104 protein-coding genes and 1 tRNA gene (2 of these 105 only partly in view) are annotated in these 113250 nt (G+C 72.1%); 59 read left to right on the top strand and 46 right to left on the bottom strand.

The window, feature by feature from the left end:
* The 3 genes from U5C87_RS22210 to U5C87_RS22200 form a co-directional block, all read left to right on the top strand.
* Window positions 1-849: the 3' portion of a P1 family peptidase gene (locus U5C87_RS22210; RefSeq protein ID WP_330474552.1), read on the top strand. Its footprint begins 225 nt before the window's first position; the window shows 849 of its 1074 coding nt (coding positions 226-1074); the start codon falls outside the window, past its left edge; it ends in the stop codon at window positions 847-849.
* A 3-nt stretch (window positions 850-852) separates the two neighbouring features.
* Window positions 853-1344, top strand: a complete 492-nt coding sequence (locus U5C87_RS22205; protein WP_330474551.1) for an SRPBCC family protein — start codon at window positions 853-855, stop codon at window positions 1342-1344.
* Window positions 1345-1557: 213 nt separating this feature from the next.
* A complete protein-coding gene (locus U5C87_RS22200; RefSeq protein WP_330474550.1) occupies window positions 1558-2610 on the top strand; it encodes a type IV toxin-antitoxin system AbiEi family antitoxin domain-containing protein in 1053 nt (350 codons plus the stop codon).
* Between the two features lie 29 nt (window positions 2611-2639).
* On the opposite strand, the gene U5C87_RS22195 is transcribed toward U5C87_RS22200, so the two are convergent.
* On the bottom strand, window positions 2640-3563 hold the full coding sequence (locus U5C87_RS22195; RefSeq protein WP_330474549.1) for an MBL fold metallo-hydrolase: 924 nt from the start codon (window positions 3561-3563) through the stop codon (window positions 2640-2642).
* Window positions 3564-3643: 80 nt separating this feature from the next.
* Between U5C87_RS22195 and U5C87_RS22190 the strand changes: the two genes are divergently transcribed.
* From U5C87_RS22190 to groL, 3 genes are all read left to right on the top strand, one after another.
* Window positions 3644-4174, top strand: a complete 531-nt coding sequence (locus tag U5C87_RS22190; RefSeq protein ID WP_330474548.1) for a hypothetical protein — start codon at window positions 3644-3646, stop codon at window positions 4172-4174.
* A gap of 45 nt (window positions 4175-4219) precedes the next feature.
* Complete coding sequence (locus U5C87_RS22185) at window positions 4220-4645, top strand: HIT family protein (RefSeq protein ID WP_330474547.1); 426 nt, start codon at window positions 4220-4222, stop codon at window positions 4643-4645.
* Between the two features lie 224 nt (window positions 4646-4869).
* On the top strand, window positions 4870-6501 hold the full coding sequence (gene groL / locus U5C87_RS22180) for a chaperonin GroEL (RefSeq protein WP_330474546.1): 1632 nt from the start codon (window positions 4870-4872) through the stop codon (window positions 6499-6501).
* A gap of 199 nt (window positions 6502-6700) precedes the next feature.
* Here groL and U5C87_RS22175 read toward each other — a convergent pair whose 3' ends face one another.
* Window positions 6701-6991, bottom strand: coding sequence for a WXG100 family type VII secretion target (locus tag U5C87_RS22175; RefSeq protein WP_030193707.1), 291 nt, complete (start codon window positions 6989-6991; stop codon window positions 6701-6703).
* 139 nt (window positions 6992-7130) lie between these two features.
* Here U5C87_RS22175 and U5C87_RS22170 point away from each other — a divergent pair, with 139 nt between their 5' ends.
* A complete protein-coding gene (locus U5C87_RS22170) occupies window positions 7131-7919 on the top strand; it encodes a DUF4031 domain-containing protein (protein WP_330474545.1) in 789 nt (262 codons plus the stop codon).
* Window positions 7920-8003: 84 nt separating this feature from the next.
* Here U5C87_RS22170 and U5C87_RS22165 read toward each other — a convergent pair whose 3' ends face one another.
* Window positions 8004-8498 (bottom strand): YajQ family cyclic di-GMP-binding protein, encoded by a 495-nt coding sequence (locus tag U5C87_RS22165; RefSeq protein WP_045190851.1) that lies wholly within the window; start codon window positions 8496-8498, stop codon window positions 8004-8006.
* Window positions 8499-8634: 136 nt separating this feature from the next.
* Between U5C87_RS22165 and U5C87_RS22160 the strand changes: the two genes are divergently transcribed.
* A tRNA-Tyr gene (locus U5C87_RS22160) sits at window positions 8635-8715 on the top strand.
* A gap of 556 nt (window positions 8716-9271) precedes the next feature.
* Window positions 9272-10075 carry a murein transglycosylase gene (locus U5C87_RS22155; RefSeq protein WP_330474544.1) on the top strand — a complete coding sequence of 268 codons (804 nt, stop codon included), beginning with the start codon at window positions 9272-9274 and terminating at the stop codon, window positions 10073-10075.
* A gap of 120 nt (window positions 10076-10195) precedes the next feature.
* Here the strand turns inward: U5C87_RS22155 and U5C87_RS22150 are convergent, their stop codons facing one another.
* Genes U5C87_RS22150 through U5C87_RS22140 form a run of 3 tightly spaced genes read right to left on the bottom strand, consistent with a single transcriptional unit; the run spans window position 10196 to window position 13901 of the window.
* Window positions 10196-11446, bottom strand: a complete 1251-nt coding sequence (locus U5C87_RS22150; protein ID WP_330474543.1) for an aminopeptidase P family protein — start codon at window positions 11444-11446, stop codon at window positions 10196-10198.
* 12 nt (window positions 11447-11458) lie between these two features.
* A complete protein-coding gene (locus U5C87_RS22145) occupies window positions 11459-12286 on the bottom strand; it encodes a creatininase (protein ID WP_330474542.1) in 828 nt (275 codons plus the stop codon).
* Window positions 12287-12311: 25 nt separating this feature from the next.
* A complete protein-coding gene (locus U5C87_RS22140) occupies window positions 12312-13901 on the bottom strand; it encodes a purine-cytosine permease family protein (RefSeq protein ID WP_443082088.1) in 1590 nt (529 codons plus the stop codon).
* 153 nt (window positions 13902-14054) lie between these two features.
* Here U5C87_RS22140 and U5C87_RS22135 point away from each other — a divergent pair, with 153 nt between their 5' ends.
* Window positions 14055-15557 carry a PucR family transcriptional regulator gene (locus tag U5C87_RS22135; protein WP_330474540.1) on the top strand — a complete coding sequence of 501 codons (1503 nt, stop codon included), beginning with the start codon at window positions 14055-14057 and terminating at the stop codon, window positions 15555-15557.
* Window positions 15558-15570: 13 nt separating this feature from the next.
* On the opposite strand, the gene U5C87_RS22130 is transcribed toward U5C87_RS22135, so the two are convergent.
* On the bottom strand, window positions 15571-16230 hold the full coding sequence (locus U5C87_RS22130) for a GntR family transcriptional regulator (RefSeq protein WP_330474539.1): 660 nt from the start codon (window positions 16228-16230) through the stop codon (window positions 15571-15573).
* Between the two features lie 135 nt (window positions 16231-16365).
* On the opposite strand from U5C87_RS22130, the gene glyA reads away from it, so the two are divergent.
* Genes glyA through purU form a run of 7 tightly spaced genes read left to right on the top strand, consistent with a single transcriptional unit; the run spans window position 16366 to window position 25252 of the window.
* On the top strand, window positions 16366-17670 hold the full coding sequence (gene glyA / locus U5C87_RS22125; protein ID WP_330474538.1) for a serine hydroxymethyltransferase: 1305 nt from the start codon (window positions 16366-16368) through the stop codon (window positions 17668-17670).
* A 2-nt stretch (window positions 17671-17672) separates the two neighbouring features.
* Complete coding sequence (locus U5C87_RS22120; RefSeq protein ID WP_330474537.1) at window positions 17673-18893, top strand: sarcosine oxidase subunit beta family protein; 1221 nt, start codon at window positions 17673-17675, stop codon at window positions 18891-18893.
* A 35-nt stretch (window positions 18894-18928) separates the two neighbouring features.
* Window positions 18929-19216, top strand: a complete 288-nt coding sequence (locus tag U5C87_RS22115; RefSeq protein ID WP_330474536.1) for a sarcosine oxidase subunit delta — start codon at window positions 18929-18931, stop codon at window positions 19214-19216.
* 2 nt (window positions 19217-19218) lie between these two features.
* The gene (locus U5C87_RS22110) at window positions 19219-22221 is read left to right on the top strand and encodes an FAD-dependent oxidoreductase (protein ID WP_330474535.1); all 3003 of its coding nucleotides are present in this window, start codon (window positions 19219-19221) and stop codon (window positions 22219-22221) included.
* Entirely contained in the window at window positions 22214-22909 is a 696-nt protein-coding gene (locus U5C87_RS22105) for a sarcosine oxidase subunit gamma (protein WP_330474534.1), read from the top strand. The genes U5C87_RS22110 and U5C87_RS22105 overlap by 8 nt, the downstream gene beginning before the upstream one ends.
* Window positions 22909-24312: an L-serine ammonia-lyase gene (locus U5C87_RS22100; protein WP_330474533.1), complete on the top strand. Its 1404-nt coding sequence runs from the start codon at window positions 22909-22911 to the stop codon at window positions 24310-24312. Before U5C87_RS22105 ends, U5C87_RS22100 begins: the two co-directional genes overlap by 1 nt.
* A gap of 37 nt (window positions 24313-24349) precedes the next feature.
* Entirely contained in the window at window positions 24350-25252 is a 903-nt protein-coding gene (gene purU / locus U5C87_RS22095; RefSeq protein WP_330474532.1) for a formyltetrahydrofolate deformylase, read from the top strand.
* 515 nt (window positions 25253-25767) lie between these two features.
* On the opposite strand, the gene U5C87_RS22090 is transcribed toward purU, so the two are convergent.
* Both U5C87_RS22090 and U5C87_RS22085 read right to left on the bottom strand, forming a co-directional pair.
* Complete coding sequence (locus U5C87_RS22090) at window positions 25768-27033, bottom strand: amidohydrolase (RefSeq protein ID WP_330474531.1); 1266 nt, start codon at window positions 27031-27033, stop codon at window positions 25768-25770.
* An 82-nt stretch (window positions 27034-27115) separates the two neighbouring features.
* Complete coding sequence (locus tag U5C87_RS22085; RefSeq protein WP_330474530.1) at window positions 27116-27418, bottom strand: hypothetical protein; 303 nt, start codon at window positions 27416-27418, stop codon at window positions 27116-27118.
* 443 nt (window positions 27419-27861) lie between these two features.
* Here U5C87_RS22085 and U5C87_RS22080 point away from each other — a divergent pair, with 443 nt between their 5' ends.
* Window positions 27862-28062 carry a hypothetical protein gene (locus tag U5C87_RS22080; RefSeq protein WP_330474529.1) on the top strand — a complete coding sequence of 67 codons (201 nt, stop codon included), beginning with the start codon at window positions 27862-27864 and terminating at the stop codon, window positions 28060-28062.
* A 36-nt stretch (window positions 28063-28098) separates the two neighbouring features.
* Here the strand turns inward: U5C87_RS22080 and U5C87_RS22075 are convergent, their stop codons facing one another.
* Window positions 28099-28377 carry a CoA-binding protein gene (locus tag U5C87_RS22075; RefSeq protein ID WP_330476739.1) on the bottom strand — a complete coding sequence of 93 codons (279 nt, stop codon included), beginning with the start codon at window positions 28375-28377 and terminating at the stop codon, window positions 28099-28101.
* A 37-nt stretch (window positions 28378-28414) separates the two neighbouring features.
* Complete coding sequence (locus U5C87_RS22070; protein ID WP_330474528.1) at window positions 28415-28573, bottom strand: CoA-binding protein; 159 nt, start codon at window positions 28571-28573, stop codon at window positions 28415-28417.
* 353 nt (window positions 28574-28926) lie between these two features.
* On the opposite strand from U5C87_RS22070, the gene U5C87_RS22065 reads away from it, so the two are divergent.
* Window positions 28927-29379 (top strand): hypothetical protein, encoded by a 453-nt coding sequence (locus U5C87_RS22065; RefSeq protein ID WP_330474527.1) that lies wholly within the window; start codon window positions 28927-28929, stop codon window positions 29377-29379.
* Between the two features lie 104 nt (window positions 29380-29483).
* Here U5C87_RS22065 and U5C87_RS22060 read toward each other — a convergent pair whose 3' ends face one another.
* On the bottom strand, window positions 29484-34172 hold the full coding sequence (locus U5C87_RS22060; RefSeq protein WP_330474526.1) for a multicopper oxidase domain-containing protein: 4689 nt from the start codon (window positions 34170-34172) through the stop codon (window positions 29484-29486).
* Between the two features lie 325 nt (window positions 34173-34497).
* Between U5C87_RS22060 and U5C87_RS22055 the strand changes: the two genes are divergently transcribed.
* Window positions 34498-34842, top strand: a complete 345-nt coding sequence (locus U5C87_RS22055; RefSeq protein WP_330474525.1) for a helix-turn-helix transcriptional regulator — start codon at window positions 34498-34500, stop codon at window positions 34840-34842.
* A gap of 55 nt (window positions 34843-34897) precedes the next feature.
* Here the strand turns inward: U5C87_RS22055 and U5C87_RS22050 are convergent, their stop codons facing one another.
* Window positions 34898-35647, bottom strand: coding sequence for a GIN domain-containing protein (locus U5C87_RS22050; RefSeq protein ID WP_330474524.1), 750 nt, complete (start codon window positions 35645-35647; stop codon window positions 34898-34900).
* Between the two features lie 486 nt (window positions 35648-36133).
* Between U5C87_RS22050 and U5C87_RS22045 the strand changes: the two genes are divergently transcribed.
* From U5C87_RS22045 to U5C87_RS22035, 3 genes are all read left to right on the top strand, one after another.
* The gene (locus tag U5C87_RS22045; protein WP_330474523.1) at window positions 36134-37108 is read left to right on the top strand and encodes a LuxR C-terminal-related transcriptional regulator; all 975 of its coding nucleotides are present in this window, start codon (window positions 36134-36136) and stop codon (window positions 37106-37108) included.
* A gap of 150 nt (window positions 37109-37258) precedes the next feature.
* Window positions 37259-37519, top strand: a complete 261-nt coding sequence (locus tag U5C87_RS22040; RefSeq protein WP_330474522.1) for a three-helix bundle dimerization domain-containing protein — start codon at window positions 37259-37261, stop codon at window positions 37517-37519.
* Window positions 37512-38201: a 4'-phosphopantetheinyl transferase family protein gene (locus tag U5C87_RS22035; protein WP_330474521.1), complete on the top strand. Its 690-nt coding sequence runs from the start codon at window positions 37512-37514 to the stop codon at window positions 38199-38201. The genes U5C87_RS22040 and U5C87_RS22035 overlap by 8 nt, the downstream gene beginning before the upstream one ends.
* Before the next feature lie 45 nt (window positions 38202-38246).
* On the opposite strand, the gene U5C87_RS22030 is transcribed toward U5C87_RS22035, so the two are convergent.
* The 3 genes from U5C87_RS22030 to U5C87_RS22020 all read right to left on the bottom strand — a co-directional run bounded on the left by U5C87_RS22030 (window position 38247) and on the right by U5C87_RS22020 (window position 43967).
* The gene (locus U5C87_RS22030; RefSeq protein ID WP_330474520.1) at window positions 38247-39623 is read right to left on the bottom strand and encodes a M1 family metallopeptidase; all 1377 of its coding nucleotides are present in this window, start codon (window positions 39621-39623) and stop codon (window positions 38247-38249) included.
* Complete coding sequence (locus tag U5C87_RS22025) at window positions 39620-43567, bottom strand: Pls/PosA family non-ribosomal peptide synthetase (RefSeq protein WP_330474519.1); 3948 nt, start codon at window positions 43565-43567, stop codon at window positions 39620-39622. The genes U5C87_RS22030 and U5C87_RS22025 overlap by 4 nt, the downstream gene beginning before the upstream one ends.
* 115 nt (window positions 43568-43682) lie before the next feature.
* Window positions 43683-43967 carry a hypothetical protein gene (locus U5C87_RS22020; protein ID WP_330474518.1) on the bottom strand — a complete coding sequence of 95 codons (285 nt, stop codon included), beginning with the start codon at window positions 43965-43967 and terminating at the stop codon, window positions 43683-43685.
* 169 nt (window positions 43968-44136) lie between these two features.
* Between U5C87_RS22020 and U5C87_RS22015 the strand changes: the two genes are divergently transcribed.
* The gene (locus U5C87_RS22015; protein WP_330474517.1) at window positions 44137-44460 is read left to right on the top strand and encodes an ANTAR domain-containing protein; all 324 of its coding nucleotides are present in this window, start codon (window positions 44137-44139) and stop codon (window positions 44458-44460) included.
* 20 nt (window positions 44461-44480) lie between these two features.
* Here the strand turns inward: U5C87_RS22015 and U5C87_RS22010 are convergent, their stop codons facing one another.
* Window positions 44481-45221, bottom strand: coding sequence for a GAF and ANTAR domain-containing protein (locus U5C87_RS22010; RefSeq protein ID WP_330474516.1), 741 nt, complete (start codon window positions 45219-45221; stop codon window positions 44481-44483).
* Between the two features lie 137 nt (window positions 45222-45358).
* On the opposite strand from U5C87_RS22010, the gene U5C87_RS22005 reads away from it, so the two are divergent.
* The 6 genes from U5C87_RS22005 (at window position 45359) to U5C87_RS21980 (ending at window position 49303) form a co-directional block, all read left to right on the top strand.
* Entirely contained in the window at window positions 45359-46072 is a 714-nt protein-coding gene (locus U5C87_RS22005) for an ANTAR domain-containing protein (RefSeq protein WP_330474515.1), read from the top strand.
* Entirely contained in the window at window positions 46069-46725 is a 657-nt protein-coding gene (locus U5C87_RS22000) for an HAD family hydrolase (protein ID WP_330474514.1), read from the top strand. The genes U5C87_RS22005 and U5C87_RS22000 overlap by 4 nt, the downstream gene beginning before the upstream one ends.
* A 281-nt stretch (window positions 46726-47006) precedes the next feature.
* Window positions 47007-47804: a hypothetical protein gene (locus U5C87_RS21995; RefSeq protein ID WP_330474513.1), complete on the top strand. Its 798-nt coding sequence runs from the start codon at window positions 47007-47009 to the stop codon at window positions 47802-47804.
* The gene (locus tag U5C87_RS21990) at window positions 47801-48289 is read left to right on the top strand and encodes a phage holin family protein (protein ID WP_330474512.1); all 489 of its coding nucleotides are present in this window, start codon (window positions 47801-47803) and stop codon (window positions 48287-48289) included. The genes U5C87_RS21995 and U5C87_RS21990 overlap by 4 nt, the downstream gene beginning before the upstream one ends.
* Window positions 48286-48915, top strand: a complete 630-nt coding sequence (locus tag U5C87_RS21985; RefSeq protein WP_330474511.1) for a DUF3618 domain-containing protein — start codon at window positions 48286-48288, stop codon at window positions 48913-48915. The genes U5C87_RS21990 and U5C87_RS21985 overlap by 4 nt, the downstream gene beginning before the upstream one ends.
* Before the next feature lie 163 nt (window positions 48916-49078).
* Complete coding sequence (locus U5C87_RS21980) at window positions 49079-49303, top strand: hypothetical protein (protein WP_330474510.1); 225 nt, start codon at window positions 49079-49081, stop codon at window positions 49301-49303.
* Window positions 49304-49366: 63 nt separating this feature from the next.
* Here U5C87_RS21980 and U5C87_RS21975 read toward each other — a convergent pair whose 3' ends face one another.
* Window positions 49367-49714 carry a histone-like nucleoid-structuring protein Lsr2 gene (locus U5C87_RS21975; RefSeq protein WP_330474509.1) on the bottom strand — a complete coding sequence of 116 codons (348 nt, stop codon included), beginning with the start codon at window positions 49712-49714 and terminating at the stop codon, window positions 49367-49369.
* Window positions 49715-49873: 159 nt separating this feature from the next.
* Here U5C87_RS21975 and U5C87_RS21970 point away from each other — a divergent pair, with 159 nt between their 5' ends.
* The 5 genes from U5C87_RS21970 (at window position 49874) to U5C87_RS21950 (ending at window position 56304) form a co-directional block, all read left to right on the top strand.
* A complete protein-coding gene (locus U5C87_RS21970) occupies window positions 49874-50914 on the top strand; it encodes an iron ABC transporter substrate-binding protein (protein WP_330474508.1) in 1041 nt (346 codons plus the stop codon).
* Between the two features lie 7 nt (window positions 50915-50921).
* Window positions 50922-52538, top strand: coding sequence for an ABC transporter permease (locus tag U5C87_RS21965; RefSeq protein ID WP_443082087.1), 1617 nt, complete (start codon window positions 50922-50924; stop codon window positions 52536-52538).
* Window positions 52535-53668 (top strand): ABC transporter ATP-binding protein, encoded by a 1134-nt coding sequence (locus U5C87_RS21960; RefSeq protein ID WP_330474507.1) that lies wholly within the window; start codon window positions 52535-52537, stop codon window positions 53666-53668. The genes U5C87_RS21965 and U5C87_RS21960 overlap by 4 nt, the downstream gene beginning before the upstream one ends.
* Window positions 53669-53967: 299 nt before the next feature.
* Window positions 53968-54633 (top strand): hypothetical protein, encoded by a 666-nt coding sequence (locus tag U5C87_RS21955; protein WP_330474506.1) that lies wholly within the window; start codon window positions 53968-53970, stop codon window positions 54631-54633.
* A gap of 411 nt (window positions 54634-55044) precedes the next feature.
* On the top strand, window positions 55045-56304 hold the full coding sequence (locus U5C87_RS21950; RefSeq protein ID WP_330474505.1) for an IS256 family transposase: 1260 nt from the start codon (window positions 55045-55047) through the stop codon (window positions 56302-56304).
* Window positions 56305-56698: 394 nt separating this feature from the next.
* Here the strand turns inward: U5C87_RS21950 and U5C87_RS21945 are convergent, their stop codons facing one another.
* On the bottom strand, window positions 56699-58126 hold the full coding sequence (locus U5C87_RS21945) for an ATP-binding protein (protein ID WP_330474504.1): 1428 nt from the start codon (window positions 58124-58126) through the stop codon (window positions 56699-56701).
* Between the two features lie 149 nt (window positions 58127-58275).
* Here U5C87_RS21945 and U5C87_RS21940 point away from each other — a divergent pair, with 149 nt between their 5' ends.
* Together U5C87_RS21940 and U5C87_RS21935 are read left to right on the top strand one after the other, a co-directional pair.
* Window positions 58276-60252, top strand: a complete 1977-nt coding sequence (locus U5C87_RS21940; protein ID WP_330474503.1) for an alpha/beta-hydrolase family protein — start codon at window positions 58276-58278, stop codon at window positions 60250-60252.
* A gap of 23 nt (window positions 60253-60275) precedes the next feature.
* Window positions 60276-60728 (top strand): DUF7144 family membrane protein, encoded by a 453-nt coding sequence (locus U5C87_RS21935; protein WP_330474502.1) that lies wholly within the window; start codon window positions 60276-60278, stop codon window positions 60726-60728.
* 22 nt (window positions 60729-60750) lie between these two features.
* Here U5C87_RS21935 and U5C87_RS21930 read toward each other — a convergent pair whose 3' ends face one another.
* Window positions 60751-61311: a TetR/AcrR family transcriptional regulator gene (locus tag U5C87_RS21930; protein WP_330474501.1), complete on the bottom strand. Its 561-nt coding sequence runs from the start codon at window positions 61309-61311 to the stop codon at window positions 60751-60753.
* A gap of 306 nt (window positions 61312-61617) precedes the next feature.
* Here U5C87_RS21930 and U5C87_RS21925 point away from each other — a divergent pair, with 306 nt between their 5' ends.
* Entirely contained in the window at window positions 61618-63804 is a 2187-nt protein-coding gene (locus tag U5C87_RS21925) for an MMPL family transporter (RefSeq protein WP_330474500.1), read from the top strand.
* Window positions 63805-63892: 88 nt separating this feature from the next.
* Here U5C87_RS21925 and U5C87_RS21920 read toward each other — a convergent pair whose 3' ends face one another.
* Together U5C87_RS21920 and U5C87_RS21915 are read right to left on the bottom strand one after the other, a co-directional pair.
* Window positions 63893-64237, bottom strand: coding sequence for a DUF202 domain-containing protein (locus U5C87_RS21920; RefSeq protein ID WP_330474499.1), 345 nt, complete (start codon window positions 64235-64237; stop codon window positions 63893-63895).
* The gene (locus U5C87_RS21915) at window positions 64234-64602 is read right to left on the bottom strand and encodes a YidH family protein (RefSeq protein ID WP_030193879.1); all 369 of its coding nucleotides are present in this window, start codon (window positions 64600-64602) and stop codon (window positions 64234-64236) included. The genes U5C87_RS21920 and U5C87_RS21915 overlap by 4 nt, the downstream gene beginning before the upstream one ends.
* A gap of 152 nt (window positions 64603-64754) precedes the next feature.
* On the opposite strand from U5C87_RS21915, the gene U5C87_RS21910 reads away from it, so the two are divergent.
* A complete protein-coding gene (locus U5C87_RS21910) occupies window positions 64755-64892 on the top strand; it encodes a hypothetical protein (RefSeq protein ID WP_330474498.1) in 138 nt (45 codons plus the stop codon).
* Here U5C87_RS21910 and U5C87_RS21905 read toward each other — a convergent pair.
* Window positions 64862-65830, bottom strand: a complete 969-nt coding sequence (locus U5C87_RS21905) for an aldo/keto reductase (RefSeq protein ID WP_330474497.1) — start codon at window positions 65828-65830, stop codon at window positions 64862-64864. The genes U5C87_RS21910 and U5C87_RS21905 overlap by 31 nt on opposite strands.
* A 126-nt stretch (window positions 65831-65956) precedes the next feature.
* Here U5C87_RS21905 and U5C87_RS21900 point away from each other — a divergent pair, with 126 nt between their 5' ends.
* Window positions 65957-66796 (top strand): aldo/keto reductase, encoded by an 840-nt coding sequence (locus U5C87_RS21900; protein WP_330474496.1) that lies wholly within the window; start codon window positions 65957-65959, stop codon window positions 66794-66796.
* 46 nt (window positions 66797-66842) lie between these two features.
* Here the strand turns inward: U5C87_RS21900 and U5C87_RS21895 are convergent, their stop codons facing one another.
* On the bottom strand, window positions 66843-67187 hold the full coding sequence (locus U5C87_RS21895; RefSeq protein ID WP_330474495.1) for an ArsR/SmtB family transcription factor: 345 nt from the start codon (window positions 67185-67187) through the stop codon (window positions 66843-66845).
* Window positions 67188-67428: 241 nt separating this feature from the next.
* On the opposite strand from U5C87_RS21895, the gene arsB reads away from it, so the two are divergent.
* The 4 genes from arsB to U5C87_RS21875 all read left to right on the top strand — a co-directional run bounded on the left by arsB (window position 67429) and on the right by U5C87_RS21875 (window position 71279).
* Window positions 67429-68418, top strand: coding sequence for an ACR3 family arsenite efflux transporter (gene arsB, locus U5C87_RS21890; RefSeq protein ID WP_443082148.1), 990 nt, complete (start codon window positions 67429-67431; stop codon window positions 68416-68418).
* The gene (gene arsA / locus U5C87_RS21885) at window positions 68418-70229 is read left to right on the top strand and encodes an arsenical pump-driving ATPase (RefSeq protein ID WP_330474494.1); all 1812 of its coding nucleotides are present in this window, start codon (window positions 68418-68420) and stop codon (window positions 70227-70229) included. Before arsB ends, arsA begins: the two co-directional genes overlap by 1 nt.
* Window positions 70226-70651, top strand: a complete 426-nt coding sequence (locus U5C87_RS21880) for an arsenate reductase ArsC (protein WP_330474493.1) — start codon at window positions 70226-70228, stop codon at window positions 70649-70651. Before arsA ends, U5C87_RS21880 begins: the two co-directional genes overlap by 4 nt.
* 94 nt (window positions 70652-70745) lie before the next feature.
* On the top strand, window positions 70746-71279 hold the full coding sequence (locus tag U5C87_RS21875) for a DinB family protein (protein ID WP_330474492.1): 534 nt from the start codon (window positions 70746-70748) through the stop codon (window positions 71277-71279).
* A 9-nt stretch (window positions 71280-71288) separates the two neighbouring features.
* Here U5C87_RS21875 and U5C87_RS21870 read toward each other — a convergent pair whose 3' ends face one another.
* Window positions 71289-71642 (bottom strand): ArsR/SmtB family transcription factor, encoded by a 354-nt coding sequence (locus tag U5C87_RS21870; RefSeq protein ID WP_330474491.1) that lies wholly within the window; start codon window positions 71640-71642, stop codon window positions 71289-71291.
* A gap of 204 nt (window positions 71643-71846) precedes the next feature.
* On the opposite strand from U5C87_RS21870, the gene U5C87_RS21865 reads away from it, so the two are divergent.
* From U5C87_RS21865 to U5C87_RS21850, 4 genes are all read left to right on the top strand, one after another.
* The gene (locus tag U5C87_RS21865) at window positions 71847-73262 is read left to right on the top strand and encodes an FAD-dependent oxidoreductase (RefSeq protein ID WP_443082147.1); all 1416 of its coding nucleotides are present in this window, start codon (window positions 71847-71849) and stop codon (window positions 73260-73262) included.
* Between the two features lie 504 nt (window positions 73263-73766).
* On the top strand, window positions 73767-76823 hold the full coding sequence (locus tag U5C87_RS21860) for an AAA family ATPase (RefSeq protein ID WP_330474490.1): 3057 nt from the start codon (window positions 73767-73769) through the stop codon (window positions 76821-76823).
* Between the two features lie 99 nt (window positions 76824-76922).
* On the top strand, window positions 76923-77129 hold the full coding sequence (locus tag U5C87_RS21855; protein ID WP_330474489.1) for a hypothetical protein: 207 nt from the start codon (window positions 76923-76925) through the stop codon (window positions 77127-77129).
* Between the two features lie 82 nt (window positions 77130-77211).
* Window positions 77212-78228 (top strand): lysylphosphatidylglycerol synthase domain-containing protein, encoded by a 1017-nt coding sequence (locus U5C87_RS21850; RefSeq protein ID WP_330474488.1) that lies wholly within the window; start codon window positions 77212-77214, stop codon window positions 78226-78228.
* Here U5C87_RS21850 and U5C87_RS21845 read toward each other — a convergent pair.
* Window positions 78203-80008 carry an SLC13 family permease gene (locus U5C87_RS21845; RefSeq protein WP_330474487.1) on the bottom strand — a complete coding sequence of 602 codons (1806 nt, stop codon included), beginning with the start codon at window positions 80006-80008 and terminating at the stop codon, window positions 78203-78205. The two genes, U5C87_RS21850 and U5C87_RS21845, sit on opposite strands and share 26 nt — an antisense overlap.
* 119 nt (window positions 80009-80127) lie before the next feature.
* Here U5C87_RS21845 and U5C87_RS21840 point away from each other — a divergent pair, with 119 nt between their 5' ends.
* Genes U5C87_RS21840 through glsA form a run of 3 tightly spaced genes read left to right on the top strand, consistent with a single transcriptional unit; the run spans window position 80128 to window position 84485 of the window.
* Window positions 80128-81663, top strand: coding sequence for a leucyl aminopeptidase family protein (locus U5C87_RS21840; protein WP_330474486.1), 1536 nt, complete (start codon window positions 80128-80130; stop codon window positions 81661-81663).
* Window positions 81660-83372, top strand: a complete 1713-nt coding sequence (locus U5C87_RS21835) for an AbgT family transporter (RefSeq protein WP_330474485.1) — start codon at window positions 81660-81662, stop codon at window positions 83370-83372. The genes U5C87_RS21840 and U5C87_RS21835 overlap by 4 nt, the downstream gene beginning before the upstream one ends.
* A 21-nt stretch (window positions 83373-83393) precedes the next feature.
* Window positions 83394-84485 carry a glutaminase A gene (glsA, locus tag U5C87_RS21830; protein WP_330474484.1) on the top strand — a complete coding sequence of 364 codons (1092 nt, stop codon included), beginning with the start codon at window positions 83394-83396 and terminating at the stop codon, window positions 84483-84485.
* A gap of 30 nt (window positions 84486-84515) precedes the next feature.
* On the opposite strand, the gene U5C87_RS21825 is transcribed toward glsA, so the two are convergent.
* From U5C87_RS21825 to U5C87_RS21800, 6 genes are all read right to left on the bottom strand, one after another.
* Window positions 84516-85064, bottom strand: a complete 549-nt coding sequence (locus tag U5C87_RS21825) for a copper chaperone PCu(A)C (protein ID WP_330474483.1) — start codon at window positions 85062-85064, stop codon at window positions 84516-84518.
* An 87-nt stretch (window positions 85065-85151) separates the two neighbouring features.
* Complete coding sequence (locus tag U5C87_RS21820) at window positions 85152-86666, bottom strand: LCP family protein (protein WP_330474482.1); 1515 nt, start codon at window positions 86664-86666, stop codon at window positions 85152-85154.
* A 308-nt stretch (window positions 86667-86974) separates the two neighbouring features.
* Window positions 86975-87730 (bottom strand): response regulator transcription factor, encoded by a 756-nt coding sequence (locus U5C87_RS21815; protein ID WP_330474481.1) that lies wholly within the window; start codon window positions 87728-87730, stop codon window positions 86975-86977.
* Window positions 87706-89481 (bottom strand): sensor histidine kinase, encoded by a 1776-nt coding sequence (locus U5C87_RS21810; RefSeq protein WP_330474480.1) that lies wholly within the window; start codon window positions 89479-89481, stop codon window positions 87706-87708. The genes U5C87_RS21815 and U5C87_RS21810 overlap by 25 nt, the downstream gene beginning before the upstream one ends.
* A gap of 108 nt (window positions 89482-89589) precedes the next feature.
* Window positions 89590-90102: a pyridoxamine 5'-phosphate oxidase family protein gene (locus U5C87_RS21805; RefSeq protein WP_330474479.1), complete on the bottom strand. Its 513-nt coding sequence runs from the start codon at window positions 90100-90102 to the stop codon at window positions 89590-89592.
* 1 nt (window position 90103) lies between these two features.
* A complete protein-coding gene (locus tag U5C87_RS21800; RefSeq protein WP_330474478.1) occupies window positions 90104-90841 on the bottom strand; it encodes a hypothetical protein in 738 nt (245 codons plus the stop codon).
* A gap of 181 nt (window positions 90842-91022) precedes the next feature.
* Here U5C87_RS21800 and U5C87_RS21795 point away from each other — a divergent pair, with 181 nt between their 5' ends.
* On the top strand, window positions 91023-91496 hold the full coding sequence (locus tag U5C87_RS21795; protein WP_330474477.1) for a universal stress protein: 474 nt from the start codon (window positions 91023-91025) through the stop codon (window positions 91494-91496).
* Window positions 91497-91511: 15 nt separating this feature from the next.
* Here the strand turns inward: U5C87_RS21795 and U5C87_RS21790 are convergent, their stop codons facing one another.
* The 5 genes from U5C87_RS21790 to U5C87_RS21770 form a co-directional block, all read right to left on the bottom strand.
* A complete protein-coding gene (locus tag U5C87_RS21790; RefSeq protein WP_330474476.1) occupies window positions 91512-92486 on the bottom strand; it encodes a glycosyltransferase family 2 protein in 975 nt (324 codons plus the stop codon).
* Entirely contained in the window at window positions 92483-93535 is a 1053-nt protein-coding gene (locus U5C87_RS21785) for a glycosyltransferase (protein ID WP_330474475.1), read from the bottom strand. The genes U5C87_RS21790 and U5C87_RS21785 overlap by 4 nt, the downstream gene beginning before the upstream one ends.
* Window positions 93532-94614 carry a glycosyltransferase gene (locus U5C87_RS21780; RefSeq protein WP_330474474.1) on the bottom strand — a complete coding sequence of 361 codons (1083 nt, stop codon included), beginning with the start codon at window positions 94612-94614 and terminating at the stop codon, window positions 93532-93534. Before U5C87_RS21780 ends, U5C87_RS21785 begins: the two co-directional genes overlap by 4 nt.
* On the bottom strand, window positions 94602-95711 hold the full coding sequence (locus U5C87_RS21775) for a glycosyltransferase family 1 protein (RefSeq protein WP_330474473.1): 1110 nt from the start codon (window positions 95709-95711) through the stop codon (window positions 94602-94604). The genes U5C87_RS21780 and U5C87_RS21775 overlap by 13 nt, the downstream gene beginning before the upstream one ends.
* A gap of 213 nt (window positions 95712-95924) precedes the next feature.
* Window positions 95925-97307 (bottom strand): cation:proton antiporter domain-containing protein, encoded by a 1383-nt coding sequence (locus tag U5C87_RS21770; RefSeq protein WP_330474472.1) that lies wholly within the window; start codon window positions 97305-97307, stop codon window positions 95925-95927.
* Between the two features lie 146 nt (window positions 97308-97453).
* On the opposite strand from U5C87_RS21770, the gene U5C87_RS21765 reads away from it, so the two are divergent.
* Complete coding sequence (locus U5C87_RS21765) at window positions 97454-98242, top strand: GAF and ANTAR domain-containing protein (RefSeq protein WP_330474471.1); 789 nt, start codon at window positions 97454-97456, stop codon at window positions 98240-98242.
* A 22-nt stretch (window positions 98243-98264) separates the two neighbouring features.
* Here the strand turns inward: U5C87_RS21765 and U5C87_RS21760 are convergent, their stop codons facing one another.
* Entirely contained in the window at window positions 98265-99128 is an 864-nt protein-coding gene (locus tag U5C87_RS21760; RefSeq protein WP_330474470.1) for a sigma-70 family RNA polymerase sigma factor, read from the bottom strand.
* Between the two features lie 213 nt (window positions 99129-99341).
* Between U5C87_RS21760 and U5C87_RS21755 the strand changes: the two genes are divergently transcribed.
* On the top strand, window positions 99342-100244 hold the full coding sequence (locus tag U5C87_RS21755; protein ID WP_330474469.1) for an SDR family oxidoreductase: 903 nt from the start codon (window positions 99342-99344) through the stop codon (window positions 100242-100244).
* 37 nt (window positions 100245-100281) lie between these two features.
* On the opposite strand, the gene U5C87_RS21750 is transcribed toward U5C87_RS21755, so the two are convergent.
* On the bottom strand, window positions 100282-100650 hold the full coding sequence (locus U5C87_RS21750; protein WP_330474468.1) for a hypothetical protein: 369 nt from the start codon (window positions 100648-100650) through the stop codon (window positions 100282-100284).
* Window positions 100651-100697: 47 nt separating this feature from the next.
* On the bottom strand, window positions 100698-101879 hold the full coding sequence (locus U5C87_RS21745) for a zinc-dependent alcohol dehydrogenase (protein ID WP_330474467.1): 1182 nt from the start codon (window positions 101877-101879) through the stop codon (window positions 100698-100700).
* A 47-nt stretch (window positions 101880-101926) separates the two neighbouring features.
* Here U5C87_RS21745 and U5C87_RS21740 point away from each other — a divergent pair, with 47 nt between their 5' ends.
* The gene (locus U5C87_RS21740) at window positions 101927-102916 is read left to right on the top strand and encodes an SDR family NAD(P)-dependent oxidoreductase (protein ID WP_330474466.1); all 990 of its coding nucleotides are present in this window, start codon (window positions 101927-101929) and stop codon (window positions 102914-102916) included.
* A gap of 15 nt (window positions 102917-102931) precedes the next feature.
* Here U5C87_RS21740 and U5C87_RS21735 read toward each other — a convergent pair whose 3' ends face one another.
* A complete protein-coding gene (locus U5C87_RS21735; protein ID WP_330474465.1) occupies window positions 102932-104620 on the bottom strand; it encodes an alpha-amylase family protein in 1689 nt (562 codons plus the stop codon).
* Window positions 104621-104768: 148 nt separating this feature from the next.
* Here U5C87_RS21735 and U5C87_RS21730 point away from each other — a divergent pair, with 148 nt between their 5' ends.
* Complete coding sequence (locus U5C87_RS21730) at window positions 104769-105383, top strand: flavodoxin family protein (RefSeq protein ID WP_330474464.1); 615 nt, start codon at window positions 104769-104771, stop codon at window positions 105381-105383.
* On the opposite strand, the gene U5C87_RS21725 is transcribed toward U5C87_RS21730, so the two are convergent.
* The 4 genes from U5C87_RS21725 to U5C87_RS21710 all read right to left on the bottom strand — a co-directional run bounded on the left by U5C87_RS21725 (window position 105359) and on the right by U5C87_RS21710 (window position 111464).
* Complete coding sequence (locus tag U5C87_RS21725; RefSeq protein WP_330474463.1) at window positions 105359-106339, bottom strand: SGNH/GDSL hydrolase family protein; 981 nt, start codon at window positions 106337-106339, stop codon at window positions 105359-105361. The genes U5C87_RS21730 and U5C87_RS21725 overlap by 25 nt on opposite strands.
* Before the next feature lie 13 nt (window positions 106340-106352).
* Window positions 106353-107468, bottom strand: a complete 1116-nt coding sequence (locus tag U5C87_RS21720) for an alpha/beta hydrolase (protein WP_330474462.1) — start codon at window positions 107466-107468, stop codon at window positions 106353-106355.
* Window positions 107459-110869, bottom strand: a complete 3411-nt coding sequence (lysX, locus tag U5C87_RS21715) for a bifunctional lysylphosphatidylglycerol synthetase/lysine--tRNA ligase LysX (protein WP_330474461.1) — start codon at window positions 110867-110869, stop codon at window positions 107459-107461. The genes U5C87_RS21720 and lysX overlap by 10 nt, the downstream gene beginning before the upstream one ends.
* 97 nt (window positions 110870-110966) lie before the next feature.
* Window positions 110967-111464 carry a MarR family winged helix-turn-helix transcriptional regulator gene (locus tag U5C87_RS21710; RefSeq protein ID WP_443082086.1) on the bottom strand — a complete coding sequence of 166 codons (498 nt, stop codon included), beginning with the start codon at window positions 111462-111464 and terminating at the stop codon, window positions 110967-110969.
* An 80-nt stretch (window positions 111465-111544) separates the two neighbouring features.
* Between U5C87_RS21710 and U5C87_RS21705 the strand changes: the two genes are divergently transcribed.
* From U5C87_RS21705 to U5C87_RS21695, 3 genes are all read left to right on the top strand, one after another.
* Window positions 111545-111736: a hypothetical protein gene (locus tag U5C87_RS21705; protein WP_330474460.1), complete on the top strand. Its 192-nt coding sequence runs from the start codon at window positions 111545-111547 to the stop codon at window positions 111734-111736.
* A gap of 93 nt (window positions 111737-111829) precedes the next feature.
* On the top strand, window positions 111830-112153 hold the full coding sequence (locus U5C87_RS21700; RefSeq protein WP_330474459.1) for a hypothetical protein: 324 nt from the start codon (window positions 111830-111832) through the stop codon (window positions 112151-112153).
* Window positions 112154-112231: 78 nt separating this feature from the next.
* On the top strand, window positions 112232-112558 hold the full coding sequence (locus U5C87_RS21695; RefSeq protein WP_330474458.1) for a hypothetical protein: 327 nt from the start codon (window positions 112232-112234) through the stop codon (window positions 112556-112558).
* A gap of 15 nt (window positions 112559-112573) precedes the next feature.
* Here the strand turns inward: U5C87_RS21695 and U5C87_RS21690 are convergent, their stop codons facing one another.
* Window positions 112574-113250, bottom strand: partial view of an aldose epimerase family protein gene (locus tag U5C87_RS21690; RefSeq protein ID WP_330474457.1) — the 3' portion only. The gene runs 322 nt beyond the window's last position; the window shows 677 of its 999 coding nt (coding positions 323-999); the start codon falls outside the window, past its right edge — the gene reads right to left on this strand; its stop codon occupies window positions 112574-112576.

Raw genomic sequence — 113250 nt, 5'->3', positions numbered from 1 at the left:
CACGCTGTCGTGCTCGGCGGTGGGTCCGCCTTCGGCCTCGCGGCCGCCGACGGCGTCATGGACGCGCTGGCGCACGACGGTGTCGGCTGGCCGATGGGCGAGCCCGGGCACGTGGTGCCGATCGTGCCGGCGGCGATCCTCTTCGACCTGGGACGCGGCGGCACGTGGGGTCACCGTCCGCGCGCCGAGGACGGCAGGGCGGCATACGCCAGCGCGTCGGCCGACACCGTCGAGCAGGGGAGCGTGGGCGCCGGCACGGGGGCGAAGGTGGGCGGCTTCAAGGGCGGAGTCGGGTCGGCGAGCGTCGTGCTCGAGTCGGGCGCCACGGTCGCCGCTCTCGTGGCCGTCAACGCCGTCGGCTCGGCCGTCGACCCCGCCACCGGCGTCCCGTATGCCGTGGGCCTGGGTCTCGGGGACGAGCTCGCCCACGTCGGTCGGCCGAGCGCCACCGATCTCGAGGCGGCACGGACCCTGGCGGAGGCGGCTCCCGCGAGCGCCGGCCGGCCGGGGCTCGCCACGACGATCGGGGTCATCGCGACGGACGCCACCCTGACCAAGGCGCAGTGCCAGAAGGCGTCCGGCGTCGGCCACGACGGTCTCGCGCGGGCGCTCAAGCCGGTGCACACGCTCTTCGACGGTGACACCCTCTTCACGCTGGCGACCGGCGAGCGGCCTGCCCCCGACCCCGTCGAGCAGACGCTGCTCATGGAGGCCGGCGCCGACTGCGTGGCGCGGGCCATCGTGCACGCGCTGCTCGCGGCGACCTCGGTCGACCGGTCGGCCGACGGGGGTCTCAGGCTGCGGTCGTGGTCCGACGCGTTCCCGTCGGCCGTCTCGAGGCAGGGGTAGACGATGCCGCAGGTGACTGCTGATGCGTGGGTGCCGGTGCCGCCGGACGTGGCGTTCGCCGTGTCGCAGACCACCGGAGAGGTGCGGCTGAGGTGGGACCCGTTCATCCGGAGCCAGCACCTCGTCGACGCCGAGCGGCCGGCCAAGGGGGTGCGCACCGTGACGCGGGCCCGCATCGGGCCGCGGATGGTCAGCGAGTACGTGTCGTACCGGCCCCCGACGAGCGTGGGGATGACGATGGTCGAGGGGCCGTGGTTCTTCGAGCGGTTCGGCGGCGGCTGGCGGTTCACGCCGGAGGCGCGGGACGGCGTGGCCGGCACGCTCGCCGTCTGGAAGTACACGTATGCCGTGCGCCCGGCCTGGCTGCGCCCGGTGGCCGAGCCGATCGGGCAGTGGCTGCTCGGGCGCGAGATCCGGGCGCGCATCGCGGCCTTCGCGCGAGCCTGCTCGGACGAGGCCGTCCTCGACGCCGCCACGGCCCCCGCCCCCGACTGACCCGCCCCCCCGATGCCGGGTGTTGTCGCAGTGCGGTGGATCACCGGCACCAGGCGCCGATGATCCACCGCACTGTCGACGGGCAGAGCGCGGGACCGGCTGCCGGCGCTTGGGCCGCAGGCTCTGTCCACATCCCTCGCCGAGAGGCCGGGGTGGTCCACAGGCGCCGCGGCCCGGGGTCCGACCCGACTCTCGAGCGGTCAGGCTCGTCGCATGGAACCCGCGACCGTCGACGCCACGCTCCGGTCGCAGGCCGGCGTGATCTGCCGTCGCCAGGTCCGGGCGGCAGGTTTGGACGACAACGACATCGAGCGGTTCGTGCGCCGCCGGCTGTGGGCGGTCGTTCACCCCGGCGTCTACGTCGACCACACCGGCCCCACCTCGTGGCTCCAGCGTGCATGGGCCGCTCTGCTGGCACTCGAGCCTGCGGTGCTGGCCGGACCATCGGCCCTCCGGGTGCACGGGCTTCCCGCCGGCGGCGAGACGGCTCCCGGTTGTGAGGGGCGCGACGGCGTGGTGCACGTCGCGGTCGACCGCGACCGCCACGTCAAGGCGCCGCCGGGTGTCGTCGTGGTGCGACGAGCCGGTCTCGCGAGGCGCTCGCAGGCCCACCACTCACCGCCGCGGCTCAGACTCGAGGAGGCGCTCGTCGACGTCGCTGACGATGCGGTGCGCGATGTCGACGCCGTGGCCGTCATCGCTGCGGCCTGTCAGCAGGGGCTGACCACTCCGACCCGCCTCCTGGCGACGGTGCGGTCGCGCCAGAGGCTGAAGCGCAGGCGTCTGCTGCTGGAGCTGCTCGGAGAGGCTGCGACCGGGGTGCGGTCCGTGCTGGAGCGCCGCTACCTCCGCGAGGTGGAGCGACCGCACGGGCTCCCCATCGGCCGGCGTCAGCGCCGACTCCGGACGCGGACCGGAAGCGCGTACCGCGATGTCGAGTACTCCGAGCAGTGCGCGGTCATCGAGCTGGACGGTCGCCTCGTCCACAGGACGGCGGACGCGCGATGGCGCGACCTCGAGCGGGACGTCGAGTCCGCCGTCGTGGGAGACGTGACGGTGCGCCTCGGCTGGGTGCACCTCGCCGACCCGTGTCGCACGGCTGCGGCGATCGTGAGCCTCCTGCGGAGTCGGGGCTGGACGGGCACCGGGACCGCCTGCTCGCCGAGCTGCCCGCTCGGGACTGCCGTCGGTACGACGCCGAACCGGCGCGGGACGCCGGAGCGCGGTGGATCACCGGCACCAGGCGCAGGTGATCCACCGCGCTGACGATGCACGGCGTGTTGGGCCCAGGGGTGTCAGGGGGTGGGCGGCGGGGCGAGGTGGTCCCAGCCCCGGCGGATCGCGGACTCGAGCTGGTCCAAGGGGTAGGGCAGGCGTGCGTCCGGCTCGCGCAGCGCGTCCTCGAGCGAGCCGTCAGCCAGCCGGCGCTCGCGGATCACCGCCGCCACCGCCGCGACGTCATCCCGCTGCCGCGTCACGAACGCCTCGTCGACAGGTCGGCCGTGGCCCGGCACGACGACGGTGCGCTCCGACACCTGCACGAGGTGCGAGGTCAGGGTGTCGGCCCACTCGAGCGGCCAGCAGTCGTCGCCGAACGACGGGTGCGCGCTCTCCTCGACGAGATCCCCGAGGAACATGACGTCGGTGTCGGGCACGAGCACGGCCACGTCGCCGTCGGTGTGGCCGCGGCCGGCATACGCCATCGTCACGACGCGGTCACCGAGGTCGATGGTGGCGTTGGAGCCGAAGGTGCGGTCCGGGCCGCGGACCACCGTCGCCAGCACCTCGGCAACGTCGCGCTCGGTGTAGCCGTACTCCGGGGCAGCCCCGGGGTCGGCGCGGACGAGGGCCTTGATGTGCTCGGCCGCGGACTGCGTCATGCGACCGACGTTGTCGTGGGCGTGCACGATCGCCGTCTCGAACGCGGCGTTGCCGAACGTGTGGTCGAAGTGCACGTGCGTGCTGACGACATGGCGGACCTCGATGTCGCGGCCGAGGCGGCGGATGTCGTCGAGCACCTGGGCGCCCTGCCGGTCGCTCGCGCGGGTGTCGATGACGACCGCGCCGTGCCGCCCGAGGACGAGCCCGACGTTGACGTCCCACTGGCGGTAGCGGGCGACGAAGACGCGGTCCGCGACCTCGACGAAGCCAGCCGAGGAGCCCATCGAACCCGCCCCGACGACGCCCTCGGTCATGCGGTCGCCCCGGATGTGATCCACGTCTCGTCGAGCATGCGCCCACCGTAGCGGCCCCGCCTCGAACAAGCGCGAGACGCCCGGTTCGTCTACGTTGGTGACCCATGTCGACCGAGTTCCGCTCCTCCACGCACGGCTCGAAGTCCCGACGAAAGCTCGTCATCGCGGCAGTCCTCGCCGCCATCGCGCTGCTCGCCACCGGCGGCGTCGCGTACTGGTCCGGCGACAGCTGGAGCGACGAGGCCATGGCGTCCAGCGGCTTCCCCGGCCTCCCCGGCGGGGACTGGGCCAGCACGACCTCCGACGACGGCTGGGGTCCGGCGGAGCCCTCGGAAGAGACGAGCGCGACCGGCACTCCGGGCGCCGGCCGTCAGACGGGCACCCGGCCGGCGACGGCCGTCGTCGACCCCGCCTCGGCCCCGACCTCGTCGGTGCCGACCGTGACGGCCCCCGCGCCGTCGGCGACCCGGGCCACGACCCCGCCGGCCCCGAGCTCGACGGCCGCCCCGGGCCCCACCGCGACGTCGACGCCCGGCAACCCCAAGCCGAAGCCGACGAAGAAGCCCCACCCGACGTCGACGCCGTCGCCCACCTCGACCAGCGGCGGCTGCGTCCTGCTCGTCATCTGCCACTAGCCCGCTCGCGGGCCTCCCGTCGGCCCACCGTGGGAGTGTGTCGCCATGGACTGCGTCTTCTGCTCGATCGTCGCCGGTGACGTCCCCGCCGACGTCGTGCTCGACGAGCCTGACCTCGTCGCCTTCCTCGACCGCCGGCCCGTCTTCAAGGGCCACGTGCTGCTCGTGCCGCGGCTGCACGTCGACACCCTGCTCGACCTGCCTGCCGACCTGCACGCCACGCTGCTCGGGGCGACCCAGCGCCTGGCCGCCGCCGTCGTCGACGCCCTCGGGTCGCAGGGCAGCTTCGTGGCGATGAACAACGTCGTGAGCCAGTCGGTCCCGCACCTGCACGTGCACGTCGTGCCGCGCACCAAGGGCGACGGTCTGCGGGGCTTCTTCTGGCCGCGCACGAAGTACGCCTCGGAGCAGGAGTCCGCGGAGTATGCCGTGCGGATCGCAGAAGCGCTGGCCCCCGCCGTGGGCGCCTGAGCCGAGCGCACGGCATTCGCCCCTCCCGTGCGTGGCGGAACGTTTGCACTCTCACCCCGAGAGTGCCAATAATGGCGTTAGCACTCTCGTCATGGGAGTGACAGAAATGGGCCGTATGCCGAGGGGCTGGGTTCGCAGCGACATGAAGCTGGGGAGACCGGTCCCGTCCGTCGCGGGCGTCATGCGGTCCACCACCAACGTTTCGTGTGGGAGGAACCACCCGAATGGCCAAGACCATTGCTTTTGACGAAGAGGCACGCCGCGGTCTCGAGCGGGGCATGAACATCCTCGCCGACGCCGTCCGCGTGACCCTCGGCCCGAAGGGCCGCAACGTCGTGCTGGAGAAGAAGTGGGGCGCCCCCACGATCACCAACGACGGCGTCTCGATCGCCAAGGAGATCGAGCTCGACGACCCGTACGAGAAGATCGGCGCGGAGCTCGTCAAGGAAGTTGCCAAGAAGACCGACGACGTCGCCGGTGACGGCACGACGACGGCGACCGTGCTCGCCCAGGCCATGGTGAAGGAAGGCCTGCGCAACGTGGCCGCCGGCGCCAACCCGATGGCGCTCAAGCGCGGTATCGAGAAGGCCGTCGAGGCCGTCACCGCCCGCCTGCTCGAGCAGGCCAAGGAGATCGAGACCAAGGAGCAGATCGCCTCGACCGCCAGCATCTCGGCGGCCGACGAGGAGATCGGCGGTCTCATCGCCGAGGCGATGGACAAGGTCGGCAAGGAAGGTGTCATCACCGTCGAGGACTCCAACACCATGGGCCTCGAGCTGGAGATGACGGAGGGCATGCGCTTCGACAAGGGCTACATCTCCGCCTACTTCGTCACCGACACCGAGCGCATGGAGGCCGTCCTCGACGACGCCTACGTGCTCGTCGCGAACTCCAAGATCGGCAGCATCAAGGACCTCGTCCCGCTGCTCGAGAAGGTCATGCAGTCCGGCAAGCCGCTGCTGATCATCGCCGAGGACATCGAGGGTGAGGCCCTCGCGACGCTCGTCGTCAACAAGATCAAGGGCACGTTCAAGTCGGTCGCCGTCAAGGCTCCCGGCTTCGGCGACCGCCGCAAGGCCATGCTCACCGACATCGCCATCCTCACCGGTGGCCAGGTCATCTCCGAGGAGGTCGGTCTCAAGCTCGAGAACGCCACCCTCGACCTGCTCGGCAAGGCTCGCAAGGTCGTCGTCACCAAGGACGAGACGACCATCGTCGAGGACGCCGAGGACCGCAGCCAGATCGAGGGCCGCATCGCCCAGATCAAGGCCGAGATCGAGAAGTCGGACTCCGACTACGACCGCGAGAAGCTCCAGGAGCGCCTCGCCAAGCTCGCCGGTGGCGTCGCCGTCATCAAGGCGGGCGCGGCCACCGAGGTCGAGCTCAAGGAGCGCAAGCACCGCATCGAGGACGCCGTCCGCAACGCGAAGGCTGCCGTCGAGGAGGGCATCGTCGCCGGTGGTGGCGTGGCGCTCATCCAGGCCGCCAAGGCGCTCGACGAGCTCTCGCTCGAGGGTGACGAGGCGACCGGCGCCAACATCGTGCGCGTCGCGACCGAGGCCCCGCTCAAGCAGATCGCGATCAACGCCGGTCTCGAGGGTGGAGTCGTCGCGGAGAAGGTGCGCAACCTCGAGGCCGGTCACGGCCTCAACGCTGCGTCGGGCGAGTACGTCGACCTGCTCGCCGCCGGCATCATCGACCCGGTCAAGGTGACGCGCTCGGCGCTGCAGAACGCAGCCTCGATCGCGGCGCTCTTCCTCACGACCGAGGCCGTCATCGCCGACAAGCCCGAGAAGCACGCCCCCGCCATGCCGGGTGGCGACGACATGGGTGGGATGGGCGGCATGGGCTTCTGAGCCCACTTGCTCCACCTGCGTCACAGCACGTTCGAAGGGCGGTTCCCCGAGGGGAGCCGCCCTTCGGCGTGCAGGCAGGGGCAGTGCGCCGGAGGCGGGCTCGACCGTAGGGGCGGGAGCTCACCGCCTCCGGCGCGGGCCCGGCGCCGTCCAGGGTCTGGCGGCGGGCCGTCGGGGAGCCGTGGAGGGGCTGTCCGGCTCAGCGGGCGAAGAGCGCGCGCGTCGCGTTCTCGTGCTCGGCGTAGGCCGACGACGCCTTGAGCGTCAGGCGGCCGACGTCAGCGAGGGCCTCGGTCATCTGGGCCTGGATGCGCTGGTAGTCGTGCATGACGCGCTCGAACTCGACCTTGGCCGGCCCCTGCCAGTCGGCACCCATGCCCGCGAGGCGGCCGCGCAGCTCGGAGGTGCTCGACGTGATGGTGTCGGCGAGCCGGTTGATGTCGGCGGCCGCAGCGGCGATGCGTTCGGTGTCAACGACGGAACGGGACATGTGTCTACTCCTCGATCGGGAGGCCGACCGGACGGTGGCCACGTGCGTTCGAGGCTAGGTCGGGCGGGGGAGCGCCGGCCGGTGTCATCCACAGGGGGAGGCCGGGCGCTTTTCGAAGGCCTGGCCTAGGCTTCGGGCCATGACCGTGTGGATCGACCAGCCGATCTGGCCCGCCCACGGTCGGCTCTTCGCCCACCTTGTCAGCGACGCCTCCTACGACGAGCTGCACGAGGTCGCGCGGGCCGCCGCCCTGCATCCGCGCTCGTTCGACGGCGACCACTACGACGTGCCCGAGGGTCGCTGGCAGGATGCCGTCGACGCCGGGGCGACCCCGACGACCGGGGTGGACCTCGCTCGGCGTCTCAACGCCTCCGGGCTGCGGCTGCGTAAGCGCAAGCGTGACCGTGGCGTCCGCCGCATCCTCGACGTGAGCTTCCCCAACGGCTCCAGCGACGTCGACCTCGTCGCGTCTGACGACCCCCTCGACCCGGCGCGCGTCCTCGCCGCCATGGTCTTCGTGCGCGACCGACGGGGCGACTTCGTCGTCGTGCACAGCGTCCGTCGCGGGGAGTGGGGCTCGCCCGGCGGGTGGCGCGAGGCGGACGAGACGCCCGTCGAGAACGCCGTCCGCGAGACGTTCGAGGAGACGGGCCTCCGGCTGCGCCACTCGGACGTGATCCCTTGCGGCTACGAGCGATTCACGCCCCGCACCGACGACAACGTCTTCGGCCGGGACAAGCCGTTCCTCCAGGTGTTCCGCACCCGGCTGGACGCCGCGCGCCCCGACATCAACGACGGTGACGACGGCATCCACGAGACCCGCTGGGTCACGCCGCAGGAGTATGCCGAGCTGTGCGGCCACCTCTTCTGGTGGCCGCTGGCGGTCGAGGTCTTCCCGGACCTCCGCGACCTCGCCCGCCCCCTCTGAGACGCACGTATGCCGCCCGCTGCAGCGGACGGCATACGTGATCTGTCGTCGTGGTTCGCTTGTCAGGCAAGCGAACCCGGAGGTTCAGCGCTGGTTGGTGAAGGTCAGTGCGACGTCGAGGTCGGCCTCGCGCAGCATGCGCTGGACGGCCTGCAGGTCGTCGCGGGACTTGCTCGACACGCGCAGCTCGTCACCTTGGATCTGGCTCTTGACGCCCTTGGGGCCCTCGTCGCGGATCAGCTTGTTGATCTTCTTCGCGTTCTCCTGGGAGATGCCCTCCTTGAGCGGCGCGTCGAGGTGGTACTCCTTGCCCGACAGGCGCGGTCCGGCCTCCGGCACGTCGAGGTGCTTGAGGCTGACCTTGCGCTTGACGAGGTGCGTCTGCACGACGTCGAGGACTGCGAGGCAACGCTCCTCGGTGTTCGCCTTCATCTTGATGACCTCGCCGGCCAGGTCGACGGACGCGCCGACGTTCTTGAAGTCGTAGCGCGTCGCGATCTCCTTGCTCGCGCTGTTGACCGCGTTGGCGATCTCCTGCTTGTCGAACTTGCTGACGATGTCGAACGACGAGTCGGCCATCGGTGGGGTCCTTCCGCATGCTGTTGGCTGGGCTGTCGGGCGCGCGCCGTGGAGGGCCGTGGACACGACGAAAGCATGGCGGCGGCCCCGATTTCGGACCGCGCCCGATCTCTTGCTATCCTTCCAGACGCACCAAGGCAGGTTGTCCGAGCGGCCAATGGAAACGGACTGTAAATCCGTCGCGAGAGCTACGAAGGTTCGAATCCTTCACCTGCCACCCAGTGCTCAGGAGGGCCTCTGACCAGCGGAAATGCCGGTCGGAGGCCCTTCTGCTGTCTGTCGACAGGGTCTCAGGTGGTCGAGGCCAGATCGCGGGCTCACCGACAGACGAGCGGAGGCGCCGTCGGGACGTGGGTCCGGAGGGCGCGCCTCGGTAACTCAGAAGGGCTCGTTCTCAGCGGTGATGATTCGCCGACGAGCCGGCTGTGGCGGCGATGTCGCATCCTTCCCGTGGGGTGAGCTCGTGCACCGCAGTGCGGGCGACCCATCCCTCGACGGGTGGCCCTTCGACGGTACGGACCCCAAGCCCTGTGTCGTCGACCTCGAGAACGCGGGGCCAGCGTGCCGTCGAGGCCTCGCCCTGACGCCAGGTGCCGGACACCGAGCAGTACGGGGCGTCGGCCACGGCGGGCTTCGAGGGGGAGGGGTCAGGAGGGCGGCAGGAGCCGCGAGAGCGGCGACCACGAGCAGGTGGAACCCTCCCGCGCCTGCCCCCCCCCACGCCCGGTCGCGCCTCCGGCTCGGCAGGGGACCGACTGCGTATCCTCTGCCGGGTGCGTGGCCGAGTGACCGGCGCGCCGTCGGCGACGTCTCGGACGGGGCAGGGCGGCTTGTCCCTGGGTCTGGCCGTCCTCGGCGCGTCCTGGGTCGTCGGCCACGGGCTCCAGAGGCCGGTCGAGCAGCCCGCGACGGGTTCGCTCGTCGAGGTCGTCGACACGGCCCCGCTGACCGCCCCGGCCGAGCGTGCGGTCGGGCGGCCCGCAGGCCGAGGGAGCTACGGACCCGTTCAATTGTATCCGACCTGGGTGTCGCGCATCTCGGCACGTACCGGCATCCCCGTCGTGGCGCTGCGCGCGTACGGACGAGCCTCGATCCTCGCGGCGACCGACCTTCCCGGGTGCCACGTGGGCTGGACGACGTTGGCGGCCATCGGCCGTGTGGAGTCGGTCCACGGCGCGGTCGGTGGTGGGCACCTGCTGAAGAACGGTCGGACGTCCCGGCCGATCGTCGGGCCCGCCCTCGACGGGCAGGACGGGGTCGCAGCCCTTCGCTCCGACACCGCCGGGGTGCGCCTGCACGGGGATGCGACCTGGGACCACGCGGTCGGGCCGATGCAGTTCCTGACGAGCTCGTGGCAGCGGTTCGGTGCCGACGCGGACGCCGACGGCGTCGCGGACCCCACCGACATCGACGACGCGGCTTGGGGTGCGGCGCGCCACCTGTGCACCGGTGGGGTCGACCTGCGCGACGGGCGTGCCTGGGCCCGAGCGGTTTTCGGGTACAACGCCTCCGATGCCTACGTCCAGCGCGTGCTCGACACCGCCGGCGGCTATGCCCGGGCGGCCGCGCCACGCTGAGAGCCCGTCGGTGACCGACTGCCTACCGGCAGGGAGCGGCCCGCCGGCAGGGACGGTTCGACACGGGGGCGCCCGGCCCTCCGTCGTGGGAGAGCCGGGCGCAGCCGTTGGAGCGCTGCCTCAGCAGGAGATGATGTTGTGCTCGGGGCCGAAGGGGAACTTCGTGATGTTCTCCGCGCCGTCCTCGACCACGACGAGGATGTCGTGCTCGCGGTAGCCGCCCGCGCCGGGCTCGCCGTCGAGCACCGTGATCATGGGCTCCATCGACACGACCATGCCCGGCTCGAGCACGGTGTCGATGTCCTCGCGCAGCTCGAGGCCCGCCTCGCGGCCGTAGTAGTGCGAGAGGACGCCGAACGAGTGCCCGTAGCCGAAGGTGCGGTTCGGCAGCAGGCCGTGGCCGATGTAGATCTCGTTGAGCTCGGCCGCGATGTCCTTGCAGACCGCACCGGGCTTGATGAGCTCGAGGCCGCGACGGTGCACCTCGACGTTGACCTCCCACAGCTCGAGCGAGCGCGCGTCGGGCTCGCCGAGGAACAGGGTGCGCTCGAGGGCCGTGTAGTAGCCGGAGGTCATTGGGAAGCAGTTGAGCGACAGGATGTCGCCGCGCTGCAGCTTCCGCGTCGTGGCCCAGTTGTGGGCGCCGTCGGTGTTGAGGCCCGACTGGAACCAGACCCAGGTGTCGCGGATCTCGGAGTCGGGGAAGGTGCGCGCGATCTCGTGGACCATTGCTTCGGTGCCGATGAGGGCGACCTCGTACTCGCTGATGCCCTCGCGGATCGCACCCTTGATGGCCTCGCCACCGAGGTCGCCGATGCGGGCGCCCTGCTTGATGACCTCGATCTCCTCGGCGGACTTGACCATGCGCTGGCGCATGGCGTCCTGAGCCACGTCCACGAGCTCGGCGCTGCCGAGAGCGGCCTGGAGCTTGGCGTGAGCGTCGAGCGAGAGCGTGTCGAACTCCACGCCGATGCGCCGGGGCGAGATGCCGCGCTTGGCGAGTGCCTCTTGGACGCCGTGCTGGAAGTTGTCGCGGCGCCAGTCGGTATAGACGATGTTCTCGCCGTAGCTGCGCCGCCACGGCATACCGGCGTCGATGTTCGCGGTGACGCTGACCTGCTCGGTCGGAGTGACCACGAGGGCGTAGGAGCGGCCGAAGTAGGTGAAGAGGAAGTCCGAGTAGTACTTGATGCCGTGATAGGAGGTCAGCACGACGGCGTCGAGTCCCTTGGTGGTCATGATCTGGCGCAGGCCTGAGAGGCGGCGCTCGAACTCGGCGTCGGAGAAGGTCAGGGGGACCTTCGTGCCGTTGTGCAGCTCCTTGAGCCGCTCGAGCTCGCTGACCGAAGTGACGGGAGTGGCGATGGACATGGTGAATCTCCTTCAGGGGGTGGGGAATCTGGGGGTGGGGTGAGCCGGGATCAGGGCAGGCGAGTCCAGCTCGATGCTCAGCTCGGCGCCGATCGAGTCGGCCAGCGCGGCGGACGTCCGCTCGAGCAGGAGGCGTCCTGCGCTCTCGGAGGCGGCAGCCGCCGAGGAGAGGCAGCCCGAGATGGGCGTGAGCTCGGGGCGGGCGGGGAGCCGGTCGTAGCGGGGGAGCTGCGCTGCCGGCAGGTCCATGACGCGGTCGAGGTGGACCAGCTCGGGGTGCAGATGCAGCATGAGCGAGGTCTCGAGTACGCCGCCGTGCTCGACGTCCCAGCCGGGGAACGTGCCGCCGTAGATCTCCTCGATCGTGGCGTCGTCGACGAAGTCCCAGTAAGAGAGCAGGATCGCCGACACATCGAGACCGCGTTGCTGCAGCTCGGTCGTCGCGAGCTCCACACCCTCGTAGAGGAACTGGTAGTTCTCGAAGTGGCCGTTGAGAAAGACCACCTGACGCGCGCCGTGGCGAGCGAACTCGAGGGTGAGCGTGCGGGCGATCGCGATGACGGTCGTCGCGTCGAGGCTCGTCGTGCCGGCCAGGTGGTTGCCACCGCCTGAGCGCTGCTGCGACTTGTACCCGTAGACGATGGGCGCCGCCACGATGCCGTCGACGGCCTCGGCCAGACGCCGGCTCATGGCCTTGGCCAGGAGCACGTCGGTCTGTAGGGGCAGGTGGGGTCCGTGCTGCTCGATCGCGCCGACCGGGACGATGACGGGCGCTCCTCGTCCGATCATCTCGCGGTAGGTGAAGGCGTCGAGCTCCTCCATGAGAACGGTGCTGGGCATGGCTGCTCCTGGGTGATGGGACCGGTCAGGACAAGGCGGCTGTGGGGGCGGCCTCGGCGGGGGCCGGCGCCGAGGCGGCTGCCGGGACTGCGGCCCGGCCGCCCTCGGGTGCACAGGCGTCCCCGTGGTCGCGCAGGTAGTCCTCATCGGTCACGGTGGGCTTGAGCCCGATGGGCACACCGGCGTGGATGCGCTCGCGGAACCGGGGGTAGGCGAGGGCGAAGTAGACCGTGCCGGAGGTGAGGGTGCCGGCCAGCCACGAGAGGTCGACCCCGCCCATCGCCGTGGCGATGGGCCCCTGGAAGACGGGGAGCGTGCCGTACATGAACAGCCAGGTCGCGAAGAGGCCGACGACGAAGGCGATGATCGCCGACGGGTTGACCGCCTTGAGGCGCGAGGTGCCAGGGCTGAGGAAGAGGTAGCCGTAGTCCTTGTGGCGTCGCTCGAAGCCGTAGTAGTGGACCGCGATGATCCCGCCCCAGGTGGCGACCCAGGCGACGATCGCGGCGAGCCAGTTGTCGAGCAGCGTCGCGAAGTCGCTCGCGAAGAGGAACAGCACGACGGCTCCCATCGACAGGACCCCGACGAGGATGGACAGCCGCTTGCGTGAGATCCGCACGTCGAGGGCCTGGAAGGCGACGCCGAAGGTGTAGAGGTTGATGATGTTCGTCGCGATCGGGCCGTGGATGACGAGCAGGATGACGGGGATCGCGAGGACGCCGAAGCTCTTGACGACGAGCTGGCCGGGGTCGACCGCGCCGCTGATCGTTGCGAGGCTGGCGCCGAGCAGACCGAGCCATACGACGGGCAGGAACTGTCCCAGCACCGACGCGGCATACAGCTTCTTCTTCGGCACGCTCTTGGACACGAAGCGGGAGTAGTCGGGGGCGTAGGTGAACCAGCCGATGCCCCAACCGATTCCGATGACGGTCATGATCGCCGACATCGCGGCGAAGCGCTCGCCGCCCTGGAGGACATGGCCGACGGGGCCGGCGTAGCTCCAGTCGATCGGGAGCTTGGTCCAGGCGACGACGGACATCGCGACGAGGATCAGCAACGTCGGCGGCATCGTGATGCGCTCGAACTTGGCGATCGCGCTGTAGCCGCGGTAGCAGATGGCGACCTGGACGGTCATGATGACGGCGGCGATCGCGACCTTCCACGGCAGGTTGGACTGTGTGGGGTCGACCCAGCCGATGAGGCCGAAGAGCGCCATGACGAGGTCGAGGATCACCCAGGTGTTCACGGCCGACCACCCGACGGCGACGATCGCCTGGATGGCGGCCGGCAGGTAGGCGCCCCGCCGCCCGAAGGCTCCGCGGGCTAGCAGCATGCCCGTGGCCCCGGTCTTCTGGCCGAGCAGCACGAAGAAGCCGAAGCCGACCATGCCGATGATGTTGCCGAGGATGAGCACGATCATCGTGTCCCAGAGCCCCAGGCCGAGGGCGATGCCGAGGGCGCCGAGGATCCAGTTGATGGGGGCGACGTTCGCGCCGGCCCAGATCCAGAACTGTCCGGACACCTTGGTCGTGCGGGCTGACTCCGGGACGGGTTGCAGCATGTCTTCGACGGTCTGCGTCACGTCTTCCGAGTGACTCGTGGTGGAAAGGCTCATGTGGGGACTGCTTTCTCGATGGTTCCCCTGCGGATGATTGGCCGGCTGCCGACAACGGTAGGATCTGTTATCCGCCGGCTCCAGACTCACCGTGTCGCCTCTGAAGGCGTGATCGGGTGACAAAGTGTCGCTACCGCTGGGATCCTGACCGCTATGTCCCTACTTCTGCGCGAGATCCTCGACAGTGGCGTCCTCACCGCGGGCGCACCCCAGGTGGTCGCCGGCGAGCGCGCCGTCGACGCGACACGCGTCCGGTGGGTGCACTCCAGCGAGGTGCTCGAGATCGCACCGCTCCTGTCGGGGGGCGAGCTGCTGCTCACCGGCGGCGTAGCCCTCCTCGCCCTCAAGCCCGCCGCGCAGGTCGAGTACGTCTGGAGCCTCGCGTCGCGCGGTGTCGCCGCCCTGGCCGTCGAGACGGCCGGGTCCGGGCGACACCTGCCGGCCGAACTGGTCGCGGCCGCCGAGGAGGCCGGTCTGCCCCTGCTGGAGCTGCGGCAGGTCGTCCCCTTCGTCGAGGTCGCGCAGGAGGTCAACCGCCGCGTCGTCTCCGCCCAGGTCGCGGCACTGCGCGTCGCCGACCAGCTCTCGCAGGCGCTCACCGAGCGCCTCGCGAGCTCCGGGACCGCCCTCGAGCCGTTGTTGGCGGTCATCGCCGAGACCCTCGGCGTGCAGGTCAGGGTGCTCGACACCCGCGGCGGCCTGCTCGGGCAGGCCGGCCCCGAGCAGCCCCCGCCGGCCCGGTCGCTGGGGGCCGAGCTGGCCGTGAGTGGGATCGGCGTCGCCCAGCTAGAGCTGGTCGGCGGCGCCGACGCCGACCTAGAGACGCTGGAGACGGTGCTGGCCCGAGTGCGCAGCATCGTCGCGCTGGCCCTCGCCCGGCACAGTCGGCCGAGTCTGACCAGGCTCGCCGAGGACGAGCTGGTGCGCCTGATCGGTGCCGGCGGGGGAGGGGAGCGCCTCATCGAGCTGAGCCAAGCGGCCGGGATCGACCCGGAGCAGCCCCTGGTCATGGCGGTCGTGCGGCGTCCGGCTGACGGCCACGTCGACACCGAGCAGCGAACCCGACGCGCCCTCCCCTCGACCCTCGTCGTGGCGCACGGGGAGTGGCTGGAGCTGCTCATGCCCCTCCGCGCGGCCACCCAGGCCGAGCGGGCCCGGGCGCTCACCGCGTTGCGGGGGGCGGTCGTGGGCACCGGCCTCACGGGTGCCATGGGGCCGACGGCCGCAACGGTGCGCCAGGCGTCGTTCTCGCTGGCGGAGGCCCGCACGACGTGGCGGCTCGGGCGGTCGGCCAAGGGCACGGATGCCGTCTACGACGCCTCTGACTACCTCGTCGAGCGGATGGCGGAGCGCTCGTTGTCACGGGGCGTCGTCGACGCCCTCGTCGAGGAGGCCCTCGGCGAGCTGGTCCGGCTCGACCAGCGGTCCGGGGGCGAGCTGGTGCGCACCCTCGACGTGTGGATCTCCACCGGGTGCAACGCGACCGAGTCGGCGCAGATCCTCTTCCTCGAGCGTCAGTCGCTGCACAAGAGGCTTCGCCGGATCTTCCAGGTGCTCGGTGGGGACCCTCGAGGTCGAGGACAGCTCGCGGCGCTCGCGCTCGTGCTCAGGCTGGTACGCGGAGGCGCCCAGCTGCGCGACGACCCCCGGCCTTGACGGTCCGCCGCCGTCAGAGGACCGCGCGGATGGCCTCCTCGAAGTGCTCGACGTGCGAGGCGGCCAGTGCCGCCGCGCGGTCGGCGTCCTTGGCCACGATCGCCTCCAGCAGCGTCACGTGCTCCTTGATGTGCTCGGACACCCAAGGGAGTCGCTCGAGCACCAGGCACCAGATGCGCGTCGCCAGGTTGTCGAGCCGGACGAGGGTCTCCTCGAGGTGGGGGTTCTCGGCCGCGCGGTAGATCAGCCGGTGCACGTCGATGTCGTACTCCATGAGCGGCCGCTTGTCCTCGGGCTCGTCACCCATCGACCCGATCTGTCGTGCCTTCTCGGCCAGCTCGGCGCGCACGTCGGCCCGCGCGACGGTGGCGGCGCGCCGTGCCGCCAGCGGCTCGAGGACGTGCCGCATCTCGGAGATCGCGGCAAGGTCCGTGATGTCGACCTGCGTCGCGAACGTGCCCCGGCGCGGATAGGAGACCACGAGGTGGTCGAGCTCGAGCTTCTTGAGGCTCTCGCGGATGGGGGTGCGGCCGATGCCGAGGTCGGCGGCGAGCTGGGCCTCGTTGATCGGCGCGCCCGGCGCGATGTCGAGCATGACCAGCCGGTCGCGCAGCACTTGGTACGCCTGCTCGGCGAGCGAGCTGTAGGCAAGCGCGGGCGCCGTTGTGGTCATGGCTCATTCTCCTGGTGTCGTCGTCGTAAGTCGTGGTGGACGGACCGTTGACGGCCGTCGGTGACAGACATACTATTGCGAGCCAGATGATATATCAGTCATCGACAACAGTGATATCAACCGCTCGGAGGGTTCATGTCCCAGGTCACCATCACCCAGTCGGTCCTCGACGCGGACCTCGCCGATCTCGATCCGGACGTCGCCGAGGCCATCGCGGCCGAGCTGGGCCGCCAGCAGGGCACGCTCGAGATGATCGCCTCGGAGAACTTCGCCCCGGTCGCCGTCATGCAGGCCCAGGGCTCGGTGCTGACGAACAAGTACGCCGAGGGCTACCCCGGCCGTCGCTACTACGGCGGGTGCGAGCACGTCGACGTCGTCGAGTCGCTTGCCATCGAGCGCGCCAAGGCGCTCTTCGGGGCGGCCTACGCCAACGTCCAGCCGCACTCGGGCGCCCAGGCGAACGCGTCGGTCATGCACGCGCTCCTCACGCCGGGCGACACCATCCTCGGTCTCGACCTCGCCCACGGCGGGCACCTGACGCACGGGATGCGACTCAACTTCTCGGGTCGGCTCTACGACGTCGTGGCCTACGGCGTACGCGAGGACACCCACGTCGTCGACATGGCAGAGGTCGAGCGGCTGGCCAGAGAGCACCGGCCGAAGATGATCGTCGCCGGCTGGTCGGCCTACTCGCGGCACCTCGACTTCGCCGAGTTCCGGCGCATCGCCGACGCCGTCGGCGCCTACCTCTTCGTCGACATGGCCCACTTCGCCGGTCTCGTCGCCGCGGGCCTGCACCCCTCGCCCGTGCCGCACGCGCACGTCGTCTCGTCGACCACCCACAAGACACTGGGCGGCCCGCGCGGCGGCATCATCCTGACGAACGCACCCGAGATCGCCAAGAAGGTCAACTCGGCCGTCTTCCCGGGGCAGCAGGGCGGGCCGCTCGAGCACGTCATCGCCGGGAAGGCCGTCGCCTTCAAGGTCGCCGCCGGTGACGACTTCCGCGACCGCCAGCGGCGCACGCTCGCCGGTGCGTCGATCCTCGCGGAGCGCCTCACGCAGCCCGACGTCACGGATGCCGGCATCGGCGTCATCTCGGGCGGCACCGACGTGCACCTCGTCCTCGTCGACCTGCGCCACTCCCAGCTCGACGGCCGTCAGGGCGAGGACCTCCTGCACTCGATCGGGATCACGGTCAACCGCAACGCCGTCCCCTTCGACCCGCGTCCGCCGATGGTCTCGTCGGGTCTGCGCATCGGTACGCCGGCGCTCGCCACACGCGGTTTCGACGAGGACGCGTTCGGCGAGGTCGCCGACGTCATCGCCACGGCGCTCGCCGGTGACGGCTCGGAGGCGACGCTCGCCTCGCTCCGGGCGCGGGTCGACGCCCTCGCCGCCCGCTTCCCTCTCTACCCGACCCTCGAGAAGGTGCAGTGACGATGAACCAGCGTGAGCTCCCCGAGCACCCGGACTTCCTCTGGGCCAACCCCGAGCCGAAGCGCAGCTACGACGTCATCATCGTCGGTGCCGGCGGCCACGGCCTCGCCACCGCGTACTACCTGGCCAAGCACCACGGCATCACGAACGTGGCTGTGCTCGAGCGCGGCTGGATCGCCGGCGGCAACATGGCGCGCAACACGACGATCATCCGCTCGAACTACCTGTGGGACGAGTCGGCCGCCATCTACGAGCACTCGCTCAAGCTGTGGGAGGGCCTCGAGGACGAGCTCGGCTACGACGTCTTCTTCTCCCAGCGTGGCGTGCTCAACCTCGCCCACACGCTCCAGGACGTCCGCGACTCGGTGCGTCGCGTCGAGGCCAACCGCCTCAACGGCGTGGACGCCGAGTGGGTCGACCCGCAGCAGGTCAAGGAGCTCTGCCCGATCATCAACATCGGCGACGACATCCGCTACCCCGTCATGGGCGGCACGTACCAGCCGCGCGCCGGCATCGCCAAGCACGACTGGGTCGCCTGGGGCTATGCCCGCCGGGCGAGCGACCTGGGTGTCGACATCATCCAGAACTGCGAGGTGACCGGCTTCGTCATCGACGGCGGGCGCGTCACCGGGGTCGAGACGAGCCGCGGACGGATCAACGCCGGCAAGGTCGCCCTCTGCGCGGCGGGCCACACCTCGGTGCTCTCCGAGCTCGCCGGCTTCCGCGTGCCGATCCAGTCGCACCCGCTTCAGGCGCTCGTGTCAGAGCTGCACGAGATCATCCACCCCACCGTCGTCATGTCGAACCACGTGCACGTCTACGTCTCGCAGGCGCACAAGGGCGAGCTCGTCATGGGGGCCGGCATCGACTCCTACAACGGCTACGGGCAGCGCGGCTCGTTCCACGTCATCGAGCACCAGATGTCGGCCGCCGTCGAGCTGTTCCCAGGCTTCAGCCGGGCACACCTGCTGCGCACGTGGGCCGGCATCGTCGACGTGACCATGGACGCCTCGCCCGTCATGGGCAAGTCGCCGGTCGACGGCATGTACGTCAACTGTGGTTGGGGCACCGGCGGATTCAAGGCCGTCCCGGGAGCCGGCTTTGCCTATGCGCACACGATCGCCACCGACGAGGCCCACGAACTCAACCGCGGCTTCGGCCTCGAGCGCTTCGTCAGCGGCGCCCTCATCGACGAGCACGGCGCTGCAGCCGTCGCCCACTGACGCCCCACCACAGATCGCCTCGCAAGGAGACCCCGATGCTCATCATCGACTGCCCGAACTGCGGGCCCCGCCCCGAGACCGAGTACGGCTACGGCGGCCAGGCTCACGTGGCCTATCCGGAGGACCCGCACGCCCTCACCGACGAGGAGTGGGCGCAGTACCTCTTCTACCGCGACAACCCCAGAGGCAGCTACGCCGAGCGGTGGGTCCACTCGGCCGGTTGCCGCAAGTGGTTCAACGCGGTCCGCGACACCCGCACCTACGAGATCTCCGCGGTCTATCGCATCGGCGAAGCCCGCCCCGACACCACGAAGGGAGCCTGACCATGGCAGCCAGCCAGCCCCAGCGCCTCGACGCCGGCGGAGCCATCGACCGCACCACGCCGGTCGAGCTCGTCGTCGACGGCACCACCGTGACCGGGTTCGCCGGCGACACGGTCGCCTCCGCCCTGGTCGCGAACGGCCAGCTGCGCGTGGGCGACTCGATCTACCGAGGCAGGCCGCGCGGCATCCTCTCGGCCGGTGTCGAGGAGCCCAACGCGTTCGTGCTCGTCCGGGGCGAGCACGACGAGTCGATGCTCCCTGCAACGACGCTCGAACTCGTGCCCGGCCTCGACGTGCGCCTCCTCGACGGCATCGGCGTGCTCGACCAGCAGCCGGACCCCGCCGAGTACGACAAGATGCACGTCCACGCCGACGTCGCCGTCGTCGGCGCCGGTCCGGCCGGCCTCGCCGCAGCCCGGACCGCCGCGGCCACCGGTGCCCGGGTCGTGCTGTTCGAGCAGGACTTCCGCCTCGGCGGCAGCCTGCTCACCTCGCCCGACGAGCTGGTCGAGGGCGTCCCCGCCGCGCAGTGGGTCGAGCAGGTCCGTGCCGAGCTCGACGCCGCTCCGGAGGCGCGGGTCCTGACGCGCACGACGGCCTTCGGCAGCTACGACAACAACCACCTCATCGCCGTCGAGAAGCGGTCCGAGCACCTCGACGGGATCGCACGCGACGGCATCCCTCGGCAGCGCATCTGGCACGTGACCGCGGCTCAGGTCGTCCTCGCGACCGGCGCCTTCGAGCGCCCGATCGTCTTCGCCGACAACGACGTCCCCGGTGTCATGCTCGCGTCGGCTGTCACCACCTACGTACGCCGCTATGCCGCTGTCCCGGGGCGCGATGCCGTCGTCGTCACGACGAACGACTCCGGCTATGCCGCCGCCCACGCGCTGCTCGAGGCAGGCGCGTCGGTCGAGGTCGTCGACGCCCGCGACGAGGGCGCGAGCCCGGCCGTCGCGTCGGCTGCCGAGGCCGCCGGCCTCTCGGTGCGGAAGGGCTGCGCCGTCGTCGGCATCGATGGCGAGTCGGCCGTCGAGGCTGCGTGGGTCGCACGCATCGACGCCGACGGTGCCATGGTCGGCGATCCCGAGAGGCTCGTCTGCGACGTCGTGGCCGTGTCGGGCGGGTGGACGCCGAACGTCAGCCTCCACAGCCAGCGACAGGGGGCGTTGCACTGGGACGACGAGCTTGCCGGCTTCGTGCCGACGTCACCCGTCCGTGACCAGCACGTCGCCGGCGCTGTGTGCGGCACCTACTGGACCGACGGCTGTCGTGTCGAGGGCGCCGCGGCCGGGCTGGAGGCGGCCCGCGCCGCCGGGTTCGATGGTGAATCTGCCAGGGAGGCAGGCGAGTCCGATCCCGTGGCAGTGGCCGAGGAGCGCGTCGCGCGCGCCGGTCGCACCAGGCAGCTCTGGGTCGTCGAAGGGTGCGGGGGAGGCTACGCGTCTCACTTCATCGACCTGCAGCGTGACAACACCGCGGCCGACGTGCTGCGCGCCACCGGCGCCGGCATGCGGTCGGTCGAGCACGTCAAGCGCTACACGTCGATCAGCACCGGCGTCGACCAGGGCCGCATCGGCGCGGTCAACACGATCGGCCTGCTGACGCGCGTCCTGTCGGGTGACGACACCCGTGCCATCCCGCCCGGCCAGCCGGGACAGGACGAGGGTGTTGGGACCGGCGCGGTGGCCGGCCCGGCGCGGCCGACACCCGGCGCGATCGGCAACACGACCTTCCGCGCCCCCTTCACCCCGGTCGCCTTCGCTGCGCTGGCCGGTCGCTCTCGTGGCGACCTCTTCGACGCCGCACGCACGACGTCGATCCACCCGTGGCACGAGGCGCACGGTGCCCTCTTCGAGGACGTCGGCCAGTGGAAGCGGCCCTGGTACTACCCGCGCCCCGGTGAGGACATGGACGCTGCCGTGGCCCGCGAGTGCCGTGCCGCCCGCGAGGGCGTCGCCTTCATGGACGCCACGACGCTGGGCAAGATCGAGATCCGCGGTGCCGACGCCGGCGAGTTTCTCGGCCGCATCTACACCAACGCGTACAAGAAGCTCGGTGTCGGCAAGGCCCGCTACGGCGTCATGTGCAAGCCCGACGGCATGGTCTTCGACGACGGTGTCGTGCTGCGCCTGGCCGAGGACCGCTACTTCGCGACGACGACGACCGGCGGGGCCGCCAAGGTGCTCGAGTGGCTGGAGGAGTGGTCTCAGACCGAGTGGCCCGAGCTCGACGTCGTGTGCACGTCGGTGACCGAGCAGTGGTCGACGATCGCCGTCGTCGGCCCCCGGTCGCGCGACGTCATCGCGCGGATGGCTCCCGACCTCGACGTGTCGCGAGATGGCTTCGGGTTCATGGAGTTCCGTGAGACGGTGCTCGCTTCGGGCATTCCAGGGCGGATCTGCAGGATCACCTTCTCGGGCGAGCTCGCCTTCGAGATCAACGTGCCGACGTGGTACGGGCTGCAGGTGTGGGAGGACGTCGCCGAGGCCGGTGCCGCCTTCGACATCACGCCCTACGGCACCGAGACGATGCACGTGCTGCGCGCCGAGAAGGCCTACCCGATCGTCGGGCAGGACACCGACGGGACCGTGACGCCACAGGACCTCGGCATGGACTGGATCGTCTCGACGGCGAAGGACTTCATCGGCAACCGGTCCTACTCCCGGTTGTCGCAGAAGGCGGCCGACCGCAAGCAGCTCGTCAGCGTGCTGCCCGTCGACCGAAGCCTGCGCCTGCCCGAGGGCGCCCAGCTCGTCGAGCCCGACGCGCTCGGCGGCTACACAGGGGAGGGCCTGCCGGCCCGGCCGATCCCGATGCTCGGCCACGTCACGTCGAGCTACCACTCCCAGGCGCTGGGCCGCTCGTTCGGTCTCGCGCTCGTCAAGGCCGGTCGCGACCGCATCGGCCAGACGCTCATCGCGTCCTTCGAAGGACGCTTCGCCGAGGTCGAGGTGGCCGACGCGGTGCTCTACGACAAGGAAGGAGCCAGGCGAGATGGCTGAGCGCACGATGACGATGACGGCACCGGAGGGCACGACGGTGAAGGGACCGACGAGGACGAGGAGCACGGCCAGCACGGCGGGCATCGCCCGAGCCGCGGTGCTCGGGCTGCGGCGCAGTCCGGCCCAGCAGCTCGCGGAGGAGATGCGGCGAGGGTCGGGGGAGGTGGTGCGGCTCCGGGAGATCCCGTTCCTGACCCAGGTCGCGCTCCGCGTCACGCCGGGCCGAGGCGACGCCCTCGCCAATGCCCTCGGCGTCGACCTGCCGACCAGGGTCGGCGAGGTGTCGGGGGCCGGTGACGGCAGCGATCTCGCGGTGGTGTGGCTCTCGCCCGACGAGTTCCTCGCGGTGGGACCCGACGAGGCCGACACCGGGATCTCCCCGGAGGCGTATGCCGGTGGGCTGGCCGACGCGCTCGGGACGGACCTCGGGCAGGTGGTCGACGTGTCGGCCAACCGCACCACGCTCGAGCTGTCGGGGGTGCGTGCCCGTTCCGTGCTCGAGAAGAGCTGTGAGCTCGACCTGCACCCACGGGTGTTTCCCGTCGGCACGGCTGTCGCGACCCTGCTGGGCTCCACAGGGGTCATCCTGTGGCGCACGGCCGAGGACACGTGGCGCGTCATGCCGCGGGCCTCCTTCGCGACGCACGTGGCGCGCTGGCTGCTCGACGGGATGCGGGAGTACGTCTGATGTCGCTCAGCGCCCTCGACCTGTTCTCCGTGGGGATCGGCCCGTCGTCGTCCCACACGGTCGGCCCGATGCGGGCAGCCCGGCGGTTCGCTGCCGGGCTGGCCGACTCGGGTCTGCTCGACCGGACGGCGAGGGTGCAGGCGCAGCTGTACGGGTCGTTGGGCGCGACCGGGCACGGCCACGGCTCGGACCGTGCTGTCGTGCTCGGTCTCGAGGGTGAGAACCCCGAGACCGTCGACACCTCGCACGCGGTGGCCCGGGTCGACGCGGTCCGGGCCGACCGCAAGATCGCCCTGGACGGCACCCACCGGGTCGACTTCGACCCGGAGGTCGACCTCGTGCTCCACCGACGGCGAGCGTTGCCGGGGCACCCCAACGGGATGACGTTCGAGGCCTTCGACGAGGCGGGTCAGTCGCTCCGGGCGCGGACGTTCTACTCCGTCGGCGGTGGCTTCGTCGTCGACGAGGAGACGATCGGCGCCGACCGGGTCGTCCTCGACACCACGCCGGTGCCGCACCCCTTCGGCACCGGCGCCGAGCTGCTCAAGCGTTGCCGCGAGACCGGGCTGTCGATCGCCGGGGTCATGATGGCGAACGAACGCGCCTGGCGGCCCGAGCGAGAGGTGCGCGAGCGGCTGCTGCACCTCTGGGGCGTCATGCAGGAGTGCGTCGAGAGCGGCTGCACCCGTGAGGAGCGGACCCTGCCGGGCGGGCTCCGGGTGCGGCGCCGCGCGCCCGAGCTGCGTGAGCGCCTGCGCCGCCAGGAGGCCGACGCCCGTGGGGCCAGCGGGGGCTCGATGCCCGACCCGCTGTGGGCCATGGAGTGGGTCAACCTCTACGCACTCGCGGTCAACGAGGAGAACGCTTCCGGGGGCCGCATCGTCACGGCGCCGACGAACGGCGCCGCCGGCATCATCCCCGCGGTGCTGCACTTCTACTCCCGCTTCGTCGACGGGGCGGACGACGACGGCATCGTCGAGTTCCTCCTCACCGCAGCGGCCGTCGGCATCATCGTCAAGCTGGGCGCCTCGATCTCGGGCGCCGAGGTGGGGTGCCAGGGCGAGGTCGGCTCGGCCTGCTCCATGGCGGCTGCCGGGCTGTGCGCCGTGCTTGGTGGCACGCCCGAGCAGGTGGAGAACGCCGCCGAGATCGGGATCGAGCACAACCTCGGCCTCACCTGCGACCCCGTCGGAGGACTCGTGCAGATCCCCTGCATCGAGCGCAACGCGATCGCGTCGGTCAAGGCCGTCAACGCCGCGCGGCTCGCGCTGCAGGGCGACGGCGAGCACAAGGTCACCCTCGACCAAGCCGTCAAAACCATGCGAGAGACCGGCGCGGACATGAAGATCAAGTACAAGGAGACGTCCCGAGGTGGCCTCGCCGTCAACGTCGTCGAATGCTGACGCGAAGCGGCCGAGTCGGCCACGAGAGGAGACACGCATGAGCACCGTCACGAGCACCCTCACGAGCGCCGTCACTCAACAGCAGGAGGGCTACGTCCTCACGCTCGACTGCCCCGAGGCGCCAGGCCTCGTCCACGCAGTCTCCGGCTTCCTGATCGAGCAGCACGGCGACATCCACGAGCTCAAGCAGTTCGACGACGTGAGGGGCGGACACTTCTTCCTGAGGGTCCACTTCACGATCGCCGGCGACCAGCCCGACCCCGGCCTCGAAGCGCTGCGCGGAGCCTTCGCCGCCGTAGCGGAGCGCCATGCGATGCGCTTCGAGCTGCGCGAGGCTGCGGCCCGCAGGCGCGTCCTCGTCATGGTGTCGAAGTTCGCGCACTGCCTCAACGACCTGCTCTTCCGCTCGCGCATCGGCGAGCTGCCCATGGAGATCGCAGCCGTCGTGTCCAACCACCCCGACCACCGAGCGCTCGTGGAGTGGCACGGCATCCCCTTCTTCCACGTGCCGGTCACGCCGGCGACCAAGCCGGCGGCCGAGGCCCGGCTGCTCGACCTCGTCGACCGGTTCGAGATCGAGCTCGTGGTGCTCGCGCGCTACATGCAGATCCTCAGCGACGACCTGACCGCGCAGCTGACGGGGAGGGCCATCAACATCCACCACTCGTTCCTGCCGAGCTTCAAGGGTGCGAAGCCGTACCACCAGGCGTGGGAGCGCGGGGTCAAGACCGTCGGGGCCACGGCCCACTACGTCAGCAGCGAGCTCGACGAGGGGCCGATCATCTCCCAGCAGGTGCGCGAGGTGGACCACTCGTTCGGCCCCGAGGACCTCGTCGCGGCAGGGCGGGACACCGAGTGCCGCGCTCTGTCGAACGCCGTCAAGTGGCACTGCGAGGGTCGGGTGATCCTGCACGGCAGCCGGACTGTCGTCTTGCTGTGACAAGGGCCGTCGTGACGGCGCCCGTCAACGTGGGGTCGATCACGGTCGTTGGTCGCAGTGCCGGTCTCTGCCGTCCGACGACCGGTTCGGGAGGCATCCCGCAGCGTCCTGAACAGAGCGAAGCCGGATCCGGCGAGGAACTCTCTTGACTGCTCGAAAGATGGACTCGGCGATGTTCGGCTGCTCTTCCCCATGAGCGGCTGACGACGACTCGCTGTGGGTAACCAGTGGGGAAGTTTCGATCGGCGCCGCATTGATGCTGGCCAGCCGATCGCCTTGTCTGGACTGTAAATCCGTCGCGAGAGCTACGAAGGTTCGAATCCTTCACCTGCCACCCAGTGCACAGAAGGGCCCCTGAACGGCGGAAACGCCGTTCCGGGGCCCTTCTGTCAGTCGGGTTGCAGGTCGCCTCGGTAACGGAGCCCGCCGTCAGCGCGATGTAACAGCCGACGACGCCGCCCGAGGGGGGCACTGAGGGGTGAACGAGCGGCGTCGCCTTCTCTCAACGGTAGCCCTCACGGGGCCGTGGAGCCTGCGAGGTAGCTCAAGAGCGCCACGGTCATCGCGAAGGCGCCGGTCCGGAACGTGGGCTCCATGACGGGCGCGAACGTGCTCGCGTGGTTCCCCGGGATGGTCGAGGCCAGCGTCCCCTCGGCCTCCGCGCGACGGTACTCGTCGGGATCGAAGCCGCCCCAGACCCAGTAGAGGTAGGGCGCGCCGAGGCTGTTCGGGATGTCGCTGAAGTCCTCGCTGCCGGTGGACGGCTCCATGAGGACGGCCTTGTCGCCGAAGTGCTCGGCGAACGCGGCCGAGACCCGGTCGTGCACCTGGGGGCTGTTGTCGGTGACGGGGAAGGGGTCGGTGTAGTCGAACTCCGGCGGCGCCGGCGAGCCCGAGGCCTCGCACTCCGCCCTGACGACGCGCTCGACCGCCGCACGCAGCTGCCTCCGGGTGCGCTCGTCGTAGGCGCGCAGGTTGAGCAGCAAGGTCGTGCTCTCCGGGATGACGTTGCTCTTGCTCCCGGACTGGAAGGCGCCGACGGTGACGACGCCGAAGTGCCCGGGGGCGAGCTCGCGGGAGACAATCGCGTTGAGGCGCATCACCACGGCGCTGCCGAGCAAAATCGGGTCGATGCCGAAGTGCGGCATGGACCCGTGGGTGCCGCGGCCGTGGAGGGTGATGCTGATGCTGTCGGCAGCGGAGAGGGCGGGACCTGGGCGCGAGGCGACGGTGTCGTGGGGCAGTCCCATGACGTGCTGGCCCAGGGCGACGTCCGGCTGGGGGATCAGAGCCGCCAAGCCGTCCTCGACCATGGCGCGGGCCCCGGTGCCGAGCTCCTCGGCGGGTTGGAAGAGTGCGATGACGGTGCCGGACCATGCGCGCCGGTGGTCGGCGAGCAGCTGGGCGGCTGCGAGCAGGCAGGTGACGTGCATGTCGTGCCCGCACGCGTGCATGACCGGCGTCTCCTGTCCGGACGCGTCGGTGGAGATGGCGGTGGAGGCATAGGGCAGGCCAGTTGCCTCCCGTACGGGCAGGGCGTCCATGTCGGCGCGCGCCAGCACCACCGGTCCGTCCCCGTTGCGCAGGACCCCCACCAGACCGGTGCCTCCGATCCCGGTCTGCACCTCGTAGCCCAGCTCGGTGAGCCGGTCCCCGACCAGGCCGGCCGTCCGATGCTCCTGGAAGCTCAGCTCAGGGTGGCGGTGGAGGTCCTGGTAGAACTCCAGGTGCCAGGACTCGATCGCGTCGAGGTCCGCGAGCAGCCCGTCCGCAGCAGTCATCTCCCATTCGTACCGGTGCGGCAGGACCGGGACAAGAGTCCGGACAGGCCGTCCCGCACTCGTTGCATCGCGCCGGCGGGCTCTACATCATGAAGATGATCGAGTCCTTGGTCCGTCCCTCGATGAAAAGGTCCGCGGCCTTGGCGATGACCTCGATGTAGCCGGGATCGGTCATGGACTTCGCCAGCCCGGCCTCGAGCTCCGCCATGTCCGCGAAGTCGATGTACCAGTGCAACGTCCCCACCGGGCCGCCGACCTCCACGCCCCAGGTCGTGGGCATGTCGAGCTTCTCGGTCAGGTAGGTGGAGATCTCCGCAGCGGAGGCGGCGGCTTCGGGGTTCCTGTGCCCCGCCACCAGGCCGGTCCGGTCGAGTCGGATTGTCATGGCTTTTCCCTTCGGACTTCATCGGATGGATTCCGCATCGTCCGTCCAACGTGGCACCGCGTGTGCGGCCGCGGGTAGGGCCCAAGGACCTGACGGGGAGGCGGCGCCCCAACGCTCGGCGGGACGTAGGTCAGGTGACTGATGACCGGCGGGCGGAGTGGCCGCCGAGTCGGGAACGGGTCCGGAGGAACGCGTCAGCGACCGCCACTCAGCTTCCGAGGTGCGACCTGCCGGCGTCTTGACCCTGCTGCGCCCGATGCTCGACCCCAGCGGCTACGACCTGGGCTCCGTCATGGACGCGCACGCACGCATCGGGAGCAGGTCCGCCGCCGGCAAGGTCGTCGTCACCGTGTCCACCTGAGCCGGTCCGTCGAAGTCGGAGGAGAATCGGCGCAGGTCGAGAACCCGGAGACCGGAGACCGAGGGAAGGGAGGCGTGCAGGCATGACGTTCGTGTGGAGCGTTCTCGGCGTGGTGCTCGTCGTCGGCATCGGGCTCGTGGCCTGGGGGGCGCGGCCGGTCTCGCCCCCGGCCGAGGACGCCACGTCCCGGCGTCGCACGGTGCAGACGCAGGTCGGCGCGGTGCTCGTCGTGGTCTCCCTCGGCGCGTTCGTGGTCGCGTACCTCACGGCACCGTGGCCCTGACGCGTCGTGCCCCGAGTCGTCGTGCCCGCGCGTGTCTCAGACCTGACGCGGCACGTTGCCGTTGAGGCTGAAGAGCCAGCGCATCACGGTGTGGCCGCCGTCGGAGGTCGGCGCGAACATGAGCGGGCACCCGCCGGCGATGACGGTGATCCCGTGCGACCGGCCCCACTCCGCGGCCTCGGGGGACACGCTCCCTCCGCCGGGGCCGCGGTGCATCCACACCTGGGTGATGCCGAGCGCGGAGCACTCCTCCATCGTCGCCTGGACACGTTCGGGGCGGGTGCCGACGACCACCGCCTCGACGCCTCCCGGGATCGAGGTCAGGTCGGGGTAGGCCGGATCTCCTTCGACCTCAGGTGTTCGGGTTGACGGCGAAGACCTCGTAGCCGCGCTCGCGCAGCCGTCGGTAGGCGGCGTTGCTGCCGTGGCTCCCGGCGTCGCGGGACACCCCGGTCACAGCGACCCGGCGGCGGGTCAGGAAGTCGGCTGCGGCGTCCTGGATGGGTTGCATGGCGCTCTCCTCGTCGGGCGGCGCGGTCGCCGCGCCGCATCTCGACGACCAGCGTGCTCCGTCGGCGCCCGGACCGTCAGGGCCCAAGGTCCCGCCGTGCGCGCTAAGGGTCCCGCCGCGCCCCGCGGGCCGGCTCGGATCTCCATCCCGTCGCGGTGTGACGGAAACCGGTGCGCGAAGCGGCCTGGCGCGGCACCCTGTGCGGCATGGGGAGCAGGGGCGCACAGGCAGGGCTGGTCGGTGTGGTGGCGGCCGTCCTCCTGCTGGGCTGCACCCGCTCTGCCCCGCCACCGTCGTGCGACCCGTGCGCGGCCCCTCCGACGTCGAGGCCACCGGCTCCGCTCACGACGACGATGTCCCTCGACCTCCTGGTCGGCGGCGAGCTGCCACCGGACGACGCGCGCGCCCTGGCCGCGGGCACCTCGGGGCCGTGCCCGCTGACCGTCCACCGACCTGGCAACCGGCTCGGTCTCGAGGTCGGGAGCGTCGTCCGGTTCACGCCGACAGAGCCTCCCTATGGCCGCGCGCCCACCGCCACGACGCCCGGGATGTCGGGGGCGACCTCGCCGGCGACCGCGGCGACGGCCACGGTCACGATCGACACGGCCGTGACGGCCTTCATCTACCTCGGGCCGCACGTGGACTCGGCCGGCAATCTTGTCGGCGCCGGGTGCAGGTTCACGGGTCGAGGCGTCATCCCCAACGCCTCGGAGTGGTTGGTGCAGCTGCCCGACGGCACGTCGCTGACGTACCGGGCGACCTCGAGGCCGGTGCAGGGCCTCACCGCCACGTTCGGCGCCGGCTGAGAAGGGCCGCCCCTGGGCTCGTCCCGGCGCAGGACCGTGCCGACGGCAGTGGGGGCCCGCTGCAGCGGGCCCCCACCTGTCTCTGTGAGCGGTGCTCGACTAGCTCACGGCGCCGCCACGCTCACCGTGGCCGACCACGTGTTGCCCACCGCGTTGCGTGCGCCCACCCGGACGAACCAGGTCTGACGGGCGATGGTGCCCGTGGTGAGCGAGCGTGTCGTCGACGAGACCGTCTGGGATCCCGCCACCGTCGCGAAGTCGCTGGTCGAGCTCCACTGGACGGTGTAGCCGGTGGCCCCGAGCACGGCGGACCAGTTGACGACGAGCCGTTCGTTGTTGCCCGCGCGAGCGGCGGTCGCCGTCGCGGTCGGAGCCTGAGTGAGCAAGGTCCCGATCGTGGCACTCGCGGTGTTGGACGCAGCGGAGCTGCCGGTGAGGTTCACCGCCGTGACCCGGTACTGGTACGTCGTGCCGGGTGCCACTGACGTGTCGACGAACGTCCGCGTGCCGGTACCGCCGACCCCCGGGACCGTGGCGACGGGTGAGAATGCTCCACCGCCCGTCGCGCGCTCGATGAGGAAGCGCGACTCCGTCGTGGAGTTGTCCCGCCAGCTGAGGGCGACCTGCGGGCCGAACTGCGCCGTGGCGGTGAGCAGCGACGGCGCCGCCGGGAGGGCCGGGAGGTTGACCCCCACGGTCGTCGGCGTCGACCTCGCGGTCATCGTCGGGAACCCGTTGCCGTAGCCCACCGTGTTCTGGGTGATGACCCGGTAGATGTACGGCGTCGTCCGGTTGGACGTGGGGTCCGTGAAGGTCCGGATGGTGCCCTTCGTGTTGTTCACGGCCAACGTCACCGGAAGGGTGCCGGCATCGACCCAGGTGGTTCCGTCGGTGGTGCGCTGGATGAGGTAGGACGTCTCGGTGATCGAGTTGTCCGGCCATGACAGCGTCACGCGACGGTTGTTGCCCGAGCCCGTGATGGCCCAGGTGATGCTGCCGGCCGCCACCGGGTTCGGCGGGAGCGCGAGCGACTCTGGACGCATCATGTCCATCTCCTCGTGGCTGAGGATGTGGCAGTGGATGACGTACTCCCAACCCATGTTGACGAGGGAGTTGACGATGCCGCCCGTCGGGTTGCCCTGGGGGTCGATGTTGTTGAAGCCGGCCGTCGAGCCGAGCGGCATCATCGGGTTGAGCGCCCGCACGGCGTTCGGCACCTCGAAGGGCACCTTCGGGATCACCGGCCGCAGCGCGACGATGGTGTCCTCGAGCGGGCTCATCCGCACGGTGTCCTTCCAGCCCAGCTCGTTTGCGTCCGGTGGGATGACGATGTTGTCCCACGTGACCCGGTTCAGCACCTGCACGTCGTAGAGGTGGAAGTGGATCGGGTGCGTGTCCACGCCGTTGTGGGTGAACCTCCAGATCTGGGTCCCGTCCTTGGCGTCGGTGATGGGGGTGACCTTCACGTCTGCCGCCGGCAGGTTGGTCCCGTCGATGAGCTCGGTCGCCGGGTTGATGTACGGGTACAGCGTCACGTTCTGGGCGCCCGGTGTCGGGGGCTGTGCCTCGACGCCGAGGTTGGCCTGCATGCGTCCGTACTCGTCGAAGGTGGACGAGTTCATCTCGTCGTGGATCGCCTTGGGTTCCAAGGGCATCGTCATCTTCGCGGCGGGTGTCGCGAGGGTGTTGAAGCCGAAGGTGCTGGTGTCGTTGACCCGCACGAGACCGTCACACCTGGTCACGTTGCCGGTCTTGACGTTGCAGTTGCTGCTCGCCGCGAAGCTCGTCCCGTAGGCCGAGTTGTAGGCCGCCTGGCCGACGATGACGGGGTGCTGGCCCGACTCGAAGACGCCAGAGCCGTTCGCCTGGTGCTTGAAGGCGTTGGCGAGTGCGGTGACGTTGAAGGCCTTGGCCGGCGTGGCGGCCGCGATCTTCACCTGCATGACGGTCCGGGTGTTGGGCCCGTAGCCGGGCAGGATCTTCGGGGCTCCGGCGGGGCTCAGGTCGGGCGCGCCGGTGTAGTAGTCGTACGACGGCACGCGCGCCGGGAAGGCGGCAGGTGCGTCGTTGTAGAGGATCAGCGTCTTTCCCGCGAACTTCGAGAAGTCGACGACGACGTCCGCCCGCTCGGCAGGCGCCAGCAGCAGCGAGTGCTTGTCGACGTTGCCCACGTCGAAGCGGGTCGGGTCGGTGATCCACGTCGTGGGCTGCTGGCCATCGATGACCGCGGGCGCGGGCAGGAAGCCGCCCTCGCTGGCGATCTGCACCCAGTCGGGTCCGTACGCGTCGTTGTTCGCTCCCTCAGGAGTCGGCGAGACGACGGGATCCGTCTGTGCCGCAGCCAGTTCCGAGGCCTTGAGCTTGACCTCGCTCTGCCCGTTCCCGTTCGCGGGGTCGGGGTCGGCCGTGTACCACTGGAAGTTGAAGAACCGGTCGTTCGCGGCGTTGAGCAGCCGCATCCGGTAGGTCTTCGGCTGCAGTGTCACGGTCGGGTATGCGACACCGTTGACGATCGGGGTGTCGTTGAACTGCTCCATGCCGGCCGACACGTTGGGCGTGCCCGGGATCTGCTCGGGCTCGCAGAACGGGTCGGTCTGGTACTGCCAGGTCGACGGGTCGTCGAGGTTGCAGCTCGGGTCGTAGTACGGGTTGGCGATCGGGCCGTACGTCGTGCCGGTGGCCGGCGGCCAGAACCACGGCCCGTACATCCACCGCCCGTAGGAGCTCATGCCGCCGGGGTCGCCAGGGTTCTGGGCGGGCATGTAGACGTGGTGGTACCAGAAGCTTCCCTTGGTGCCCCATCTCTTCGCGTCCCACGTCGGGTCCTGGCCGTATGCCGTCACCGTGCCGTTGGCGTCGGCGGTGTCCTTGAGCTGGGCGTCGTCCGGCACGAAGGTCCGGTCCTGGACGATGAGCGGCATGGTGTCGGCTGCCGTCGGGATGAGCCCGGCGTTGACGAGCGCCTTCTCGGTGTTGTCGGTGATCGTGTATCCGGCAGCCTCGCCGGCGTAGACGTTCAGGCGCGTGATGCCCCACGAGTGGTCGTGGTAGAACATCAGCCGCGCGCTCTGCTGGTTGGTGTAGTAGAAGGTCGAGCAGCCGTCGTCCTTGGCGGAGCAGACTGCCGACGACGTCGGGGTGGCCGGGTCGGACAGCATGTCCGGCACGTTCTGGACGCTGACGCCTTCGGGCCACGAGGTGCTCTCTCCGGCGGGGGTGATCCACTGGTGCGGCGTGCCGTCGCTGATCCACGGCGTCGTACCGCCGTGCAGGTGCAGGGTGGCGCGGTTGTCCTTGAAGCAGCCGCTTGCCTTGGGCTCCTGGGTGCACTCGGGGTTACGGACCTGGTCCAGGACGGTGCCGTCGTTGGTCGGAGCCGCCATGTTCATCGGTCCCATGCCGGAGCCCATCATCGAGCTGTCGGTGGGCAGGAAAAGGTCGCCGTCGGCACCCGTGGGCAGCAGGTTGCGGAAGACGATCCGGACCGGCCGGTCCTTGGTGGCTGCGATGATCGGGCCGAGCCACTGGGGCGCGGTGACGCCGGTGTAGCCGCTGATCGCCTGCTTGTCGCCGTTCTGGAGTTCGTTGAAGAGGGTCACCCCCTGGCCGGGCACGGCTGTCGTCGACAGCTGGACGTAGCCGCGGACGAGGGTTGCCGGCAGGTCGGACGAGAACTTCGTGCGGTACTGCACGAGGCCGATGACGTACTCGTCGGCCACCTTGCCGTTGTACGTCTTCGCCTCGGGGACGGCCAGCGGGATGTACTTGTTGGCGGGTCCCATGGCGGCGTCCTTGCCCTGCGCCTGCGTGAGGGCCGGACAACCGGACCCGTCGGCCTTGGGGTCGCACGTGACGGGCAGCTCGTCCTGGAACTTCTTCATGCCTGCGGTCAGGTAGCCGCTGCCACCCGACGTGACGGTGATCTTCTCGAGGGAGCCGACGTCGGTCGTCACGGTGCCGGTGGCTCCGGAGCCCGAGCCCGTCGGGTCGCTGATGGCCACGGTGGCGGCGGTGTAGCCGCTTCCGGCAGCCTCGACCGACAGGCCGACGAGCTTGATGGTCGCCGTCGCTGCCGCTGGCGTCGATCCGCTGAGCGGGTCGGAGAGGGTCCCGTCGAGGATCTTGATGCCCGGTGCGGTCGTGTAGCCCGAACCCGGCTCGTCGATCGTGACCTTCTTGACGACGCCACCCACGAGGTCGCTCGGCTCGACGTGGCCACTGGCCCTCGTGCCGTTGGGGTCGTCCGGGAGGTCGACGAGCACGGTGGGCATCGTGTACCCGGTGCCGCCGTCCGTCAGGGTGATGGCATCGACACCGCCGGAGGGTGTGACCGTGGCGCCCGTTCCGTCACCGCTGACGGCAGCGGCGAGGCCGGTGTAGCCCGCGCCGGCGGCGGTGACGGACGCCGACACGACCGCACCGGTCGCCTTGACCGTCGCGGTCGCTGTCGCCTGGGTCCCGCCGGTGCCGGACGGGGCGTTGATGGTCACGGTCGGGGACGTGTAGTCGTGGCCCGGGGACGTCAGGGTGATGGCGCCGATGCTGCCGTCCGGGTTGACCTGTGCTGCGGCCGTGGCGCCTGCGCCGCCCCCACCGTCGGTGATGGAGACCGAGGCCGTCGGGAGCGTGAGCGGGCTGTTGGCCCAGTTGGGCCACGGCCCGAAGTAGTGCGGGACGGTCGTGGCGTCCGTGGCGCCCGTGGGCGGGGACGCCGAGGCGACCGTGGCAGGTACCACCCCTGCCTGCATGCCCAGGGCCAGCACCGTCGCGGCACCGGCAATGATGGCGGACACCCACCTTCTCGAACTGCTGCGTGACATTCTTTCCCCCAGCCCTCTGCCTGTCCGTCCGGAACGACGGAATACTCGAGGTTAGGCAGCGGCAAACGCGACCGAGAGGCGTTTCAAATGAATCCAAACGGCGAAAACTCTTGCGCCACTGACGATTCCGGAATTGTGCTGCGGGTGACGTTGAGGGTGGCCAATCGTGCTCAAGCCAGGAAAAATCGCGAAATTATGGGCCGAACGAAATGACAAATGGGATTTCACGAATTGCGGTGTGACGAAGCGCTCTTCCGATTTCCCGCCACCCGCCGGAAAAGGTGGTTAGCGTCGAGTCATGGGCAGGAAGGGTTGGACCTTCCTCTCGAACCACGGACACGTTCTGGTCTGCCTCGCCGACGACCCCGATCTGCTCGTCAAGGACATCGCCTCGAGGGTCGGCATCACCGAGCGGGCGGTTCAACAGATCGTGGCCGACCTCGAGGGGGCCGAGGTCATCAGCAAGCATCGCGAGGGGCGCCGCAACCGCTACGTCGTGACGCGGGACGTGCGTTTCCGTCACCCGCTCGAGGCGGGGCTGCGGGTGGGCGACTTCGTCGACCTGGTGAGTCGTCGGCCGCGCCTGCGCATGTCCGAGGCACAGGCCGCAGTGCCCCACCTCCTCGAGCGGGAGGTCCGCTGACCGCCTAGGCCGACGGCGGTCCGGCCACCGTCCGGGCCACCCGACCTCCAGGTCCTCACGAGCTGCGCAGGACGGCTCCACCCGAGGTGTCGACGCGGGTGCGCGACGGCTGGCTCGTCAGGGTCAGCACGACGCCACCGGACGCGGAGCCCTCGAGGGTGCCGCTCACGGCGACGGAGCCCACGACCCCGCCGCTGAGGTCGACGTGCGCGTCGGTGGCGCGCAGGCCGCCGAGGTCGGGCAGGGCGCCGCCGCTGGCCGACAGCGTGAGCCGGCCGGTGGACCCGGTGAGCGTCGCGCGGGCGCCTCCGGTCAGCTCGACGGTGAACGCCGAGGTCGACCCGGTGTCGCCGGTGGCGCTCGCGCCTCCGGACAGCTCGAGGGCCGTCAGCTCGGGCACCGAGATGGTCACGACGATCCCCTGGGCGCTGACGTAGCCGCTCGTCGTGTCGACCGTCAGTCGCGACCCCGAGACCTCGGTCCGGGTGACGTCGAGGATGTTGGGCTGGGCCGTGGCGACGACCTTCTGCGGTCCGCGCGAGAGATGCACCTGGACGCCCGCGCCGGCGCTGACGGCGGTGAAGGCCGCGACCGTGCGGGTGTCGGAGCGGACATCGCCGGAGCCGACGACCATGCCACCGGGCGAGCCGACGTTGCAGGCGGCGGCGACCACCGCGGCGGCGACGGAGACCACGGCAACCGCCACGCCGTCGCGGGCCGGGCGAGGTCGCGAGGGCGGCGCCGGACGCAGCGGCGCCGGGATCCGTCCTCTGAGCAGGGCCAAGATCACGGTCAGGGTCCTCATGGTTGCCTCCCCGACCAGCGTGCGGGCGCGTCGGGATCGGGCGGCAGGGCCCAAGGTCCCCCGTAGCCGGGCGACGTCGGGCACGCAGAGCTGCGTCGGGCACGCGGAGATGCCCCGGTCCTCGCCACCCCTCCCCAAGGGCCGAGAACCGGGGCTTTCGCGACTCACCCCTGGGTGAGACTGAGCCGGGCGGCACGCCCCCCTGTGGCACGCACACCGCCAGTGGCCGGATGCACCGCATTCCCACCTGCGGCACTCCTGGCCAGCAATCAGCTCTGCAATGGTCCTTGGTGGGCTCAGTCCTGGGCATCCCCCGCAGGGGGAGACGTGGGGTCATCCTCGGGGGGAGGGACTTCGCGCGGAACCCGGCGCCCACCCGACCCGGCCCACTAACGTTGCGCCCGCCGGCAAGACCGGCAAGACCGGACAGACCGGACGCGACCCCAGCGGACCACAGCGGACCGGACCACAGCGAGAGGGCACGTCATGACGTTGAGCGACTCGGCGATCCGAGCCCTGCGCCACGCGGACGCGATGATCCACGAGGCGGACCGCGGGGACGTGTTCGCCGTCTACGACGCCTGTCGTGCGGCCGTGGGGGCGATCGCCGCCCTCGACGACTTCTACGTGGCGCTGCTCCGCGAGGAGGACCGGCGCATCTCCTACCCGTACCTGTTCAGCAACGGGACCTACTCCGAGGCGGGGACGATGACCTACGGGCCCGCCGGGGTCGTGGCCTGGGTCGTCGCCTCCGGCAAGCCGTACCGCTTCCAGGACGACGACGGGGCCCTGCTCAACCGAGGCGTGCGCTTCGGCGACGGTGAGCCGTCGGCCGACGCGGTCGTCGTGCCGATGCTCTCCGACGACGGGGTCGTGGGCCTGCTCGGAGCGCTGTCCGACACCCCAGGTGTCATGACGGACGAGGTCGTGGCGGCGCTGACGTGGCTGGCGGCGGTCGTCCTCGACCGCATCCAGGCCACGAGCCCCGGGCGGCGGCTCAACCTCGGCGCCGTCTATCCCGAGCTCGAGGACTCCGGCCGGGCCGGCACGTTGATGGCAGTGACCCACGCGTCCGCGGCGCTGACCGAGCTGGCTGCTGACATCGAGCGTCTCGGCGAGGTGGACGACCTCGAGGAGCGCACGGCGGCTGCGCGCCGGCTGAGCCGCCGCTGCTTCGAGGTGCAGGCAGCGCTCATCACGAGGCTCGGCGGCCACACCGACCCGGAGTCCCAGCGGGCCCGGCGGCGCGACCCGCTCGAGGGGCTCTCGCCGCGCGAGCGCGCCGTCGTCGACCTCGTCACGGGACCGGACGGCGACCCGGGCAACGCCGCCGTGGCGGGCGCCCTCGGCATCGGGACCGCGACCGTCAAGACGCACATGGCCTCGGTGCTGGCCAAGCTCGGTCTCGAGCACCGGAGCGAGCTGCGCTGGATCGTGCGCCGCGGTCGGGGCGAGGGGTAGCAGGGCCGGGGCTGACCCTCGGGGGCCCGCACCGAGGGCGTATGCCGTCCCGTCCCTCCGTGTCCGCGTGACAGCTCGCGGGGCCTCGCGTCCGTGGTCGCGGGTGGGCAGGGCCTTGCGGGAGCGGCGCGGCACCCCGATCCTTGAGGCGTGGACCACGCGGACGAGCTCAGGGCCCTGACCGACGTCCGGCTGCGCCTGCAGGAGCACTTCCCCCAGCTGGATGCCGACGTCGTCGATGCCGCGGTGCGCCTGGCGCACTCGGAGCTCACCGGCCCGGTGCGTGACTTCGTGCCGGTGCTCGTCGAGCACGCGGCGCGCGACCGGCTGTCCTTCGCGCTGCGCGACGACCCGAAGGATCCGGGCCGCACACCTCCCGCCGCCACGCCGCCCACGGCTTCGGATGGCTGAAGCGGTCGTCGATGTCTGGGTGCTCGACACGGCCGGACCGTCGGCACGGTCGGCACCGCCGGCACCGTCGCACGGCTCGCCCGACACCGGCGTGCTCGACGACCACGAGCGTGAGCGCTGGGCCCGACTCGCGGACGGTCCGACGGCTCGCGCCTACCTCGAGCTGCACCTGCTGGCGAGGTCGCAGATCGGCAGCCTCCTGGACCGGCCCCCCGGGTCCCTGCGCTTCGACCGGACCTGCCCCGACTGCGGTCGCCAGCACGGTCGCCTCGTCCTGCTCGACGACCCCGGCCTCCACGTGTCGCTGAGCCGTGCCGGAGCCGTCGTCGCGCTCGCCCTGACCCGCTCGGCCCCGGTCGGTGTCGACGTCGAGCACGTCGAGGGGACCCGGTTCGAGGGCTTCGGTGAGGTGGCCCTCCACCCCCGGGAACGGACTGCGGCTGACGCTCCAGCAGAGGCCCACGCCGCGGCGTGGGTGCGCAAGGAGGCCGCCCTCAAGGCACTAGGTGTGGGACTGCGTGTCGAGCCGGCGTCGTTCGTCACCCCGCGCCCTGGCGTCGCCACGGAGGTGGTGCCGGGCCTGCCGTCCCTGGCGGTCGTGGACGTCGACGCGCCTGCCGGGTGCGCCGCCGCCGTCGCCCTCCTGTCGGCCGACGGCCCGTTCGAGGTCCGCCGCCACTGATCGGGCGCTGCGCGAGCTCCCGATCGGCTCCGGTCAACTCCTCGGTCAGCCCCCGGTCGTCGGCGCGAGCGGTGGCAGGTCGGTCGCCCACAGCCACTGCCCGAGCAGGTCCCGGACCCGCTCGGCGGCGGCGTCACCGGTGCTGCCCACGCCGGCCGAGGCACGCCGGGAGTGCACCTCCGCGAGGTCGACGAAGTCGTCGGTGGTCACCGACCCGTGCCGGTGGCCGGCCACCCAGTCGCGCAGCAGGTCGAAGAACGCGCCGTCGCCGAGCCGGAGCCGCAGCGCGTGCAGGGTGAGGGCGCCCCGCTTGTAGACGCGGTCGTCGAACATCAGGTCAGGTCCCGGGTCGCCGAGGACGAGGTCCTGCGGCAGGCGGGCGAGCCGCGACCAGTGGCTCTGCGCGCTGGTCCCGGCGGGGACGCCGTCGGCGTGCTCGCCCCAGAGCCACTCGGCGTAGCAGGCGAAGCCCTCGTTGAGCCAGATGTCGGCCCACGTCGCCGGGGTCAGGCTGTTGCCGAACCACTGGTGCGCCAGCTCGTGGGCGACGAGCCGCTCGTGGCGCCGGTGCCCGTCGAGCCAGTTGGGTCCGAAGGTCGCCAGGGCGTGCGCCTCGAGGGGGATCTCGAGGTCGTCGGCCGTGACGACGACGGTGTAGTCGTCGAAGGGGTACGGCCCGAACAGCGACCTGAAGAGCCGGGTCATCTCCGGCAGGCGGCCGAGGTCGTGCATGACGGGACGCTCGCGGCCCGCAGGCAGCAGCACCGTGATCGGCACGTCCGCGGGGCCGAGCGGCCGACGCACGTAGTGCCCGACGTGGACCGTCGCGAGGTAGGTCGCCATCGGGACGTGCTGCTCGAAGACGCGCCGCGTCCGGCTGCCGCGCGCCCGGGTCGCCACGAGCGTCCCCGTCGCCACGACGTCGTAGGGGGAGTCGCACTCGAAGGCGATCCGGTAGGTGGCCTTGTGCCTCGGGTGGTCGTTGCAGGGGAACCACGTCGGGGCGCCGTTGGGCTGCGCGGCCACGAGCGCGCCCTCGCTGAGCTCCTCCCAGCCGACGTCGCCCCAGAGCGTGGTCGCGGGACCGGGCGTGCCGGCATACGACATGGTGATGCGCGTGCGCTGCCCGCGGCGCAGCGGGGTGGAGGGGGTGACGACGACGCGAGGGCCGCGGTGCACCCACTTGGCCGGGGCGCCGCCGACCGTCACCTTGGAGACGCGCAGGCCGACGAGGTCGACGACGAGCCTGCGCACGTCCTCGACGACGGTGAGCTCGAGGATCGCGCGCCCGGCGAGTCGGTTGGTCGCCACCTTGTAGTCGAGCTCGAGGTCGTAGTGCGTGACGACGTATGCCGGGTCGCCACGGTCAGGCGTGTACGTGTCGGTGAGCGCGTGGGGCGGGTGGGCGGCGCCGCCGCTCATCGGGCGTCGGCCCGGGCCGACCCGGCCTGTGCGGACGCCTCGGCCGGAACGTCGTCGACCCCGAGCCGGGCGCCGCTCCACGACGCGATCGGGTTGCCGGTCCAACGGGTCCCGGCGGGCACGGACTCGCCGCGCAGCACGAGCGAGCCCGGGCCGACGGTGGCGGCCCGGCCGATGCTGGCCGCCGGGAGGATGACCCCGTTGGGGCCGAGGGTGGCGCCGTCCTCGAGCGTGACCGTGTCCATGCTCATGATTCGATCATGGAAGAGGTGGGTCTGGAGGACGCAGCCCCGGTTGACGGTCGCGCCGTCGCCGAGGGTCACGAGGTCCGCCTCCGGGAGCCAGTACGTCTCGCACCAGACCCCGTGACCGATCCTGGCCCCGAGGCTGCGCAGCCACACGTTGATCGCGGGGGTGCCTGTCGCCGTCCACGCGAACCACGGGCCCGCGACCATCTCGACGAAGGTGTCGACGACCTCGTTGCGCCAGACGAAGGAGCTCCACAGGGGGTGCTCGACAGCGCCGATGCGGCCGACGACGACCCACTTGGCGACCGTCGTCACCGTGGCCGCGACGGCGCCGGCAGCGGCGAGGACGACACCGCCGAGGGCCGCCGCACCGCCGAGCCCGTAGCGGACGACGAGCCACTGGAGGGCGACGAGGACGCTGACGGCGATCGCCACCGTGACCATCACCGGAACGATGCGGCACAGCTCGACGAGTCCGCGGATCACCTTGAGCCGCAGGGGTGGTGCGAAGGTGCGCTCGCCGTCGGAGCCCTGCGGGGGCCGGCGCAGCCGGACCGGCGGGCTGCCGAGCCAGCTCGACCCGGCCTTGGCCTTCTGTGGCGCCGCGGACAGGACCGCGACGAGCCCGTGCTTCGGCACGCGGCGGCCGGGCGCGGTCATCCCGCTGTTGCCGAGGAAGGCCCGCTTGCCGACCTTGGCGGGGGCGATGTGCACCCAGCCGTGCGCGAGCTCGTAGCCGGCGACCAGCGTGTCGTCGGCGAGGAAGGCGCCGTCGGCGACGGACGTCATCGACGGCAGCAGGAGCACGGTCGAGGCCTCGACGTCGCGGCCGACCTTGGCGCCCAGGGCGCGCAGCCACGCCGGCGTGACGAGGCTGGCGTAGATCGGGAAGAGCAGGGTGCGAGCCTGGTCGAGCAGCCGCTCGGTGGCCCACACCTGCCACCCGACCCTGCTGCGCACCGGGAACCACCCCTCCCGCAGCCCGAGCCCGAGCAGCCGGACGAGCACGATGGTGACAGCCGCGAGCGTGGCCAGTCCCAGCACGGTCACGACCGGCACGCTTGCGTAGGCCGCGACGACCGCGTCGCCGGCGCCCGACGTGCCCACGGCGCCACCGGCGAGCAGCACCCCGGGGAGCAGGGCGAGGAAGGGCAGGACCGACAGGAGGACCCCGGAAACGCCGTAGACCGCCAGCCACGCCCGCGCTGCCGGAGGGCGCTCCGAGGGCCAGCCCGACCGGTCGGAGGACGTGACGCGCTGGGCGGGCGATCCGGCGACGACCCGCTCGGGGCGCACCGACCTCAGCACGGTCGAGCCGGCCTCGACGACGACGCCGCGGCCGATGTGGACGTCGGGGCCGATGGTGCTGCGGGCCCCGACGACGGCCTCGCGCCCGATGTGGACCGGTCCGACGTGCACGACGTCCCCGTCGACCCAGTAGCCGGACAGGTCGACCTCGGGCTCGATGCTGGCGCCCGCGCCGATCGTCAGCATGCCCGTGACGGGCGGCACGCTGTGCAGGTCGACACCGGTGCCGATCGAGGCGCCGAGCATCCGCGCGTAGTAGATGATCCACGGGGCGCCGGCCATCGTGATGGCCCCCATGGCGTCGGCGAAGCGCTCCGCGGCCCAGAGGCGCAGCTGGACGCTCCCGCCGCGAGCGTAGGTGCCGGGCCCCACGCCGGCGAGCAGCACGCGAGCGGCCAACGCGGACAGGCTCATTCGCCCGAGCGGGCTGATGAACGCCACCCAGCCGACGGCGAGGATCCACCACGACACGGGCACGGACCACGGGGCCAGGTCGGAGAGCCGGAGCAGCTCGGTGAGGGTGGCCAGGGCCACGAGCCACTGCAGACCCTTGACCGTGAGCAGGACCACCGAGACGACCGTCTGCACGAGCTGGGTCCGGCGCGGGATGCGCCGCACCGTCCGGTCCACCCTCGAGGCCCCGCCCTGGTCCATCGTCTCGAGGAGCTCGGCCTGCGCCCCGAGGCGCGGGTGCGCGTGGACGTCCGCCACGGTGACGGTGGGGTAGCGCTCGCGCAGCAGGGAGACGAGTCGGGCCGACGACAGGCTGCCGCCGCCGAGGTCGAAGAAGTCGGCCCCGGAGGACCGCACGGTCGTGCCGAGCACGGCGGTCCACTGCGCCGCGAGCCAGGCGGCCGTGCCGGTGAGGTCGCTCGGCCCGTCGTCGCCGCCCACATCCTGCAGCGGCCAGGGGAGGGCGGCCCGGTCGACCTTGCCCGAGGTGCGGGTGGGCAGGGTGTCGACGACGGCGAGCACCGGCACGAGGGCCGCGGGCAGCTCCTCGTGCAGCCGGGCCAGCGCAGCGTGCCGGTCGAACGCGTCCGGAGGGTCGGGGACGACGTAGCCGACGAGGACCTGGCTGCCGGCTGTCGTCGTCTTCACCGCAGCCGCCGCGCCGGAGACGTGGGGGAGCGACTGCAGGGCCGCATCGACCTCCCCGAGCTCGATGCGGCGCCCACCGAGCTTGACCTGCTCGTCGGCGCGACCGACGAACACGAGGCCGTCGGGGTCGTTGACCACGAGGTCGCCGGACCGGTAGGCGCGGTCCCACCCGAGGGTCGGCATCGTCGCGTACTTCTCGGCGTCCTTGGCCGGGTCGAGGTAGCGGGCGAGGCCGACCCCGCCGATGATCAGCTGCCCGGTCTCCCCGACCCCCACGGGCAGCTCGTCGGGCCCGACGACGGCGAGGTCCCAGCCGTCGAGGGGCAGGCCGATCCGGATCGGCGAGGTCCCGTCGAGGCGGGCTCCGCAGGCGACGACCGTCGCCTCGGTCGGGCCGTAGGTGTTCCACACCTCGCGGTCCGGCGAGACGAGCCGCTCCGCGAGCTCGGGTGGGCAGGCCTCGCCGCCGAAGACGAGCAGCCGCACCGGCTCGAGCGCCTCGGCCGGCCACAGGGCCGCGAGGGTCGGCACCGTCGAGACGACCGTCACGTCCTGCGCCACGAGCCACGGACCGAGGTCCATCCCGGTGCGCACGAGGCTGCGGGGCGCCGGCACGAGGCACGCGCCGTGACCCCAGGCGAGCCACATCTCCTCGCACGAGGCGTCGAAGGCGACCGAGAGCCCGGCGAGCACCCGGTCGCCCGGCCCGATCGGACTGTCCTGCAGGAACATCCGCGCCTCGGCGTCGACGAAGGCTGCCGCCGACCGGTGCGACACGGCCACGCCCTTGGGCACGCCCGTCGACCCCGAGGTGAAGATGACCCACGCGTCGTCCTCGACCCGGACGTCGGGCAGCACACCCCGAGCCGGACGGGCCGTCGCACGACGCGTCCCCCGGGCGTGCGCCGGCACCGTGACCTGCCGGCGTGCACCGACGACGGCTGACACGCGCGCCTCGCCGAAGACGAGGTCGGCCCGCTCCGGCGGGTCGTCGACGTCGACCGGGACGTAGGCGGCACCGGCGTGCAGGACGCCGAGCACGGCGACGTAGAGGTCGACCGTGCCGGACGGCGCGCGCACCCCCACCCGGTCCCCACGGCATACGCCGGCGGCTGCGAGCTCGAGCGCGAGGCGCCGGGCCTGCTCGGTCAGCTCGGTGTAGGTCAGGACCGTCCGGGTGTCGTCGACGGCGGGGGCGTCGGGGTGGCGGGCGGTGACGTCGGCCAGCACGTCGACGAGGGTCCTGGGCGCAGCGGCACGGTCGCCCGCCAGCAGGGGATCCACCACGCGCCCTCCTCGTCCGGGGCGCCCGCCCGACCCCGCCGAGCGCCTCCCTGCCGAACCTAGTGCCGCCAGGTGAACGGACGGTGCTGCTCGCCCGGATCGGACGCGACCGCTCCGGTCAGCGTGGGTCCTGCTCGCTCACCCCGAGCCGGACCTTGCCCTTGCTCGGGCACTCGTCGACGTGGGCGAGCGCGTCCTTGCGGGCCTTGTCCCGCGCCCGGCGTGCGGGCCCGGTCCAGTCGCAGCTCTTGCAGTAGCCGAGGATGAACGACCCGTCCTCGTGGGTGTTGTCCGCGTCGACGGGCTCGAGGGCGGCGTGGTGCTTGTGCCCGTCGGCGTCCTTGACGGTCAGGTCGTCACCACTGCGCTTGAAGAACCGCGGGCCGCGCCCTGACTTCGCCATGTGCCCATCGTCCCCTGCGTGCCGCGACGACGGCCAGCGAGGGCCCGATCAGCGGATGGTGGCTGGACGGGGAAGGCTCGATCTGGCCATCGGCGCGCGTCATTTCGTACGCTGGTGGGGCCGGCCCGAGCCCGGGCTCGCACCCTTCGAGAGGTCACAGGAGTGTGCCGTGAAGCAGCGCCGTGCATCTGTGCCCGAGGTCGACCACGCCGAGGTCGCGGACCCCTCGCAGGTCGAGCGCTACCTGCCCGCGACGACCGAGGAGTACCTCCTCGACGCCCTCGAGCGCCTCGACGCCTCCGAGATGCGGGCCGAGAACCTCACGCACGCCCTCGTGCACTCCCGCACGATCGGGGCGGCGATCGGGGTGCTGATGGCCATGGAGAAGATCACCCAGGCCGAGGCGTTCGACCGGCTCCGCGAGGCGAGCATGGCCCAGAACCGCAAGCTCCACGTCCTCGCCCAGGAGGTCGTGGACCGGGGCGCCCTCTAGGGCGGTCCGGCCTGCCGGCCTCAGTCGCGGCTGTGCGGCGAGACGTCGACGGCGCCCGTGTCGATGACGTCGAGCGCGACGTCGTGCAGCTTGCGGTTGGTGTTCTGGCTCGCGATCCGCAGCAGGGCGAAGGACTGGTCCCTCGTCAGGCGGTGCTGCCCCATGAGCACGCCCACGGCGGTCGCGATGTCGCGGTTCGACGCGAGCGCGCGCTCGAGGTTCTGCGCCCGCTCGACGAGGAGCGCGGCCGCCACGGCCTGTGCCGCGTGGGTCGTCAGCAGCAGCCCCTCGGCGAGGTCGTGGTCGTCGAAGGCCTCGGCCTGCTCGGCGTAGAGGTTGAGGCCGGCGATGACGCCGCTGGACTCGAGGCGCATCCGGTAGGACAGCATGCTGTGCAGCCCCAGCTCGGCCACGACGCGGCGGCCGTACTCGGGCCAGCGGTCGTCCGTTGCGAGGTCCTGCGGGCGGAAGATCGCCCGGTCGACGATGGCGTCGACGCAGGGACCGGACCCGAGGTCGTACTGGATGCGGTCGGCCCGCCGCGCGACGTCGTCCGTGGCCGCAGCCGTGGTGAAGTGGTCGTGCTCGAACGTGGTGATGCTGGCCGACCTGGCCGCCGGCACCCGCTCGACGGCCAGCCGGCAGACGGCCTCGTAGCGGTTGCGCGCCGGCGAGTGGGCGAGCTCGTGGCCGAGTTGCTCGAAGTCCTCCGCCACCCCACGCAGGTGGTCGGCGACGTCGGGTCTGCTCGTGTCGTTCATCGGTGGGCTCCGTCCGGGTGTGGAGGCAGGATCGTCGACTCCCGCTCGTGCGTGAGCCACCTACCCTCGTCACCGCGGGGTGCAACAGGCGACCGCGTCCCTGAGAGCTCCGCCCGCTGGTGGGTAGGGGCGTTCTCGTGGAACCCATTCCGGAGACCAGAGCAGCGCTGCGCCTGCTGGGCGAGGCGGGGGACCAGCACCTGGGACGCGACCTCGACGAGGCGGCCCGCCACCTGCGCGAGCAGCTGCCCGGGCTCGTGGGCCTCAGCATCAGCGTCGTGGAGCAGGACGTCACCTTCACCTACCTGTCGACCGCTCGGCCGCTGGCCGGCCTCGACGGCGCGGCGCACCTCGCGGGTGACCCCGGCGAGCCGGCCGGCGGCTCCGGCGCGACGGCCTCTGACGACCACGACGACCCGCTCGACGAGGGCCGGTGGCTGCTGCACGCCGGAGAGGGCCGGGCGAACGGTGTCGCCAGCACCCTGTCCCTCCCACTCTTCGACGGACCCCGCGTGGTGGGCAGCGTCAACGTCTACGGCGTGGCGCCCGACACGTTCGCGGGCCGCCACGAGGAGCTGGCCCGGCTCTTCGGGGCCTGGGCCCCCGGTGCGGTGACCAACGCCGACCTGTCCTTCTCCAGCCGTGTCCGGGCCGCCGGAGCGGTGGAGCGCCTCGAGGACCTCGCCGTGCTCGACGGTGCGGTCGGGGTGCTCGTGGCCGTCCACGACATCCCCCCGGACGAGGCGCGCCGTTACCTGGAGGAGGCCGCCGAGCGAGCGGGCGTCACGGAGCTCGACGCGGCCCGACTGCTCGTGGACGCCGCCGCCCGGACGGGTAGGTCGCACCCATGATCGACACCGTGATCCTCGACGTCGACGGGACCCTCGTCGACAGCAGCTACCACCACGCGCTGGCCTGGTCCCGCGCCTTCGGCCGTCACGACCTGCACCCGCCCCTGTGGCGCATCCACCGGGCCATCGGCATGGGCGGCGACAAGCTCGTCGCCGAGGTCGCCGGGCAGGAGGTCGAGGACCGGCTGGGGGACGAGCTGCGGGAGCGGTGGACGGAGGAGTTCGATCGGCTGATCGGAGAGGTGCGGCCTTTCGCGGGGACCCGCGCCCTGCTCGTGGCGATCAGGGCGCGGGGGCTGCACGTCGTGCTCGCGAGCTCGGGCCAGCCGCGGCACGTCGAGACCTTCCTCGACCTCTTCGACGGGAGGAGCCTGGCCGACGCCTGGACCACCGCGGAGGACGCGGAGGAGAGCAAGCCGGCCGCCGACCTCCTGGTCGCGGCTCTCGACCGCGTCCACGGCACGAGCGCTGTGATGGTCGGCGACGCCGCCTGGGACGCCGAGGCAGCGAACGCAGCGCATCTGCCGTCCATCGGCTTGCGCACCGGAGGCTTCAGTGAGGAGGAGCTGTGCAAGGCCGGGGCCTCGGCCGTGTTCGACGGGCCCCAGGAGCTCGCCGACGCCGTGAAGCAGGGGCTCCTCGACCGCTTCTGAGCGCCGGCGGGGCCGGCAGCCGTTTGGACGGTGGGCGGGCGGGTACACCCATGGCCAAGACGGTGCGCAGCATCCCGACGCTCAAGACATGGGCCGGTTACGGGATCCGCACCGATCTCGGAAGGGGTCAAGAACCCATGACCGACCGAATGACCGAACGATTCGAATCCAGCAGTGCTACAGGCTCCCCGGCGACCGGCGTGCCCGATGGCGGGAACTTCGACCTGGACGCCCCAGCGGCGCCCAGCGAGACCGTGACGCGTTCTGCCGCGGTGGACGAGGTGACCCTCGGAGAGGGCTCCGACTCAGGCTCCACGGCCGACGTGGCCAAGGAGCATGCCGGCGCCGTGGCGCAGGACGCCAAGGAGAGCACGAAGAACGTCGGATCCACCGCGGCCGCGGAGGCCAAGGACGTAGCCCACGAGGCGCGCACCCAGATCCGGCAGCTCTTCGACCAGCTGAGCGGTGAGGCCACCGACCAGGCGTCCGGCCAGACACAGCGGGCAGTCCAGGGACTGCGGTCCCTGAGCAGCGAGCTGTCCGGCATGGCGCAGGGCCAGCAGGACCAGCAGGGCCAGTCGGGCCAGTCGGGCATGGCTGCCGACCTCGCCCAGCAGGGTGCCGCCCGGATCAGCTCCGCGGCGGACTGGCTCGAAGGTCGCCAGCCCGGCGAGATCCTCGACGAGGTGCGCTCGTTCGCTCGTCGCCGTCCCGGAGCGTTCCTGGCGGGCGCGGCGATCCTGGGCATCATCGGTGGCCGCATGACGCGCGGGCTGACCGGCGACTCGTCCTCCAGCGAGGACCAGTCCTCGACGGCTGGCTTCTCGAACACCACCCCGTCCTCGACCTTCGGCGGTCAGGCGTCCCCGGGCTACGGTCAGGGAGCGGCCTACGGGCAGGGCGCTGGGTACGCCGAGACCGCCGGGATCGACTACGGATCGGGTACCCCCGACATGGCCTATCCCGCCGACCCGGTGGACCTCGAGGGCACCGATCCTTCGCGTGTCGACGCCGGCATCGACCCCGCCACCTACACCCACCCCGGGGCGTCGACGGGGGACTCCGGGGAGTCGCGATGAGTACGGCGATCCCCGAGGGTCAGTACCACCCCGCGGCGACGCCCGAGGCGGGCTACCAGACGGGCTACGAAGCGGGTTTCGAGACCGGGCACGAGAAGGCGGAGGCCGCCTCGATCGGCGAGCTCGTCGCGGACGTCAGCCAGGGACTGTCGACCCTGCTACGGCAGGAGATCGCTCTGGCCAAGGCCGAGGCGAAGCAGTCCGCGACCCAGGCCGGCAAGGCCGGCGGCAAGTTCGGTGGCGCGGCTCTGGCTGGGTGGATGGCGGTGCTGTTCCTGTCCCTCGCGGTCTGGGAGTGGCTCTCGTCCGCGCTGGAGAGCCGGGGCTGGGCTGCCGTCATCGTGATGGTCGTGTGGGCCGTCGTCGCCGCCGTGCTGGCAGCCATGGGCCGCCGCGATCTGAAGAACATCCAGGGAATGGAGCGCACCGTGGAGACCACCAAGCGGGTCCCCGAGGCGCTCAAGGGACACGAGGAGACGTTGTGACCACGAACTACCAGTCCACCAGCGACGACCCGGAGGTCATCCGCGCCGACATCGAGCGCACGAGGAGCGAGCTCAGCCGCGACGTCAACGCACTCGGCGAGTCCGTGACTCCTGGCCACATGGCGCGCAAGGGTGCGGAGAAGGTCAAGGACCGTGCGTCGGGTCTCAAGGACTCGATCATGGGGTCCGCCTCGGATGCCGGTCACTCGACGTCGCAGAGCGCGTCGTCGATGGCATCCAGCGTCGGAGACGCCACTCAGGGCGCTGCGAGCACCGTCAAGCGGCAGGCCCGTGGAAACCCCATGGCCGCAGGGCTGGTCGCCCTCGGGGCGGGGTGGCTCCTCGGCTCGCTGCTGCCCGCCAGCAGCAAGGAGACGCAGATGGCCGAGGCCGTCAAGGACCGCGCAGCACCTGTGCTCGACGAGGCACAGTCCACGGTCAAGCAGATGGCGCAGGAGAGTGCCGAGAACCTCAAGGCGCCCGCACAGGAGGCGGTCCAGGCCGTCAAGGAGCACGCCCAGGACTCGGCCCAGACGGTCAAGCAGGAAGGCCAGTCCGCGGCCCAGGACGTCGGTGACAGCGCACGGAGCCACGCCGCCGACGCCAAGGAGCAGGCGGGCGCCTGACCCGCCGGACCGGCACATCGAGGGGCTCCCGACCGATGAGCGGTCGGGAGCCCTTCCTGCGTGCGGTGGAGGGGGCGGCGCGCGCGCCCACCGGTCAAGGGTGCGGCCCGCGCCGGTAGCCTGAGGCTGGCCGTCCACCCACGAGATCCGGAGACACGAGAACGTGACGTCGCAGCCCGACTGGAGAAGCGGAACCCCCCACCCCACGGGCGGCTACGACAAGGTCATCGTCGCCCGGGGCGACACCCTCTACTTCACCGCCGCCCGCCTGCACCGCCTCGACGGTCCGGCCGTGGAGGCCGAGGACGGGTCGGTGCAGTACTGGGTCTACGGGAAGCAGATGACCGAGCAGGAGTACCGCGACCGCTCGACGGGCCAGCAGGGCTGAGCCGCCCCACGGTCACTGCACCGGGTTGTCGGGTTGCCGGGTCGCCGCCACGCCGCGTCGGGTCTAGCGCTGGGCGGCCTTGTATGCGGTGACGACGTCCTGGGGGATGCGACCCCGGGCGGGGGCATGGTGGCCGTTCTCGGCCGCCCAGGCGCGGATGAGCGCGTTGCGCGACTCGCCCACGGCGGGCAGCACCGTCAGGGAGCGGGTCAACGTGCCCGGCTCGGTGCGGCGCTCCTCGCCCGCACGTCGGGCGCGGGCCACCCAGCTGTCGAGGGAGGCCCGCAGGTCGTGGGCGTTCGCGGCGGACAGGTCGATCTCGAAGGCGATCCCGTCGATGCCGAAGCTCACCGTCTCGGTGGCGTCGGACCCGTCGAGGTCGTCGACGAGGGTCACCATGGTCTGACGCATGGCTGCAGCGTAGTGCGCCGTGGGGCGTCCTCCGCGCACCGGTCGCCCAGCCCGTGGACGTGGTCGGGGGCAGTCCGGACGGCATGTAAGGTAAGCCTTACCTACTAGGCGAGCTGTCGACCCGACCGGCTCGTCTCCCGGATCACGAAGGCAGCTCACATGACCTCCCGTTCCCACCTGACCATCGGCGTCGCCATCGCGACGGCCGGCGCGCTGGCCCTGACGGCCTGCGGTTCCGGCTCGTCCGCGGACGGCGGATCGGCCGGTGGCTCGGGCAGCATCACCGTCTACAACGCCCAGCACGAGAGCCTGACCCAGGAGTGGGTCGACGCGTTCACCAAGCAGACCGGCATCAAGGTCACCGTGCGCAACGGTTCCGACACCGAGCTGTCCAACCAGCTCATGCAGGAGGGCGCGGCGTCGCCGGCCGACGTCTTCCTCACCGAGAACAGCCCCGCGATGACGCAGGTCGAGAACGCCGGCCTCTTCGCCGACGTCGACAAGGCCACGCTCGACCAGGTGCCGGCCGAGTTCCGCCCGTCCACGGGCAAGTGGACCGGCATCGCGGCCCGCTCGACCGTCCTCGTCTACGACAAGCGCAAGGTCCAGCAGAACCAGCTCCCCGCCTCGATGCTCGACCTCGCCAAGCCGGAGTGGAAGGGCCGCTGGGCCGCCTCCCCGTCGGGCGCCGACTTCCAGGCCATCGTCTCGGCGCTGCTCGAGCTCAAGGGCGAGGCCGTCACCAAGGACTGGCTCACGGCGATGAAGACCAACGCCAAGGTCTACAAGGGCAACAGCACCGCGATGAAGGCCGTCAACTCCGGCGAGGTCGAGACTGCGCTGATCTACCACTACTACTACTACGGCGACCAGGCCAAGACCGGTGAGAACTCGGCCAACGTCGGCACCCACTACTTCAAGAACGAGGACCCGGGCGCCTTCGTCTCCGTCTCCGGTGGTGGCGTGCTCAAGTCGTCGAAGAACGCCGCGGCCGCCCAGTCGCTGCTGAAGTTCATCACCGGCAAGACCGGCCAGGAGGTGCTGCAGAAGGGCACGTCGTTCGAGTACGCCGTCGGCTCCGACGTGCCCTCCAACGCGGCGCTCGTGCCGCTGAAGGACCTCCAGGCGCCCAAGGTCGACCCCGCCAAGCTCAACTCCGCCACGGTCACCGATCTGATGACCCAGGCTGGTCTGCTGTAGTTCTCTGGTGACCACCGACCTCACCGCACCGGGCGCGCACCGCGCGACCGACACCGGCACGGCCCCCACGCCGGGCCCGGGCACCCGCCCGGGCCCGGCGTCCGGGCGTCGTCGACCACCGGTCCTGGCGGTCATCGCCGTGCTCATCGCGCTGTTCTCGCTCATGCCGCTCGGCTACGTCGTCGCCATGACGGTGGCGACCGGCTGGGACACCGCGGTCGCCCTGATCTTCCGGGCCCGGGTCGGTGAGCTGCTCCTCAACACGATCCTGCTCATGGTCCTCTCGGTGCCGCTGTGCCTCGTGCTCGGCGTCGGGGGAGCGTGGCTCGTCGAGCGGACCCAGCTGCGCGGCAGCAGGTTCTGGGCCCTCGCGCTCGCCGCGCCGCTCGCGATCCCGGCCTTCGTCAACAGCTACGGCTGGGTCTCGGCGGTCCCCTCGCTGGCCGGCCTCTGGTCGGGCGTGCTCATCTCGGTGCTGTCCTACTTCCCCCTCGTCTACATCCCGGCCGCCGCGACCCTGAGCCGCCTCGACCCCTCCCTCGAGGAGTCCGCGGCCGCGCTCGGCCTCGGCCCGTGGCAGGTGTTCCGCCGGGTCGTGCTGCCCCAGCTGCGCCTGGCGATGACCGGCGGCGCGCTGCTCGTCGGGCTGCACCTGCTCGCCGAGTACGGCGCCTTCGCGATGATCCGCTTCGACACCTTCACGACGGCGATCATGGTGCAGTACCAGTCGACCTTCAACGGCTCCGCCGGCAACATGCTCGCGAGCGTCCTCGTCGTGCTCTGCCTGCTCCTGCTCGTCGCCGAGGTGCGCAGCCGCGGCACCGCCCGCTATGCCCGCGTCGGTTCGGGCGGCCAGGCGGCCCCGGGTCGTATGCCGTTGCGCCGGCTCCACGTGCCGGCCCAGCTCGCGCTCCTGCTCCTCGTCGTGCTCGCCGTCGGCGTGCCGATGTGGTTCGTCGTGCGGTGGGTCGTGCTCGGCGGCTCGGCGATCTGGGCGCCCGACGAGCTGGTCCCCGCCCTCGTCCAGACGCTCCTCTACGGCGTGGCGGGCGCGGCGGCGACGACGCTCGTGGCCTTCCCGATGGCCTTCCTCGCGGTGCGCCGGCCGAGCTGGTTCACCCGCTCGCTCGAGCTGTCCAACTACGTCACGAGCTCGATGCCGGGCATCGTCGTCGGACTCGCGTTCGTCACGGTGAGCATCCGGTTCCTGCCGGGCGTCTACCAGACGGCCTTCGTGCTCGTCGCGGCCTACGTGCTGCTCTTCCTGCCCCGTGCGCTCGTCAGCCTGCGCTCGGGTCTGGCCCAGGCGCCGCGCGAGCTCGAGGAGGCGGCCCAGGCGCTCGGGGTGCCGCCGCTGCTCGCCTTCGCCAAGGTCACCCTGCGCCTCGCAGCGCCGGCGGCCGCCGGGGGAGCGGCCCTCGTCTTCCTCGCCATCGTCAACGAGCTGACGGCGACCCTGCTGCTCTCGCCCAACGGCACCCGCACCCTCGCGACGGAGTTCTGGGCCAAGAGCAGCGAGATCGACTATGCCGGCGCCGCGCCGTACGCCCTGCTCATGGTCGTGCTCTCGGCGCCGATGACCTACCTGCTCTTCCAGCAGTCCAAGAAAGCGGCCGGACAATGACGACGACGACCACGACCACCCCGGACCAGCACGACCCCGCAGCGCGCGGTCGCCTCGAGGTCGACGGCTTCGTCAAGAGCTTCGGCTCGCAGCAGGTGCTGCGCGGTGTCACGCTCTCGGTCGACCCGGGCAGCACGACGGCCATCGTCGGCCCGTCGGGCTCGGGCAAGACGACCCTGCTGCGGCTCATCGCCGGCTTCGAGCGGGCCGAGGCCGGCTCGGTGGTGCTGAGCGGTCGGACGCTCGCCGCTGGCGACGCGTGGGTGCCGGCGCACCACCGTGGCGTCGGCTACGTCGCGCAGGACGGCGCCCTCTTCCCGCACCTCACCGTGGGCCAGAACATCGCTTTCGGCATCGACACGTCCCGGCTGCAGGGACGCAAGGCCACGCGCGCCAAGGTCGCCGAGCTTCTCGAGATGGTTTCGCTCGACGCGGCCCTCGCCGCCCGCCGACCCCACGAGATCTCGGGTGGCCAGCAGCAGCGCGTCGCGCTCGCCCGTGCCCTCGCCCGTGAGCCGGAGCTCATGCTGCTCGACGAGTCGTTCTCGGCCCTCGACGCCGGCCTGCGGGTCGCGACCCGGCGCACCGTGTCCAAGGTGCTCCAGGACGCCGGCATCACCACGGTCCTCGTCACCCACGACCAGGCGGAGGCGCTGAGCTTCGCCGACCAGGTGGCCGTCATGCGGGACGGGCTGCTCGCCCAGGTCGACAGCCCGCTCGAGGTCTACACCCGGCCCGTCGACCGGGCCACGGCCGAGTTCCTCGGCGACGCCGTCATGCTCGAGGCCTGGGTCGACGGCGACATGGCGACCTGCTCGCTCGGGGCCGTCCGGCTCGCGCCGACGGCGCACCGGGGCCGGGTCCAGCTCATGCTGCGGCCCGAGCAGATCCGGGTCGACGAGCACGGTCCCATCCGTGGCGTCGTCGTCGACACCGACTACTTCGGCCCCGAGAGCACGGTCCGGCTCGAGCTCACCTCCGGACGCGAACCCGGTTGCGAGACATCGGCGCTCGCGCGCAGCGGCGAGATCATCAGCATCCGTCACTCCAACGCGTTCATCGCGGCCAAGGGCACCGAGCTGAGGCTGCGCATCGAGGGCGAGGCCATCGCCTTCCCTCCTGACGCCTGACCCGGGTGCTCGACGGGCGTCCGGTCATCGCGACGCCGGGTGTGGGACTGAACCCCACGAACGGGGTCAACGCCCGGCCTCTCCCAGCGCGGGACCTTGTTCCCTAGCCGGAAGGGGGCAGAGCGCGAACAGTTGGAGTGGAGGGACGGGGGTCCGGTCCCTCGCACGCTGACCGGAGGGAAGATGGCTGCTTCGAGGTGGCGCGGGAGCGAACGGGCCCGGCCGTGAGCACCCGCGCGCGCACCACCCCTGTCCACGCTCACGCAGGTCGGGAACCGGCGCGTGCAGACCCGTCCTGGGTGAGCCTGTACCGGGTGGGCGCCTTCGCGGCGCTGGTCTACGTGGTCCTCGTCGTGGTGCCCGTGGTCCTGGTGTTCGCTGCCCCGGTGCCGCCGACAGACGGCGGGGCCCTGATGACCTACATCGCCGCGCACCGTGGCGTGTACCTGACCGAGCTGGTCTGCTTCGTCGGGCTGAGCGTGCCGGCGCTGGTGGTGTTCGCGGCGGTGGCCGCCGCCCTCAAGGAGGTCAACAAGAGCGTCGCGCTCATCGGCGGGCTGTTCGGCGTCGTCTCCGAGACCATCGCGCTCGCGCTCGGCAGCAGTCCGCAGTCGCTGCACGGGGGACTCGTCGTGCTCAGCAGCTCCTACGCCGCGGCGGCGAGCGATGCCCAGCGCGCCGGTGTGGCCAGCGCCGCAGACGCGCTGATCGCCGCGACCAACGCCGTGTCCTGGGCGGGAATCCTCACAGCAGCCGCCATCCTCATCCTGTCCTCCGCCATGCCCCGCAGCGACTTCGGCCGCAGCGTCGCGCTGGTCGGAGTCGTGGCGGGCACGGTCGGCATCCTCGCGGAGGCCTTCCGGCCCGTCATCGGCTCGGCCTATCTCGTCTACGGACTGCTGCTGCCGGCCTGGTTCGCCCTGGTGGGCTGGAAGCTCTTCGGGCTTCGGCGCAACCTCGCCTGAGCACGTGCGGGCGGTCGCCCGGGTGACCGGCGGGCCGGATCCGGCTTCAGGCACTCGTGGAAGAGCACCAAGCACTCGTCCGGCCTGGATTCCATGCCGACGTACACGTCGGTCATGAAGGAGACCGCCCGATACGCCTGGTCGAGTATCGGGGGATCGGGCACATTCGAATCGGGCGCAAGAGCGCGACGTTCCCGCTGTTGGCCGAGGGGGCGTCATCGATCCGAGTTGCCAAGCGCAACTCGCGGCAGGAGAGGAATGTCCGCTACTCGCCGTTGGCCGTTGTTTCGAGTTGAGTCCATAGCGTTGGTGTACGACGATCCCGGTGAGCGTGTCCTGCTGATGTAGGTGCGGTCACCGCTGTGATCCTTCGAGTGATCTCTCACAACCGACTCGAAGAAGGACACGACGATGACCGCGAACCCCATTATTGACCCCGACGGCTTCCTGCACGAGCATCTCGCCCAGGCCAGCCCTGACTTGATGCGGGAGCTGCTGACCACGTTCATCAACGCCCTGCTGTCCGCGCAGGCCGACAGCGTGTGCGGCGCCGACTACGGCACCCGCTCGGCGGACCGGGTCAACAGCCGCAACGGGTACCGCCACCGCGACCTCGACACCCGCGCCGGCACCCTCGACATCGCCGTGCCGAAGCTGCGCGAGGGGTCCTTCTTCCCGGAGTGGCTGCTCGAGCGGCACCGCCGCGCCGAGGCGGCCCTGACGACGGTGGTCGCGACCTGTTACCTGCTCGGGGTGTCGACCCGCCGGATGGACAAGCTGGTGCGGTCCTTGGGGATCACGGGCCTGTCCAAGTCGCAGGTGTCGGTGATGGCCAAGGACCTCGACGAGCAGGTCGCCGCGTTCCGCACCCGCCCGTTGAATGACGGGCCGTACACCTTCGTCGCGGCCGACGCGTTGACGATGAAGGTCCGCGAGGCCGGCCGGGTGGTCAAGGTCGCGGTGATGGTGGCGACCGGGGTGAACGCCGACGGTTACCGTGAGGTCCTCGGGATCCACACCGCTACAACAGAATCCGGCCCCGGCTGGCTGGGCTTCTTCCGTGACCTGACCGCCCGCGGGCTGTCCGGGGTCGCCCTCGTCACCTCGGATGCGCACGCTGGCCTCGTCGAGGCGATCGGGGCGACCCTGCCCTCCGCGTCCTGGCAACGGTGCCGCACCCACTACGCCGCGAACCTGATGTCGGTGACCCCGAAGTCCCAGTGGGGGTGGGTCCGGGCGCTGCTGCACAGCGTGTACGACCAACCCGACGCCGAGGCCGTCCACGCCCAGTTCGACCGGGTCCTGGAGGGCCTGTACGAGAAGCTCCCCGCCGTGGCCGAGCACCTCGAGCTGGCCCGCGCGGACATCCTCGCGTTCACCGTCTTCCCGAAGGAGATCTGGCGTCAGATCTGGTCGAACAACCCGAACGAGCGGCTCAACCGGGAGATCCGCCGCCGCACCGACGTCGTGGGCATCTTCCCCAACCGCGAAGCGGTCATCCGGCTCGTCGGGGCGGTCCTGGCCGAGCAGCACGACGAGTGGGCCGAGCAACGCCGCTACCTCGGCATCGACGCGCTCAAGAACGCCCGCACCGTCGTGACCGACCGCACCACAAGGGACCAGCCGAAGGAGGTGGAGGCCGAACTGATCGCCGGCACGATCAACCTCTAACCGAACAACCCCGACGGATCACCGTCGTACACCACCCATCGGGACCTTGACCCCGTTTCGTCTATCCAATCGACAGCCTCGTCGGTCAGTTGTGTCTCACCCTCATGTGAGTCCCCAGCCCACCAGTGCGGGTCTCGTCGGCCCGCAGTGATGGTCAGAATCTCGTCCAAGAGGTCGTCGGGCAGGGGCTCACCGTTGTGTTCGACGAGCCAGGTCTGGGTGGAAGGAGCTAGGCGCGGCCACACCTGTGACATCTCCATGGTTTGATGCTTCCCAGGCACCGCCGCGAAAGCAATAGCGCTGTCATCGGCACGTCCGTGAAACGTCTTCCCTCGGGCGTAAACGACCAAGGTCGCGCTGACCATGCAGTCGACCGCGGCGTCGCCTCTCGACGTCAGGGCATCGGCACGGGGACGTCGGTGCCTCCCTGCGGCGTGATGCGTGACCGCACGCGGACGACGCTCGGCATCGGCACGAAGCCGCCGGCGAGTAGCGCCTCGCCCTGCCGGAAGCGGGCCGCCTGCGCCAGCAGGCCCTGCGGCACGAAGCCGAAGACCGACGCGAGCTGCGCGAGGTCGTCGCGCGAGTTCATCCGCATCAGGGTCAGGTTGTCGCACTGCGACACGATGCCGGCGTGCACCTTCGAGGGCCGCTGCGTCGACAGCAGCAGCCACAGCCCGTACTTGCGGCCCTCGGCGGCGATCTGGATGAGCCGGTCGCGGACCGCGACGCCCAGCGGCGTCTCGGGGTCGGGCGGGCAGAGGTTGTGCGCCTCGTCGACGACGATGAGCAGGGGCCGGCGCTCGGCGCGCCGCTCCCACAGGTCGTCGAGGACGGCGAGCGCGACGGTCAGCTGCTCCTCGTGCCGGTCGTAGCCGCCGAGGTCGAGCACCGTGGCTGCCGGCCGGCGGGCGATGACGTCGGTCGCCGAGGCCCCCCCGAACGCCCACGTCGTGCTCCACTCCACGACCCCGAGGTTCTCGAGGCGCTGGGCCAGCGCCTCGGCGTCCGGGTCGCCCAGCGAGCGCAGGTACGGCACGATCTTCTCCGCCTCGACCGCGTTGAAGTCGCTGTCGAAGAGGCGCAGCAACGCGTTGTACTCGGCTCGGTCGACGACGGGGTCGAGCCGCAGCACCGCGGCCTTGGCGCGCGCGTTCATGTCGGTGAAGCGCACCCGCAGCGGCGAGTCCGGGTCGTTCGGCCGCAGGACGACCACCTCGCGCTCGCGCAGCGCCCGGGCCTGGCCCGGCTCGGCCTCGCCGGCCTGCTCGTGGAGGCGCACGAAGTCGCTGTTGGGGTCCAGGACGAGCATCGGCAGCCGCGTCGTCAGCAGGATCCTCTCGAGCAGCACGCCGAGCGCGTACGTCTTGCCCGACCCGCTCTGCCCGCACCAGAAGGTGTGCCGGTTGAGCCGGTTGGGCACGAGTGCCACCCCGACGTCGTCCTGGCCCGCAAGCTGCCCGAGGTAGAGCTCCGGGTCGCTCCCGGACAGCAGGCGCTGCACCGCGTCGGGTCGCGTCGGCCGGACCACGGCGTGGTGCCACGGCGCGTCCGCGGGACGGCTCGAGCGGCTCGCGCCGCCGACCGGCACGAGGGTTCCGGAGGCCGAGAAGCCGGCGCCGTCGCCCGCACCACCGACGTCCACGACGTCCTCGACGAAGGCGAGCAGTCCGTCCTCGCCCTCGATCTCGAGGTAGTCGCCGGGGACCGGTCGCTCGGCCACGGGTCCGTGCGCGACGAACGAGCGTCCGTCCGGTGACTCCAGGTGGGTCAGGCCCGACGACCGAGCGGTGGACGGGTCGAGGTCGACGTTGCCTGCCATGCGTCCATGATGGCCACGAGTGACGGGCTGCGGGACCCCTCCGGGCCCACCGGGTGGCTCGCCACAGCCAGATTCACCCCGCACGGGTGAGCGACGGGCGCACCTGACCGTCCATGCTCGGACGAGGGACGGGCGCGACGGGAGGGGCAGTGGAGCAGTCGGACTTCGTGCACAACGGGCAGAAGGTCGGTCTCGTCATGGCCTCCGTCGTGACCCCCTCGACGCTGGCGCCCTCGCTGTCGAGGCGCTCCTGGCAGGACCAGGGACTCATCACCGGCCTGTCGACCGGAGCGAGCTACCTGCTCGCCCTGTCGTCCCAGGACGTCATCGACGTCGTGGCCCGGGGAGTGGAGGGGGCGGCCGCCGCGTGGGGCTGGTTCCCCGACGACTGGCCCGACTCGCGGCGAAGCTCGGTCGCGGCCCTGGGCTGCGAGCTGGCGGTGGCGCCGCTGGGACTCGGCGCCGCGGCATACCTCGACCGTCGTGGTGTCGCCACGGGCACCGACGGGCTGCTGCGGCAGGCCGCCTGGCGGATCGGCTCGAGCGCCCTGTGCGGCACGGTGCTCATCGGCGCGACCGCGGGGGTACGCCGACTCGACCGGGCGCTCGGTGCCGACGGTCGGATCGCCGCCCTGCCCCTGTCGATCCCGGTCGGCCTCGCCGCGTCGGCCGTCATCGAGCGCGCGCGGCGCTCCGGGTCCGAGCGCGGGCTCGACACCGTTGACGACGTCCCGACGGTCAGGGGTCTGCTCGCCGGTGGCGGCGTGCTCGCGGTCCTCTACGGCGCCGGCTGGGCCGAGCGGTGGACGGCCCAGCAGGTGCGGCGGCTCGCGCCGGGTGCGACCCCCGGGTCCGGGCTCGCCTGGCAGCTCGCCTCGCACGCAGCCTTCCTCGCCGGCGGCAGCGTCCTCGTCAGCGCGCTGTGGACCCGGGTCATGCAACGCATCGAGGCCGTCACGACCACGGTCGACCCGTGGATGCAGGAGGCGGCGGGCGTGTGGACGAGCCCCATGGTGAGCGGCGACCCGGCCAGCCTCGTCCCCTGGGAGTCGCTCGGGCGCGAGGGCCGCCGGCACGCCGTGACCTACGTGCGCCCCTCGCCGGTCGTGGAGCGCCGGACCCTGCCGGACGGCAGCGTGCCGTCGGACCTCTCCATCGAGACCGTGATGGGTGAGCCCGCTCGCGCGCACCCCGTGCAGGTCTTCGTCGGCCTCGACAGCGGCGCGACGCCGACGGAGCGCGTCGAGCTCGCGATCGCCGAGATGGACCGCACCGACGCATGGTCCCGTTCGCTGCTCGTGCTCGTGTCGCCGACCGGCACCGGCTACGTCAACTACGTCGCCATCGCCGCCGCGCAGTACCTGACGCGCGGTGACGTCGCGAGCGTCACGATGCAGTACTCCAAGCGCCCGTCGCCCCTGTCGCTCGGCAAGGTCCGGGACGCGCGCGAGCAGAACCGGCTGCTCTGGCTGCGCATCCTGCAGCGCGTGCGGGCCATGCCGCCCGACGAGCGACCCGAGGTCGTGCTCTTCGGCGAGTCGCTCGGCGCGCACACGAGCCAGGACGTCCTGCTCGGGTGGGGCACCCTCGGACCCCAGGCGCTCGGCATCGACCGCGCGCTGTGGATCGGCACACCCGGCGGCAGCACGTGGATGCACGAGGTCACCGGCGTCCCCCGGCCCGACGTCGACCCGTCGCTCGTCACCGTCGTCAACGACCACGAGCAGCTCGTGGCCCTCGGCGACGAGGCGCGCTCCCGGCTGCGCTACGTCCTGCTCAGCCACGACAACGACGGCGTCACGAAGTTCGGTCTCGACCTGCTGAACCGCAGGCCCGCCTGGCTCGGACCCGACCGCCCCCGCCGCGAGGACGTGCCGGGGAGGTCACCACGCGGCATACCTGCAGGGATGCGGTGGCGTCCGGTCACGACGTTCGTCCAGACGCTCGTCGACATGAAGAACGCGCAGGTGCCCGGCCCTTTCGCCGCGTGGGCCCACGACTACCGCGCCGACCTGCCGGAGTTCATCCGGGACGTCTACGACCTGCAGTGCAGCGACGCGCAGATGGACGCGATCCAGGACGCCGTGCGCCGCCGCGAGGCCTACCGCGAAGGCGCCTTCGCCTGACATCGACCACCGAAGGAGGACCCATGGCCAAGTCACGACCCACGCCCGCCGCCCGCCTGGCCCCGCCCCACCCCGTGCGTCAGACCCGGGCGCGCCGCACCGTGTTCGCCGCCGGCGCCAGCACGTTCGCGGCCACCGTCATGCTCGTCGCCGGGCTCTTCCAGTTCGTCGAGGGCCTCGTGACGCTCGTCAACGGCCCGGAGTTCCTCGTGCGGACGGCGAGCTACGTCTTCGCCTTCAACGCCACCGCGTGGGGCTGGTTCCACATGGTCATCGGGCTCGGGGCCGCGGTCGCGGGCGCGTTCATCTTCACCGGCAACCCCGTCGCACGCTCGGTCGGCATCGCCTTCGCCGTGCTGTCAGCGCTCGCGAACTTCCTGTGGCTGCCGTCCTACCCGGTCTGGGCGATCATCGTCATCGCGCTCGACGTCATCGTCATCTGGGCGCTCAGCACCGTCGACCTCGGCGAGCTCTGACCCCTCCCGGCTGCCGGCGCCCTCAGCGGCGGGGCAGCATCGACGGGCCGAGCTCGAGCAGCTCGGCCCGCAGCGTCTCGTCGTCGACGTCCTCGAGCAGCGGGTCGATCCCGGCCTGCGCGACGCCGGCTCCGACGACGGAGACGGCGATGCGACGACGCAGGTCGGGCTCGGGCCCGAGCAGCAGCGCGGTGAGCCTCCCCACGAGCGAGTTGAGGTCGTCGTGCGTCGCCATGATGCGCTCGACCTCCGGGTCGCGCATGAGCGCCGCGACGACCTGCCGGTGGCCGATCATGAGGTCGACGAGCCCGCGCAGGGCCACCATGGCGGCCTCGTCGGGGGAGGGCTCGGCCTCGGCCGCGGTGACGAACGCGCGGAGGTCGACGAGCGCCTCCTCGAGCACCGCGAGGACGATGTCCTCCTTGGCGTGGAACTGGTAGTAGACGGCGGCCTTGGTGACGCCGAGGTGGTCGGCGATCATCTGCAGCGACGTGCCGGTGACGCCGTGCTCGCCGAAGAGCTCGACGGCGGCGTCGATGACGCGTCGGCGCCCGTGGCCGCGCGGGGCCTGCGGTCGGGCCATGACCTCTCCTCCTCGTCGCCGGTCCTGCCGGATGTCGTGCGCCGGGATGTCGTGGGCCCGGATGGCGTATGCCGGGTGCGTCCTGTCGGGACGACCTTCCTGGCGCTCGTCCCCGGCCCTCGTCCCCGGCGCTCGCCCCTAGGGCTCGACCCTGCGCGCTCGACCCGGCGTGGTGGGCGTCACCCTAGCGGAGCCAGCCGATCGGCTTGTCCCGAACTTAGCCGATCGGTTAACTTGGGACGCCGGGCAGCGCCGCCCGCCGACCCGTCAGCCCGCACCGCACCGCATCGCACCTGGAGTCACCCGATGGCCACCCTGCTCTACCGGATCGGATGCTTCGCGTTCGGTCGCCGCGGCGTCGTCGCGTCCGCCTGGTTCGTCCTGCTCGCCGTGCTCGCCGGGGTGCTGCTCACCCTGGGCAGCGCGCCGACCTCGAGCGTCACGATCCCCGGCACCGAGTCCCAGCGCGCGCTCGAGGCGCTCGCCCGGGAGTTCCCGCAGGCGAGCGGCGCGTCCGGCACCGTCGTCGTCCGGGCGCCTGAGGGTCAGACCGTCGTCGCGCCTGCCTCGAAGGCCGTCCTCGACGACGTCGTGGCCCGCGCCGCCAAGGTGCCCGGCGTCGTCGCGGCCCTCGGCCCGCTCGAGACCAAGGCGATCAGCCAGGACGGGCGCTTCGGGCTCGTCACGGTGCAGTTCGACAAGACGGCGGACGAGCTCACCCCCGAGCAGCGTTCTGCCTACGAGGCGCTCGGCGACGGCGCCCCTGCCGGCTGGGCCGTGGCCGCCGGCGGCGAGCCGCTCCTCGCCACCCCCGAGATCGGCTCGACCGAGGGCATCGGCGTGCTCGTCGCCCTCGTCGTGCTCGTCATCACATTCGGCTCGCTCGTCGCGGCCGGGATGACGATGGTCAACGCGCTCATCGGTGTCGGCGTCGGCATGATCGGCCTGCTCATCGTCGGCCACGCCGTCGAGCTCTCCAGCGTCACGCCGGTGCTCGCCCTCATGCTCGGCCTCGCCGTCGGCATCGACTACTCGCTCTTCATCACCTCGCGCTACCGGCACAACCTCGCGCTGGGCCTCGACCGGCAGGAGGCCGCGGGCCGCGCGGTCGGGACCGCGGGCACGGCCGTCGTCTTCGCCGGGCTCACCGTCATCATCGCCCTCGCCGGCCTGTCCGTCGTCGGCATCCCCTTCCTCACCGCCATGGGACTCGCCGCCGCCGGCACCGTCCTCGTCGCGGTCCTCGTCGCCGTCACCCTGCTGCCGGCGCTGCTCGGCTTCGCCGGTGACCGCGTGCTCTCGCGCCGGCAGCGCCGGGCCGACCGTGACGAGCCGGGGACCGACCTCGACGAGGCCTCGGGCAACCGCGGGTTCGCCTGGGGCCGCTTCACCGTCCGGCACCGCATCCCGGTGCTGCTCGCCGGCATCGTCGTCCTCGGGGCGGTCGCGGCGCCCGTCGCCGACATGCGACTGGCCCTGCCCGACGACGGCACCGCGCCGGTCACGAGCAGCAAGCGGGTGGCGTACGACCTCATCTCCGAGGGCTTCGGCGAGGGCTTCAACGGCCGGCTCGTCATGGTCGTCCACGGCGACTCGCAGCCGCAGGTGCAGCAGGCCACGGCCGGCGCCGCCAAGGCCGCCACCGGGCTCGGTGACGTCCTCGCGGTCGCGCCCGGCCAGACGAGCGCCGACGGTCGCACGACGATCCTCGCCATCATCCCGAAGTCGGGGCCGACCGCCGAGGCGACCTTCGACCTCGTGCGCGACCTACGCTCGGCGCTCGCGGTGACGGCCGGCGCCACGGGGGCAGAGATCTCGGTGACCGGGGTCACGGCCGTCGGCGTCGACGTCTCCGACAAGCTCGCTGCGGCCCTGCCCGTCTACCTGCTCGTCGTCGTCGGGCTGGGCTTCGTGCTGCTCATGCTGATGTTCCGCTCCCTGCTCGTGCCGCTCAAGGCCACGCTCGGCTTCCTGCTGACCGTCGGCGCGGCGTTCGGCGCCACCGTCGCGATCTTCCAGTGGGGCTGGCTGAGCTCGCTCGTCGGGCTCGACACCGCAGGCCCGCTCGTCAGCTTCCTGCCGATCCTGCTCATCGGCATCCTCTTCGGCCTCGCGATGGACTACGAGGTCTTCCTCGTCTCGCGCATGCGCGAGGACTTCGTCCACGGCGACACCGCCCGCGAGGCCGTGGTCGCCGGCGTCGGCCACGGGGCCCGCGTGGTCGTAGCGGCCGCGCTCATCATGATGTCGGTCTTCGCCGGCTTCGTGCTCGTCGACGACCCCATCATCAAGTCGATGGGCTTCGCGCTCGCGTTCGGTGTCGCGGTCGACGCGTTCGTCGTGCGCCTGTCGCTCGTGCCGGCAGTCATGTCGTTCCTCGGCGACAAGGCATGGTGGCTGCCGCGCTGGCTCGACCGGGCGCTGCCCAACGTCGACATCGAGGGCGAGAACCTCCGCGCGACAAGCGAACCCGCCGAGATGGCTGCCCGCTGACCCGAACGATCCCGTATGCCGTGTGCGAGAGGGGGCGCGGCATCCGGGGTCGCGTCGGGGTGGTCACGGGTCGTGACCGCCCCGGCTCTCAGCGGCGGGCGAGGACGACGAGCGCGACGAGGGCGGTGACCGCGAAGCCGGCGGCCGTCAGGGCGGTCCGCGCGATGCTCCGGCCCGCCGTCGTGGCGCCCGCCGTCGTGGCGCCCGCGTAGGCGCCGAGCAGGTGCCGCCCGTCGCGGTAGCGGCGCCGTGCACTGAGCGCCAGGTCGAGGCTCCACAACAGGCCGAGGACCGACACGGCATACCCCATCGCCCCGAGCTGCGGCGGCAGCACGCGCAGCCCGACGAGCGAGCCGACGGCCACCGACAGTGCCGTGCGGCGCCAGGCGAGCGACGTGCGCTCCGCCTGCATGCCCGCGTCGGGCACGGTCACAGCAGCAGCCCCACGAGGACCGCGAGCGCCACGAGCCCGAGCATGACGGCGATGGGGAGCTTGAGGCCCGACGAGGGCAGGGGAGCGAGGTGGCGCATCGCGCGCTCGGTGCGCACCCACGACAGCCACGCCTGGGCCGTGGCCGCGAGGCCCGCGAGGACGAGGACCATCGCGACGGTGACGCGCAGCCACGACGGCAGCGGCACCTGCAGGGCCTCGAGCGCGAGCCCGGCCGCGACGAACGCCAGTCCCGTGCGGATCCACGCGAGGAACGTGCGCTCGTTGGCGAGGCTGAAGCGGGGGTCCGGGTCCTCGCCCGCCTCGAAGACCGAGCGCGGGAAGCGCCGGTGGTCGTCCGTCGTCACTGCGTGGCCTCCTGGGACTGGCTGGTCGCGCGCATCGACGCGCTGGGTCGATCATCCCGCCACGTCGGCGCTCCACGCGCGCGCGACATGGCCGTGGCGCGCGTGAGCCGGGCGGGAGCCTGCTCATCGGCCGGCCGGTCGAGGAGGTCCTCGTGGGGTGGCACGTCGAGCAGGGCTACCTGTGGTCCTACGTCCTGCTGACCCACCTGCTCGCACCGCTCGTCGTCGGCCTCACGCTGCGGCCGTGGCGACGGGCCGCTCAGAAGCCGCTCGGCGCGCGCGGGGTGTAGGGCGCCTCGAGCGCGGCGACCTCGTCGTCGGTCAGGTGCACGTCGAGCGCGGCGACGGCGTCCGCGAGGTGGTGCTCCTTCGTCGGCCCGACGACCGGGGCGCTGACGACGGGGTTGCGCAGCACCCACGCGAGGGCCACCTGCGCCATCGGGACGCCCCGGGCCCCGGCCACCTGCTCGACCGCGTCGGCCACCGGCTTGTCGCGGTCGCTGAACAGGGTCCGGCCGAACTCGTCGCTGCCGGTGCGCGTCGTCTCGGTGCCCCACGGACGGGCGAGACGACCCCGGGCCAGGGGACTCCACGGCATCGCGCCGACGCCCTGGTCCGCGAGGAGCCCGAACATCTCGCGCTCCTCCTCGCGCTGCATGAGGCTGTACTGGTCCTGCATGGAGACGAAGCGCGTCCAGCCGCCGAGGTCGGCGGCGTGCTGCATCGTCGCGAACTGCCACGCCCACATCGACGAGGCCCCGATGTAGCGCGCCTTGCCCGCCCGCACGACGTCGTGCAGCGCCTCCATCGTCTCCTCGACCGGTGTCTCAGGGTCGAAGCGGTGGATCTGGTAGAGGTCGACGTAGTCGGTGCCCAGGCGCGCCAGCGAGGCATCGATCTGCTCGAGGATCGCCTTGCGGGACAGGCCTGCTCCGCCCGGACCGTCATGCATCCGACCGTGCACCTTCGTCGCCAGCACGACGTCCTCGCGGCGCGTGTAGGCCTTGATCGCGCGGCCGACGATCTCCTCCGAGGAGCCTGCGCTGTAGACGTTGGCGGTGTCCCAGAAGGTGATGCCGAGCTCGACCGCCTGACGGAAGAGCGGCTCGCTCGCGGCCTCGTCGAGCGACCAGGCGTGGTTGCCGCGGCTGCTGTCGCCGAAGCTCATGCAGCCGAGCGCGATCCGGCTGACCTGCAGTCCCGACCGTCCGAGGCGGGTGTACTCCATGGTGGGTGTCCTTCCGGCTGCTGGCTTGTGGGTGCTGCAGCCCGCACCAGCAGGCCGAAGGCTCCATACCCGACGACGGGCGGACGGCTCTCGCGCACCCTCGACGGCGATGCGTAGGTTGGGGTCATGGCGACCACCCCGACACGCACGCTCCAGGACGGCACGACCCTGCCCGCCACCGGCTTCGGCACGTACCCGCTCACGGGCGAGGACGGCATACGCGCCATCGTGTCGGCGCTCGAGGCCGGCTACCGGCTGCTCGACACGGCCGTGAACTACGGCAACGAGCAGGAGGTCGGGGAGGCGATCCGGCGCTCCGGGGTGCCTCGCGAGGAGATCGTCGTGCAGACGAAGGTGCCCGGCCGGGACCACGCGTTCGACCAGGCCGTCGCGTCGGTCGAGGGCTCACTCGAGCGCCTCGGGCTCGAGCAGGTCGACGTCGCCCTCATCCACTGGCCCAACCCGAGCGTCGGGCTCTACGTCGACGCCTACCGCGCCCTGACCGAGTGCCGCGAGCGCGGGCTCGTGCGCTCCGTCGGCGTCAGCAACTTCACCGAGCAGCACCTCGCCGACGTCATCGAGGCGACCGGTGTGACGCCCGTGCTCAACCAGGTCGAGCTGCACCCGCTCTTCCCCCAGGAGCAGCTGCGCGCGGCCCACGAGCGGCTCGGCATCCTCACCGAGGCGTGGAGCCCGCTCGGCAAGCGCAACGCGCCCTTCGGCGCGGATCCCGTCGCCGCCGCGGCGCAGGCGCACGGCGTCACGCCCGCCCAGGCGATCCTTCGCTGGCACGTGCAGCTCGGCGCCGTGCCGCTGCCCAAGTCGTCCGACCCCGAGCGCCAGCGCGCCAACCTCGACGTCTTCGGCTTCGAGCTGAGCCCCGACGAGGTCGCCGCGATCAGCGCGCTCGGGCGCCCCGACGGGCGCCTCTTCGGCGGCGACCCCGACACCCACGAGGAGATGTGACGCGTCACGACAGGTGACTCGCGGCGTCGGATGAGTGGGCGGGCCGCTAGGCCAGGAAGCTGCGCACCGCCGCGAGCTGGTCGACCTCGAGCCGGAACCACGCCCAGCTGCCTCGGCGCTCGCGGGTGAGGATGCCGGCCTCGACGAGGGTCTTGAGGTGGTGGCTGACGGTCGGCTGCGACACCTGCACGGCGTCGGTCATGTCGCACACGCACGCCTCCGCGCCGGGGGAGGCGCTGATGATGCTGAGCAGCTGGAGGCGGACGGGGTCGGCGAGCGCCTTGAGCAGGGCCGCGCGCCGGTCGGCCTCGGCGCGGTCCAGGACCTCGACGGGAGTGCTGCCGCAGGCGGACACCTCCTGCGGGGTGGTGCTCAGCGTGGTGACACCCACGGTCCGTCCTCCGTCCAGCTGCATCGACGACAGTCCATATTGACACACGCCGATGCGGCTGCCAACGTTGAAGTATCGACCAGCGTCGATGCAGTTCGACATGAAGATGCCCGTCGCTCGAAGGACACCGGTGACCCACCCGACCAGCCCCTCCGTCACGTCGAGACCGTCCGTTCACGACCCGGTCGCCGCGAGGCTCTCGACACTCGACCGCTTCCTGCCGGTGTGGATCGGCCTCGCGATGCTGGCGGGCCTGCTCCTCGGCCGGCTGGTCCCCGGCCTCGGAGACGCGCTCTCGCGGGTCGAGGTCGACGGCGTCTCCCTGCCCATCGCCCTCGGGCTGCTCGTCATGATGTACCCGGTCCTCGCCAAGGTGCGCTACGACCGGCTCGACTCCGTGACCGGCGACAAGCGCCTGCTCGTGGGCTCGCTCGTGCTCAACTGGCTCATCGGGCCGGCGCTGATGTTCGCCCTCGCATGGATCTTCCTGCCCGACCTGCCGGCCTACCGCACCGGCCTCATCATCGTCGGACTGGCACGGTGCATCGCCATGGTCATCATCTGGAACGACCTCGCGTGCGGTGACCGCGAGGCCGCCGCGGTGCTCGTGGCGCTCAACTCCGTCTTCCAGGTCGTCGCGTTCGCCGGTCTCGGCTGGTTCTACCTCTCCGTCCTGCCCGGGTGGCTCGGCCTCGAGCAGACCGGCATCGACGCGTCCACGTGGGACATCGCGCGTTCCGTCCTCATCTTCCTCGGCATCCCGCTGCTGGCCGGGTTCCTGTCCCGTCGCGTGGGTGAGCGGACGCGTGGGCGCGACTGGTACGAGACGAAGTTCATCCCGAAGGTCGGTCCGTGGGCGCTCTACGGACTGCTCGTCACCATCGTCATCCTCTTCGCCCTGCAGGGTGAGGCCATCACGTCCCGGCCCCTCGACGTCGCCCGCATCGCCCTGCCGCTGCTCGTCTACTTCGCGGTGATGTGGGGTGGCGGGTTCGGGCTGGGTGCCGCGATCGGCCTCGGCTACGAGCGCACGACCACCCTCGCCTTCACGGCGGCCGGCAACAACTTCGAGCTCGCGATCGCCGTCGCGATCGCTACCTTCGGCGCGGCCTCCGGTCAGGCCCTGGCGGGCGTCGTCGGGCCCCTCATCGAGGTGCCCGCGCTCGTGGCCCTCGTCTACGTCAGCCTCGCGCTGCGCCGGCCCTTCCGGGCTGCCCAGGCCAGGCTCTGATGCCCGCCCTGCCCTTCCTCGACGACCTGCCGCGGTTCCTCTTCTTCACCGGCAAGGGTGGGGTCGGCAAGACATCCCTGGCCTGCGCCACCGCTGTGCAGCTCGCCGGGCAGGGCAGGCGGATCCTGCTGACGAGCACCGACCCCGCCTCGAACGTCGGGCAGGTCTTCGGGGTCACCGTCGGCAACACGATCACCCCGGTTCCGACCGTTCCCGGCCTCGACGCTTTGGAGATCGACCCGCAGCAGGCGGCCGACGCGTACCGCGCCACGATCATCGACCCGGTGCGCGACCTCCTGCCGGCGGACGAGGTCTCCGCGATGACCGAGCAGCTGTCCGGGGCGTGCACGACGGAGATCGCCTCCTTCAACGAGTTCACGTCGCTCCTGGCCGACGAGTCCGCGACAGCGGCCTACGACCACGTCCTGTTCGACACCGCACCCACGGGCCACACCGTGCGCCTGCTCCGGTTGCCGGGGGAGTGGACCTCCTACCTCTCCGACGGCAAGGGCGACGTGTCGTGCCTCGGGCCGGTGGCCGGCCTGGACCGGCTGCGCCACGACTACGCCGGCGCACTGGCCGCGCTGACCGACCCGACGCGCACCCGGCTGGTCCTCGTGACTCGCCCGCAGCCGTCCTCCCTGCGGGAGGCCGCCACCACGTATGGGGAGCTGCGCGACCTGGGCATGACGAACGCCCACCTCGTCGTCAACGGCCTCATGCCGGAGTATGCCGTCACCAGCACTCCCGTGGACGAGCTGGCCCACGCGGTCCGTTCGCGTGAGGAGGCCGCCCTCGCGGCCGTCCCGGCCGCCGTGGCTGCGCTGCCCCGGACCGTCCTGCCGCTGCTGCCCTTCAACACCGTGGGTGTGCCCGCCCTCCGGTCGCTGCTCGAGCCCGACGTGGCGTCACGCCAGACGCCCATCGCCGAGATCGCAACGCTGCCAACCGGTTTCACCGGTCTGCCTCAGCTGGTCGACGAGCTCGAGGCCGACGGGCCGGGGCTCGTCATGTGCATGGGGAAGGGCGGGGTCGGCAAGACGACGGTCGCGGCCGCGGTCGCCCTCGAGCTTGCCTCCCGAGGCCATGAGGTGCTGCTGACCACGACCGACCCGGCGGCGCACCTGGACGAGACGCTGCTGGCCGACGTCCCGCACCTCACCGTCGAGCGCATCGACCCCCGGGCGGCGATCGAGGGGTATCGCGAGCGGGTCATGGCAGGCAAGGGGAAGGACCTCGACGAGGCCGGCCGGGCCGTCCTCGCCGAGGACCTCAAGTCGCCCTGCACCGACGAGGTGGCCGTCTTCCAGCAGTTCTCCCACGTCGTCTTCAGGGCCCGCAAGCAGTTCGTCGTGCTCGACACGGCCCCCACCGGGCACACCCTGCTCCTGCTCGACGCCACCGGCTCCTACCACCGCGAGATCACCCGTCAGATGAGCGAGGGGGCCCACTTCGTCACCCCGCTCATGCGGCTGCAGGACCCAACCCGCACCAAGGTCCTCGTCGTCACCCTTCCCGAGACGACCCCCGTGCTCGAGGCGGAGGAGCTGCAGGACGACCTGGCCCGAGCCGGGATCACCCCCTGGGCGTGGGTCGTCAACGGCAGCCTCACCGCGGCTGCGCCCCGCTCGCCGTTCCTGCGGGCGCGCGCCCGCGCCGAGGCCGACGCCCTCGGGCAGATCTCGACGCTCTGCCGTCGCGTGGCCGTCCTGCCCCTGCTGGCTCACGAGCCCGTCGGGGTCGCAGCGCTGTCCGAGCTCACCCGCCCCGCCGCGAACCCATTCCTGCCCACGTCGAGGAGCCACCCATGACAGACCGAACCGACCAGCCCTCCGTCCTGTTCGTCTGCGTCCACAACGCCGGCCGCTCCCAGATGGCCGCCGCCTACCTCGCCCACCTCTCGGGTGGCGCCGTCGAGGTCCGCTCCGCAGGGTCGGCGCCCGCCGACCAGGTCAACCCGTCGGCCGTCGCCGCCATGGCCGAGGAGGGCATCGACATCACCGCAGAGACGCCCAAGATCCTCACCACCGACGCGGTCCGGGAGTCGGACGTCGTCATCACCATGGGCTGCGGCGACACCTGCCCGATCTTCCCGGGCAAGCGCTACGAGGACTGGGAGCTCGCGGACCCCGCCGGCAAGGGCGTCGAGGCCGTGCGCCCCATCCGCGACGAGATCCGGCAGCGGGTGCTCGGCCTGCTCGAGTCCCTCGACGTCACGCCCGTCGACGCCTGACCGGGACCCGGCGGGACCTGCCTGAAGAGGGCTGCCGGCCAGGGCTGGCGGTCTGGAGGCTGCCGGGTGGGGCCTTCCCGCGGGAGACTGACGCATGGCCACGTCCGCGTCGACCGACAGGCAGGGCATTCACGAGGAGCTCGAGAGGGTCCGGGTCGACTTCGCGCTGCTCGTGGCCGCTGCCGGGGCGGCGGACCTGCGTCGACGCAGCAACGGCACCCGCTGGACCAACGGTCAGCTGCTGTGGCACATGGCGTTCGGGTTCCTCGTGGTGCAGCGGCTGCTCCCGCTCGTGAGGATCTTCGGGCGACTGCCCGAGGGGTTCGGCAGAGCCTTCGCGGCGCTGCTCGACGCTGCCACCCGGCCGTTCCACCTCGTCAACTACGTCGGGTCCGTCGGCGGGGCGCTCGTCTTCCACGGTCCGCGGCTGACGCGCCGGCTGGACCGCACCATCGCTCGGCTGCACCGTCGGCTGGACGCCGAGTCGGACCGGGCTCTCGGTCGCGCCATGCACTTCCCGGTCGGCTGGGACCCTTTCTTCGAGCCCACGATGACGCTGGCCGAGGTGTACGTCTACGGCTGCCGGCACTACGACTTCCACCGCACCCAGCTGACGCTCCCGGGCTAGCCGACCGGCTCAGGTCCGGACCGGGGCCAGCAGGTCGGCCATCACCACGAGTGTCGAGGGCGCCAGCCGGTAGTAGACCCAGCTGCCCCGGCGCTCCGACTCCAGCAGTCCGGCCTCCCGCAGCTTCTTGAGGTGGTGCGAGACCGTGGGCTGCGAGACGCCGACGTCCTGGATGTCGCAGACGCAGGCCTCCCCGCCCTCGGACGACGCGACCTTGGAGAAGAGCCGCAGACGCACCGGGTCGCCCAGGGCCTTGAACATGGCGGCCACCCGCTCGGCATCCGCCTCGCCGATCGGCGCGCGAGCGAGCGGCGCGCAGCAGGGTGTCTCGGTGACGTCGAGGACGGGCAGCGGCTTTGACATATATCTATGTTGACATCTGTCTATGTCGGCCGCAAGATGGCTGTGTCGGCATCGACAACCATCGAAACAACGATCCGTTGTCGTCGCCGCTCCGCCGTAGACCGACCCGGAGGCAGTACCGTGACCCGCGCGACCCACGCAAGCACCGAAGCACCCACCGACGCGAGCACTGACTCTGCCGAGAGCGCGTCGCTCCAGCCCGTTGTGCCCGACCTGCCCCTGGGGACCGTCGCTGTCATCGGTGCCGGCCCGGTCGGTCTGGCCGCCGCGGCCCACCTGCTCGAGCGCGGGCTCGATCCCGTCGTGCTCGAGCGCGGGGAGCGGGCTGCCGCCTCCGTCAGGTCCTGGGGGCACGTGCGGCTCTTCTCCCGGTGGTCCGAGCTCATCGACCCGGCGGCTCGGCGGCTGCTCGCCGGTCGGGGCTGGACCGAGCCCGACCCGGCCCACTACCCGACCGGCCGCGAGTGGGTGGAGGACTACCTCCAGCCGCTGGCCGACGCCCTCGCCGACCACATCCGCTACGGCGCCACCGTGACCGGCGTGGCGCGCCAGGGGCGGGACCGCGTCGTCGACTCCGGTCGCGAGGAGCAGCCGTTCACGGTCCACGTGGGCCGCAGCGACGGCAGCACGGCTCGCCTGGTCGCCGAGGCCGTCGTCGACGCCTCCGGCACCTGGACGTGCCCGAACCCGCTCGGCAGCGACGGCTATCCGGCCGACGGCGAGCGCGAGCCCGCCGTCGCGGCACATCTGTCCCACCGCGTCCCGGACGTCGGTGAGGCACGCGACGTCACGCGCTTCGGCGGCCGGCGCACGGCTGTTGTCGGGTCAGGTCATTCGGCCCTGACCGCACTCGTCGCCCTCGCCACCCTCGCCCAGGAGGTGCCCGGCACCAAGGCCGTGTGGGTCCTGCGACGCGGGGGTGTCGGCAACGCATACGGCGGCGGTGACGCGGACCAGCTCCCGGCCCGTGGCGCCCTCGGACTCCGCGCCCGCGACGCCGTGTCGGCCGGACTCGTCGAGGTCGTCACCGGATTCCGCACCCAGGCCGTCGAGAGCGAGGACGTCGGCACGGTGGCGCTCGTGGCCGAGGACGGCCGACGTGTCGAGGGACTCGACGAGGTCATCGGCCTCACCGGCTTCCGCCCCGACCACTCGATCATGTCGGAGCTGCGGCTGCGCCTCGACGCCAGGCTCGAGGCGCCGGTCGGCCTGGCCCCGCTCATCGACCCCAACGTCCACTCCTGCGGCACCGTCTACCCGCACGGCGCGAGCGAGCTGGCCCACGACGAGCCGGGCGTCTACGTCGTCGGGATGAAGGCATACGGTCGCGCACCGACGTTCCTCGCGCTCACCGGCTACGAGCAGGTCCGCTCGGTGGCCGCCGCCCTGGCCGGCGACCTCGAGGCCGCCTCCCGCGTCGAGCTCACCCTCCCCGAGACCGGGGTCTGCGGAGGAGCAGGTCTCTTCGACGCCCCCGACGCCCCCGACGCCCCCGACGCCACGAAGGCCGACGCTGTCGGCCCGGCGGCCGGTGGCTGCTGCACGCCCGCGGTGCCGCAGCTGGTCCACCTCGGCGCGCCGTCAGGCGGCGGCGCGGCGTGCGGACCCGCCGGATGCTGACGCCGCTCTACTGCGACGAGCCGACCGCACCGGCCACGCGTTGACGACTCCGTGGCGCCACCGGGGGTCCCTGCCTCCCCGGCCGCCGTGGCCAGCATCCGGACGCGCCGAGCCGGAAGCGCCTGAAGACGCGCCGGGGTGACCGCTCGACGCTACGGTGAAATCGGGTCGAGCGGCCGGTCACCTCGGAGGCACCGCGGAGGACGGCGGTCGAGCGCTCGTCCCGGACGTGTCGCAGCCGTGCCCCTCCCGAAAGTGCACCGTGATGACCCTCGCAGCGTCGTTGTCCCGCACCAGCCGTCCGACGGCACCGGCTCACTCGCGCAGGAGACCGCCCGGGGTCGGCGGAGGGCGCTGACGACCGTGGACTCGGGGGCCGTCAGCACGACCGGAGATCGAGCCGACCGGACCGGTGAGGGGACCGGGGCTCGCCCGACAGGGGCCGGGCGCGCCGCGACCCGGCCGTCACCCAAGCACCGGGTGCCAGGGCTCACGGGACGCACGGTGCGCCGCAGCACGATCCCGGCGCCGGCGCCCCTGATCTCGGCCACCGACCGTGGTGCCGGGACGATGGTGCTCGTCGCCGGCTCCGTGGGCACCGGCAAGACGACCTTGCTCGCCGACTGGGCCAGCGAGCTGGAGCGGCGCGGCGACCTGATCGCCTGGGCCTCGCTCGACCGCGAGGACAACGACCCGCAGGTCATGGCCGAGACCCTCATCGGCGCCGTCCGGGCGGCTGTCCTCCCGACCGCGCCGTGGCTCGCGGACGAGCCTGAGCAGTCCGTCGTGGGAGCGGTCGGCCAGGCCCTCGTGACCCGGTTGCTCGAGATCGCAGCCAGCGCTGAGCTCCCCGTCTGGGTCGTCCTCGACGACCTGCACCTCGTGCGGGACCCGCGCTGCCTCGACCTCGTCGAGCTGCTGGTCCGATGGGCGCCGGCGCACCTGCACGTCGTCGTCGGGACCCGCTCCGACCCCGGGCTGCACCTGGCCCGGCTGCGCCTCGAGGAGCGGCTCGTCGAGGTGCGGGAGCACGACCTCCGGTTCTCCCTCGAGGACACCCGGGAGCTGCTCTCGCGGCACGACCTGCAGCTCGAGGACCATCAGGTGCGCCGCCTCCAGGGGCTCACCGAGGGCTGGGCCGCGGGTGTCGCGCTCGCCGCGGTGTCGCTCGCGCGGGGGCGGGACGTCGACGAGTTCCTGGGGCAGTTCGCGCGCAGCGACCGGGCCATGTCCGGCTACCTCGTCGAGGAGGTGCTCGCGAGCCTCGATGCGGCGACGCGCGACTTCCTGCTGTCCACCTCGGTCCTCGAGGACCTGACGGCCGACCTCGGTGCGGCCGTGACGGGTCGGGACGACGCCGGCGCGCTCCTCGACGCGCTCTCGGCCGACAACGCGATGGTGACCGTCGACCGGGTCGGCACGCCGACCTACCGCTACCACGTGCTCCTGCGCAGCTACCTCGGCGCGATGCTCGAGGCGGGTAGCGTCCGCGGGGCTCGCGAGGTCCACGCCCGCGCCGCCCAGTGGTACGCCGCCCACGACGTCCCCGGACAGGCACTGCGTCACGCGGAGGCCGCGGGCGACCTCGACCTCATGAGCGACGTCATCCATCAGCACGCGCTGCACCTCCTGCTCGACGGACGTGGCTCCGAGGTCGAGGCGGCCGTGCGCACCGTCCGCACCGATGACCCCGTCATGACGGCCGTCGCGGCGCTGGCCAGCCTCGACCTCTCCGACCCCGAGGCGGCACGTCGCCAGCTCGCGTCGCTCGTGACCCGACCCGGGTCCTGGTTCACCGAGCCCGAGCCAGACGATCTGACCGGCGTGCTCACCGACGACCTTGACGTCGACCCGTCGGCGCTGCCGCTCGAGCGGCTCCTGTCGGTCGCGCTGCGCTGGCTCGCCTTCGTGGGGAGGGACACTGTCGGACACCCCGACGGCGACGCGACGGACTCGGCCACGGACTCGGGCCCGAGGAGCGCCGATCGGCTCGCCAAAGGCCTTGCGGCGGAGCTGAACTCGACCTTCAGCACGTGGTCCGAGGGCCATCCCGTCCCTGACCGCGCAGCGCTGCGTGCGCTCGCCGACGACGTGCGCCCCGACGCCTTCTCGCGGGCGGACCGGCCCGGGCACGGGCTGGCGGTCGGTCGGCTGCCCCACGCCGAGGCCGACCTCATGCTGATCGACCAGCTGACGAGCGGCGACGTCCTCCTCGGCTCCGGACGCTTCGGCGAGGCGAGGGCGGCCTACGCGTCGGCGCTCTCGACGGCGCGGGCGGCCGGCCACCAGCTGCCGGCCCTGCAGGCGATGGTGGGTCTGGCCTCCGTGGCGGCTGCCCGTGAGGACCTCGCCGAGATGGCCACGTGGTCCGAGCGCGTGCTCGTCGAGTCCCAGGGCACGCCATGGGCCGGCTTGCCACGGCTGCTGCCTGCCCAGGTCCTTGCCGGATGGGCCGCCTTCAACGTGCTCGACGACGCGACCGCCCGCGGTCGCAACGAGGCCGCACTGGAGCTGCTGGGCGCGGTCCTGTCGATGATGCAGGAGCAGGCCCGGGGCGGCGCCGAGGCAGGTGCGCCCGCCGGCGAGATGTCGACGGCAGCGCGTGGGCTCGAGCAGCTGGCACGTCTGGCCCGCATGCTCGAGGCCAACCTCGACCTCGTCGAGAGAGCCGGCCAGCCGGGCGTGCGGCAGGACGTCGTGGACCGGGTCATGGTCGGTGCCCGCGCCGTGGCGGAGATCTCGATGACCTCCGTCCTCGCCGTGGGGGAGCTCGCGCGTGCCCACCGCATCGTCCTGCTCGCAGGCTTCCCGCGTCTCGCCCGCGAGGTCGAGCAGCTCTGCGAGGGGCTTCCCGGCGCGGCCGCCGAGGTCGCGGCGATGGCGGCGGTCCGTCACCTTCGCGCGGGAGAGGACTCCGCGGCCCGGGCGGCCGTGGCTCCCGTGCTGGCGTCCGGCGTGCCCACCGACCTGCCCACCGACCTGCCCACCGACCCGAGCCCGGGCCTGAAAGTGGATCCGGCCGCCGACTCGGCCCACCGTCCTGCCAAGGACTCCGTCAAGGGCCACGGCGACGCGGCGGCCGCGCTCCCCGTGAGGCCGCGCCTGCGGGTCGCGGTCACCGCGCACCTCGTCGCCGCGGTCGTGGCCCACCGCAACGCCCAGCCGACCGTCGCCCACGAGGAGCTCGTCGCGGCGCTGACCCTCGCGGCGCCCCAGCGCGCTTTGCGGATGGTCCTCGAGGTCGCGCCCGAGGTCGCCGACGTGCTCGCGGCCGGCGCTGGTCGCTTCGGAGAGCTGGAGCCGTTCGTCGGTGAGCTCAACGTGCAGGCCCGTGCTCTCGTGGACCTTCCCGCGGAGCCGTTGCTCGACGTCGCGCTGAGCGCGCGCGAGCTGAGCCTGCTCCGTGAGCTGCCGTCCCTGCTCACCGTGGCCGAGATCGCGCAGGCCCGGGCGGTCAGCCGCAACACGGTCAAGACCCAGCTCCGGTCGCTCTTCCAGAAGCTCGGGGTGGGCTCACGGCGGGACGCCGTGGCCGCCGCGCGGCGTCTGGGCCTGCTGTAGGGCGACGCTCACCCGCCCGGGGTGACGCCGCGCTGCACGCGGCGCGGCACGATCGATCCAGGAGCTTTCGGCACCGGATCGACCCGTGGAGGGGGCAGCGTGCGCTACGAGTTCATCCTGGTCGAGCACATCCCCGACGTCGCCCGCTCGGCCTTCCCCGAGCTCGAGGAGTCGACCGTCGCGATCGGCACGACCGGGTCGGTGATGTACGGCGACGTCGTCGACGCCCCGCACCTGCACGGCATCCTCGACCGCTTCCAGGACCTCGGCTTCACGCTGCTCGAGCTGCGCCGGCTCCCGGACTGACGGGCGTGCCCGACGAGTCGGAGGGGCCGAGCCGGCCGGCGAGGGCGGACCTCCCGAGACGACGACCGGAGGCATCCGGCGGGTGGGCCTGCTCGGCGGAGCGCTCAAGATGGCGCTCGTCCTCGTGGCCCTGTGGTGGTTCAGTCGCGTCGTGCGCCGCGTCGACTGGCCCGCGGTCTGGGACGCCGTCACGCAGCTCGGGGTCCTCGAGGTCGTCTGCCTGCTCGCGGTCGTCGCGGTGCGCCAGTGCCTCAACGCCGGGCCCCTCGCGGTCTTCGTCCCGTCGCTGGGGCTGCGCCGGGCCGTGTCCAACGACCTGTCCGCCAACCTCGTCGCGACGGTGGCGCCTCCACCCGGCGACGTCGTGCTGCGCATCGCGATGTTGCGCTCGTGGGGGACCCCGCCCACCGAGGGCATCGCCGGGATCTCGCTCAACACCGTGACCTACTACGTCGCCCGATTCGGGGCGCCGGTCCTCGGCCTGGGGCTCGCCGTCGTCGCCGGTCAGGTCGAGCCGGCGTATGCGTGGACGGCCCTCACGAGCGGAGCCGTCAGCCTCGTCGTGGTGGCCGCTCTCGTCATCGCGTCCCGTGGTGAGCGCCCCGCGGCCCGGGCCACGGAGTGGACGGCAGTCCGGCTGCGCCGCTTCTCGGCGCGCGTCGACCCCGTCGAGTGGGCGAGCCGGGCGGCCCGGTTCGTGCGGCAGGCGGGCCACGTGCTGCGCCGCGGCTGGGCATCGGCCATGGCGTGCCAGTTCGCTCTCGTGCTCAGCGAGGCTCTTCTGCTCCTGCTGTCTCTGCGCTTGGCCGGTGTCCCGGCCTCGGCGGCGCCGGCGGTCACGATCGTCATCGCCCTCCTCGTCAGCTACCCCCTGACGGCGCTGCCCTTCGGCGGTGTCGGGGTGCTGGACGCGGCCGTCATCGCGATCCTCGGTCTCGAGCAGGGCCCTTACGAGGCAACGGCGGTCGCAGGTCTCGTCGTCTTCCGGGTGTGCTGGATGCTCGTGCCACTCGTGCTCGGCGCGGGCACCGTCACCTGGTGGCGCCGGCAGCACGCCGCAGAGGCGGCCGAGGTCAGAAGCGCCACACGAGCGGGATGAGGGTGACGGCCACGGCCATCCAGACGAGCAGCACGGGCAGACCGAGCCGCCAGTAGTCGCCGAAGCGGTAGCCACCCGGCCCCATGATCATCATGTTGCCCGGGGTCGAGATCGGGGTGAGCAGCGAGGCGGCCCCGGCGACCGCCACGAGCATGAGCACGGGCTGGACCGAGACCCCCGTCTCCTGGGCCGCGGCCACGGCGATCGGCACGACGATGAGCACCGTCGCGGTGTTGCTGACCACCTGGCCGACGACGGCCGTCAGGGCGAACAGCGCGACGAGCAGCAGGTAGGATCGGCCGCTGCCGACGACGTCGATGAGGCCCCTGGCGACGAGGTCCGCGGCGCCGCTCGTCTCGATGGCGGTCGAGAGCGGGATGAGGCCGCCGATGAGGACGACGGTCTGCCACGACACGGCGCGGTAGGCCTGGTTGACGCTCACCACCCGCGTCAGCACCATCGCCGTCGCCGCGGCGAGGCCCGCGATCGCCGGCGGCACGACGCCGAGCGCCAGCAGCACCACCATGGCGAGCAGGACGACGATAGCCCGCCCGGATCTCGCGCCAAGTGGAACCGCTTGTCGCCGAACAAGATCGGGTGAGTCGACGAGAAGGACGTCGCGGTCGTGCACGAGCTCCTCGATCGAGGTCCACGTGCCGTGCAGCAGGAGGCTGTCGCCCGCCGTCAGCTCGAGCGGCGACGCACCGACGTCGCGCCCGAGACGGCGGATGCCGAGCACGACGAGGTCGGTGCCCCGCAGCTGGCCGGGGAACGACGTCTCGCCCACGAGCGGTGACCGGGGAGGCACGACGACCTCCACGACGCCCACCTCGCGGTTCATGATCCCGGCGGTCTGGACGGTGATGGGTCGCATCGCGACCGCGAGGCGCAGCTCGGGCACGAGGCGCCCGACGGCGTCGCTCGCACCGCTGACGATGACGACGTCGTCGTCGTCCACGGCGGTCGTCCCTGTGACGGCGTGGCCGCCCGCGCTCTGCACGCCGATGAGCGTCACCCCGGGGTATGCCGTGAGGTCGAGTCTCCCGGCCGGCACCCCGACGACCGGTGAGCCGGGTCGCACCCGGAGGCGGTAGAAGCCGTCGTGCAGCTCGTAGTACGCCGCGAGCCGGTCGGCGTGGCGACCGAGGTCGCGCACGGGCTGGGTCGAGGGCCCCCGGGGGAGCACCCGGGGGCCGAGCAGCACCCCGAGCACGATGGTCACGACGACGAGCGGCAGGCCGACCACCGCGAAGTCGAAGAACCGGAAGGGCTGCGACCCGGCGTCGACGGCCGCGTTGGAGACGATGACGTTGACCGGGCTGCCGGTGAGGGCGAGCAGCGACCCGGCGCTCCCGGCGAAGGCCATCGGCATCAGCATGAGCGACGGGGAGCGCTTCAGGCGGGTGGCGAGCACGAGCACCATGGGCATCAGGGCGGCGACCGAGCCGTTGAGCGTGATGACGGCCGTCAGGACCGCGCACAGCCCGAGCACCGCGACCATGAGTCGCACGGCCCCGTCGCCGACGACGTCGATGAGCCGCTGGCCCGCCCACGTGGTCACACCCGCCGAGTCGATGGCCTCGCTCACGACGAAGAGCGAGGCGATGAAGACCACGACGGGGTCGCCGAAGCCGGAGAGCGCCGTGTTCGCGTCGACGAGACCCGTGGCGTAGAGGGTGAGACAGGTCAGCACCGCCACGCCACCGACGGGCAGGCGGTTCCAGACGAAGAGGGCCACGGTCGCCGCGAGGACGACCAGGCTCGTGGTGGCCGGGCTCACGCTCCCATCGTGGTGGTGGCCGCGCGCGGGCCGGTCACCCCCGACGGGTGAATCGGGATGAACCGCTGGGCGGACATGCTCGGAAGGACCCCAGGCCCCTGCCCTCGGAAGGAGTCGGCGTGAGCACTCCAGCCATGCGCACTCTGGATCCCGTCCCGTCCACGCGCTCGTCCGCAGCCGTCGACGTCGTCACCCAGCTCCCCGGCCCCGACGAGGTCGCCGCGGTCGCCGTGCCCGTCGCGGAGGGCGCCGAGCCGCCGGCCGACCTCGGTCAGGACTCGACGGCCCTGGCCGCGGCCGGGTTCACCGGCAAGCACGGCGAGACGCTCGTGCTGCCGAGCGGCGGTCGGGCCCTCGTGGCCGTCGGGATCGGGGCCGTCGGCGACGTCGACGAGGCCTCGGTGCGGGACCTGGCCGCCGCCTTCGCCCGCGCCGTGCCGCAGCACACGCGGCTCGCGGTGGAGCTCCCGGACCGCGACATCGGGCTGTCGCCTGCCGACTTCGCGCGCGCCGTGACGGAGGGAGTGCTGCTCGCGCGGTGGCGCTTCCGCATCAGCGACTCGGCCGAGGACCAGGTCCTCGAGCGGCTCGTCCTCGTCACTCCCGGGGAGCACTCCGAGGCCGTGGTGGCCGGGGTGCGCCGGGGCGAGGTGCTGGCCCGGGCTGCCGCGCTCGGCCGCGACCTCGCCAACTGCCCCGCGGCCGTGCTGACGGCGACCCGCATGGGTGAGGTGGCGCAGGAGCTGGGTGGCGCCGCCGGGCTCGAGGTCGACGTCGTCGGCAAGGACGAGCTCGTCGAGATGGGCTGCGGCGGTCTGCTCGGGGTCAACCTCGGCAGCGTCGAGGAGCCGCGGATGGTGCGGCTGCACTACGTGCCGGAGGGCCCGTCTCGGGGCCACCTCGCCCTCGTCGGCAAGGGGATCATGTACGACTCCGGAGGCATCAGCCTCAAGCCGAGCGACGAGTCGCACGCGCAGATGAAGAACGACATGACCGGCGCCGCAACGGTGCTCGCGGCGATGACGGCCCTGCGCGACGCCGGGTGCGAGACCGAGGTCACCGGCTACCTCATGTGCACCGACAACATGCCGTCCGGATCGGCGCTCAAGCTCGGCGACGTGCTCCAGATGCGGAACGGCAAGACGGTCGAGGTGCTCAACACCGACACCGAGGGGCGCCTCGTCATGGCCGATGCGCTCGCACTCGCGGTCGAGCTCGACGTCGACGCCATCGTCGACATCGCCACGCTGACCGGGGCCTGCCTGCGCGCCCTCGGCGTCGACGTCGCCGGGGTCATGGGCAACTCCTCGGCACTGGTGGACCAGGTGCGCGCGGCGGGCGACGCCGTCGACGAGCCGGTCTGGCCCCTGCCGCTCCACCGCCGTTACCGCTCGCAGCTCGACTCGCCGATCGCCGACATGACCAACATGGGCGGACCCAACGCCGGCCAGATCACCGCAGCGCTCTTCCTCGCGGAGTTCGTCGGCGACAAGCCCTGGGCGCACATCGACATCGCCGGCACGGCGCAGCTGCCGGAGGCCCGTGGCTGGCGCAACAAGGGCGCCACCGCCTTCGGCAGCCGCTTGCTCGTCGAGCTCGCGTGCGCCTTCGAGCGGCCGTCGGGGAGTGGGGCCGGGTCCGGGACCGGGTCATGAGCACGGCCGCCCGAGCCCACGACTCGTCCGGCCAGGGGTCCGACGAGTCGTCCGGCGAGGTGCAGGGCCAGGGGAGGTCGGGCGGCACCCAGCGCTTCCTCGACGCCATCGAGCGGCTCGGCAACAAGGTGCCCCACCCGGCGCTGATCTTCCTCGCGCTCATCATCGGGGTCATCGTGCTCTCGCACGTGCTCTACCTGACGGGCGCGAGCGTCACGACCGACGTCGCCGAGCCGGGCTCGGTCCCGGCCGTCCCCGACTACGAGGGCGGCACCGCGGTGCCGGGCTACCCGCACCCACCGACAGGGGCGGTCCCGGACTACGAGATCGAGCGCGAGACGATCACCGCCAACAGCCTGCTGACCGGTGACGGCATCCGCTTCATCTTCACGACGGCCGTGCAGAACTTCAACGACTTCGGCGTCGTCGCGGTCATCCTCGTCGCCATGATCGGCGTCGGTGTCGCCGAGGAGGCCGGCCTCATCGCCGCCCTGATCCGCACGATGGTCAAGGTCGCTCCCCGCGGCGCGATCACCTTCATCATCGTCCTGCTCGGCGGCATCTCGAGCGTCGCGTCCGACGCCGGCTACCTCGTGCTCATCCCCCTGGGCGCAGCGGCCTTCGTCTCGCTGGGGCGGCACCCGCTGGCGGGCATCGCGGCGGCCTATGCCGGCGTCAGCGCGGCGTTCTTCGTCAACGTCCTCATCACGCCGGCCGACGGCATCATCACGGAGGTCACGAACGAGACCATCGGCCTCGTCGCGCCCGGCGTCACGCTCAACGTGACGCACAACTTCTTCTTCAGCACCGCATCGCTCATCTTCTGTGCTGTCGTCATGACATGGGTGACCGAGCGGCTGCTCGAGCCGCGCCTCGGCAGGTGGGACCCGTCCGAGGCGGCCGAGGAGGCTCCCGCCGAGACCGTCCAGACCGACGAGGAGATGGCGCTCGAGTCACGGGGTCTGCGGATGTCACTCATCTGGACGCTCGTCGCGGTTGCCGTCGTGACCCTGCTGAGGGCGCTGCCCGGCGCTCCGCTGCGCAACCCCGACACCGGGGAGATCTTCGGCTCCTCACCGTTCATGAGCAGCCTGCTCTTCATCATCTCGATGCTCTTCCTCGCGGCCGGCCTCGGCTACGGCAGGGGAGCCAGGACGTTGACCGGCAGCACCAACGTCATCAACGCCATCGTCAAGACGTTCAACGGCCTGGGCGGCCTGATCTTCCTCATGCTGCTCATCGCCCAGTTCATCGCGTACTTCAACTACTCGAACATCAGCAAGCTCGCCGCGACCGGCCTCGCCGACCTCCTCGAGAGCGCCAACATCGGGGCCCTGGCCCTGCTGATCGGCTTCATCCTGCTCGTCGCCGTCATCGACCTGATCATGCCGGGCGTCATCCCCAAGTGGGCGATCCTCGCCCCGATCTTCATCCCGCTCTTCTACCGGCTCGGGATCGCACCGCAGACGGTCATCGCCGCCTACCGCGTCGGCGACGGCCCGATGAACGTCATCACGCCGCTCATGGTCTACCTGCCGTTCATCGTCCTCGTCTGCCAGCGGTACCAGCGCAGGTCCGGTCTCGGCACCGTCGTGTCGATGATGATCCCCTACACCGCCATCGTGCTCGTCACGTGGATCATCTTCTTCGTCGTCTGGTACCTCGTCGGCATCCCGTGGGGACCGGGCGCTCCCGTCCACCTCAACTGACACGCGCCGCAGGTGGGTGAGGTGGACGTGGACCCGGACGGGCCCTTCGCGCAGGTGTCGACGGGCCACCTGTCCGAGGACACCACGGTCGGCGAGCTCGTGCAGGCGGCCTACGACGAGCACCTGCACGTCACCGACGGCGCGGTGGCGACCTACATCCCCCAGCTCGCGGCCGCGGACCCGACCGGGTGCGCGGCCTCGGTGGTCTCCGTGACGGGACGTGCCTTCGAGGTCGGTGACGCGGCCGTGCGCTTCTCGATCCAGAGCGTGTCGAAGCCCTTCGTGCTCGTGCTCGTCGTCGAGGCCCTCGGAGCGGACCGGGCTCGGAACCTGTTGGGCGCCAACGCGACCGGGCTGGCCTTCAACTCGGTCATGGCCGTCGAGCTGCACGACCACCGGACCATGAACCCCATGGTCAACGCCGGCGCCATCGCCGCGACGAGCCTGGCGCCCGAGATCGCTGACCGGCGCCCCGCCCGAGGTGCCACGGACCCGGCCGACTCCCAGGCCCGGGCCTGGGACGTCGTCCTCGGCGGGCTGTCCGCCTTCGCCGGGCGCACCCTCGAGGTCGACGACGAGGTCTACGCCGGCGAGTCCACCACCAACCTGCGCAACCGCGGCATCGCCCACCTGCTCCACAGCTACGGTCGCCTGCACTGCGACCCCGACGTCGCGACCGACCTCTACACGAGGCAGTGCTCGGTGTCGGTCGACGTGCACGACCTCGCCGTCATGGCAGCCACCCTCGCGGACGGAGGGGTGAACCCCCTGACCGGCGCGCGCGTCGTGTCGGACCGGACGTGCGCGCACGTGCTCGCCGTCATGGCGACCGCCGGGCTCTACGAGCTGTCGGGCGACTGGCTGTGGGAGGTCGGGCTGCCGGGCAAGAGCGGCGTCAGCGGCGCCGTCGTGACGGTCGCGCCGGGCAAGGGCGGGCTGGCCGTGTGGTCGTCGCTGCTCGACGACGCCGGCAACAGCGTCCGCGGGCAGCTCATCACGCGCTCGCTGAGCAGGGCGCTCGGGCTCAACGTCTTCGCGTCGGCCCCGGACCCCCACACCACCCCGCCCGCCACCCCGCCCGCCACTGCGCACCCCACCTCGCCCGGCGGGTGAGGAGCGAGATCCCTTGCGTGGTGGACCGGTTCAGCTGGTGGCCGGCGCGACGGGTGAGACAGGAGAGACGGTGGGCAGGCCGAAACCGTCGACGAAGACGTTGACCGTGACGCTGCCGGACTTCTCGAAGCGGAAGGTCACGGGCAGCAGCCGCCCGGCCCGGACGTCGACCAAGAGGCCGACCATCTCGAGGTGCAAGCCGCCCGGGTACTGCAGCGACACGACGCCGGCGGTGGGGACCTCGATCTGGACCGGGCTCTCGGTGCCGTCGGTGCCCTGGCGCATGACGACCTGCCGCGCGTAGACGGTGCTCACGGCCACGAGCCGGTCCGCCGTGTCGCCGTCGTTCGCGAGCGTGGTGAACAGCCCGGTGTTGGAGCCTCCGAGCAGCTTGCGCTCCTCGGGCGCGTCGATGCGGGTGGCGAGCAGGCGGATCCGGCCGGCCTCGGCGTTGACGCTCGTGCCGCGGGCAGCGTTGGTGATCCGCTCCTGCACCGGGTCCCGTTGGGACGTGCACGCGGCGAGCGGCACGAGGCTCGCGGACAGGAGCGCGGCGGTGACGACGGTGCTGGTCCTCATGTCGTCACGGTAGGAGGGGTCACCCTGACCCCGAGTCCCCCTTCGAGGGTGATCGGGAGGACCGGGACGTGCGGCGAGGAGCCGGTCTCAGCACTGCGCATACGGCGTCGTCGTCGGGCTCGGGGTGGCCGGCGGCCGGCGCGGGGGAGCGGCCGGCCGCCCCGGGGTCGGTGTCGTCGAGGGCGTGGCCGCCTTCGCCGGGGTCGGCGCCGCGATACCGCGGCGCACGAGGGCACGGATCCTCGCGTAGTCGGGCGCCCACGGCTTGATGCCGTCGTCGAGCGTCAGCGACACGCTGTTGAGCCGGGCACGCTGCGCGCGCTCGACGAGCTCGACGAAGGCCGGCAGGCTCGCGGCCGGGATGTCGGTGTAGATGTTGTCGCGCGCGATCCGGGCCAGCCGGGGGTACTGCCGGACCATCGCCGCCGGGTCGGCCTGCTCGACGATGGCCTGCACGACGCAGCGCTGCCGGGCCTGCCGGTAGGTGTCGCTGTCGGCAGCGCGCGACCGGGCGTACCAGAGCGCGTGCCAGCCGTCGAGGTGCTGCCGTCCCGCCCGGAACCACTCCTTGACGCCGACGACACGGTTGTCCGCCGTGACGTGGCCACCGATCGGCAGGGGTCCACCGGTCCCGGCGTCCTTGACGTTGACGTCGATCCCGCCCATCGCGTCGACGAGCAGCGAGAAGCCCCTGAGGTCGATGACGACGACGTGGTCGATGGGCAGCCCGACGATCTGCTGCACGCTGCCTCGGACCTCCTCGCGACCGGGCACGATGGCCTTGGCGTAGGCGCCCGGGTGGTCGAGCGCATACGCCTCCGCCTCGCCGTAGAGGTTGGTCAGCTGGCACTGCCCGGTCTCGCCGGGGGCGTTCTGCGCGCACGTGCGGTCCGGCGCGCCGAAGCGGCCGGACGGGTAGCGCGCGCGGAGCGGGCTGCCGGGGGCGAGAGGCGCGTCGAGCAGGTTGCGCGGCATCGAGACGAGCGTCGTGCGTCCCGACCTCGTGTCGATGCTCGCGACGATCATCGAGTCGGTCCGGATGCCGGTGCGGTCCGAGCCTGCGTCGGACCCGAGGAGCAGCAGGTTGACCCGTGCCTGCGCGGCCCACGGGTCCGCACCCTCGCTGACTCGCGCGCCGACCCCGGGCTGCGTCGGCGGGGCGGAGAAGACGGCGCTGACCGTGTCACGGGTGATGAGGGCGTAGTCGACGGCCACGACGGTCCCCGCCCCGACCGAGCCGGCCATGACCGCGGCGAAGGCGCCGAGCAGCACGGCGCCGAGGCGCCCGCCGGGACGGGGCCGGACCTGCACGGCGGTCAGCAGGATCGACGCGCACCAGAGGAAGCCCCAGGCGGCGATGACGAACGCCGCGGGCCGCAGCGCCTCCGGTCGCGACACCACGTCGAGGACTGCGCTCGAGAAGCCGCGGGTCCACACGGCATACGCGACCGTGCCCAGGACGACGAGCGTGGCGGCGACCATGAGCCACCCGAGCCGGCCCAGCCAGCGGTTGCGGGCCCGCGTCAGCCCGGCACCGGGGACGAGCGTCCCGAGCGCCGTGAGGGCGAGCGCCCGGCGCCAACGCGGCCCGTCCGCTGCCATCGCGCTCCTCCCGGCCTGCGTCCCCGCAGGTCACCCACCCTCCATGATGCCGCCGCGGACGCGGAGCGTGCGGCGCGTTGGGTGAGGAACCCGAGATGTGCTGTTCGTCCTCGGGCCCGTCGGGTACAGGGCACGTGGCGGCATCGTCGCCCTTCAACCAGTAGGGGCGGCGGTGGCGTCCCCGCGCGGCGGGGTCGCGCGGGCGCCGGGGACAGCGAGACGGCACCCGCTCGGGGGATCGGGTGCCGCCTCACCCACACCATCGCGGCCAGCGCCGATGCGTTACAGACACCCGCGGGCGTATGCCGTCAGCGGTGTCCGTGACCGTCGACGGGTTCGCCGCCGTGCTGGGCGCCGTAGACGGCCGCCTGGGTGCGCCGCTCGAAGCCGAGCTTCGCGAGCAGGCCGGACACGTAGTTCTTGACCGTCTTCTCGGCCAGGTGCAGGCGCGCGCCGATCTGCCGGTTGGTCAGGCCCTCGGCGATGAGGTCGAGGATCTCCTGCTCCCGGTCGGTCAGGGAGTCCGGGCCCGCCCACGGACCGGACCGGCCGTCGCGCCGCGGGTGGTGGCCGGGGCGGGCGTCGCGTCCCTGCTCCGCCTCCGCAGCGCCCTCACGGCGGCGGATGCGCTCGAGCAGGCGCTCGACGAGGGCCGGGTCGATGAGGGAGTGCCCGGCGGCGACGTGCTCGACGGCCTCCGTCAGGGAGGGGCCGCGGATCTGCTTGAGCAGGTAGCCGGAGGCGCCGGCCATGACCGCGGCGAACAGCGCCTCGTCGTCGTCGTAGGAGGTGAGGATGAGGCACCGGGTGCCGGGGCTGCTCACCCTGACCTCGCGACAGACGTCGATGCCGCTGCCGTCGGGGAGGCGGGCGTCGAGGAGGGCGACCTGGGGCGCGAGGGTGGGGATGCGGCGCAGGGCCTCGGCAGCGGTGCCGGCCTCGCCGACGACCCGGAAGCCGTCATGCGACTCGAGCAGGTCGATGAGCCCGCGCCGGACGATCTCGTGGTCGTCGAGCAGGAAGACCGTGATCGGCTCGGTCACGTCGTCTGCGGCACGGTCCATGTCAGCACCGTCCCCCTCTCGTCGGTGGTCAGCGTGCACTCACCGTGGCGGGCCCGGGCCCGGCAGGCGAGGTTCTCGAGCCCGCGGCGGTGGCCGTCGGCCCCGGGCGCGCCGGGAGGGCTGCCGGTCGCGTCGCCGGCCGGCGACGCCGTCGCGGGAAGCGTGACGGGAGGCCCGTCGTCGATGACCTCGACGGTGACGGACACCGGTGTGACGGACACGCGGACGTCGACCTGCGTGCACCGCGCGTGCTTGACGACGTTGGTCAGCCCCTCGCGCAGCACGGCGGTGACGTCATGGAGCAGTGGGGGGTCGAGCACGGTCGCGACGGGTCCCTCGAGGCGCAGGGACGGTTCGAAGCCGAGCCCGGCCGTCGACGACGTCACGACGTCGAGGAGCACGGACCGGGGGTCCTCTGACGACGGGTGGTCCTGCAGCTCGAAGATCGTGGTGCGGATGCGTCGGATCGTCTCGTCGAGGTCCTCGACAGCCCGTCGGAGCGCCTCGCGCACGGCGGGTTCGGTCGCGCGTCCGGTGGCGGCCTCGAGCGTCAGCTCGGTCGCGAAGATCCGCTGGATCACGTGGTCGTGGAGGTCGCGGGCGATGCGGTGGCGCTCCTCGAGCATGGCGACGCGCTCCTCGTCGCGGCGACCGTCGGCGAGCTCGAGGGCGACGGCGGCGTGCAGTGCCAGCTGCTCGGCCGTCTCGACGTCCGCGGGACTGAACGGGTGGCTGCCGACGCGGCGTGCCACGACGACCGCGCCACGCACGTCGGCCTCCCCGACGAGGGGGCACGCCACCGCGGGTCCCCAGATCCCGTCCGCGATGACCGGGGTCAGGGCGGGCTCGGCGGGCCCGGTCCCGTCGACGGCGGCGGGGCGTCGCTCGCGCATCGCCGTGCCGGCGAGCGAGGGAGCCGAGAGGTATGCCGTGCCGAGCAGGTCGTCGGTCTCCATCCCCCGCGCCACCTCGATGACGAGACGGGTCGCGTCGTCGGGGACCCCGGAGGCGGCCGTTCCCTGGTCGTGTCCCTCCGGGAAGTCGAGGGTGACGACGTCGGCGTCGGTCAGGCGCAGCATGGCGTCGGCGATGCGGAGCAGGACCTCGTCGCCGAGCCCCGGCCGCAGCAGGTCGCGGCTGATCTCCGCCGACGCGCGCAGCCACTCCTGCCGACGGCGCGACTCCTCGTAGAGGCGGGCGTTCTCGATCGCCACACCCGCACTTGCCGCGAGGGCGACGACGAGCTCCTCGTCGTCCGTGCTGAAGTCGCACCCGTCGATCCGCTCGGCGAGGTAGAGGTTGCCGAAGACCTCCCCCCGCGAGCGCACCGGCACCCCGAGGAAGCCGTTCATGGGCGGGTGACCGGGCGGGAAGCCGACCGACCGCGGGTCGTCGGAGATGGCGTGCAGGCGGATCGGGGCGGGCTGCTCGATGAGCGCCCCGAGCACGCCGCGGCCGGTGGGCAGGTGTCCGATGCGCTCGACCGTGGCGTCGTCCATGCCCGAGTGGATGAACTGCTCGAGCAGGCCGTCAGGGCCGATCACGCCGAGCGCGGCGTAGCGCGCCCCGGCGATGGCACGGGCGGCCTCGACGATCCGGCGCAGCACCCCGGGGAGCGCGAGCTCGGAGACGACGGAGCGGTTGGCGGCGAGGAGCTCGCGCAGCCGGCGTTCGGCCGACCCGGGCTGTCCGGACGAGGCGGTGAGGGTCGGGACGGGGACGACCATCAGCGGGCCGTCCTCGGAGGGCACGCCGCGATGACGGCCCACGGGGTCGCCGCACGCGTCGACGTCATGTCCCAAGGCTAGGCCCGGCGGGCTTGGCCGGGGCGCGTTCCGGAGGGCGTTGTGAGCAGGCCGTCAGTGCACGCCGCGTCGGGCTGCTGCCGGCACGCGCTGGGAGCCGAAGGACCGCCCGGTCAGGCGCTCGACCGTGATCCCGATGAAGACGTTGCGCACGCCCCCGGCCCAGGGCTCGGCACCCTTCACGGTCCACAGGTGGGTCAGCAGGGCGGGCGAGGCGACGGCCTGGCAGCGTCCCCGGGCGATGAGGCTCCAGCCGGTGTGGCGGGTCGCGTCCAGCTCGTCGACCTCGAAGACCACCTGGGTCGGGCGGACGAGCTCGGAGAGCACCCCGAACGGCGACGTGCGGAAGACGATGAGGTCGGCCACGCACGCGTAGCTGACCGGGAAGATCTGCGGGCCGTGGCCGGCGCTCCAGCCGATGCGACCGACGTCGCGGGACTCGAGCAGGGTCTGGCACTCGGTGGGCGTCAGGTCGACGTAGTTGATCCTGCGGTTCGACCTCGGCGGGTGCGGCGCACTGGTTCGGTCGCGGCCCACCCTGTGGCTGCTGGGGCTGGTCATGCTCATCTCAGGCTCCTGTGGTCTGGCTGGTCGGGGTCAGCCGGTGCGCCCGGCGCCCGCTGTGGGGAGCTGAACCCCGTGCGACCGGACGGCCGAGCTCGACGGCGGAGAGCGGACGCGGCTCCGGTGCCGCCGCGAGCAGCATGGTGCGGCAGCGGTCCAGCTCGGCGCGCACGCGGGCCAGCTCGGTGCGCAGCTCGAGGAGGTGGACGAGGTGGTCCCCGACGCTGCGGGCCCACGCGTCCACGGCACGCCAGTCGGCGCACCACGTCATGGGGATCGTCGACTCCCCGTCGTTCGGGGTCCCAGCGCCCGGGGCCACCTCGACCGACTCGGGGTCGTCCGCGTCGATGGCCTGCGGCGCGCCTCCGTCGCGGTGGCTGACCCGGAGGTGGTGGACGGCGAGGACGAGGTCGAAGCCGTTGGTCGTCGTGACGGCGACGCTCGGTCGGCACGCGACCCGGTGCCCGGCCCGGGTCAGCTCGTCGGCGATGGTGGCGGCGATGGCCTCGTCGATGCCGGCCGTCGCGGCCGCGAAGGACGGTGCGGGCGGCGTCACCTCGGTCACCACGTCGCAGGTCGCCGCCGGCTCCGTGGACGAGGTGGACGGTTCGCCGACGTTCGACTCCTCGCTCGCCGTGGCCGGGACCGGTGCGGTGGCCTCCCGCACCAGGCCGATCTGGACCGGTGTCGTGATCTCGCTGGGCGGCGGCGGGGTGGAGTACGTGATGAGGACGGTGCACATGGTGCTCTCCTGGTCGAAGCCGTCGGTCGCGGCGCTGCGTCGATGGTGCCTGCGAGCGCCACGGCCGGGACACGGCCGAAGGTCGTGGGGTGGTGGGACCAAGGTCCCGAAACGGACAGGCCTCTTGCACCTGCCACCGTGCGGTCGGCGGGCCGCATGCTGGGTGGAGAGGTGACGCACCATGGACGAGATGACACGCCCCGAGGGTGGACCGACGGCCGACCGACGCATGGGCCGGATCGTGGTGGGGGTGGACGGCTCGAAGCAGAGTCGCATCGCGCTCCGCTGGGCCTGCGCCGACGCGCGCGCCAAGGGGGACATGGTCGTCGCGGTCGCGGTGTGGCACCTCTACCCACTGGCGCCGCCGGAGCGAGTCGGCGCGTCGCCATGGTGGTTCACGGCCGACCCCCAGGAGGCGACCGAGGCCTACCTCGGGGAGGTCGTGGACGAGGTGGCGGACGACTTCCCGGACGTCCTCATCGAGCAGCAGGTCGTCTCCGGTCACGCGGCCGAGGAGCTGATCCACCTGTCCGCCGCCGCCGAGGAGGTCGTGCTCGGAGCGACCGGCAGTGGAGGATTCGCCGGCATGAATCTCGGCTCGACGAGCCGCGCGGTGCTCGAGCACGCGCTCAGCACGGTGGTCCTCGCCCGCTGACGCCGGAGCAGGCGCTCAGGCGTCCGCGGTCTCCGCGGTCTCCGCGGTCTCTGCGGTCTCTGCGGTGTGCGCGGGGAAGGTCGCGTGCCAGGAACCGTCGGCGGCGCGGCGGGCCAGCCCACGGTCGGCGAACGCCTCCAGCCACCCCTCCATCGGCCACCAGCCCCAACGCCCGGCGAAGCGGTTGGCGTTGGCGACGATGTCGCGCACGTGCTGCACCGGCGGCGACGAGGTCGGGTGGTGCTGGTGGTGGGCGAGCGCGCCGCCGACCCAGAGGAGCCGGCCTCCGGCTGCAGCTATGCGTTGCCCGAAGTCGGTGTCCTCGCCGCCGTAGCCGACGTAGCCCTCGTCGAAGCCCCCGAGGACTTGCCACGAGCGCACGGTCAGGGCGAAGGACAGTGACCAGAAGAGGCGCAGGTCGGCCGCCTCGCGGACCTCGTCGGCGTCGAGGACGGGGCGTGCCGGGTGCGGCGCGGCGAGGCCGGCGAGGGCCTCGAGACCGAGGTCGCGGTAGTCCCGGCCGTCGGGCTCGGGCGGCAGGTAGGCCACCTCGCCGGCGAGGACGACCGGCGACTGCCCGACGGCGCGGACCCTGGAGCCGTCGAGGACGTCGGAGGCATCGGGCTCTGGGGAGTCGACGGACGCGAGCACGCCGGCATACCGCTCGAGCACTCCCGGTGACGGGATGCAGTCGACGTCGAGCAGCACGACCCGGTCGGCGCCGGCCCCCGCGGCGGCGTCCACACCGAGGTTCCGCGCGGCGGCGAGGGGCAGGTGGCCGTCCCGGCGGGGCAGGGAGGGCACGAGCACGTCCCAGCCGCCGGCCTGCGCGCGGGCGAGGCCACCGACGTCGGGGTCGTCCATGGCGACGACGACGTGCACCTCGGGCTGGAGCCGCTGCTCGCGCAGGCCCCAGAGCTGGCGCTCGAGGTGGTCGTGGCGCCCGTGCACGATGGTGACGACGGCGAGGCTCCCCGCGCGGTCGGTCATGACGCGGTCCGGGTGGCCGGCCACGCACGCACGTCGCGGTCGGCCAGAGCGTCGAGGTGCGCGGCGGCGGTCAAGGCCCCGTGTCCGGTGGACCACCTCCACCAGCCGTCACCGCCCCGGCGAAGCGCCCGGTCGAGCAACCCGGGCCACTGGTCGGCGCCAGCGGGCCAGGTCTCGACGCCGACGGCTGCGCCGAGCCGGTCGACGGCCCGGGCGGTGGCCACCTGCTCGTCGAACGGACGGGGCTGGGCGACCACCACGGCCGGCCGACGGGCCGCGGCGACCTCGGCCACGGCGTTCTGGCCGCCGTGGGTCACGACGACGTCGGCGGTGGCGAGCTCGGACCACAGGTCGGGTGAGGGTGAGCCGGGTCCGCGCTCGACCCACTCCCAGCCCGGGGTCGCTGCCCGGGCGGCGGCCACCTGGGCGGCCGAGGTGCCGTGTCCGCCGCCACCCCAGAGGAGCAGGACTCGGCGGGGCACGTCGACGTCGGCGCGCCCCGAAGTCGCCAGGCGTCCGGCCGGTCGTCGGCCGTCGAAGCGCGACAGCCCGCCCACGGCCCAGAGCTTCGCGCGCCACGCCTCGGGCCAGCCGTCGGTGTGGGCGCCGTCGGGCCACGGCGCCAGCAGCGCGTCGGCCACGTCGTAGGCGAGCGCGTGGGTCCGGTCGGTGCGCACCCCCGGCATGGCGAGCACGACGACCGGCACGCCACAGAGGCGGCTCAGCAGCGCGACCTCGACCGAGACGTCGACGACGACGAGCGACGGCCGCGCCCGACGGATCCACGCGGACACCGCGGCCGCGCGCCCCGCGAGGCCCTCGTCGTGTCGTGGCACCCAGTGGAGCACGCCGTGGGCGGTCGCGTCTGCGGACGTGGCCTGCTGCGGGGACAGCGCGTCGTCACGCTCGAGCTGCACCCACGGGCCGTCCCAGGACGCGGGCGCCGGCAGGGAGCTGAGGCCGGTCACGGGGGAGCGCAGGTGCTCGGCGACGGCCTGCAGCCGGGTGAGGTGACCGAGCCCCTGGTGGTGGACGTAGTAGCCGATCACGCGGCACCGGGCAGGGAGGCAAGCGACCGGTAGCAGCCGAGGTACTGCTCGACCATGCGGTCCACCGAGCAGGCGGCGACGGCGTGCGCCCGGCAGGCCTCCCGGTCCAGCCCGACGGCGGTCGCCACGGCGTCCGCGGCCTCGGCGCCGTCGGCGTCGGGCCGGAGCAGCACCCCGACACCGGGGACGACGAACTCGCGGAGGCCGCCGCGGTCCAGCGCGACCACCGGCGTGCCGCATGCGAGGGACTCCGCGGCGACGAGGCCGTACGGCTCGTCCCAGTCCGGCGTCACGAGCAGGGCCGCGCTGTGTCCGACGAGGTCGACGAGCCCCTCGGTGTCGAGGTGCCCGACGTAGGTGACGTCCTCGTCGAGCTCGCTCGCCACGAGGCGCTCGAAGTAGTCGACGTCGCCGACGGGTCCGGCGAGACGCAGCCGCCGCCCGGACGCGCGCGCCATGGCGATGGCCCGGTGCGGGGCCTTCTCCGGGACGATGCGGCCGACCCAGACGAGGTCCTCGCCCCCGGGGCCGGCGACCCATCGCCGGACGTCCACCCCGTTGTGCACGACGTCCGCGGACGCCACGTGCGACCAGGAGCGTGCGGTGTGCTGGCTGACCGCGACGAAGTGTCCCCGCCGCACGCCACCGCGGGAGCGGGCGTCGATGGCGATGGCCGGCTCGAGCCACGGCGTCGGGGGCGTGTGCAGGGTCGTCAGCACCGGCACGTGCAGGGAGTTCGCCATGGCGACCGGGAGGTGGTGGAGGCTGTTGTTGTGGACGACGTCGATGTCGTCACGGTGCTGGAGGGCCACCATGACCTGCAGGTAGGCGTGGTGCTCACGCAGCCACGCCTCCGGGACCATCGACACGTCCGAACGGGCGGCGTCGCTGAGGCGTAGCGGCGCGATGTCGAGCTCGGTCGCCCCCAGCGCGGGGTCGCTGCCCGGGCCCGCGAAGAACGTCACCTCGACCCCGCGGTCGCGCAGCCCGCGCACGAGGTGCCAGGTCAGCGACTCCAGGCCGCCGGCGAACGGTTCGGCGATGGGGTGCCTCGACGAGCCGAGCACTACGACGTGCACGGGACACCACGCTTCGCCACGTCGGCGAGCACGGCGGCATACACCTGCTCGTGGACGCGGGAGATCTCGAGGCGCTCGCGGCGGCGCTCCTCGGGGACGGCCCGCCAGGACGGGCGGTCGCGGTAGGCGCGCACGAGCCCCTCGCGCAACGGCGGGGCACCGCCCCCGCTCCGTGCGGTCGCGGGCGCCGAGCCCGGCACGGCGTAGAGGATGCAGGGCCGCTGGTCGGCGTAGTAGCCGCAGTCGGGCGCCAGGACCGTCGTGCCGAGGTCGTAGCACGCCTCGAGCCAGCCGCTGTGCGTGCCGAACCGGTAGGGCAGCACCGAGACGTCGAGCGACTGGAGGTAGTCCCACAGCTCGTCGTCGGTGAAGTAGTCGTGGACGTGCAGGTCGATGCGTCCGTCGTCGGCGAGCTCGCGCAGGCGCGGCTCGAGGTCGACGGCATGGCGGGGGTTCCCCGGCGTCATGACGTCGGTGTGGGCGTCGACGCGCAGCCGCGCGCCCGGGAGCTCGGGCAGCGTGGCGACGATCTCCTCGACGACGGGCAGGGGGTCCATGCTCGCGCGCAGGCTCTTGGCGTGGACGCCGATGACGAAACCGGCGTGCGGCACCCGCTCCCGCGAGAGTCGCGGCTCGTCGACGACGTGCGGGTGGGGCACGACGAGCGCGTCGCGGCCCCATCGCGCCGCGATCTCCGCGGCCGCGCCGGCGGTCAGGGTCAGCACCGCGTCCGCGGCCCTGACGAGGACTCCGAGCTGGGCGTCGTGCAGTCCCGGCTCCGGGTGGTGGGGGTTGCGCAGGTCGTGCACCGTGACGACGAGCGGCTTGCCGTGGCGCCGCAGGCTGGCGACGACGTCGGCCAGGTCGTCGGGCGAGACGGCGTCGAAGCCGAAGTGCACGTGCATGACGTCGAACTCGTCCGCGTGCTCGTCGACCCAGCCCGGCTCGAGCATCCGCGGCGGCCACCACTGGGCGTCGGGGACGTCGGCCCGCGGTCGCGGGTCGGGCAGGCGGAGGACCGTCGTCTCGCCGTCCGGCGGTGCGAGGTGCCGGACGTAGACGTGGCCTGACGGGACGGAAGCGATGACGGGACTCAATCGGTTGCCTCTCGGTGCGCACGCCCGACGCCCACCGATCGAGGGGGCGTCGGCGCGGGGTCGGTGGCCGCTGGGCTGGAGCCTCCGTCTGTCTCCATACCCGCGTCGTGCACGCTGCACACCTCGGTCGTCGAACGTGACCGACATGGGCGTCATGTCCACTGAAAGGGCGTATGCCGGGTGCGTCCTTCTCGTGCTCGGCATCCGTGGGCGTCAGGCCGGCGCGGTGATCCCCGCCCGCTCGCGGCGGCGCTCGAGGTAGCGCATGACCGGGGTCGCCAGCGTGCCGTGCACCATGACCGACAGCAGGATGGTGAAGGCCACCGTCGACCACATCCACCGCTCGTCGGCGAACGCGTGCTCGCCGGCCGCGAAGGAGAGGTAGTAGAGCGAGCCGATGCCGCGCACGCCGAAGAAGGCGGTCGCGAGGGTCTCCTTGCGGCCGAGGCCGCCGGGCAGGTCGGCCGGTCGGGCCCGCAGGCGCAGGCTGACCCAGCCCGCCGCAGGGCGCAGCACGAGCACGAGGGCGAGCGCGATGACGACGCCGCGCCAGTCCAGCTCACCGAGCACTCCCTTGGTCATGGCCATGCCGAGCATGAGCAGGATGATGAGGGTCAGCAGCCGCTCGAGCCGCTGGACCACCTCGTGCATCGAGCGGTGGTAGTGGTGGTTGCGCTCGGCCGCGCGCAGGGTCATGCCGCAGGCGAAGACCGACACGAAGCCGTAGCCTCCGACGAGCTGGCTGACGCCGTAGGTCATGACGAGGGCGGCGAGTGCGAGGAGCGGCTCGCCCTGCTCGGCGAGACGCAGTGAGCGCCGCGAGGAGCGGAAGGCGATGCGGGCCAGTCCCCAGCCCACCGCCACGCCGGCGAGGACGCCGACGACGACCTTGCCGACGAGGTCCCAGGCGAACCAGTGCAGCAGGCCCCCAGAGCCGACCGAGGACAGCCCGCCCGCGGACGCGAGCAGCACGGCGGCTGTGACGAAGGGGAAGGCGAGGCCGTCGTTGAGACCGGCCTCGGACGTCAGCGCGAAGCGCACGTCGTCCTTCTCGTCGACCGGCTCGCCGAGTGCCTCGTCCTCGTCACCGCCGTCGCCGCCGTCGTCGCCGGGGGAGTCGGGTGCGTCCGGGGTCTCGACCCGGGGTCCCTCGACCTGGACGTCGCTCGCGAGCACGGGGTCGGTGGGCGCGAGGGCTGCGCCGAGCAGCAGGGCCGCCGCCGGCGCGAGCCCGAGCCCCCAGCCGAGCAGGGCCACGGAGGCGATCGTCAGCGGCATCGCGAGCGCGAGCAGCCGCCACGTCGGCGACCAGGCGGCCCACGCGGCGCGGCTGCGCCACTCGAACGAGCGGTCGATGGCGAGCCCGACGCCCATCAGGGCGACGAGGATCGTGAACTCCGTGACCCGCTCGACCTGTGGCCGGATGACGACGGGGTCGAGGCGCATCCCCTCGGGCAGTGGCAGCAGCCCGATCACCATGCCGAGGACGAGGAGCACCATCGCGGCCGACACGGCATACCGGTCGAGCACGGAGGGGAGCACGGCAGCGAGGAACATCGCGACCCCGGCGATGAGGTAGATCAGGTTGATGGACATGACGACACGCGGGTACTCCTCGGGGTTGGCCTCCTGATGACGTACCCGGGACGGCGGTGCACCGGTCGGGCCCTCGCCTCGCACCGGACGGAGGGTCTACCGTCTGCAAAGGGGGTCGACGGCGGCAGGAGGAAGGATGGTGACGGATGGGCGCTGACGAGCCGCGGGTGGACGACGAGCTGCGCGAGGTCGCCGAGTCCTTCTCCCAGCTCGGGGTCGAGCTCGAGTCCATGGGTCCGGCTGCCGCCCTCGACGCGGTGGCCCGCATGGCGGTCGAGCGGGTGCCGGGGGCCACGTGCGCGAGCATCACGACCTTCTCCCACGGCCGCTTCCGCACCGTCGCGGCCACCGACGACCGGGCCCGTCGCGCCGACGACATCCAGTACGCGTTGGGCTCGGGTCCGTGCCTCGACGCCATCGTGGAGGACGCGCTCTACCGCCCGCGGGACCTGCGCCACGACAGCCGGTGGCCCGAGTACGGCGCCAAGGTCTCGAGCGAGCTCGGCCTGCTCAGCATGCTGAGCTACCGCCTCGGCCACGAGACCGACGAGACCATCGACGGCCTCAACATCTACGCCGACGAGGTGGCCGCCTTCGACGAGCGCGCCGAGCTCGTCGGGCTCATGCTGGCCACGCACGGTGCGCTGGCCGTGGCGCTGGCGGCCAACCAGCAGCACGTCGAGAACCTCCAGAAGGCCCTCGTCACCAACCGTGAGATCGGCGTCGCCATGGGCATCCTCATGGCGCGCCACCAGGTGACGCGCGACCAGGCGTTCGGCCTGCTGCGGATGGCGAGCCAGAACGCCAACCGCAAGCTGCGAGAAGTGGCCCAGCAGGTCGCCGACACCGGCGCCCTGCCCTCGATCGCGCGTGGCCACACGTCGGCAACGGCACCCGCGCACGAGCAGGCGCCGAGCCGGGACGCCCCGGGGTGATTCGCCGACGGTGGCGGAGCCGTCAGGAGGCGGCGGTCATCGCCTCCGGCTCGAGGGGCTCGAACGGCTCCACGGGCTCTACGGGCTGTACGGGCTCGACGGGCTTCTCCGTGAGGTGGTCGTGCAGCCGCACGGTGATGCGCCTCAAGGTGCGCGACACCTGCATCTGGCTGACACCGCGTGCCTCACCGATCTCGCGCTGGGTCATCCCCTCGACGTAGCGCATGAGCAGCAGCTCGCGCTCGTCGTCGTCGAGCTCGGTGAGCGCCTCGGTCAGGCAGACGCGGTCGTCGGCCGCCTGCAGCTCCTCGTCGACCTCGGCGAGGAACGTCGAGAGGCCGGGACGTTCGTCGTCCGCGGTGCTGCAGTCGAGCGACAGGGGCCGGAAGCCGGTCGCGGCTGACGCGACCTCGCGCACCTCCTCGACCGTCGCCCCCACGGCTTCGGCGAGGTCGGCGTCGGTGGGCGTGCCGCCCAGCTCCTGCTCGAGCTCGGCACGGACGGCCTGGAGGTCCGCGCGCAGCTCCTGCAGGCGGCGCGGCGGGCGCACGACCCAGCCGCGGTCGCGGAACCAGCGCTTGAGCTCACCGGAGATGGTGGGGACCGCGTAGGCGGCGAACGACGGGGCGTGCCCGGGCTCGTAGCGCCGGATGGCCTTGACCAGGGCGAGCCGCGCGACCTGGACGAGGTCGTCGTGCTCGACGCCGCGACCGTCGTAGCGTCCGGCCATCGTCGTGCACAGGTCGAGGTAGAGGATCACGATCTGCTCCACGAGCTGCTCGGACTCGTCGGGGTCGTCGGTGGCCGCCAGTCTCGCGAAGAGCTCGGACGTCTCGGCGTCGCGCTCGGCGAACGAGGGTCGGGTGTGAGAGGTGTGCTGCGCCATGACTCATCTCCGGATGTCTCGGACGACGGAGTCGGCGCTGTGGTTGGACCGCTCAGACCTTTCGACAGTGCCACGGTCCGGGCGATAGCGCAATGGCCGGTGCGTGTCGTGCACCTGCCCGGCAGGCGCACGGTCCGGCTCGACCCGTCCGTCCTCGGGGACGGTGAGTGGGTAGGAGGAGGGCGAACAGCAGCCGACTGGAGGGATGAGGTCATGTCCGACATCGCCGACCGCGCCGAGAGCCTGGTGCGCCACGACGACCAAGGCGGGTTTCCTGCGCAGCAGCAGGAGCCGCCGGGCCTGACGAGCCGGATGGACCCGACGCCCGACCATGGCGAGGAGACCTACGTGGGGCACGGGAAGCTCGAGGGGAGAAGGGCGTTCATCACCGGTGGCGACTCCGGCATCGGTCGCGCCGTGGCCATCGCCTACGCCCGGGAGGGGGCCGACGTCGCGATCAGCTACCTGCCGAGTGAGCAGTCGGACGCCGAGGACACCGTCGAGTGGGTCGAGGACGCCGGTGGCACAGCCGTTCTCGTGCCGGGCGACCTGGTCGAGCGGCAGACCTGCATGCGCGCCGTGGCCGACGCGGTGCGTGGCCTGGGCGGCCTCGACATCCTCGTGAACAACGCCGGGTACCACTGGGACCGCGGCCCGGAGGGTCTCGAGGGGCTGCAGCCCGAGCACGTCGAGCGGGTCATGCGGACCAACCTGCACGCCGTGCTCTGGCTCTGCCAGGCGGCGCTGCCGCACCTGGCTCCGGGGTCGTCGATCATCAACACGACGTCGATCCAGGCCTACGACCCGTCACCGGCGCTGCTCGACTACGCCGCGACCAAGGCGGCCCTGAACAACCTCACCGTCAACCTGGCAGCGTCGTTGGGGCCCAAGGGGATCCGCGTCAACGCCGTTGCGCCAGGGCCCATCTGGACGCCGCTCCAGCCGGCGACGCGCGACAGCAAGAAGATCGAGACGTTCGGTGCGGACACCCCGCTGGGACGCGCCGGTCAGCCCGGTGAGGTGGCCCCGGCATACGTCTTCCTCGCATCGCCGGCCGATGCGAGCTACGTCTCGGGAACCGTGCTCGGCGTCACCGGGGGAGGCGCGGTCTTCTGAACGCTTCCGCGGCCCCGGGAGGTGGGGGCGCGACGCGTCAGTCGCGCTCCCACGGGGCCTGCTCGCCCATCTTGGCGTAGTACTTCGCGAGGTGGCTTCGGACCCGGTCGCGGTCCTTGTCGGGCAGGTCCACGCCTCCGCGCGAGCCCTGCATGACGGCGGCTGCGGCCATGACGCCGCGGGGGACGGCGCGCAGGCGTCCGTCGACGACGTCGGCGACGAGCAGCTTGTAGGCCGTGAAGTTGTCCTTGTTGTCCGCGTCGTACCAGACGTGGGCGTCGCGGTACTTGGCGTTGGGCTCCTCGGTCGCGTCGGCCCACTTGCGCACCCGCTTCTCGGCGGCGTCGCCGTCCCACTCCCGGTCGCGGTCGGCGAGGGGGAGATCCTGGTAGCTCGTGACGCTCATGGCGTTCTCCTTCGTGTCGTGGTGAGTGCCAGAAGGGAGTGCTGACCTCAGGGGGTGAGGACGACCTTGAGGCACTCGTCCTGCTTCTCCTGGAAGATGCGGTAGTAGTCCGGGGCGTCGGACAGGTTGCCGTGGTGCGTGGCGAGGCCCTCGAGCCCGAGCACGTCCGCGTCCCCGCGCACGATGTCGAGCAGCTCGTCGCTCCAGCGCCGCACGTGGCACTGGCCCATGCGGACCGTGAGCCCCTTGTCGAAGAGCTCCATCATCGGCATCGGGTCGGCCATGCCCCCGTAGACGCCGCTGATCGACAGGGTGCCGCCGCGACGTACGGCGGCGATCGCGGTGTGCAGCGCGGCGAGCCGGTCGATGCCGAACCGCTCGACGGCCTGCCGGGCGACCGGCTTGGGCAGCCTGCTTGCAGCACCGATGACCTTCTCCGAGACGGGGTTGCCGTGCGCCTCCATGCCGACGGCGTCGATCACACCGTCCGCGCCACGACCCTCGGTGAGCTCGAGGACGGCCGTGGCGACGTCGGTGTCGGACGCGTCGAGGACCTCGGCACCGCTGGCGCGGGCCGTCTCGATGCGGTCGGCCACGAGGTCGACACCGATCACCCTGCCCACTCCGCGGTGCAGGGCCGAGCGGACGGCGAGCTGCCCGACGGGACCCAGCCCGAGGACCACCAAGGTGTCGTTGCCGTTGACGTCGGCGTAGTCGACGGCCTGCCAGGCGGTGGGCAGGATGTCCGACAGGTAGAGGAAGCGCTCGTCGGGCATCTCGTCCGGCACGACGATGGGACCGAAGTCGGCGTGCGGGACCCGGACGTACTCCGCCTGTCCGCCGGGCACCGAGCCGTAGAGGCTGGTGTATCCGAAGAGGCTGGCGCCCTTGCCGGTCCTGGTGTTCTGCGTCGTCTCGCACTGGGCGAAGAGACCACGCTGGCACATCCAGCAGCGCCCGCAGGAGATGTTGAAGGGCACGACGACCCGGTCCCCGACCGCGAGGGTGGCGACATCGGGCCCGACCTCCTCGACGATGCCCATGAACTCGTGTCCGAGGACGTCACCCGGCTGGAGGTAGGGCGCCAGCACGCCGTAGAGGTGCAGGTCCGACCCGCAGATCGCGGTCGAGGTGACACGCACGACGGCGTCGGTGGTGTCGGTGATGACGGGGTCGGGTACGTCGGTGACGCGGACGTCCTCGAGGCCGTGCCAGGTGAGTGCCTTCATGTGCGGCTCCTACCCACGGCGGCTCGAGGAAAAACCAAGGAGGCAGCATGCACCCCACCGACGGACCACCGAGCAGCGCGACGGAAGGCCGGGAGCCCGGCCCAGCAGGCCAACCCGTGGCGGTGGTGCTCGGCGGCTCTCGGGGCCTCGGCCTGCTCGTCGCCGAGGAGCTGCTGTCGCGAGGTCACCACGTGGTCGTCGCCGCGCGTGACGACGAGGAGCTCGATGAGGCGGCCACGATGCTGCGCGGGCGGGGCGGCGTGGTGTCGGTCGAGCGGTGCGACGTGCGCGACCGTCACGACGTGGGCGACCTCGTCGGCCGGGTCGAGCACACGGTCGGGCCGATCGAGGTGCTCGTCACGGTGGCGGGTGTCATCCAGGCCGCGCCCCTCGAGTCGCTCGTCATGCACGAGTTCGAGGACGCGATGGACACCATGGCGTGGGGCCCGATCCACGCCGCGATGACGGTGCTGCCGCACATGCGTCGCCGCGGACACGGCCGCATCGGCACGGTGACCTCCATCGGCGGCATGGTGTCGCCGCCGCACCTGCTGCCCTATGCCACGGCCAAGTTCGCCGCCGTGGGCTTCTCCGACGGCCTCGCCGCGGCGCTCAGCGGCACGGGCGTCACGGCCACGACCGTCGTCCCGGGGCTCATGCGCACCGGTGGGCACGTGCACGCGCGGTTCGGCGGCGACGCCGCCGCGGAGTACGCCTGGTTCGCGCCGGCCGCCTCGTTGCCGCTGCTGTCCGTCGACGCCGAACGCGCGGCCCGCAGGATCGTCGACGCCGTGCTCGCCGGCCGGCCGATGGTCGTGCTCACCCCGCTCGCGTGGCTCGGCATCCGTGTCCGCGGCCTCGCTCCGGCGACCACGACGCGGGTGCTCGGCCTGGTCGGGCGTCTGCTGCCCGACGCCCCGGCACGGGAGGGGGCCCGCACGTCGCCGGGGCACGAGGCGCGACGCCGTCTGGGCTCGACCCTCGTCGACCGGCTCACCGTGCTCGGCGACCGGGCCGCACGCCGCAATCTCGAGTGACCTCCGAGGACCCGGTCAGAGGATCGGGTCCTCGCCCGGCTTCGCGACGAGCAGCCAGCGGTAGCCGTAGGGCCCGAGGTCGAGCTCGACGCTGCCCGATCGGTCGAGCGTGATGTCGCCGCCCTCGCCGAGCACGTCCACGAGGCGCGCGTCCTCCGGCACGCCGGGGACGGTGAGGGGGACGATGACACCCTCCTCGCCGAGGTTGTGGACCGCGAGCATGGCCCAGTCCTCGCACCGGCTGACGTGCGCCAGGACCGAGGGGACCGGGTGGTCGAGCACCTCGACGGTCGCCCAGCCGCTCTGGGGCAGTTGGCGGTAGCGTCGCGCGAGGGCGCGCACGAACCACCAGAGCGAGTCGGGGTCCTTGCGCTGGTCGGCGACGTTGACGTGCTCGGGCCCCCAGACGCCGCCCGGCATCGGTCGCGTCAGCCGTCGCGGCGCGGCCGAGGAGAAGCCGCCGCTCGGTGACGGCGTCCACTGCATCGGCGTGCGCACGGCGAGCCGGCCCGGCACGTCGAGGTTCTCTCCCATGCCGATCTCCTCGCCGTAGAAGAGGACCGGGGTGCCGGGCAGGGAGAAGACGAGGGAGTAGGCGAGCCGCAGGCGCCGCTCGTCGCCGCTGACCATCGGGGGCAGGCGCCGCCGCAGACCCCGTCCGTAGAGCTGCATGTCGGGATCGGGGCCGAACGCCGCGAACACCTCCCGTCGCTCCTTCATCGACAGCTTGTCGAGAGTCAGCTCGTCGTGGTTGCGCACGAAGGTCGCCCACTGGCTCGTGACGTCGAGCGCCGGCCGCTCCCGGAGCGCCGCTGCGAGCGGGCCGGCGTCACCGCGGGCGAGAGAGAGGTAGAAGCGCTGCATGCCGATGAAGTCGAACTGCATGTTGAGGCCGTCACCGTCGGCGCCACCGAAGAAGCGGCGCTGGTCGGGGTAGGGCAGGTTGACCTCGCCGAGGAGCACGGCGTCCCCGAGACGCCGGGTCACGAACGCGCGCACGTCGCCGAGGTAGCGGTCCGGGTTGAAGGCCTCGGCCTCCGCGTCCTCGACGCCCGGCACCCCGTCGCGCGCGAAGAGGAACGGCACGGCGTCCACGCGGAAGCCCGAGACGCCGAGCGCGAGCCAGAAGCCGAGAGTCCGGGAGATCTCTTCCTGGACAGCGGGATTGGCGACATTGAGGTCAGGCTGGTGCTTGTAGAAGTGGTGCAGGTAGTAGTCGCCCGTATTCTCGTCACGCTCCCAGATGCTGTCCTCCTCGTCGGGGAAGACGACATCCTTCTTGCTCGACCTCGGCCTGGTGCGGCTCCAGACGTAGTAGTCGCGGTAGGGGTCCTCGCGGCTGCGGCGGGCGGACCGGAACCAAGGGTGCTGGTCGGACGTGTGGTTCATGACGAAGTCGACGATGATCCGGATGCCGTGAGCCTTGGCCGTGCGCACGAGCTCGACGAAGTCGCCCAGCGTCCCGAGCTCGGGGTCGACCCCGAAGAAGTCCGTGATGTCGTAGCCGTCGTCCTTGCGGGCCGTCGGGTAGAAGGGCATGAGCCAGAGGCAGGTCACCCCGAGGTCGGCGAGGTACTCGATGCGGTCCGTCATGCCGCGCAGGTCGCCGATGCCGTCGCCGTTCGAGTCCGAGAACGTCTGCACGTCGGCGCAGTAGACGACCGCGTTCTTCCACCAGACGTCCCCGGTGTCGCTCATCCTCATGGCGCAGACCTCTCTCCCGCTCTTCGGTGGATCGCCCCCGCGACAGGCAAGCGCACCTCGGCTCGCGCGTCAACGCCCCGACGGGCCGCTGCCTCCGGCACGACTGGGTACGTGCCGGAGACGACGTACCCGATGCCAGGAGGATCCCGTGGCCCTGACCGCTCTCGCGCTCAACTGCACGCTCAGCCCCTCGCCCGCCGACTCGAGCACGGAGCTGCTCGCGCAGCAGGTGCTCGACGCCCTGGCCGAGCACGGAGTGACCGGTTCGATGGTCCGGGTCGTCGACCACGACGTACGCCCGGGTGTCGAGCTCGACATGGGTGACGGCGACGCCTGGCCGGCGCTTCGTGAGCGGGTCATCGCCAGCGACATCCTCGTCCTCGCGACGCCGATCTGGCTCGGCCAGCACAGCAGCGTCTGCCAGCGCGTCCTCGAACGGCTCGACGCCGAGCTGTCCGAGAAGGACGAGCAGGGTCGACTGCTGACCTACGGCAAGGTCGCCGTCGCGGTCGTCGTCGGCAACGAGGACGGGGCGCACCACGTCAGCGCGGACCTCTTCCAGTCGCTCGACGACGTCGGCTTCACCATCCCGGCCGGAGGCGTGACGTACTGGAACGGGGAGGCGATGCACGGCACCGACTACAAGGACCTCGGGTCGACGCCCGAGGCCGTGGCCAGCACCACCCGTACCCTCGCGGCCAACGCGGCTCACCTGGCCGGGCTCCTCGCCGGAAGCCCCTATCCGCCGTCCGACGAGGACTGACGGCCGGGTCCCGTCGGTGCGGTCCAGGCGGCCACCGCTCCGGTCGTGCGCAGCTGGTCCACGATCGCTGCCGTGAGCAGCGCGTGGCCGGTGGCGTTGGGGTGGTCCCCGTCGTCGAGCAGGTCCTGCGTAGGGTCACGCGTGCCGGTCGGGCCCTTGAGCGGGGTGTAGGCGTCGACGTAGACGGTGCCTGTCGCTGTCGCCACCTGCTGGACGGTGGTGTTGACGAGCCGGGTCAGCTCGTCGCTGCCGAGGACGAAGTCCTCTCCGAGGGCACGGCCCACTGAGCCGTCGACGGTGACGTTCCAGTAGCCGAGGAGGGCGATGCGCAGGTCGGGCCGGTGGTCGACGCTCCTGATGCCCGCGATGATCCGGGTGAGCCCGTCGCGCAGACCGGCGATGGTCGAGGCCCAGCACGTCGATCCCGCTGCGGGGAAGCAGCCCTGGTCGTCGACCCGGTCGAGGTCGAAGTCGTTGGCACCCACCTCGACGAGGACCAGGTCGGCGCCGGCCAGGTGTGCCTGGGTGGTCGCAGACGTCAGGTCGCCCTCGACGTCGGCCGTCGTCCACCCGCCCGTCGCGTCGTTGTGCACCATCCAGGTGCGCCGGGTCAGCTCGCCGAGCCGGCTGCCGACCTGCTCGACGTAGCCGGTGCAGCCGCAGGTGCCCGCCGACGGGACGGAGTCGCCGAGGCCGACGAGGGTCAGGGGGCCGGACGGGCTGGGCGACTCCTTCGACGAGTGGCCGGTCGCAGTGCGTGGGGCGCTCGGGTCCGCCTGTGTCGCAGTCGATCCCGGGGCAGTGCCGGGCACACCGGCCGACGGTGCCGACCCGAGGCCCGGCACGGCACCGCTGAGCGCCAGCGCGACGAGGACGGCCAGCCCGAGGAGCGCCGCGACCACGTGATGGGGGCGACGGCGGACCGAGCGCACGACGTGACGTGCGGCGGACGGCATACGCCCTCTGTCCTCAGGCATGGAAGCCCGGCAACGTCTGCCCCAGCCACGCGACGGCCGCGGGCACGTAGGGCGTGAAGACCGAGTCGCGGTGCCCTCCGTGGGCGAGGACGGTGCCCGTGACGTCGAGCGGCGGCCGCGCCACGCTGAGGAACTTCGACGTCGTGGGATACGACAGCGCGTCCTCGCGCGAGGTCAGCACCCACATCGCGACCGGCGGGGGCGCCGCGTGCGCCATGGTGACGAGGTCGTAGCCCCGCTCCGCCTGCGTCGTCAGGGGGTCGTAGGCCGCGCTGAAGTCGGGGCGGAAGTAGCCGAGCAGCACGATCGCGGCCCCGAAGACGTCGGGGTGGCGCATCGAGAGCGATGCCGCGCACCAGCCGCCGTAGGAGTAGCCGAAGGTGGCCCACGAAGACCTCGCCCGCTGCACCCGGAAGTGCCGTGCGGTCCAGGAGGGGATGTCGCGCGCGAGCCACGTGTCGGTCTGCGGCTGGCCGGCGCCCCCGTTGACGCACTCCGTGTCGAGGCCTGCGGGTGTGTCGATGCGCGGGACGACGACGATGGAGGGCGCGAGCCGGTGCTCGGCGGTGAGCGTGTCGATGGTGCTGAGGAAGTTGAGGCGGACGAATCCCCTCGGCCCGCTGGGGAAGCCGTGCAGACCGACGATGACGGGGTAGGCGTGGGGGGACTTCGGGTCGTAGTTGGCGGGCAGGTAGACGAAGACCTGGCCCTCGGCGTTGGACCGCTTGTCGACGACGGTGTAGTTCTGCAGTCGTGCCCCCGGCTGGGGGAGTGGCGGCAACGTCGTCGGTGTCGTCAGGCCGCCGAAGCCGGGGCCCTTCACGGGCGCGGCGACGGCCTCGTGCGTCGTCCCGCCGTGGTGCACCTGCACCGAGGCCGAGCGCGAGCCGAAGAGGTCGCCCCAGCTGGAGTAGAAGAGGTACTGGTCGTTGAGCGCCGCACCGGCGAGCGCGAGGACGAGCAGGTTGAGGAGCACGACCTGCAGGCCGCGGATGACGGCGCGCACGACGTGGTTGCCCCAGGGCGGGAGCCCGACCACGACGAGCACGAACACGACGAGGGCGAGGGCGCCGAGGAGCACGAGGAGGCTGGTGTCGGTCAGCTCCATGCCGGGCTCGCCTCACGCTCGGACGCGGTCGAGGGGATCGGCCGCACGAAGGGGAAGGTCAGCACCGAGCGGATCGGGCTGTTCGTCAGGAGCATGACGAGACGGTCGACGCCGAGGCCGAGGCCACCCGTCGGTGGCATGCCCAGCTCGAGCGCGTGGAGGAAGTCCTCGTCGACCTCCATCGCCTCCGGGTCGCCCGCGGCCGCCTTGAGCGACTGCTCGGTGAGGCGCGCCCGCTGGTCGACGGGGTCGGTCAGCTCGCTGTATGCCGTGCCGACCTCCATCCCCGCCACGACGAGGTCCCAGCGTTCGACGAGTCCTGCCTCCGTCCGGTGCGGCCGGGTCAGCGGCGAGGTCTCGACGGGGAAGTCGGTGTAGAAGGTGGGCAGCAGCGTCGTGGGCTCGACGAGCTCGGAGTAGAGCTCCTCGATGACGGCGCCGGCGCGCATCTCGGGTCGCACGGCCACGTGGTGCTCCTCGGCCAGCCCGAGGAGCACGTCCATGTCGGTGTCGAGGGTGACCCGGCGCCCGACGGCCTCCGACACGGCGTCGAGGACCGGCACGACGGGCCACTCGCCGCTGATGTCGACGAGCGCGACCCCGGTGTCCCCGGTGTCCCCGGTGTCCCCGGCGTCCCCGGTGTCCCCGGTGTCCCCGGCCGTGGGGGCCCCGAGGCCCCCACGGACGGAGCCCGGCCCGGGCAGGGGGAGCGCCTCGCGGCCGTGGACGCACCGGGCTGCCTCGCGGACGAGCCGTTCGGTGAGGTGGCGCATGACGGTGTAGTCGGCGTGCGGCTGGTACACCTCGAGCGAGGTGAACTCCGGGTTGTGCGTGGCGTCCGCCCCCTCGTTGCGGAAGTTGCGGCCGAGCTCGAAGACCGGCCCGAGACCGGCGACCAGGAGGCGCTTGAGGTGCAGCTCGGGCGCGATCCGCAGTGAGAGGTCCGTGCCGTAGGCGTTGATGAAGGTCCGGAAGGGCCGGGCGCTGGCGCCGCCGTGGGTCGTGTGCAGCATGGGCGTCTCCACCTCGAGGAAGCCGGCGTCGGTGAGGGTCCTGCGGATCGAGGCGACGACCGCCGACCGGCGACGCAGTAGGTCGACGTCGCGGGGGTGCACGAGCAGGTCGGTCGAGCGCCGACGAGCCCGCGTGGCGGGGTCGTCGAAGGCGCGGAAGGGGACCGGGTGCAGGGACTTGGCCTCCATGCGCCACGTCTGCACCAGGAGGCTGCGGGTGCCCGATCGGGACCGGCCGAGCGAGCCCTCGACGCGCACGAGGTCGCCGACGTCGACGAAGGTCGTGAACTGCCTGAGGCACTCGTCCCCGACCCGCGCCGCGTCGAGGAGCACCTGCAGGGTGGCGTCACCCTCGACGAGCGTGGCGAAGACGACGCCGCCGTGGTCGCGCACCTGCCGCACCCGCGCCACGACGGAGACGGCTCCCCGGCCGTGCCCCTGCTGCCCGCCGGGGTCGGCGAGAGCGGCGAGAGCGGTGGTGGTCACCGAGGCGGCGCCGACGGGGTAGGGGTCGAGGCCGGCCTCGCGCATCCGGTCGAGGGTGGCGAGCCGGTGCCGGAACTGGTCGGAGCGCCGCGGTCCCAGCGCGTCGACGTCGACGGAGGCGGCGGCGGTCACGGCGGCGGCTCGGGCCAGGTGCTCGGCGTCGAGCTCGGCCGGCGCCCCGTGCAGGGACGGGTAGCGGATGAAGCCCTCGGCCGCTCCGGCCGCGACGGCCACCTGCGGCAGCGAGACCGCGTCGTCGTAGCAGAGGAAGCGCGGCTGCCACGCAGGCTCGTACTTCTCGTTCGAGCGGTAGAGCCGCTCGAGCTGCCAGATCCGGTCGAAGAGCCCGAGCACCGACGCGCCGACGCGGGTCAGCGACCGCGAGCCCAGGCGTTCGGCGTCCTCGAAGACGCCTCGGAACATGCAGAAGTTGAGCGACACCCGGCGCAGGCCCAGGTCGCGCGAGCGGTCCATGAGCTCGCTCACCATGAGCTCCGTGACGCCGTTGGGGGCCTCGGGTGAGCGCCGCATGACGTCGAGCGAGACGCCCGAGCGGCCCCACGGCACGAGCGAGAGGATGCCCACGAGCGCCCCGTCCGGTCCGTGGGCCGTGACGTGCAGGACGTCGGCGTCCGCGGGGTCGCCCGCGCGGCCGAGGGCCATGGAGAAGCCGCGGTCGGTCTCGCCGCTGCGCCACGCCTCGGCGCGGTCCGTGAGCTCGGCGAGCTCGTCGGCGCCCAGCTCTCGCTGACGGCGGACCTGCACCTGGGTCCCGGCGCGAGCGGCCCGGGTGACCGAGTGGCGCACCGCCGACAGCGACGTGCGCCGGAGGTCGAAGCGCGCGGGGTCGAGGATCGCCTCGTCACCGAGGAGCAGCACGCGCATGCCGCCGGTCGCGGCATACGCCCTGGCGCCCCGCTCGCTCGCGCCGAGCACCGCCGGCACCCAGCCGAACTCGCGAGCCTCGGCGCGCCAGGCCTCGATCGCCGGCTGCCAGCTGTCGGGGTGCCCGACGGGGTCGGCCGACGCGAGGGACACGCCGGCGACCACGCGGTAGGTCACGGCGGCCCTGCCGTCGGGGGAGAAGACGGAGGCCTTGTCGCGGCGCGTGGCGAAGTAGCCGAGCGAGTCGTCGGAGCCGTGCCGGGCGAGCAGACCGCGCAGGGACACCTCGCGGTCCGGCGACCAGCGGCTGCGCGGCCGCGCCGACGCGAGGAAGAGGGTCACGGCCGCGAGGATCGTCAGGCCGGCGCAGACCGCCACGACCTCGACCACCCAGGGCGGCACCAGCGTGAGGGTGCGCCGGCTGACGCCACCGAACACGGCGAGCACCGTGTCGACGAGCGGGTCGACCTGCGACCGTGGGGCGCCGACGGCACCGAGCAGCAACCACGCCACGCCGAGCGTCACCGCCGAGCCCACCGCGAGGGCGGCGAGCGCCAGGCCCCACGAGCCCCGCTGCAGCCGTCCGGTGAACTCGTGCCGGATCCGCCAGAGCCACCACAGGGCCAGGGCCGCGACGACGGTCGAGACGATGTCGAGCCCGCGACCGAGGTCGCCACGGCTGACCCACATCCCGGTGCGGGGCAGCCGGGCCGCCGGGACGAGGGCGACGAAGCCGACGTAGATCCCCAGCACTTGGAAGACGGCGACGAACCAGAGCCCGATCCGCTTGCGGCCCAGCAGCGCCCGCGTGGCGAGCGCGAGCACGACGACCGAGACGAAGGTCGGGGCCACCGGCACGTTGAGCAGGCCGAAGAGGTCCTCGGCGAGCAGCGGGTGCGTGCGGCCCCGGGCCAGCAGGGTGAGCAGCAGCGCCACGACGGTGGCGAGCGCGTAGAGGCCGGTGAGCAGTCGGGCGGGTCGGTGCGAGGCCGGCGCCCGCAGTGTTCGGGTGCCCATGGGTCAGACGATGCCCCCGGCTGCTGGACGATCGCTGGACGTCACCTGAGAAGGCGCCCACAGCGGACGTCCAGCCGACGCTCAGGCTGGCGCGGGCCTAGCGGGTCGGCGTCGACGCAGCGATCACGCGGGTCAGCGAGGCGTGCAGGGCCTGGAGCTCCTCGACGTCCATGCCGAGGGTCGCGACGATCTGCGGCGGCACCTCGAGCGCCTGGTCGCGCAGCCGGCGTCCGCGCTCGGTGAGCGTGATCGCGAGGGCGCGCTCGTCGAGCGGGTGGCGCTCGCGCGTCACGAGTCCGGCGCCCTCGAGCCGCTTGAGCAGGGGCGACAGCGTGGCCGGCTCCAGGCTCAGCAGCCCGCCGATCTCGCGCACGGTCAGGGGTGAGCGCTCCCAGAGGGCGAGCATGACGAGGTACTGCGGGTGCGTCAGGCCGAGGGGCTCGAGGACCGGCCGGTAGAGCGCGATGACGTTGCGGGCGGCGACGGCGAGGGCGAAGCACACCTGCCGGTCGAGCTTCAGCAGGTCGTCGGGCGACGTGAGGGGAGACGTGTCGGGCGGGCTCGTCGGTGCCTGCGGCGGGCGGCTGGCGGCCACGGCGGTGTCCTCCGTCTCCGGTCGGGTCTGGTTGCTGTGTACACTAACAGTTAGTGCACTAACGAAATCGAGGAGACATCGTGGCGCGTTCTGGGTCCAACCGCGGCCTGTCCATCGGCTACCGGATCGGCTACCGGCTGCGCATGGTCGGGCTCACGATCTTCGGTCCGGCGCAGCTCGGCGAGGGCAACGACCCCAAGACCCGTCTCGAGCGCGAGCGCGCTGCGCGGGTGGCCCGCGCCGAGGCTGCGGCGAGCAAGCGCGCCAGCTGACGGGCCGCCCCTCGGGTCCGGTCGGCTCCCGCGTGTCGTCGCCCGGCCTCTGGGTATGGGCCCGGGGACAGTGACTTCGAGTGAGGGAGAGACATGGGCGACCGCGTTGGACTTCTCGTCATGGCGGCCGTGGTCGTCCTGCTGGTGACGATCCTGGTGGTCATGCGACCACGTCGGCACGGCCGGGGCGACGCGGAGCACGAGACCCTGAACCCCGAGGTCGAGGCGGCAGGCGGCGGGCCCGTGGCGCCGCCCGACACCGATCGGCTCGTCGGCAACCCACCCACCGACACGCTCTCGGCCTCGGGTGACGACAGTGCCGTCGCCGGTGCGGGAGCCGGCGGCTGGACCGCCGACGCGCGCGACCCGCTGCGCGCCCGGCCGAACGACGTGGGCGGCTCACCCGACCAGTCCTGACCTCGGGCCTTTTCGCGTCCGGACCCGCCTGCACGGGAGTACCGTCGAGTCAGGGTGGACCGGACCCGGGAGGTTGCCATGGGTGATCGTGTAGGACTCTTCGTCATGCTGGCGGTCGTCGTGATCCTCGTGATCGGACTCGTCATCGTGGGTCCCCGGCACGCGCGCAAGGGGCGCGATGCGAGCGAGTCGCTGAACTCCCACCGCGACGACACCGAGCGGGCCAGGCGCGACCACCCCGAGGGCGCGGAACGCTCTCACCTCGTGGGCAATCCGCCCGTCGACACCATCACCGCCGACGGCTGGGGAGTGGCGCGGCCGGGCGAGGGCGCCGAGCCCGAGGAGCTGCCGGAGGACGTCCACCCGGAGCTGCACGAGGACCGGACGCACCGCCGCCGCCACTAGGGCGTCGCGCAGACGTCACTCGTGACCGAAGCGCCAGACCGTGGTGCTCTCGTAGCGGTCGCCGGCGCGCAGCACCGCCGACGGGAAGCCGGGGTGGTTGGGCGCGTCGGGAAACGCCTGTGTCTCCAAGGCGATTCCCGCGCGGGGGCCGTATGCCGTGCCGGACGTCCCGACGACCGTGCCGTCGAAGTGGGCACCGGTGTAGACCTGCACGCCCGGCTGGTCGCTCGTGACCTCGAGCGTGCGTCCCGAGGCCCCGCGAAGGGTCGCCACGTGGCGCAGCCCCTCTCCGTCCACGACGAAGTTGTGGTCGAGTCCGTGCCCGTGGGCGAGCTGCTCGTCCTCGCTGGCGAGCACGTCGCCGATCGTCGTCGGCCGGCGCAGGTCGAACGGCGTGCCGCTCACGTCGCGGACCTCGCCCGTGGGGACCAGCCGGGCGTCCACCGGGGTGAACGCCTCGGCCGACACGGTGAGCCGGTGCGCGTCGACCGGACCACTGCCCTCGCCGTCGAGGTTGAAGTACGTGTGGTTCGTCAGGCTCACGACCGTGTCGGCGTCGGTCGTGGCGAGGTAGTCGAGGCGCACGGCCCCGGGCTCGACGCGGTAGGTCACCCTGACGTCGAGCGTGCCGGGGAAGCCCTGGTCGCCGTCCGGGCTGCGCAGCCCCAGGGTCACGTGGCCCTCGCCCTGAT

Origin of the sequence: Terrabacter sp. C0L_2 (genome assembly GCF_036352015.1) — a bacterium.
GTDB classification, from domain to species: Bacteria; Actinomycetota; Actinomycetes; order Actinomycetales; family Dermatophilaceae; genus Terrabacter; species Terrabacter tumescens.
The sequence above is the reverse complement of the archived record's forward strand: the minus strand, read 5'-3'. Positions and strand labels throughout refer to the sequence as shown.

Coding starts and splice junctions, on each gene's coding strand:
- U5C87_RS22205 (WP_330474551.1), top strand. CDS start 853: ATGCCGCAGGTGACTGCTGATGCGTGGGTGCCGGTGCCGCCGGACGTG.
- U5C87_RS22200 (WP_330474550.1), top strand. CDS start 1,558: ATGGAACCCGCGACCGTCGACGCCACGCTCCGGTCGCAGGCCGGCGTG.
- U5C87_RS22190 (WP_330474548.1), top strand. CDS start 3,644: ATGTCGACCGAGTTCCGCTCCTCCACGCACGGCTCGAAGTCCCGACGA.
- U5C87_RS22185 (WP_330474547.1), top strand. CDS start 4,220: ATGGACTGCGTCTTCTGCTCGATCGTCGCCGGTGACGTCCCCGCCGAC.
- groL (WP_330474546.1), top strand. CDS start 4,870: ATGGCCAAGACCATTGCTTTTGACGAAGAGGCACGCCGCGGTCTCGAG.
- U5C87_RS22175 (WP_030193707.1), bottom strand. CDS start 6,991: ATGTCCCGTTCCGTCGTTGACACCGAACGCATCGCCGCTGCGGCCGCC.
- U5C87_RS22170 (WP_330474545.1), top strand. CDS start 7,131: ATGACCGTGTGGATCGACCAGCCGATCTGGCCCGCCCACGGTCGGCTC.
- U5C87_RS22165 (WP_045190851.1), bottom strand. CDS start 8,498: ATGGCCGACTCGTCGTTCGACATCGTCAGCAAGTTCGACAAGCAGGAG.
- U5C87_RS22150 (WP_330474543.1), bottom strand. CDS start 11,446: ATGTCCATCGCCACTCCCGTCACTTCGGTCAGCGAGCTCGAGCGGCTC.
- U5C87_RS22145 (WP_330474542.1), bottom strand. CDS start 12,286: ATGCCCAGCACCGTTCTCATGGAGGAGCTCGACGCCTTCACCTACCGC.
- U5C87_RS22140 (WP_443082088.1), bottom strand. CDS start 13,901: ATGAGCCTTTCCACCACGAGTCACTCGGAAGACGTGACGCAGACCGTC.
- U5C87_RS22135 (WP_330474540.1), top strand. CDS start 14,055: ATGTCCCTACTTCTGCGCGAGATCCTCGACAGTGGCGTCCTCACCGCG.
- U5C87_RS22130 (WP_330474539.1), bottom strand. CDS start 16,230: ATGACCACAACGGCGCCCGCGCTTGCCTACAGCTCGCTCGCCGAGCAG.
- glyA (WP_330474538.1), top strand. CDS start 16,366: ATGTCCCAGGTCACCATCACCCAGTCGGTCCTCGACGCGGACCTCGCC.
- U5C87_RS22120 (WP_330474537.1), top strand. CDS start 17,673: ATGAACCAGCGTGAGCTCCCCGAGCACCCGGACTTCCTCTGGGCCAAC.
- U5C87_RS22115 (WP_330474536.1), top strand. CDS start 18,929: ATGCTCATCATCGACTGCCCGAACTGCGGGCCCCGCCCCGAGACCGAG.
- U5C87_RS22110 (WP_330474535.1), top strand. CDS start 19,219: ATGGCAGCCAGCCAGCCCCAGCGCCTCGACGCCGGCGGAGCCATCGAC.
- U5C87_RS22105 (WP_330474534.1), top strand. CDS start 22,214: ATGGCTGAGCGCACGATGACGATGACGGCACCGGAGGGCACGACGGTG.
- U5C87_RS22100 (WP_330474533.1), top strand. CDS start 22,909: ATGTCGCTCAGCGCCCTCGACCTGTTCTCCGTGGGGATCGGCCCGTCG.
- purU (WP_330474532.1), top strand. CDS start 24,350: ATGAGCACCGTCACGAGCACCCTCACGAGCGCCGTCACTCAACAGCAG.
- U5C87_RS22090 (WP_330474531.1), bottom strand. CDS start 27,033: ATGACTGCTGCGGACGGGCTGCTCGCGGACCTCGACGCGATCGAGTCC.
- U5C87_RS22085 (WP_330474530.1), bottom strand. CDS start 27,418: ATGACAATCCGACTCGACCGGACCGGCCTGGTGGCGGGGCACAGGAAC.
- U5C87_RS22080 (WP_330474529.1), top strand. CDS start 27,862: ATGACGTTCGTGTGGAGCGTTCTCGGCGTGGTGCTCGTCGTCGGCATC.
- U5C87_RS22070 (WP_330474528.1), bottom strand. CDS start 28,573: ATGCAACCCATCCAGGACGCCGCAGCCGACTTCCTGACCCGCCGCCGG.
- U5C87_RS22065 (WP_330474527.1), top strand. CDS start 28,927: ATGTCCCTCGACCTCCTGGTCGGCGGCGAGCTGCCACCGGACGACGCG.
- U5C87_RS22055 (WP_330474525.1), top strand. CDS start 34,498: ATGGGCAGGAAGGGTTGGACCTTCCTCTCGAACCACGGACACGTTCTG.
- U5C87_RS22050 (WP_330474524.1), bottom strand. CDS start 35,647: ATGAGGACCCTGACCGTGATCTTGGCCCTGCTCAGAGGACGGATCCCG.
- U5C87_RS22045 (WP_330474523.1), top strand. CDS start 36,134: ATGACGTTGAGCGACTCGGCGATCCGAGCCCTGCGCCACGCGGACGCG.
- U5C87_RS22035 (WP_330474521.1), top strand. CDS start 37,512: ATGGCTGAAGCGGTCGTCGATGTCTGGGTGCTCGACACGGCCGGACCG.
- U5C87_RS22030 (WP_330474520.1), bottom strand. CDS start 39,623: ATGAGCGGCGGCGCCGCCCACCCGCCCCACGCGCTCACCGACACGTAC.
- U5C87_RS22020 (WP_330474518.1), bottom strand. CDS start 43,967: ATGGCGAAGTCAGGGCGCGGCCCGCGGTTCTTCAAGCGCAGTGGTGAC.
- U5C87_RS22010 (WP_330474516.1), bottom strand. CDS start 45,221: ATGAACGACACGAGCAGACCCGACGTCGCCGACCACCTGCGTGGGGTG.
- U5C87_RS22000 (WP_330474514.1), top strand. CDS start 46,069: ATGATCGACACCGTGATCCTCGACGTCGACGGGACCCTCGTCGACAGC.
- U5C87_RS21990 (WP_330474512.1), top strand. CDS start 47,801: ATGAGTACGGCGATCCCCGAGGGTCAGTACCACCCCGCGGCGACGCCC.
- U5C87_RS21975 (WP_330474509.1), bottom strand. CDS start 49,714: ATGCGTCAGACCATGGTGACCCTCGTCGACGACCTCGACGGGTCCGAC.
- U5C87_RS21970 (WP_330474508.1), top strand. CDS start 49,874: ATGACCTCCCGTTCCCACCTGACCATCGGCGTCGCCATCGCGACGGCC.
- U5C87_RS21960 (WP_330474507.1), top strand. CDS start 52,535: ATGACGACGACGACCACGACCACCCCGGACCAGCACGACCCCGCAGCG.
- U5C87_RS21950 (WP_330474505.1), top strand. CDS start 55,045: ATGACCGCGAACCCCATTATTGACCCCGACGGCTTCCTGCACGAGCAT.
- U5C87_RS21945 (WP_330474504.1), bottom strand. CDS start 58,126: ATGGCAGGCAACGTCGACCTCGACCCGTCCACCGCTCGGTCGTCGGGC.
- U5C87_RS21935 (WP_330474502.1), top strand. CDS start 60,276: ATGGCCAAGTCACGACCCACGCCCGCCGCCCGCCTGGCCCCGCCCCAC.
- U5C87_RS21930 (WP_330474501.1), bottom strand. CDS start 61,311: ATGGCCCGACCGCAGGCCCCGCGCGGCCACGGGCGCCGACGCGTCATC.
- U5C87_RS21925 (WP_330474500.1), top strand. CDS start 61,618: ATGGCCACCCTGCTCTACCGGATCGGATGCTTCGCGTTCGGTCGCCGC.
- U5C87_RS21905 (WP_330474497.1), bottom strand. CDS start 65,830: ATGGAGTACACCCGCCTCGGACGGTCGGGACTGCAGGTCAGCCGGATC.
- U5C87_RS21900 (WP_330474496.1), top strand. CDS start 65,957: ATGGCGACCACCCCGACACGCACGCTCCAGGACGGCACGACCCTGCCC.
- arsB (WP_443082148.1), top strand. CDS start 67,429: ATGCTGGCGGGCCTGCTCCTCGGCCGGCTGGTCCCCGGCCTCGGAGAC.
- arsA (WP_330474494.1), top strand. CDS start 68,418: ATGCCCGCCCTGCCCTTCCTCGACGACCTGCCGCGGTTCCTCTTCTTC.
- U5C87_RS21880 (WP_330474493.1), top strand. CDS start 70,226: ATGACAGACCGAACCGACCAGCCCTCCGTCCTGTTCGTCTGCGTCCAC.
- U5C87_RS21875 (WP_330474492.1), top strand. CDS start 70,746: ATGGCCACGTCCGCGTCGACCGACAGGCAGGGCATTCACGAGGAGCTC.
- U5C87_RS21870 (WP_330474491.1), bottom strand. CDS start 71,642: ATGTCAAAGCCGCTGCCCGTCCTCGACGTCACCGAGACACCCTGCTGC.
- U5C87_RS21835 (WP_330474485.1), top strand. CDS start 81,660: ATGAGCACGGCCGCCCGAGCCCACGACTCGTCCGGCCAGGGGTCCGAC.
- U5C87_RS21825 (WP_330474483.1), bottom strand. CDS start 85,064: ATGAGGACCAGCACCGTCGTCACCGCCGCGCTCCTGTCCGCGAGCCTC.
- U5C87_RS21820 (WP_330474482.1), bottom strand. CDS start 86,666: ATGGCAGCGGACGGGCCGCGTTGGCGCCGGGCGCTCGCCCTCACGGCG.
- U5C87_RS21815 (WP_330474481.1), bottom strand. CDS start 87,730: ATGGACCGTGCCGCAGACGACGTGACCGAGCCGATCACGGTCTTCCTG.
- U5C87_RS21805 (WP_330474479.1), bottom strand. CDS start 90,102: ATGAGCATGACCAGCCCCAGCAGCCACAGGGTGGGCCGCGACCGAACC.
- U5C87_RS21800 (WP_330474478.1), bottom strand. CDS start 90,841: ATGTGCACCGTCCTCATCACGTACTCCACCCCGCCGCCGCCCAGCGAG.
- U5C87_RS21795 (WP_330474477.1), top strand. CDS start 91,023: ATGGACGAGATGACACGCCCCGAGGGTGGACCGACGGCCGACCGACGC.
- U5C87_RS21790 (WP_330474476.1), bottom strand. CDS start 92,486: ATGACCGACCGCGCGGGGAGCCTCGCCGTCGTCACCATCGTGCACGGG.
- U5C87_RS21770 (WP_330474472.1), bottom strand. CDS start 97,307: ATGTCCATCAACCTGATCTACCTCATCGCCGGGGTCGCGATGTTCCTC.
- U5C87_RS21765 (WP_330474471.1), top strand. CDS start 97,454: ATGGGCGCTGACGAGCCGCGGGTGGACGACGAGCTGCGCGAGGTCGCC.
- U5C87_RS21760 (WP_330474470.1), bottom strand. CDS start 99,128: ATGGCGCAGCACACCTCTCACACCCGACCCTCGTTCGCCGAGCGCGAC.
- U5C87_RS21755 (WP_330474469.1), top strand. CDS start 99,342: ATGTCCGACATCGCCGACCGCGCCGAGAGCCTGGTGCGCCACGACGAC.
- U5C87_RS21750 (WP_330474468.1), bottom strand. CDS start 100,650: ATGAGCGTCACGAGCTACCAGGATCTCCCCCTCGCCGACCGCGACCGG.
- U5C87_RS21745 (WP_330474467.1), bottom strand. CDS start 101,879: ATGAAGGCACTCACCTGGCACGGCCTCGAGGACGTCCGCGTCACCGAC.
- U5C87_RS21740 (WP_330474466.1), top strand. CDS start 101,927: ATGCACCCCACCGACGGACCACCGAGCAGCGCGACGGAAGGCCGGGAG.
- U5C87_RS21735 (WP_330474465.1), bottom strand. CDS start 104,620: ATGAGGATGAGCGACACCGGGGACGTCTGGTGGAAGAACGCGGTCGTC.
- U5C87_RS21725 (WP_330474463.1), bottom strand. CDS start 106,339: ATGCCGTCCGCCGCACGTCACGTCGTGCGCTCGGTCCGCCGTCGCCCC.
- U5C87_RS21720 (WP_330474462.1), bottom strand. CDS start 107,468: ATGGAGCTGACCGACACCAGCCTCCTCGTGCTCCTCGGCGCCCTCGCC.
- lysX (WP_330474461.1), bottom strand. CDS start 110,869: ATGGGCACCCGAACACTGCGGGCGCCGGCCTCGCACCGACCCGCCCGA.
- U5C87_RS21700 (WP_330474459.1), top strand. CDS start 111,830: ATGGGCGACCGCGTTGGACTTCTCGTCATGGCGGCCGTGGTCGTCCTG.
- U5C87_RS21695 (WP_330474458.1), top strand. CDS start 112,232: ATGGGTGATCGTGTAGGACTCTTCGTCATGCTGGCGGTCGTCGTGATC.